The sequence below is a fragment of the Terrabacter sp. RAF57 genome (assembly GCF_052113925.1).
Lineage (GTDB): Bacteria > Actinomycetota > Actinomycetes > Actinomycetales > Dermatophilaceae > Terrabacter.
On the sequence record NZ_JBFRDT010000004.1, the window covers coordinates 228,564 to 342,740 of the forward strand.

101 protein-coding genes, 2 tRNA genes, 1 other RNA gene and 1 riboswitch (1 of these 105 cut by a window edge) are annotated in these 114,177 nt (G+C 71.5%); of the genes, 35 read left to right on the forward strand and 69 right to left on the reverse strand.

Features of this window, described 5'->3' with window-relative positions; genetic code table 11:
- Window positions 1–404 precede the first annotated feature (404 nt).
- Window positions 405–477: transfer RNA gene (locus AB4Y83_RS08230), tRNA-Lys, on the forward strand.
- 153 nt (window positions 478–630) lie between these two features.
- Window positions 631–1,437 (forward strand): hypothetical protein, encoded by an 807-nt coding sequence (locus tag AB4Y83_RS08235; protein ID WP_442296523.1) that lies wholly within the window; start codon window positions 631–633, stop codon window positions 1,435–1,437.
- 33 nt (window positions 1,438–1,470) lie between these two features.
- Here the strand turns inward: AB4Y83_RS08235 and AB4Y83_RS08240 are convergent, their stop codons facing one another.
- The 4 genes from AB4Y83_RS08240 to AB4Y83_RS08255 all read right to left on the reverse strand — a co-directional run bounded on the left by AB4Y83_RS08240 (window position 1,471) and on the right by AB4Y83_RS08255 (window position 2,743).
- The gene (locus tag AB4Y83_RS08240) at window positions 1,471–1,764 is read right to left on the reverse strand and encodes a GroES family chaperonin (protein WP_056827140.1); all 294 of its coding nucleotides are present in this window, start codon (window positions 1,762–1,764) and stop codon (window positions 1,471–1,473) included.
- 74 nt (window positions 1,765–1,838) lie between these two features.
- Window positions 1,839–2,090, reverse strand: a complete 252-nt coding sequence (locus tag AB4Y83_RS08245) for a DUF3618 domain-containing protein (RefSeq protein WP_442275608.1) — start codon at window positions 2,088–2,090, stop codon at window positions 1,839–1,841.
- Between the two features lie 30 nt (window positions 2,091–2,120).
- Window positions 2,121–2,594, reverse strand: coding sequence for a thioredoxin-dependent thiol peroxidase (gene bcp, locus AB4Y83_RS08250; protein ID WP_442275609.1), 474 nt, complete (start codon window positions 2,592–2,594; stop codon window positions 2,121–2,123).
- 65 nt (window positions 2,595–2,659) lie between these two features.
- Window positions 2,660–2,743, reverse strand: a tRNA-Leu gene (locus AB4Y83_RS08255).
- 100 nt (window positions 2,744–2,843) lie between these two features.
- Here AB4Y83_RS08255 and AB4Y83_RS08260 point away from each other — a divergent pair.
- Entirely contained in the window at window positions 2,844–3,068 is a 225-nt protein-coding gene (locus tag AB4Y83_RS08260) for a hypothetical protein (RefSeq protein WP_442275610.1), read from the forward strand.
- Complete coding sequence (locus AB4Y83_RS08265; protein WP_442296524.1) at window positions 3,065–3,472, forward strand: RidA family protein; 408 nt, start codon at window positions 3,065–3,067, stop codon at window positions 3,470–3,472. Before AB4Y83_RS08260 ends, AB4Y83_RS08265 begins: the two co-directional genes overlap by 4 nt.
- Here AB4Y83_RS08265 and AB4Y83_RS08270 read toward each other — a convergent pair.
- The 7 genes from AB4Y83_RS08270 to clpS form a co-directional block, all read right to left on the reverse strand.
- Window positions 3,459–5,024 carry a molybdopterin-dependent oxidoreductase gene (locus tag AB4Y83_RS08270; RefSeq protein ID WP_442296525.1) on the reverse strand — a complete coding sequence of 522 codons (1,566 nt, stop codon included), beginning with the start codon at window positions 5,022–5,024 and terminating at the stop codon, window positions 3,459–3,461. The genes AB4Y83_RS08265 and AB4Y83_RS08270 overlap by 14 nt on opposite strands.
- Complete coding sequence (rdgB, locus tag AB4Y83_RS08275; RefSeq protein WP_442296526.1) at window positions 5,021–5,641, reverse strand: RdgB/HAM1 family non-canonical purine NTP pyrophosphatase; 621 nt, start codon at window positions 5,639–5,641, stop codon at window positions 5,021–5,023. The genes AB4Y83_RS08270 and rdgB overlap by 4 nt, the downstream gene beginning before the upstream one ends.
- On the reverse strand, window positions 5,638–6,378 hold the full coding sequence (gene rph, locus AB4Y83_RS08280) for a ribonuclease PH (RefSeq protein WP_442296527.1): 741 nt from the start codon (window positions 6,376–6,378) through the stop codon (window positions 5,638–5,640). Before rph ends, rdgB begins: the two co-directional genes overlap by 4 nt.
- Window positions 6,379–6,494: 116 nt before the next feature.
- Window positions 6,495–7,364, reverse strand: coding sequence for an aldo/keto reductase (locus AB4Y83_RS08285; protein WP_442296528.1), 870 nt, complete (start codon window positions 7,362–7,364; stop codon window positions 6,495–6,497).
- A 119-nt stretch (window positions 7,365–7,483) separates the two neighbouring features.
- Entirely contained in the window at window positions 7,484–8,251 is a 768-nt protein-coding gene (locus AB4Y83_RS08290) for an MBL fold metallo-hydrolase (RefSeq protein ID WP_056775830.1), read from the reverse strand.
- Between the two features lie 56 nt (window positions 8,252–8,307).
- Window positions 8,308–9,006: a DUF2017 domain-containing protein gene (locus tag AB4Y83_RS08295; protein WP_442296529.1), complete on the reverse strand. Its 699-nt coding sequence runs from the start codon at window positions 9,004–9,006 to the stop codon at window positions 8,308–8,310.
- On the reverse strand, window positions 9,006–9,311 hold the full coding sequence (clpS, locus tag AB4Y83_RS08300) for an ATP-dependent Clp protease adapter ClpS (RefSeq protein WP_056759470.1): 306 nt from the start codon (window positions 9,309–9,311) through the stop codon (window positions 9,006–9,008). Before clpS ends, AB4Y83_RS08295 begins: the two co-directional genes overlap by 1 nt.
- Before the next feature lie 71 nt (window positions 9,312–9,382).
- Between clpS and AB4Y83_RS08305 the strand changes: the two genes are divergently transcribed.
- Together AB4Y83_RS08305 and AB4Y83_RS08310 are read left to right on the forward strand one after the other, a co-directional pair.
- Window positions 9,383–10,696 (forward strand): nicotinate phosphoribosyltransferase, encoded by a 1,314-nt coding sequence (locus AB4Y83_RS08305; RefSeq protein ID WP_442296530.1) that lies wholly within the window; start codon window positions 9,383–9,385, stop codon window positions 10,694–10,696.
- 3 nt (window positions 10,697–10,699) lie between these two features.
- Window positions 10,700–11,314, forward strand: coding sequence for an isochorismatase family protein (locus AB4Y83_RS08310; protein ID WP_442275618.1), 615 nt, complete (start codon window positions 10,700–10,702; stop codon window positions 11,312–11,314).
- A gap of 111 nt (window positions 11,315–11,425) precedes the next feature.
- On the opposite strand, the gene AB4Y83_RS08315 is transcribed toward AB4Y83_RS08310, so the two are convergent.
- Both AB4Y83_RS08315 and AB4Y83_RS08320 read right to left on the reverse strand, forming a co-directional pair.
- Window positions 11,426–12,097, reverse strand: coding sequence for an IclR family transcriptional regulator (locus AB4Y83_RS08315; RefSeq protein ID WP_442275619.1), 672 nt, complete (start codon window positions 12,095–12,097; stop codon window positions 11,426–11,428).
- A gap of 4 nt (window positions 12,098–12,101) precedes the next feature.
- A complete protein-coding gene (locus AB4Y83_RS08320) occupies window positions 12,102–13,376 on the reverse strand; it encodes a homogentisate 1,2-dioxygenase (protein WP_442275620.1) in 1,275 nt (424 codons plus the stop codon).
- Between the two features lie 82 nt (window positions 13,377–13,458).
- Between AB4Y83_RS08320 and AB4Y83_RS08325 the strand changes: the two genes are divergently transcribed.
- Both AB4Y83_RS08325 and fahA read left to right on the forward strand, forming a co-directional pair.
- Window positions 13,459–14,319 carry a hypothetical protein gene (locus AB4Y83_RS08325; protein ID WP_442296531.1) on the forward strand — a complete coding sequence of 287 codons (861 nt, stop codon included), beginning with the start codon at window positions 13,459–13,461 and terminating at the stop codon, window positions 14,317–14,319.
- A complete protein-coding gene (gene fahA / locus AB4Y83_RS08330) occupies window positions 14,316–15,569 on the forward strand; it encodes a fumarylacetoacetase (protein ID WP_442296532.1) in 1,254 nt (417 codons plus the stop codon). The genes AB4Y83_RS08325 and fahA overlap by 4 nt, the downstream gene beginning before the upstream one ends.
- A gap of 18 nt (window positions 15,570–15,587) precedes the next feature.
- On the opposite strand, the gene AB4Y83_RS08335 is transcribed toward fahA, so the two are convergent.
- The 3 genes from AB4Y83_RS08335 to hppD all read right to left on the reverse strand — a co-directional run bounded on the left by AB4Y83_RS08335 (window position 15,588) and on the right by hppD (window position 19,473).
- Window positions 15,588–17,150 carry a DHA2 family efflux MFS transporter permease subunit gene (locus AB4Y83_RS08335; protein WP_442296533.1) on the reverse strand — a complete coding sequence of 521 codons (1,563 nt, stop codon included), beginning with the start codon at window positions 17,148–17,150 and terminating at the stop codon, window positions 15,588–15,590.
- 135 nt (window positions 17,151–17,285) lie between these two features.
- Entirely contained in the window at window positions 17,286–18,107 is an 822-nt protein-coding gene (locus AB4Y83_RS08340; protein ID WP_056827129.1) for an RDD family protein, read from the reverse strand.
- A 133-nt stretch (window positions 18,108–18,240) separates the two neighbouring features.
- Window positions 18,241–19,473: a 4-hydroxyphenylpyruvate dioxygenase gene (gene hppD, locus AB4Y83_RS08345; RefSeq protein ID WP_442296534.1), complete on the reverse strand. Its 1,233-nt coding sequence runs from the start codon at window positions 19,471–19,473 to the stop codon at window positions 18,241–18,243.
- Between the two features lie 107 nt (window positions 19,474–19,580).
- On the opposite strand from hppD, the gene AB4Y83_RS08350 reads away from it, so the two are divergent.
- Together AB4Y83_RS08350 and AB4Y83_RS08355 are read left to right on the forward strand one after the other, a co-directional pair.
- Complete coding sequence (locus AB4Y83_RS08350; RefSeq protein ID WP_442275624.1) at window positions 19,581–20,090, forward strand: Lrp/AsnC family transcriptional regulator; 510 nt, start codon at window positions 19,581–19,583, stop codon at window positions 20,088–20,090.
- An 80-nt stretch (window positions 20,091–20,170) separates the two neighbouring features.
- The gene (locus AB4Y83_RS08355) at window positions 20,171–21,481 is read left to right on the forward strand and encodes an alpha-amylase family glycosyl hydrolase (protein WP_442275625.1); all 1,311 of its coding nucleotides are present in this window, start codon (window positions 20,171–20,173) and stop codon (window positions 21,479–21,481) included.
- A gap of 312 nt (window positions 21,482–21,793) precedes the next feature.
- Here the strand turns inward: AB4Y83_RS08355 and AB4Y83_RS08360 are convergent, their stop codons facing one another.
- From AB4Y83_RS08360 to AB4Y83_RS08400, 9 genes are all read right to left on the reverse strand, one after another.
- The gene (locus tag AB4Y83_RS08360) at window positions 21,794–22,057 is read right to left on the reverse strand and encodes a hypothetical protein (RefSeq protein ID WP_442296535.1); all 264 of its coding nucleotides are present in this window, start codon (window positions 22,055–22,057) and stop codon (window positions 21,794–21,796) included.
- 187 nt (window positions 22,058–22,244) lie between these two features.
- Window positions 22,245–24,092, reverse strand: coding sequence for a bifunctional metallophosphatase/5'-nucleotidase (locus AB4Y83_RS08365; RefSeq protein WP_442275627.1), 1,848 nt, complete (start codon window positions 24,090–24,092; stop codon window positions 22,245–22,247).
- 136 nt (window positions 24,093–24,228) lie between these two features.
- Window positions 24,229–25,989 (reverse strand): DEAD/DEAH box helicase, encoded by a 1,761-nt coding sequence (locus AB4Y83_RS08370; protein WP_442275628.1) that lies wholly within the window; start codon window positions 25,987–25,989, stop codon window positions 24,229–24,231.
- Between the two features lie 126 nt (window positions 25,990–26,115).
- Window positions 26,116–27,084, reverse strand: a complete 969-nt coding sequence (locus AB4Y83_RS08375) for a zinc metalloprotease (RefSeq protein ID WP_442296536.1) — start codon at window positions 27,082–27,084, stop codon at window positions 26,116–26,118.
- Between the two features lie 158 nt (window positions 27,085–27,242).
- Window positions 27,243–27,569 carry a DUF3039 domain-containing protein gene (locus AB4Y83_RS08380; protein ID WP_056775799.1) on the reverse strand — a complete coding sequence of 109 codons (327 nt, stop codon included), beginning with the start codon at window positions 27,567–27,569 and terminating at the stop codon, window positions 27,243–27,245.
- Window positions 27,566–28,369, reverse strand: coding sequence for a glutamate racemase (locus AB4Y83_RS08385; RefSeq protein ID WP_442275630.1), 804 nt, complete (start codon window positions 28,367–28,369; stop codon window positions 27,566–27,568). Before AB4Y83_RS08385 ends, AB4Y83_RS08380 begins: the two co-directional genes overlap by 4 nt.
- Before the next feature lie 49 nt (window positions 28,370–28,418).
- Window positions 28,419–28,979 carry a YqgE/AlgH family protein gene (locus AB4Y83_RS08390; RefSeq protein ID WP_028785631.1) on the reverse strand — a complete coding sequence of 187 codons (561 nt, stop codon included), beginning with the start codon at window positions 28,977–28,979 and terminating at the stop codon, window positions 28,419–28,421.
- Between the two features lie 28 nt (window positions 28,980–29,007).
- On the reverse strand, window positions 29,008–31,326 hold the full coding sequence (locus AB4Y83_RS08395) for a DEAD/DEAH box helicase (RefSeq protein ID WP_442296537.1): 2,319 nt from the start codon (window positions 31,324–31,326) through the stop codon (window positions 29,008–29,010).
- A 291-nt stretch (window positions 31,327–31,617) separates the two neighbouring features.
- Window positions 31,618–31,986: a VanZ family protein gene (locus tag AB4Y83_RS08400; RefSeq protein ID WP_442275633.1), complete on the reverse strand. Its 369-nt coding sequence runs from the start codon at window positions 31,984–31,986 to the stop codon at window positions 31,618–31,620.
- Window positions 31,987–32,058: 72 nt separating this feature from the next.
- Here AB4Y83_RS08400 and AB4Y83_RS08405 point away from each other — a divergent pair, with 72 nt between their 5' ends.
- The 3 genes from AB4Y83_RS08405 (at window position 32,059) to AB4Y83_RS08415 (ending at window position 33,627) form a co-directional block, all read left to right on the forward strand.
- Complete coding sequence (locus AB4Y83_RS08405; RefSeq protein WP_442296538.1) at window positions 32,059–32,679, forward strand: SIMPL domain-containing protein; 621 nt, start codon at window positions 32,059–32,061, stop codon at window positions 32,677–32,679.
- A 39-nt stretch (window positions 32,680–32,718) separates the two neighbouring features.
- Window positions 32,719–33,111, forward strand: coding sequence for a thioredoxin (gene trxA / locus AB4Y83_RS08410; RefSeq protein WP_442275635.1), 393 nt, complete (start codon window positions 32,719–32,721; stop codon window positions 33,109–33,111).
- Between the two features lie 180 nt (window positions 33,112–33,291).
- Complete coding sequence (locus AB4Y83_RS08415) at window positions 33,292–33,627, forward strand: DUF4333 domain-containing protein (protein ID WP_442275636.1); 336 nt, start codon at window positions 33,292–33,294, stop codon at window positions 33,625–33,627.
- Between the two features lie 136 nt (window positions 33,628–33,763).
- Here the strand turns inward: AB4Y83_RS08415 and ssrA are convergent.
- Window positions 33,764–34,130: a transfer-messenger RNA gene (gene ssrA, locus AB4Y83_RS08420) on the reverse strand.
- 213 nt (window positions 34,131–34,343) lie between these two features.
- Between ssrA and AB4Y83_RS08425 the strand changes: the two genes are divergently transcribed.
- Window positions 34,344–37,718, forward strand: coding sequence for a pyruvate carboxylase (locus tag AB4Y83_RS08425; protein ID WP_442296539.1), 3,375 nt, complete (start codon window positions 34,344–34,346; stop codon window positions 37,716–37,718).
- 20 nt (window positions 37,719–37,738) lie between these two features.
- Here AB4Y83_RS08425 and AB4Y83_RS08430 read toward each other — a convergent pair whose 3' ends face one another.
- On the reverse strand, window positions 37,739–38,581 hold the full coding sequence (locus AB4Y83_RS08430) for a winged helix-turn-helix transcriptional regulator (RefSeq protein WP_442275638.1): 843 nt from the start codon (window positions 38,579–38,581) through the stop codon (window positions 37,739–37,741).
- Window positions 38,582–38,634: 53 nt separating this feature from the next.
- Here AB4Y83_RS08430 and AB4Y83_RS08435 point away from each other — a divergent pair, with 53 nt between their 5' ends.
- Window positions 38,635–39,816, forward strand: coding sequence for an MFS transporter (locus AB4Y83_RS08435; RefSeq protein WP_442296540.1), 1,182 nt, complete (start codon window positions 38,635–38,637; stop codon window positions 39,814–39,816).
- A 58-nt stretch (window positions 39,817–39,874) separates the two neighbouring features.
- Here the strand turns inward: AB4Y83_RS08435 and AB4Y83_RS08440 are convergent, their stop codons facing one another.
- From AB4Y83_RS08440 to AB4Y83_RS08520, 17 genes are all read right to left on the reverse strand, one after another.
- The gene (locus AB4Y83_RS08440; protein WP_442296541.1) at window positions 39,875–41,848 is read right to left on the reverse strand and encodes a DUF2207 domain-containing protein; all 1,974 of its coding nucleotides are present in this window, start codon (window positions 41,846–41,848) and stop codon (window positions 39,875–39,877) included.
- 78 nt (window positions 41,849–41,926) lie between these two features.
- Window positions 41,927–42,400, reverse strand: a complete 474-nt coding sequence (gene smpB / locus AB4Y83_RS08445) for an SsrA-binding protein SmpB (RefSeq protein ID WP_056775785.1) — start codon at window positions 42,398–42,400, stop codon at window positions 41,927–41,929.
- A 97-nt stretch (window positions 42,401–42,497) separates the two neighbouring features.
- Window positions 42,498–44,000: a M23 family metallopeptidase gene (locus AB4Y83_RS08450; protein WP_442296542.1), complete on the reverse strand. Its 1,503-nt coding sequence runs from the start codon at window positions 43,998–44,000 to the stop codon at window positions 42,498–42,500.
- Window positions 44,001–44,146: 146 nt separating this feature from the next.
- Entirely contained in the window at window positions 44,147–45,052 is a 906-nt protein-coding gene (ftsX, locus tag AB4Y83_RS08455; protein WP_056775782.1) for a permease-like cell division protein FtsX, read from the reverse strand.
- Between the two features lie 24 nt (window positions 45,053–45,076).
- On the reverse strand, window positions 45,077–45,973 hold the full coding sequence (gene ftsE / locus AB4Y83_RS08460) for a cell division ATP-binding protein FtsE (protein WP_442275642.1): 897 nt from the start codon (window positions 45,971–45,973) through the stop codon (window positions 45,077–45,079).
- 182 nt (window positions 45,974–46,155) lie between these two features.
- Entirely contained in the window at window positions 46,156–46,626 is a 471-nt protein-coding gene (locus AB4Y83_RS08465) for a hypothetical protein (RefSeq protein ID WP_442275643.1), read from the reverse strand.
- A 134-nt stretch (window positions 46,627–46,760) separates the two neighbouring features.
- Window positions 46,761–47,873, reverse strand: a complete 1,113-nt coding sequence (prfB, locus tag AB4Y83_RS08470; RefSeq protein ID WP_442275644.1) for a peptide chain release factor 2 — start codon at window positions 47,871–47,873, stop codon at window positions 46,761–46,763.
- A gap of 171 nt (window positions 47,874–48,044) precedes the next feature.
- The gene (locus tag AB4Y83_RS08475) at window positions 48,045–48,572 is read right to left on the reverse strand and encodes a matrixin family metalloprotease (RefSeq protein WP_442275645.1); all 528 of its coding nucleotides are present in this window, start codon (window positions 48,570–48,572) and stop codon (window positions 48,045–48,047) included.
- Window positions 48,573–48,860: 288 nt separating this feature from the next.
- Window positions 48,861–49,319, reverse strand: coding sequence for a lamin tail domain-containing protein (locus tag AB4Y83_RS08480; protein WP_442275646.1), 459 nt, complete (start codon window positions 49,317–49,319; stop codon window positions 48,861–48,863).
- Window positions 49,320–49,699: 380 nt separating this feature from the next.
- Window positions 49,700–50,152 (reverse strand): hypothetical protein, encoded by a 453-nt coding sequence (locus tag AB4Y83_RS08485; RefSeq protein WP_442296543.1) that lies wholly within the window; start codon window positions 50,150–50,152, stop codon window positions 49,700–49,702.
- Between the two features lie 380 nt (window positions 50,153–50,532).
- Complete coding sequence (locus tag AB4Y83_RS08490) at window positions 50,533–51,042, reverse strand: pilus assembly protein TadG-related protein (RefSeq protein ID WP_442275648.1); 510 nt, start codon at window positions 51,040–51,042, stop codon at window positions 50,533–50,535.
- Window positions 51,039–51,503, reverse strand: a complete 465-nt coding sequence (locus AB4Y83_RS08495; protein WP_442296544.1) for a pilus assembly protein — start codon at window positions 51,501–51,503, stop codon at window positions 51,039–51,041. The genes AB4Y83_RS08490 and AB4Y83_RS08495 overlap by 4 nt, the downstream gene beginning before the upstream one ends.
- The gene (locus AB4Y83_RS08500) at window positions 51,500–51,874 is read right to left on the reverse strand and encodes a TadE/TadG family type IV pilus assembly protein (RefSeq protein ID WP_442275690.1); all 375 of its coding nucleotides are present in this window, start codon (window positions 51,872–51,874) and stop codon (window positions 51,500–51,502) included. Before AB4Y83_RS08500 ends, AB4Y83_RS08495 begins: the two co-directional genes overlap by 4 nt.
- Before the next feature lie 71 nt (window positions 51,875–51,945).
- Window positions 51,946–52,161 (reverse strand): hypothetical protein, encoded by a 216-nt coding sequence (locus tag AB4Y83_RS08505; protein ID WP_442275650.1) that lies wholly within the window; start codon window positions 52,159–52,161, stop codon window positions 51,946–51,948.
- Window positions 52,162–52,214: 53 nt separating this feature from the next.
- A complete protein-coding gene (locus AB4Y83_RS08510) occupies window positions 52,215–53,192 on the reverse strand; it encodes a type II secretion system F family protein (RefSeq protein WP_442296545.1) in 978 nt (325 codons plus the stop codon).
- Entirely contained in the window at window positions 53,189–54,055 is an 867-nt protein-coding gene (locus AB4Y83_RS08515; protein ID WP_442296597.1) for a type II secretion system F family protein, read from the reverse strand. The genes AB4Y83_RS08510 and AB4Y83_RS08515 overlap by 4 nt, the downstream gene beginning before the upstream one ends.
- On the reverse strand, window positions 54,055–55,293 hold the full coding sequence (locus AB4Y83_RS08520) for a CpaF family protein (protein ID WP_442275665.1): 1,239 nt from the start codon (window positions 55,291–55,293) through the stop codon (window positions 54,055–54,057). The genes AB4Y83_RS08515 and AB4Y83_RS08520 overlap by 1 nt, the downstream gene beginning before the upstream one ends.
- 252 nt (window positions 55,294–55,545) lie before the next feature.
- Here AB4Y83_RS08520 and AB4Y83_RS08525 point away from each other — a divergent pair, with 252 nt between their 5' ends.
- The 3 genes from AB4Y83_RS08525 to AB4Y83_RS08535 all read left to right on the forward strand — a co-directional run bounded on the left by AB4Y83_RS08525 (window position 55,546) and on the right by AB4Y83_RS08535 (window position 61,781).
- Entirely contained in the window at window positions 55,546–59,835 is a 4,290-nt protein-coding gene (locus tag AB4Y83_RS08525) for an FtsK/SpoIIIE domain-containing protein (protein ID WP_442296546.1), read from the forward strand.
- Window positions 59,836–59,863: 28 nt separating this feature from the next.
- Window positions 59,864–60,814 (forward strand): acyl-CoA thioesterase, encoded by a 951-nt coding sequence (locus AB4Y83_RS08530; protein ID WP_442296547.1) that lies wholly within the window; start codon window positions 59,864–59,866, stop codon window positions 60,812–60,814.
- Between the two features lie 94 nt (window positions 60,815–60,908).
- Complete coding sequence (locus AB4Y83_RS08535) at window positions 60,909–61,781, forward strand: hypothetical protein (RefSeq protein ID WP_442275668.1); 873 nt, start codon at window positions 60,909–60,911, stop codon at window positions 61,779–61,781.
- Window positions 61,782–61,820: 39 nt separating this feature from the next.
- On the opposite strand, the gene AB4Y83_RS08540 is transcribed toward AB4Y83_RS08535, so the two are convergent.
- The gene (locus AB4Y83_RS08540; protein WP_442296548.1) at window positions 61,821–63,026 is read right to left on the reverse strand and encodes a glycosyltransferase; all 1,206 of its coding nucleotides are present in this window, start codon (window positions 63,024–63,026) and stop codon (window positions 61,821–61,823) included.
- Window positions 63,027–63,230: 204 nt separating this feature from the next.
- Between AB4Y83_RS08540 and AB4Y83_RS08545 the strand changes: the two genes are divergently transcribed.
- Window positions 63,231–65,285, forward strand: coding sequence for a PhoX family protein (locus AB4Y83_RS08545; protein WP_442296549.1), 2,055 nt, complete (start codon window positions 63,231–63,233; stop codon window positions 65,283–65,285).
- A gap of 100 nt (window positions 65,286–65,385) precedes the next feature.
- Here the strand turns inward: AB4Y83_RS08545 and AB4Y83_RS08550 are convergent, their stop codons facing one another.
- Window positions 65,386–66,312, reverse strand: coding sequence for a DNA-3-methyladenine glycosylase family protein (locus tag AB4Y83_RS08550; protein WP_442296550.1), 927 nt, complete (start codon window positions 66,310–66,312; stop codon window positions 65,386–65,388).
- Window positions 66,313–66,445: 133 nt separating this feature from the next.
- On the opposite strand from AB4Y83_RS08550, the gene AB4Y83_RS08555 reads away from it, so the two are divergent.
- Entirely contained in the window at window positions 66,446–67,189 is a 744-nt protein-coding gene (locus AB4Y83_RS08555; protein WP_056827092.1) for a DUF3105 domain-containing protein, read from the forward strand.
- A gap of 76 nt (window positions 67,190–67,265) precedes the next feature.
- A complete protein-coding gene (locus tag AB4Y83_RS08560) occupies window positions 67,266–67,700 on the forward strand; it encodes a nitroreductase family deazaflavin-dependent oxidoreductase (RefSeq protein ID WP_442296551.1) in 435 nt (144 codons plus the stop codon).
- 48 nt (window positions 67,701–67,748) lie between these two features.
- On the opposite strand, the gene AB4Y83_RS08565 is transcribed toward AB4Y83_RS08560, so the two are convergent.
- Both AB4Y83_RS08565 and AB4Y83_RS08570 read right to left on the reverse strand, forming a co-directional pair.
- Entirely contained in the window at window positions 67,749–68,711 is a 963-nt protein-coding gene (locus AB4Y83_RS08565; RefSeq protein WP_442296552.1) for a lysylphosphatidylglycerol synthase domain-containing protein, read from the reverse strand.
- Window positions 68,712–68,744: 33 nt separating this feature from the next.
- Window positions 68,745–70,760 (reverse strand): glycosyltransferase, encoded by a 2,016-nt coding sequence (locus tag AB4Y83_RS08570; RefSeq protein ID WP_442296553.1) that lies wholly within the window; start codon window positions 70,758–70,760, stop codon window positions 68,745–68,747.
- Window positions 70,761–70,858: 98 nt separating this feature from the next.
- On the opposite strand from AB4Y83_RS08570, the gene AB4Y83_RS08575 reads away from it, so the two are divergent.
- The 4 genes from AB4Y83_RS08575 to AB4Y83_RS08590 are packed head-to-tail and all read left to right on the forward strand — an operon-like array spanning window position 70,859 to window position 73,842.
- Window positions 70,859–71,545, forward strand: coding sequence for a glycosyltransferase family 2 protein (locus tag AB4Y83_RS08575; protein ID WP_056775742.1), 687 nt, complete (start codon window positions 70,859–70,861; stop codon window positions 71,543–71,545).
- Entirely contained in the window at window positions 71,542–71,970 is a 429-nt protein-coding gene (locus AB4Y83_RS08580) for a DUF2304 domain-containing protein (RefSeq protein ID WP_056775741.1), read from the forward strand. The genes AB4Y83_RS08575 and AB4Y83_RS08580 overlap by 4 nt, the downstream gene beginning before the upstream one ends.
- Complete coding sequence (locus AB4Y83_RS08585; RefSeq protein ID WP_056775738.1) at window positions 71,960–73,114, forward strand: LCP family protein; 1,155 nt, start codon at window positions 71,960–71,962, stop codon at window positions 73,112–73,114. The genes AB4Y83_RS08580 and AB4Y83_RS08585 overlap by 11 nt, the downstream gene beginning before the upstream one ends.
- On the forward strand, window positions 73,114–73,842 hold the full coding sequence (locus tag AB4Y83_RS08590; protein WP_442296554.1) for a TIGR03089 family protein: 729 nt from the start codon (window positions 73,114–73,116) through the stop codon (window positions 73,840–73,842). Before AB4Y83_RS08585 ends, AB4Y83_RS08590 begins: the two co-directional genes overlap by 1 nt.
- Window positions 73,843–73,853: 11 nt before the next feature.
- Here AB4Y83_RS08590 and AB4Y83_RS08595 read toward each other — a convergent pair whose 3' ends face one another.
- Window positions 73,854–75,713, reverse strand: a complete 1,860-nt coding sequence (locus AB4Y83_RS08595; protein ID WP_442296555.1) for a peptidoglycan-binding domain-containing protein — start codon at window positions 75,711–75,713, stop codon at window positions 73,854–73,856.
- Window positions 75,714–75,959: 246 nt separating this feature from the next.
- Between AB4Y83_RS08595 and AB4Y83_RS08600 the strand changes: the two genes are divergently transcribed.
- The 3 genes from AB4Y83_RS08600 (at window position 75,960) to AB4Y83_RS08610 (ending at window position 80,777) form a co-directional block, all read left to right on the forward strand.
- A complete protein-coding gene (locus tag AB4Y83_RS08600; protein ID WP_442275678.1) occupies window positions 75,960–76,751 on the forward strand; it encodes a CoA transferase subunit A in 792 nt (263 codons plus the stop codon).
- 1 nt (window position 76,752) lies between these two features.
- Window positions 76,753–77,409, forward strand: a complete 657-nt coding sequence (locus AB4Y83_RS08605; protein ID WP_442275679.1) for a 3-oxoacid CoA-transferase subunit B — start codon at window positions 76,753–76,755, stop codon at window positions 77,407–77,409.
- A 233-nt stretch (window positions 77,410–77,642) separates the two neighbouring features.
- On the forward strand, window positions 77,643–80,777 hold the full coding sequence (locus tag AB4Y83_RS08610; RefSeq protein ID WP_442296556.1) for a SpoIID/LytB domain-containing protein: 3,135 nt from the start codon (window positions 77,643–77,645) through the stop codon (window positions 80,775–80,777).
- Window positions 80,778–80,850: 73 nt separating this feature from the next.
- Here the strand turns inward: AB4Y83_RS08610 and AB4Y83_RS08615 are convergent, their stop codons facing one another.
- The 10 genes from AB4Y83_RS08615 to AB4Y83_RS08660 all read right to left on the reverse strand — a co-directional run bounded on the left by AB4Y83_RS08615 (window position 80,851) and on the right by AB4Y83_RS08660 (window position 91,983).
- Window positions 80,851–81,252, reverse strand: coding sequence for an adenylyltransferase/cytidyltransferase family protein (locus tag AB4Y83_RS08615; RefSeq protein ID WP_020144383.1), 402 nt, complete (start codon window positions 81,250–81,252; stop codon window positions 80,851–80,853).
- 70 nt (window positions 81,253–81,322) lie between these two features.
- Window positions 81,323–82,306, reverse strand: coding sequence for a glycosyltransferase (locus AB4Y83_RS08620; RefSeq protein ID WP_442296557.1), 984 nt, complete (start codon window positions 82,304–82,306; stop codon window positions 81,323–81,325).
- On the reverse strand, window positions 82,306–83,124 hold the full coding sequence (locus AB4Y83_RS08625; protein WP_442296558.1) for a CDP-alcohol phosphatidyltransferase family protein: 819 nt from the start codon (window positions 83,122–83,124) through the stop codon (window positions 82,306–82,308). The genes AB4Y83_RS08620 and AB4Y83_RS08625 overlap by 1 nt, the downstream gene beginning before the upstream one ends.
- Window positions 83,121–85,040, reverse strand: a complete 1,920-nt coding sequence (locus tag AB4Y83_RS08630; RefSeq protein ID WP_442296559.1) for a DUF5941 domain-containing protein — start codon at window positions 85,038–85,040, stop codon at window positions 83,121–83,123. The genes AB4Y83_RS08625 and AB4Y83_RS08630 overlap by 4 nt, the downstream gene beginning before the upstream one ends.
- Window positions 85,037–85,792 carry an ABC transporter ATP-binding protein gene (locus AB4Y83_RS08635; RefSeq protein WP_056775721.1) on the reverse strand — a complete coding sequence of 252 codons (756 nt, stop codon included), beginning with the start codon at window positions 85,790–85,792 and terminating at the stop codon, window positions 85,037–85,039. Before AB4Y83_RS08635 ends, AB4Y83_RS08630 begins: the two co-directional genes overlap by 4 nt.
- The gene (locus tag AB4Y83_RS08640; RefSeq protein WP_056775719.1) at window positions 85,792–86,592 is read right to left on the reverse strand and encodes an ABC transporter permease; all 801 of its coding nucleotides are present in this window, start codon (window positions 86,590–86,592) and stop codon (window positions 85,792–85,794) included. Before AB4Y83_RS08640 ends, AB4Y83_RS08635 begins: the two co-directional genes overlap by 1 nt.
- A gap of 159 nt (window positions 86,593–86,751) precedes the next feature.
- Entirely contained in the window at window positions 86,752–87,972 is a 1,221-nt protein-coding gene (locus AB4Y83_RS08645) for a CDP-glycerol glycerophosphotransferase family protein (RefSeq protein WP_442296560.1), read from the reverse strand.
- A gap of 62 nt (window positions 87,973–88,034) precedes the next feature.
- Window positions 88,035–89,015, reverse strand: coding sequence for a glycosyltransferase family 2 protein (locus tag AB4Y83_RS08650; protein WP_082619771.1), 981 nt, complete (start codon window positions 89,013–89,015; stop codon window positions 88,035–88,037).
- Between the two features lie 68 nt (window positions 89,016–89,083).
- On the reverse strand, window positions 89,084–90,247 hold the full coding sequence (locus AB4Y83_RS08655) for an acyl-CoA dehydrogenase family protein (protein ID WP_056775716.1): 1,164 nt from the start codon (window positions 90,245–90,247) through the stop codon (window positions 89,084–89,086).
- Window positions 90,248–90,321: 74 nt separating this feature from the next.
- Complete coding sequence (locus tag AB4Y83_RS08660; RefSeq protein ID WP_442296561.1) at window positions 90,322–91,983, reverse strand: HNH endonuclease signature motif containing protein; 1,662 nt, start codon at window positions 91,981–91,983, stop codon at window positions 90,322–90,324.
- Between the two features lie 229 nt (window positions 91,984–92,212).
- Window positions 92,213–92,332, forward strand: a riboswitch (SAM riboswitch).
- A 90-nt stretch (window positions 92,333–92,422) separates the two neighbouring features.
- Between AB4Y83_RS08660 and AB4Y83_RS08665 the strand changes: the two genes are divergently transcribed.
- The 4 genes from AB4Y83_RS08665 (at window position 92,423) to AB4Y83_RS08680 (ending at window position 99,453) form a co-directional block, all read left to right on the forward strand.
- Window positions 92,423–93,739: a bifunctional o-acetylhomoserine/o-acetylserine sulfhydrylase gene (locus AB4Y83_RS08665; protein ID WP_442296562.1), complete on the forward strand. Its 1,317-nt coding sequence runs from the start codon at window positions 92,423–92,425 to the stop codon at window positions 93,737–93,739.
- A gap of 53 nt (window positions 93,740–93,792) precedes the next feature.
- Window positions 93,793–94,830 (forward strand): LD-carboxypeptidase, encoded by a 1,038-nt coding sequence (locus tag AB4Y83_RS08670; protein ID WP_442296563.1) that lies wholly within the window; start codon window positions 93,793–93,795, stop codon window positions 94,828–94,830.
- Between the two features lie 331 nt (window positions 94,831–95,161).
- Window positions 95,162–96,745 carry a stealth family protein gene (locus AB4Y83_RS08675; RefSeq protein WP_442296564.1) on the forward strand — a complete coding sequence of 528 codons (1,584 nt, stop codon included), beginning with the start codon at window positions 95,162–95,164 and terminating at the stop codon, window positions 96,743–96,745.
- Window positions 96,742–99,453 carry a bifunctional glycosyltransferase/CDP-glycerol:glycerophosphate glycerophosphotransferase gene (locus tag AB4Y83_RS08680; protein WP_442296565.1) on the forward strand — a complete coding sequence of 904 codons (2,712 nt, stop codon included), beginning with the start codon at window positions 96,742–96,744 and terminating at the stop codon, window positions 99,451–99,453. Before AB4Y83_RS08675 ends, AB4Y83_RS08680 begins: the two co-directional genes overlap by 4 nt.
- Before the next feature lie 79 nt (window positions 99,454–99,532).
- On the opposite strand, the gene AB4Y83_RS08685 is transcribed toward AB4Y83_RS08680, so the two are convergent.
- From AB4Y83_RS08685 to AB4Y83_RS08725, 9 genes are all read right to left on the reverse strand, one after another.
- Window positions 99,533–101,419: a Na+/H+ antiporter gene (locus tag AB4Y83_RS08685; RefSeq protein WP_442296566.1), complete on the reverse strand. Its 1,887-nt coding sequence runs from the start codon at window positions 101,417–101,419 to the stop codon at window positions 99,533–99,535.
- 62 nt (window positions 101,420–101,481) lie between these two features.
- Entirely contained in the window at window positions 101,482–102,663 is a 1,182-nt protein-coding gene (locus tag AB4Y83_RS08690) for a DegT/DnrJ/EryC1/StrS family aminotransferase (RefSeq protein ID WP_442296567.1), read from the reverse strand.
- The gene (locus AB4Y83_RS08695) at window positions 102,660–103,736 is read right to left on the reverse strand and encodes an SDR family NAD(P)-dependent oxidoreductase (RefSeq protein WP_442296568.1); all 1,077 of its coding nucleotides are present in this window, start codon (window positions 103,734–103,736) and stop codon (window positions 102,660–102,662) included. The genes AB4Y83_RS08690 and AB4Y83_RS08695 overlap by 4 nt, the downstream gene beginning before the upstream one ends.
- A gap of 89 nt (window positions 103,737–103,825) precedes the next feature.
- The gene (locus AB4Y83_RS08700) at window positions 103,826–104,881 is read right to left on the reverse strand and encodes a nucleotidyltransferase family protein (protein ID WP_442296569.1); all 1,056 of its coding nucleotides are present in this window, start codon (window positions 104,879–104,881) and stop codon (window positions 103,826–103,828) included.
- Window positions 104,878–106,098 carry a UDP-N-acetylglucosamine 2-epimerase gene (gene neuC, locus AB4Y83_RS08705; protein WP_442296570.1) on the reverse strand — a complete coding sequence of 407 codons (1,221 nt, stop codon included), beginning with the start codon at window positions 106,096–106,098 and terminating at the stop codon, window positions 104,878–104,880. The genes AB4Y83_RS08700 and neuC overlap by 4 nt, the downstream gene beginning before the upstream one ends.
- A 3-nt stretch (window positions 106,099–106,101) precedes the next feature.
- Window positions 106,102–107,160: an N-acetylneuraminate synthase family protein gene (locus AB4Y83_RS08710; protein WP_442276804.1), complete on the reverse strand. Its 1,059-nt coding sequence runs from the start codon at window positions 107,158–107,160 to the stop codon at window positions 106,102–106,104.
- Complete coding sequence (locus AB4Y83_RS08715; protein WP_442276803.1) at window positions 107,157–107,801, reverse strand: NeuD/PglB/VioB family sugar acetyltransferase; 645 nt, start codon at window positions 107,799–107,801, stop codon at window positions 107,157–107,159. The genes AB4Y83_RS08710 and AB4Y83_RS08715 overlap by 4 nt, the downstream gene beginning before the upstream one ends.
- Complete coding sequence (locus AB4Y83_RS08720; protein ID WP_442296571.1) at window positions 107,798–109,219, reverse strand: hypothetical protein; 1,422 nt, start codon at window positions 109,217–109,219, stop codon at window positions 107,798–107,800. Before AB4Y83_RS08720 ends, AB4Y83_RS08715 begins: the two co-directional genes overlap by 4 nt.
- Before the next feature lie 63 nt (window positions 109,220–109,282).
- Window positions 109,283–110,719, reverse strand: a complete 1,437-nt coding sequence (locus tag AB4Y83_RS08725) for a lipopolysaccharide biosynthesis protein (protein WP_442296572.1) — start codon at window positions 110,717–110,719, stop codon at window positions 109,283–109,285.
- Window positions 110,720–110,819: 100 nt separating this feature from the next.
- Between AB4Y83_RS08725 and AB4Y83_RS08730 the strand changes: the two genes are divergently transcribed.
- The 3 genes from AB4Y83_RS08730 to AB4Y83_RS08740 are packed head-to-tail and all read left to right on the forward strand — an operon-like array spanning window position 110,820 to window position 113,427.
- Window positions 110,820–111,860, forward strand: coding sequence for a Gfo/Idh/MocA family protein (locus AB4Y83_RS08730; RefSeq protein WP_442296573.1), 1,041 nt, complete (start codon window positions 110,820–110,822; stop codon window positions 111,858–111,860).
- A complete protein-coding gene (locus AB4Y83_RS08735; protein ID WP_442296574.1) occupies window positions 111,857–112,642 on the forward strand; it encodes an acylneuraminate cytidylyltransferase family protein in 786 nt (261 codons plus the stop codon). Before AB4Y83_RS08730 ends, AB4Y83_RS08735 begins: the two co-directional genes overlap by 4 nt.
- Entirely contained in the window at window positions 112,639–113,427 is a 789-nt protein-coding gene (locus AB4Y83_RS08740) for an SDR family oxidoreductase (RefSeq protein ID WP_442296575.1), read from the forward strand. The genes AB4Y83_RS08735 and AB4Y83_RS08740 overlap by 4 nt, the downstream gene beginning before the upstream one ends.
- Before the next feature lie 86 nt (window positions 113,428–113,513).
- Here AB4Y83_RS08740 and AB4Y83_RS08745 read toward each other — a convergent pair whose 3' ends face one another.
- A protein-coding gene (locus AB4Y83_RS08745) for an LLM class F420-dependent oxidoreductase (RefSeq protein WP_056773183.1) crosses the window boundary here: on the reverse strand, window positions 113,514–114,177 show its 3' portion. Its footprint extends 356 nt past the window's final position; the window shows 664 of its 1,020 coding nt (coding positions 357–1,020); its start codon lies beyond the right edge, outside the window; it ends in the stop codon at window positions 113,514–113,516.

Genomic DNA, 114,177 nt, shown 5'->3' on the forward strand with positions numbered 1-114,177 from the left:
GGTGGCCGCGGCTCGCTCGTCACTTCCTGCCCTGGAGGACCGACGCCGCGCAAGGGTCGGGTCCTCTCCTGCCGACGGGGCACCCTGACCGGGTGACCCTGTCTCCACTTCAGCGTACGCCCGCGGCGCCGCACCGGCGCCTCCGCGGCATACCGCACAATGGGGTCATGCTCATGGGGAACAAGAAGGCCCAGCGGATCACGGTCGGTGTCATCATCGGCGTCATCGTCGTCAGCCTCGCGCTGTCACTCATCTCGACGGCGAGCGCGACCCCGTAGTCACGCGAATCCGCCCGCAGCACCGGGCCGCCCGGCCCCTGCGAGGGCCCAGGCGCGGGACTCGGGACACCTCCGGGCGACCGATTTTGTCCCGGCGCGGGACGGCTGCTAACGTTTCCCCTCGTTGCGCCGCTAGCTCAATTGGCAGAGCAAGTGACTCTTAATCACTGGGTTCGGGGTTCGAGTCCCTGGCGGCGCACTTCAAGACCCCCGTTCGGAGCGATCCGGACGGGGGTCTTCCCTTTGTCCCTCTTGATTCGCGTATCAGGCTGACAGCGCCGCGCCTCCCTTGGACGATGGAGGTTACACCCGGGGCGCGGGTGACCGCGTCGCCGGCTCGAGGGGAGATGCGATGAGCGGCTGGGACGACGAGCTGGACCGAGGCGACCAGGGCGAGCGGGAGGTCATGCCCGACCTGCCGTGGACCGAGGAGCCCCCACCGCCGGGCGGCGGCGACCGCGGCGTCACCGTTCGCGGGCCGGGAGCGAGCGTCGGCAAGGCGCGCGCCTTCACGACGTACCTTCCGGTCGGGATGTGCTGCAACTTCGTGTGGAACTGCATCGCCGCTCCGCACACCTTCGGGCTGGCCGACGCCAACGCCGCCTGGGCACGCGCGGCGCAGCGCCGCGGTGGTACCGACGCCCCTGCGGGCGCCCCCGTCTACTGGGCGGGCGGCAAGCACGGCCACATCGCCCTGTCCGTCGGCGCAGGCCGGGTCCGTTCGACGGACTGGCCCGCCAAGGGCAAGGTCGGCGAGGTCGACATCGACGTGATCACGAAGGCCTGGGGCATCACCTACCGAGGCTGGTCGGCCGACTTCGCGGGCACCGCGATCCCCGGGCTGGGCGCGGGCCAGACCGCGCTGGCCGGAAGTGGCGGTGCCGTCGACGACGAGGCGATCCGGCCGGGCAAGCGCAACCCCTCGGTCCGGCGCTTCAACAAGGCGCTGTGGGACTCGATGCCCGCCGACTACCGCGCCTCCCACCAGAAGGTGTGGATGAGCGAGGCCTCCGACCTCTACGGACCGGTGTCGCAGCAGGTCTGCTTCGACAAGTACGTCATGCTCAACCAGAAGGACGCGAAGAAGTGGCCGCTGCCGAGCAAGCCGGTGTGGCCCGGTCCGGGACTGCTGCGCAAGCTCGGGCTGCGCCCCGACTGACGCCCGACCGACGCCCGACCGACGGAGCGAGCCTCAGAGGTAGAGGCCGGTCTGGCCGTCCTCGACGCGTCGCGCCGCGACGGCGTGGATGTCGCGCTCGCGGAGCAGGACGTAGTCCCTGCCGTGCAGCTCGACCTCGCCGCGGTCCTCGGGGTCGAAGAGGACGCGGTCGCCCAGCTCGACCTGGCGCACGTTGGCGCCGGTGGCGACGACCTCGCCCCACGCGAGGCGCTTGCCCACCGACGCGGTCGCGGGGATGAGGATGCCGCCGCCGGAGCGCCGCTCGCCCTCGTTCTCGAGGGAGACGAGGACGCGGTCGTGCAGCATCCGGACGGGCAGTCGGGCCGCCGCTGCGGCAGCATCCTTCCTGGCCACGGCAGTGGGTGGGCCGGCCGGCCGGATCAGCGCCGGCGACGCAGGAAGCCGACGGCGACCACGACGACGACGGCTGCCGCCACGACGGCGCCGATGCGCTCGATACGCAGCTCGCCGTCCTCGGTGTGGGTGGCCGCGGCGAGGCGCAGCCTGAGGCCCTGCACCTGACGCTGGGCGATGACCTGCGGCTGGGCACGGTAGGCCAGCTCGTTGACGGTGCCCTCGAGGCGCGCGCGGGCGGCCTGGATGTCCTGCTCGATCCGTACGGTGTCGCTCATCTGGCTTCCTTTCGGGGGACGGTTGCGACTCTAGTCGGCGATGCCGAGGTCGCGACGGAGCTTGGCGACGTGGCCGGTCGCCTTGACGTTGTAGAACGCGTGGCTGACCTTGCCCTCCTCGTCGACGACGAACGTCGACCGGATGACGCCCTCGACGGTCTTGCCGTAGAGCTTCTTCTCACCCCAGGCGCCGTATGCCGTGTGGACCGCGAGGTCCTCGTCGCTGAGCAGCGGGATGGTGAGGTGGTCGCGCTCGCGGAACTTCGCCAGCTTGGCCGGCGTGTCCTTGGAGATGCCGACCACCTCGTAGCCGTCCTTCTTCAGCGAGTCCAGCGACTCGCTGAAGTCGCACGCCTGCTTGGTGCAGCCCGGCGTCATGGCGGCCGGGTAGAAGTAGACGATGACCTTGCGGCCCGCGAAGTCGGCGAGGCTGACGGTCTGGCCGGTGTCGTCGGTGAGGCTGAAGGCAGGCGCCTGCTCGCCGGGCTCGAGTCGTGCGGTCACGATCTGCTCCTTCGTCGTCATGTCTGCGGGGCTCGTACCCGTTCCGGACACGAGGTCGGTCCGGCTGGTGCGGACGGCGGGACTCGAACCCGCACACCTAGGGCACAGGAACCTAAATCCTGCGTGTCTACCAGTTCCACCACGTCCGCTCGCGGGGTGCGCGGCCCCCACTGTAGTTGGCGTCGCCCGGGTATCAGGAGCCGCCGTCCGCGCTCCGTCTCCCATGACCCACGGACGAGGAGGTGCGTCATGGACAGGACGAACGCATCGGTCGGGGCCGCGCTCGACACGACGACGTGCCCGGAGTGCGGAGCCCTCGCCGAGGTGACGGAGCGCGCGGTGCTCGAGAGCACCGACGGGCCCGTCGAGCATGCACGGATCCTCTGCGTGGCCCGGCACTGGTTCCTCCTGCCGGCCGCGTCCCTGTCGAGCCCACCCGCACGCTCACCGGTCAGGACTAGCCTGCGCTCATGAGGCGCAACATCGGCACGGGCGGTCCGTGGGAGGGCGTCGTCGGCTACTCGCGGGCCGTCCGCGTCGGGGACACCGTGCACGTGGCGGGGACCACGGCGATCCGCGAGGGCCGGGTCGTCGCGCCCGGCGACGCGTACACGCAGGCGAAGGTCGCGCTCGAGATCGTCGTCGAGGCGCTCGCGGAGTGCGGGGCCTCGCCCTCGGACGTCGTGCGGACCCGGATGTTCGTCACCGACATCCGTGACTGGGAGTCGGTGGGTCGCGCGCACGGCGAGGTCTTCGCCGACGTGCGGCCGGCCGCGACGATGGTCCAGGTGACCGCCCTCATCGATCCCGACCTGCTCGTCGAGATCGAGGCCGAGGCCGTCGTCGGCTCGGGGACCCCCGGCGTCACTCCACCCTGACGTTGACGGCGTGGATGCCGGTGGCGCCGTCGGGTGCGGGCGGCTCCTCGAGCGGCGACTGCACCTGCCCCTTGGCGTCGTAGGCGCGCACGCGGATGTCGTGGCTGCCCGGCGTCGCGTCCCACTCGTAGACCCACTGGCGCCACGTGTCGATGCTCGCGTCGGCGGCGAGGCGAGCCTCGGTCCAGGGCTGCTGGTCGACCTGCACCTCGACCTTGGAGATGCCGGTGTGCTGCGCCCACGCGACCCCTGCGACGGCGACCGTGCCGGCCTTGACGCTCGCCCCGGCCTTGGGGACGTCGATGCGCGAGGCCGTCTTGATCGGTCCGGTCGCCGACCAGCCACGCGGCGTCCAGTAGGCCACGTCGGCGGCATACGTCGTCACCTTGAGCTCGGTGACCCACTTCGTCGCCGAGACGAAGCCGTAGAGGCCCGGCACGACGACACGCACGGGGAAGCCGTGCTCGAAGGGCAGCGGCTCGCCGTTCATCCGGATCGCGAGCAGGGCGTTGCGGTCGTCGGTGAGCGCGCCGAGCGGGGTCGAGGCGGTGAAGCCGTCGGTGCTCGTCTGGAGCACCATGTCGGCACCGGCCTTGGGGCCGGCCATCGCGAGGAGCTCGCGCACGGGCCAGCCGGTCCAGACGGCGTTGCCGATGAGGTCGCCCCCGACCTCGTTGGAGACGCACGTCAGGGTGACCAGCGCCTCCTGCATCTGCTTGCCCTGCAACGTCTTCCAGTCGATCTCGACCTCACGGTCGACCATGCCGGTGACCTTGAGCTTCCAGTCGTTGGCGTCGATGCGCGGCACGACGATCGCCGTGTCGATCCGGTAGAAGTCGGCGTTCGGGACGATGTACGGCGTCAGACCCGGCACCTTGAGATCGGCGCCGGCGGGGATGGCGAGCTTCGTGCCCTTGAGCGGCGTGCTCTTGAGCGCGTCGCGCGAGACCGTGGCGGCCGCCGAGTCGCCCCCGAGGTAGCTGCCGGCGTATGCCGCGACGGCGCCGACCGCTCCCCCGATGACCCAGCGTCGGCCGGGACCGGCAGCGCCCGTCGAGCTGGACGAGGGGGCCGAGGCGCGGCTGAGGAACCAGATGCCGGCAGCGGTGCCGAGGATCGTGGGCAGGACGTCTGCCGGGCCGGCGCCCGGACGGGTGAGCACCGCGGCCGCGCCGACGACCCCGACGACGGCGAAGACGACGAGGCCGGCGACGAGGTGGCGGCTCGCGAGCACGCCGACCGCGGCGCACGCCAGGGCGAGCACGACGACGGTGCCGACGAGCAGGGCCCGCTTGTCGTTGGTGCCGAAGGTCGCGATGGCGAAGTCCTTGAGCCACGGCGGCGTCCGGTCGATGAAGGCCCCGCTGACCGCCGCGATGGGGGCCGGCTGGCCCGAGGACTGGCCGACGGCCGTCAGCAGCGCTGCGGCGAGCGTCGCCAGCCCGACCGTGAGCAGCCCGGCCACCAGCCCGTCGACGGCGCCCCACCAGAGCGGACGGGCCGGCTGCTGTGGGGCGGTCTCGGGACGGGTTGCCGGGCTGGTGGTGGTCATGGCCTCAGGTGCTCCTTCAGGTGTGGCACGAGTGCACGGAAGGCGAGCGCCCGGTGCGAGACGTGGTTCTTCTCGTCGGCGTCGTACTCCGCCAGTGTGCGTTCGTTGCCGTCCGGCTGGTCGGATGGCAGGAAGATCGGGTCGTAGCCGAAGCCGTTGGTGCCCCGCGGCTCGCGGCCCACGGTGCCGGGGAAGCGCCCGAGCTCCGCGGCCGAGCGTCCGTCCGGCAGCACGATGGCAGCGGCACAGACGAAGGCGGCGGCGCGGTGCTCGTCCCGGACGTCGCCGAGCTGTGCGAGGAGCAGCTCGAGGTTGGCGCGGTCCCCGCCCCCACCCGACCAGCGGGCGCTGAAGATGCCGGGCGAGCCGCCGAGCACGTCGACGGCCAGGCCGGAGTCGTCGGCGAGGGCGGGCAGGCCCGTCACATGGGCCGCGGACGCGGCCTTGAGGATGGCGTTCTGCTCGAACGTGACGCCGTCCTCGACGACGTCCGGCGCGTCGGGGAAGCCGTCGAGACCGACGATCTCGAGCCCGAGGTCGGCGCTCACGTCGGCGAGGATCTCGCGCAGCTCCTCGACCTTGTGGGCGTTGCGCGTGGCGAGGACGACCTGCGTCACGGGGCAACCTCCCCGGCCAGGGCGGCGTGCTGCCGCTCGGTGAGGTCGGCGCAGCCCTTCGTGGCGAGGTCGAGCAGCTGGCCGAGCAGGTCGCGGTCGAAGGGCGCACCCTCGGCAGTGCCCTGGACCTCGATGAAGCGGCCGTCGCCGGTCATGACGACGTTCATGTCGGTCTCGGCGGTCGAGTCCTCGGGGTAGTCGAGGTCGAGGACGGCACGGCCCTCGACGATGCCGACGGAGACGGCTGCGACCGAGCCGGTCAGCGGCTGGGCCTTCTTGCCGACGAGGCCCTGGGAGCGGGCGTGCTCGACGGCGTCGGCCAGGGCCACGTACGCGCCGGTGATGGCGGCGGTGCGGGTGCCGCCGTCGGCCTGCAGCACGTCGCAGTCGAGGACGATGGTGTTCTCGCCCAGGGCCTTCGTGTCGATGACAGCGCGCAGGCTGCGCCCGATGAGGCGGCTGATCTCGTGGGTGCGGCCGCCGATGCGGCCCTTGACGCTCTCGCGGTCGGAACGGGTGTTGGTGGCGCGGGGCAGCATGGCGTACTCGGCGGTGACCCATCCGGTGCCCTTGCCCTTGAGCCAGCGCGGGACGCCCTCCGTGAAGGACGCCGCGCACAGCACGCGCGTGCGCCCGAACTCGACGAGGACGCTGCCCTCCGCGTGGTCGAGCCAGTTGCGGGTGATCCGCACCTCTCGGGTCTGGTCGGGGGCACGGCCGTCATGTCGGTCAGTCATGCCCACGAGGCTAGCCATGACTCCACGCTAGGCCTCAATCGCGGGTGCGGGGACGGGCCCGGACGGCTCGTTCGTGAACCGTAAGGACCCGTCCCCGCGGCGCGATGACGGGCCGATCAGTCGAGCGTCTCGGCCGAGAGTCGCTCGACCTCGTCGGCCGACAGCTCGAGGTCGACGGCCTGCACCGAGTCCTGGATGCTCTCCGGACGGGAGGCGCCCGGGATGGGCACGACGGTCGGCGCGAGCGCCAGCTCCCATGCGAGGGCCACCCGCTGCGGGCTCACGTCGTGGGCCTTCGCCACCTCCGCGAACGCGTCGTGCCGGCTACCGAGGTCACCAGCCCTGCTGATGCCGCCCAGCGGGCTCCACGGCAGGAAGGCGATGCCGAGCTCGGCGCACAGGTCGAGCTCCGCGCGGCTGCTGCGGACGGCCGGCGAGAACTGGTTCTGCACCGACACGAGGCGGCCGCCGAGCACGTCCTGCGCCTCGCGGATCTGGGCCGGGTCGGCGTTGGAGATGCCGGCCATCTCGATGACGCCCTCATCGAGCAGGTCCACGAGCGCACCGACGGACTCGGCATACGGCACGTCGGGGTCGGGCCGGTGGAACTGGTAGAGCCCGATGGCGTCGCCGCCGAGCCGCTGGAGCGAGGCCTTGGCGGCCTCCTTGAGGTGGTCGGGGCGCCCGTTCTGGGTCCAGGACCCGTCCCCCGGGCGCAGGTGGCCGCCCTTCGTGGCAACGAGGACGTCAGCCGCACTGCCGGACCACGACGAGAGCGCCTTGGCGATGAGGGACTCGTTGTGGCCCACCTCGCCGGCGTCACGGTGGTAGGCGTCGGCCGTGTCGATGAGGGTCACGCCGGCGTCGAGCGCGGCGTGGATGGTCCGGATCGAGCGGTCCTCGTCGGGCCGCCCCTCGATGGACATCGGCATGCCGCCGAGACCGATCGCGCTGACCTTCCTCGATCCGATGGTTCGCTGCTGCAACGGTGCCTCCTTGGTTCGGTCGTTCCGGTCGTCGGCGGACGTCCGGCGACTGCCGGGCGCGCGACGCACCGTCACGGTCCATACCCGGCTTCGGGGGCCGTCACCCGCAACCGGAACGGTCAGAGGCGGTAGGTGGCGTCCGGCTCGGCGAGCTCGACGCAGCCCGGCCACACCGCGGCAGCCTCCGCCCGACACACCTCGGCGTCGTTCCAGGCCGGGATGTGGGTCAGCATGAGGCGACGCACTCCCCCGGCCCGGACGGCCGCCTCGGCGGCGCGCCGACCCGAGAGGTGGATGTCGGGCACCGTGTCGCGGCCCTCGACGAAGGCCGAGTCGGCGAGCACGAGGTCGGCACCCGTCATGAGCTCGTCGAGCTGGTCGCACGTGTCGGTGTCGCCGGTGTAGGCGAGCACACGACCGTCGGCCTCGACCCGGAAGCCATAGGCCTCGACCGGGTGGTTGACGTGCACCGGCGTGATCGTGAACGGCCCGACCGTCACCGGCTCGCGGTGGCGCAGGTCGTGGAAGTCGAAGACGGACAGGACGCCCTCGGCCTCGCCACCGCCGTAGGCGCGGGCGAGGTGCACTCCGGTGCCCGCGGGGCCCCAGACCGGCATCGTCGCGCGCCCGGGTCCGCCGGGGAGGTAGCGCATCATGACGTAGAGCCCGCACATGTCGATGCAGTGGTCGACGTGCAGGTGGCTGAGCAGCACCGCGTCGACCGCATACGGCTCGATGTGGCGCTGCAGGGCGCCGAGGGCGCCGTTGCCGAGGTCGAGCACGATGCTCCACGTGCGACCCTCGTGCTCGGTGCGGACGAGGTAGGACGAGGCGGGCGAGCGTGGACCCGCGAAGGATCCCGAGCACCCGACGATCGTGACGTCCACGTGACGAGCCTAGGTGCCGGCACCGACTCCGGCCCGGCGACATGGCGTCGCGTGCGTCACACCGTGCCGTCCGGGCGCCGGCCTTCGTCGTCGTCGACGTCCTCCTCGAGGTCGTCCTCGACGTCGTCGTCGTCGTATGCCGCCACGACGTCACGCAGGTCGGTTCCCATGAGCGCGTGGGTGAGGGTCTCCTGCAGCCAGGTGAGGAAGTCGTACCACGCCATGGCGTAGCCGAGCGGGTCGTCGTCGTCGATGTCGTCCATCGCGGCGTGCAGCGCCTCGGCGTCCTCCTCGGTGCGCATGCCCATGCGTTCCCCGAGCAGCAGGCGCACGTCGGTGAGCGCCATGAGGAAGGCCGGCGCCTGCGACTCGTCGAGCACGACCCGGTTGCCGACGGCCCCGTCGACGCACGCGAGCGCGACGTCGAGGTTGCCGCTCTTGCGCTGGCGCAGGCCCTCCTCGGTGAGGCGACGGAACTCGGCCGCGATCTCGTCGTCGCCGCGATGGGCCGTCGGCAGGAGCCGGTCGAGAGCCGGGTCTCGGTCGTCGAGCGACGCCGAGTCGGTCTGCTGGTCGGCTGCGCTCAGCGACAGGCCCATGGACGCCACGAGGTCGTCGAACGCGTCACCGGTCGGCTCGATCTCGGGCGAGAGCAGCAGGCGCGTCTGCTGCATGAGGCCGAGGAGCACCGTGCGCTCGGTGGACTCGAGGAGCGCGACGTAGTGGTCCTTCTCGCGCAAGAAGGCGCGGGCCATCAGCTGTCCTTCTCGAACGTGGCCCAGAGGCCGTAGCCCTGCAGCGCCTCCGCGTCGCGCTCCATCGACTCGCGGGGGCCGTTGGAGACGACGGCGCGGCCCTTGACGTGCACGTCCATCATCAGCTTCTCCGCCTTCGGCCGGGCGTAGCCGAAGTAGGTCTCGAAGACCCACGTCACGTACGTCATGAGGTTGACGGGGTCGTTCCAGACGATCGTCACCCACGGCACGTCGGGTGCGACGACCTCGTCCGTGGAGGTCACCTCCTGCTCGACGGGAGCGAGGGAGAGGGTGGCTGCGGTCACAGGGCCACCCTAGGTCCACCGAGGGCGCGGGGCAGACGGTCCGCGAGGGCCGCGACACCTAGGGTGGGCACGTGAGCCCGACGAGCCCTCGCGCCGCGAGCACGGCGCTGCTGACCGACCACTACGAGCTGACGATGCTCCAGGCCGCCCTCGCCTCGGGCGAGGCGCACCGGCGCTGCGTCTTCGAGGCGTTCGCCCGCCGGCTGCCCGACGGACGCCGCTACGGGGTCATCGCGGGAACGGGCCGGGTGCTCGAGGCGCTCGAGCAGTTCCGCTTCGGCGACGACGAGCTGCGCTTCCTCTCCGACCGCAAGGTCGTCGACCGGGCCACCGTCGACTGGCTCGCCGACTACCGCTTCTCCGGGGACGTCAGCGGCTACGCCGAGGGCGAGTGCTACTTCCCGCAGTCACCGGTGCTCGTCGTCGAGTCCACCTTCGCCGAGGGCGTCATCCTCGAGACTCTCGTGCTCTCGATCCTCAACCACGACACGGCGATCGCGTCCGCTGCCTCGCGCATGACGACCGCCGCGATGGGCAGGCCCTGCATCGAGATGGGCTCACGACGCACCCACGAGGAGTCGGCCGTCGCTGCCGCTCGCGCGGCCTACGTCGCCGGGTTCGACGCGACGAGCAACCTCGAGGCCGGGCGTCGCTACGGCGTGCCCACGACGGGCACGGCCGCGCACGCCTTCACCCTCCTCTACGACTCGGAGAAGGAGGCCTTCACCGCGCAGGTCGAGTCGCTCGGCAAGGGCACGACCCTCCTCGTCGACACCTACGACGTCCGGACGGCCGTCGCCCTCGCCATGGAGATCGCCGGGCCCGAGCTGGGGGCAGTCCGGCTCGACTCGGGCGACCTGCTCATCCTGGCCACCGAGGTGCGCGCCCAGCTCGACGCGGCGGGCAACACCGACACCCGGATCATCGTCACCTCCGACCTGGACGAGTACGCCATCGCGGGCCTGGCTGCCGGACCCGTCAGCGGCTACGGCGTCGGCACGGCCCTCGTGACCGGCTCCGGGGCCCCCACGGCATCCATGGTCTACAAGCTCGTCCAGCGCGAGGACGCGTCCGGGCAGATGCAGGGCGTCGAGAAGAAGAGCAAGGACAAGACGTCGGTCGGGGGCCGCAAGTGGGCCATGCGGCGCCTTCGCGACGACGGGATCGCGCAGGCCGAGGTCATCGGCATCGGTGAGCAGCCGCGCGACGACGGCAACGACCGCCGGCTCATGATCGACCTCGTCCGCGCCGGCGAGGTCGTCGACCACCAGGACATCCACGAGGCCCGCGCCCGCCACGAGGCCTCGCGCGCGGAGCTGCCCCGAGCGGCGGCCCAGCTGTCGCGAGGCGAGCCCGTGATCCCCACCGTCTACGAGAAGGACTGAGGCATGGCCGGACCCACGCACACCGACGGCGCACGGGCGCTGATCATCGTCGACGTCCAGAACGACTTCTGCGAGGGCGGGTCCCTCGCCGTCACCGGCGGCGCCGACGTCGCCCGCGAGGTGAGCGAGCACGTGGGCCGGCACGCCGCGGACTACGACCACGTCGTCGTGACGGCCGACTGGCACGTCGACCCCGGTCCGCACTTCTCGTCGACCCCCGACTTCGTCGACTCGTGGCCGGTGCACTGCGTCGCGGGCAGCGAGGGTGCCGAGTTCCACCCGAGGCTCGCCGGCGCCCTGGGTCACGTCGAGGCGGTCTTCCGCAAGGGCGAGCATGCCGCTGCCTACAGTGGATTCGAGGGACGGTCGGTCGACGACCAGCACAGCACCCTTGCCGCATGGCTCACCGAGCGCGGCGTCTCCCGCGTCGACGTCGTCGGCATCGCCACCGACCACTGCGTGCGGGCCACCGCGGCCGACGCGCAGCGTGAGGGCTTCGAGACCACGGTGCTGCTCGACCTCACCGCGGGCGTGTCCCGGCCCACGACCGACGCGGCGCTCGCAGAGCTGCGCGAGGAGGGCATCCGGCTGCTCGGCTCACCACGAGTCGGCGGCTGACTGCGCCCGCCCCGCTCGAGCGAGTGCATCGTCCCATCTACGTTGGGTTGCAAGGGAATCCGCGCTCATTCGACCCGGTTGGGCACTCATCTTCGGGAGGAGCGCGAGGGGTCAGCGAAGGACGGCTCGGAGGGCGCGGGCGGCGTGCTCGAGCCGCGGACCCACGGTGCGCACGTCGAGCGGCTCGAGCGAGACGACACCGACCGAGGCCTCGACGCCACCCGGGGCCGGGTCGGTGCGGGTCGACAGCGACACCGCGAGCCCGTGCGCCCCCGCCTGCAGCTCCCCGTCGGTGCCGACGACACCTCGCTCCCCCGTCCGACCCGCGAGGATCGCCCGTCCCGCAGCGCCCTGGTCGAGCCGGTGCCGGGCGCCCGAGCGGTAGGCGACGTGGACGTCGGTCCACGACGGCTCGACGACGACGAGCGCCAGGGCCTCGTCCCCTTCGGCGATCGTCAGGTGTGCCGTCGCCCCCACGGCGTCGGCGAGCTCGCGCAGCACGGGCCGGGCCTCGCTGCGCACGACGGGAGTCACGGCCGAGGCGAGTCGACTGATCCCCAGGGCGAGACGCACCCGCCCGTCGGATGCCCGGGAGACGAGGTGGTGGTCCTCGAGCGTCGTCACGAGGCGGTAGACGACCGGCCGTCCGACACCGAGGCCTGCCGCGAGCTCGGTGATCGTCAGACCGGCCGACCCCTCGGTGCCCGCCAGCGTCTCGAGGACGCGGATGCCGCGGTCGAGGGTCTGGGAGGACTCACCTCGAGGGACGGCCGGACCGGGCACGCGGTCAGCCCTCGGAATGGGCGCCGCCGGGCGTCCTCGCGCGGCCCGCCCCCTTGGACCACGACATCGCGTAGAGGCCGTCGTCGACGGCCACACCGCCCTCGCCGAGCTCGAGCGGACGGAACGTGTCGACCATGACGGCGAGCTCGTCGAAGCTCTCGACGCCGATCGAGCCCTCGGTCGCACCGGGCTGCGGGCCGTGCGGGTGGCCGCCCGGGTGCACCGAGACCGACCCCTTGCCGATGCCCGATCCCTTGCGGGCCTCGTAGTCGCCGTCGACGTAGAACATGATCTCGTCGCTGTCGACGTTCGAGTGGTAGTAGGGAACGGGGATCGCGAGCGGGTGGTAGTCGACCTTGCGGGGCACGAAGTTGCAGATGACGAAGTTCCAGCCCTCGAAGACCTGGTGCACGGGCGGCGGCTGGTGGATGCGGCCGGTGATCGGCTCGAAGTCGCGCACGTTGAAGACGTAGGGGTAGAGGCAGCCGTCCCAGCCGACGACGTCGAGCGGGTGGAAGGGCAGCGTGTGGATCGTGCCGACGACGCCACCCGGGCCGTTGCCGCGGTGCTTGATGTAGACGTCGGTCTCCTCGTCGGGGCTCGCGCCGACGTCCTCGGCGAGGAGCGGACCTTCGGGCTGGCGCAGGTCGCGCTCGCAGTAGGGGGCGTGCTCGAGGAGCTGGCCGTACTTGCTGAGGTAGCGCTTGGGCGGCGCGATGTGGCTGTTCGCCTCGATGCAGTACGCCCGCAGCGGCTCGTCGCCGGAGACCTCGGGGAGCCATCGGTGCGTCGTCGCCCTGGGGATGATGACGTAGTCGCCCTCGGCGACGTCGAAGGCGCCGAAGACCGTCTCGACGCGAGCCCGGCCGCGCTCGACGTAGACGCACTCGTCGCCGATCCCGTTGCGGTACCACGGGCTCGGCGCGCCGGCGACGGCATACGAGATGCGCACGTCGCCGTTGCCGAGGACGAGGCGGCGACCCGTGACGACGTCGGTGCCCTCGACGGACGCGGCGTCGAAGAGGTCATGGAGCTTGAGGTGCCGAGGTGTCAGCGGGTGGTTCGGCGTCGTCGACTGGTCAGGCACCTCCCAGACGGCGGAGCCGACCGTCGTCGACGGGATGTTGCGGTGGTAGAGCAGCGAGCTGTCGGAGCTGAAGCCCTCTTCGCCCATCAGCTCCTCGTAGTAGAGCTCGCCCGGGGCGCTCCCCGTGCCGGGCCGGCGGTGCTGGGTGTGCCGCTTGGGCGGGATGCTGCCGACCGACTGGTAGTGCGCCATGGGCGAGGGCCTCTCCGTCGAGCGCGTCCGATGAGCGGACGCTTGTGTATCGCTATTGCAACAGTGGAGTACGCTCCCGGTCATGTCAAGGACGCCGTTCGCGCCCCTCTTCGACCGCCTCGTCGACGACGCCGCGGTCTTCCCGCCAGGGCTGGCCCCGCTCGACGAGGCCGTGCGCGAGCACCTCGACCGACGCACGGGTCCGTATGCCGTCCACATCGGGCCGCTGCTCGTCCCCGCCGCGTCGGCGGGCGAGCTCGCAGCCTTTGCCGCCACGGACCCGCGCACCGCCCAGGCACCGCTCGAGGTCAGCCTCGTCGTGCGCCCCGGCAGCCCGGCGCGGCCCCTCGTCGACGCCCTCGCCTCGCTGCGCGACGACGAGCGGGTGCTCGTCACGGCGGCTGAGCTCGGCTGGTCACCCGAGTGGCGGCAGGTCCTCGACGCCGGGATCCCTGTCGTCGTCGAGGTGGGCCTCGGGGACGACCAGGCTCGCGGCCTCGACGACATCGCTGCCGCCGTCGACGAGCAGCACGACGTGACGGCCAAGTTCCGCACCGGGTCGACCCCGACGTGGCCGTGGCCCGACGAGGCGACGCTCGGCGGCTTCCTCGACGCCGTCGTGCTGCACGGCCTCCCGTTCAAGCTGACCGGAGGCCTGCACCACTCGGTCCGGGGCATCCACGGCGGCGAGCCGATGCACGGGCTGCTCAACGTCCTGCTCGCGACGCACGAGGCGCTGGGCGGTGCCGAGGCGCACGACCTGGCCGGCATCCTCGCTCGTCACCACGCCGAGGTGCTCGTCACCGCTGTCTCGAGCCTGTCCACGGGGGACGCTGAGCAGGTCCGCGAGAGCTTCACCGCCTACGGCTGCTGCGGCGTGCTCGACCCCCTGACCGAGCTCGAGGCACTCGGGCTGATCACCACCGAGGAGTCCCACGCATGACGCCGTCCACCCGGCCGAGCACCTGGCTCGACGTCCCCGCCGACCACCCGTTCGGCATCGACACCCTCCCCTACGGCGTCTTCAGCACGGCCGGCGACCCGGACCGGCGCGTCGGGGTGCGCATCGGTGACCTCGTGCTCGATGCCGGAGCCGTGGCGGCGATCGGCCGCGATGCCGGGCTCGTGGGTGACGGACCCGATCTCGCGACGGCCTGGCAGACGCCGAGCCTCAACGCCTTCCTCGCCCTCGGCCGCCCGGCGTGGACCGTCGCCCGGGAGTGGCTGACCGAGGTGCTCCGCGACGAGGTGCACCGCGACGGCGTCTCGCCGCACCTGCACCCCGTGGAGGAGGTCACGCTCCACCTGCCCGTCGAGGTCGCCGACTACGTCGACTTCTATGCGAGCGAGGACCACGCGAGCAACGTCGGCCAGATCTTCCGCCCGGACAACGCCGCGCTCCCACCCAACTGGAAGCACCTGCCCATCGGCTACCACGGCCGCGCCGGCACCGTCGTCGTGTCGGGCACCGACGTCGTCCGCCCGACAGGCCAACGCAAGGGCCCGAACGACCCCGCGCCCGTCTTCGGCCCGAGCATCCGCCTCGACATCGAGGCGGAGCTCGGCTACGTCGTCGGCGGCGCGACCACTCTCGGGTCACGGGTCTCGGTCGACGACGCGCCCGACCACCTCTTCGGCGTGGTCGTCCTCAACGACTGGAGCGCTCGCGACATCCAGGCCTGGGAGTACGTCCCGCTGGGCCCGTTCCTCGGCAAGTCCTTCGCCACGTCGGTCTCGGCGTGGGTCACCCCGCTCGAGGCGTTGACCGCGGCCCGCGTTCCTCTTCCGGGACAGTCGGATCCGGAGGTGCTGCCGTATCTGCGCGGTGACGCCTTCGGTCTCGACGTGCACGTCGAGGTCAGCCTCAACGGCACGCTCGTCTCGCGCCCCGAGCACGCCGGGATGTACTGGTCGCCGGCACAGATGCTCGCGCACCTCACCGTCAACGGCGCCTCCCTGCGTGACGGCGACCTCTTCGGCTCGGGCACGATCAGCGGCCCGACGCGCGACACCCGGGGCAGCCTGCTCGAGCTGACGTGGAACGGCACGGAGCCGCTGATGCTCGCCGACGGCACGACCCGCGGCTTCCTCGAGGACGGCGACACGGTCACCATGACGGCCTGGGCGCCGGGACCGGACGGCTCGCGCATCGGCCTCGGCGAGGTCACCGGCACCATACGACCCGCCCGCTGAGGGCTCTGGGGGCCGGCCTCAGTGGATGACGACCGGCGCCGCCTCGGCCTGGTCGTCGAGGAAGTGCGACTCCTCGTGCTTGCGGGGCAGGAACGACGCCGGGATCAGCGTCAGCGCCACGAGGATCGCAGCGACGAGGAAGGTGGCGCCGAACGCGTCGGCGGCCTCGGCCAGGCCCTGTTGCACCGCGGCCGGCCCGCCGACGTCGTCGACGAGGGTCGGGTCGTGCAGCGCCGCGATGGCCGGGCCGGCCAGCGCCGAGGCACTGAGGTAGTTCGTGAAGACCACGGAGATGACGGCGACACCGACCGAGCTCGCGATCTGCTGGGTGATGTTGAGCAGCGTCGAGCCGCGCGCGACCTGGTGGCTCTGCAGGGTCTTGAGCGCCGAGGTCATGAGCGGCATCATCGTGCCGCCCATGCCGAGACCCATGACGAAGAGCACCGGGACCATGAAGCCCCAGTACGGGGTGTCGACACCCACCTGTGTCAGCGCGAACATCCCGCCCGTGATGGCCAGCAGCCCGAAGGGCACGATGCGGCCCACCGGGATGCGGTCCGAGAGGGCGCCGGCGATCGGCATCGTCACCATCGCGCCGAGGCCCTGGGGCACCATGAGGAACGCCGCGTGGAGCGTGTCGAGTCCCCGCACCTGCTGGAGGTAGGTCGGCACGAGCAGCAGGCCACCGAAGAAGGCCGCGGCGAAGAGGAACATCGTGATCGTCGCGACGCTCAGGCGGCGGTTGCGGAAGAGCCGCAGGTCGAGCAGCGGGTGCTCGGGCCGGAAGCTGTAGAAGACGAAGGTGACGAGCATGACGAGCCCGCTGCAGAGCGGGACGAGCACCTTCGTGGAGATGATCGTGCCCTCGCCGGGGATCGAGCTGATGCCGTAGAGGAAGAGCGCCAGGCCGGGCGACATGAGCAGCATGCCGACGACGTCGAAGGACTCGGACGGCTCAGGCGCGTCGGAGGGCAGGGCCCACAGGGCGTAGAGCACGGCGACGATGCCGATCGGCACGTTGATGAGGAAGATCCAGTGCCAGCTCGCGACCTCGATGAGCCAGCCACCGAGGATGGGTCCGAAGATCGGGCCGAGCAGCATCGGGACACCGAGGATCGCCATGAGCCGGCCCATCCGGGCCGGACCGGCGGCGCGCGTCATGATCGTCATGCCGAGCGGCATGAGCATGCCCCCGCCGAGTCCCTGCAGCACGCGGAAGCCGATGAGGAACTCGATCGACCCGGCGGTGGCACACAGGGCCGAGCCGGAGGTGAAGAGCGCGACGGCGAGGACGTAGAGCCGCTTCGTGCCGAACCGGTCGGCGGCCCAGCCCGTGAGCGGGATGACCGTCGCGAGCGCGAGGGTGTAGGCCGTCACCGTCCACGCGACGGTGGAGTAGGGCAACGGCTGCTCGGGGCTCTCGGCGAAGACCGTCTGGAAGGTCGGCAGGGCGATGTTGACGACGGTGATGTCGAGGATCGACATGATCGCCCCGAGCACGACGACGCCGGCGATCTTGAGGACCGGCCCATCGATCTTGTCGGGGTAGCTGGGCTGGCTGGTGGCGCTGGGAGCAGACACGATGACTCCGGGGGACGAGGGGTGCGCGACGGCATCGGCGCCGTGGGCGCGGGACTACCCGCGCAGTTTCCATTGTCGCGCCGACCACCGACGACGGCGCAAGGGAGTTGTGCCGCCGGCCGAGCCGTCAGGGCGTCAGCCCTGCTTGCGCGGCTGCTTCCCCTCGACGACCTGGGTGCTCGCGACCTTGTCGTGCAGTGCCTGGCGCTTGTCGTCCCACAGCGGCCAGAGGCCGTCGAGCAGGGACAGGAACGGGACGAACTGACCGGCCAGCGGGACGAGCCGACGCATGACGGCGGTACCGAGGGGCAGCGGGCCGGGCTCGGCGGCACGGCGGACGCTGATGCCGAGCGCCATCTTGCCCGGCGTCTGCGCGATCGTCGTCCAGAACACGAGGCAATAGGCCGTCGCCACGAGCCACAGGAAGAGCGAGAACTGCACTGCGGGTCCGGTGAGCTCGTTCTGGATCTCGACGAGGCGCGCCTGGTCGCCGGCCTGGGCGGCCGTCACCATCTGGGAGAAGAGCTCGGACAGTCGAGGCGTCGCGAACCACGAGATGATCCCGCCGACGACGGCGAGGATGAGCCCGTCGACGACCCACGCCGCAAAACGCTTGCCCCACGGGGCGAGGGGCACCCCGTCGGCGGTCGTCTTGATGTTGTGCATCCACTGCGTGTTGGCGGGGGCCTGCTGGTAGTAGCTCTGCTGCGCCGGTGATTGGGTCTGCCAGCCGCTGCCCTGCGGCATCGGTGTCGTCGGCGTCGGGACGCCGGTGCGGTCCGGCGGGACCTGTCCCTGCGGGCTCTGCGGGCTCTGGTGCGGCAGGCCGATGGTGCTCTGCGCGATGGTCGGCGACTTCTTCGGGGCGGTGTGGTTGGTCCACGACACGCCGTCCCAGTAACGGAGCATGTCGGTGTTGCTGGGGTCGTCGTACCACCCGGAGGGCTGCTGGCTCATGCCCCAACTGTGCCACGGCATCGGCGTTCCCAGACCAGCGGCGCCCCGACTGGTGGCGGGTGCGCCTCGGCCCCGGCCCGTTCCCGCCCGAAGGCAGGGACCGGACCGGGGCCGAGGGTCACGTCGGTGCGGCTCAGAGGTTGCCGCGCTTGTCCTGCTCGCGCTCGATGGCCTCGAAGAGTGCCTTGAAGTTGCCCTTGCCGAACCCGAGCGAACCGTGCCGCTCGATGAGCTCGAAGAAGACCGTCGGGCGGTCGCCGAGCGGCTTGGTGAAGATCTGCAGGAGGTAGCCGTCCTCGTCGCGGTCGACGAGGATCTTGCGCTTCTGCAGCTCCTCGATCGGCACCCGGACGTTGCCGATGCGCTCGCGCAGCTCGGCGTCCTCGTAGTACGAGTCAGGGGTGTCGAGGAACTCGACACCGTTGGCGCGCAGGGCGTCCACCGAGGCGAGGATGTCGTTCGTCGCGACGGCGAGGTGCTGCGCGCCGGCGCCGCGGTAGAACTCGAGGTACTCGTCGATCTGGCTCTTCTTCTTCGCGATGGCCGGCTCGTTGAGCGGGAACTTGACGCGGTGGTTGCCGTTGGCCACGACCTTGCTCATGAGCGCGGAGTAGTCGGTGGCGATGTCGTCACCGATGAACTCGGCCATGTTCACGAAGCCCATGACGCGGTTGTAGAAGGAGACCCACTCGTCCATGTGGCCGAGCTCGACGTTGCCGACGATGTGGTCGAGGGCCTGGAAGAGACGCTTGGGCTGGCCCTCGCGGCGGACGATCGACGACGCGCTCGGGACGTAGCCGGGAAGGTACGGGCCGGCATACGTCTGCCCGTTCACGGCGCGCTGGACGAGGGTGTGGCGGGTCTCGCCGTAGGTTGCGATGGCGGCGGTGCGCACCGTGCCGTGCTCGTCGGTGTGGTCGGTGGGCTGCTCGAGGACCGTCGCACCGGCCTTGACGGCCTGGGCCACGCACTTGTCGACGTCGGGCACCTCGAGGGCGATGTCGACGACGCCGTCGCCGTGGCGGCGGTGGTGGTCGGCGAGGGGGCTGTCCGGGTCGACGGCGCCCTTGATGACGAAGCGGATCGAGCCGCTCTTGAGGACGAACGCCTTGTGGTCGCGGTTGCCGTTCTCGGGCCCCGAGTAGGCGACGAGCTCCATGCCCCAGGCGCTCTGGTAGTAGTGCGCGCTCTGCGTGGCGTTGCCGGCGACGAAGACGATCGCGTCCCATCCGGTGACGGGGAAGACATCGGTGTTCTCGTCGTACTCGACGAGACCGACGAGCTGCTTGAGCTGGTCGAGGTCGAGGTCGGCCTCGCGCTCCTGGTCGGTGAGGTCGGCGGCCGGAGACGGCATCGTGTCGGTCATGGAGCGAGAGTGACCGAGAGCATCGAGGTGTGCAACAGCAGCCTTCGCCGCTGAGCACAGTGCACAAAGTGTTGCCCGTATGCCGTGTGGTGATGGACACTCTGTCCATGACCTCAGCAGCCGGACCGTCGGCGCGCGCACCGGTCGACGCGCTCGACTGTCGCATCCTGCTCCTGCTGCTCACCGAGCCGGGCATCGGCGTGCTCGGCGCCTCTCGCCGGCTGGGCGTGGCCCGCGGCACCGTACAGGCCCGGCTGGACCGGCTGCAGCGCACCGGCGTGCTCCGCTCGATGGCACCGGACGTCGACCCGGCCGCCATCGGCTACCCGGTGACGGCGTTCTGCACCCTCGAGATCCGGCAGGGTCGCGGTGGGCACTCCCCCGTCGTCGACCACCTCGCCGCCATCCCAGAGGTGCTCGAGGCGCACACGATCACCGGCTCCGGTGACGTGCTCATCCGCATCGTCGGTCGCGACAACGCCGACCTCCAACGGGTCATCGACCGCGTCGTCGACGACGCGCACGTGACGCGGGCCTCGACCGTCATCTCGCTCGCCACGCGCCTCGACCACCGCACGATCCCGCTCGTCGAGCACCTCCTCGACACGTCGTCCTGACGTGCGACGCTCGCACCGCCTGCAGCACCGGAACGCCCCACCGCACCACTCATCCCACCGAGCCGGACCAGGAGCCACCCGTGACCGCCAACCCCTACGCACCGCGGCCCGACGTCGAGCTGACCCACCCGGAGTGGAGCCGCAGCGCGACGATCTACCAGATCAACCAGCGCCACCTCACGCCCGAGGGCACGTTCCGGGCCGCCGAGGCGCACCTGCCCCGCATCCGCGACCTCGGCATCGACATCGTGTGGCTCATGCCGGTGCACCCGATCGGGGAGCTGAACCGCAAGGGCGTGCTCGGCAGCCCGTACGCCGTCCAGGACTACCTCGGCGTCAACCCGGAGTTCGGCACGCTGGAGGACCTGCGTCACTTCGTCGACACGGCCCACGGTCTCGGTCTGCGCGTCATCCTCGACTGGGTCGCCAACCACACCGCGTGGGACAACCCGCTCGTCGAGGAGCACCCCGACTGGTACGCCCGTGACTGGAAGGGCGATCTGCGCCCCACGCCCTGGTGGGACTGGGACGACATCATCGACCTCGACTACGACAACCCCGACCTGCGTCGCTACATGACCGAGGCGATGAAGTTCTGGGTCCGAGATGTCGATGTCGACGGGTTCCGTTGCGACGTGGCCGGATTCGTGCCCGTCGACTTCTGGGACAACGTCCGCCGCGAGCTCGACGAGATCAAGCCGGTCTTCATGCTCGCCGAGTGGGAGTCGCGCGACCTGCACGTTCGCGCCTTCGACATGACGTACGGCTGGAGCTGGAACGAGACGCTCCACAAGATCGCCCACGGCAAGGCCGACGTCGAGGCCCTCAAGGTCTACTACGCGTGGAACGACCGCTTCTACCAGCGCGACGCCTACCGGATGCTCTTCGTCAGCAACCACGACAAGAACGCGTGGGAAGGCACCGAGTACGAGCAGTTCGGCGACGCCCTCCTTCCGGCGATCGTCCTGTCCGTCGTCAGCGAGGGCATGCCGCTCGTCTACAACGGGCAGGAGGCGGGCAGCGACAAGCGGCTCATCTTCTTCGACAAGGACGAGATCGAGTGGCGCGAGGACGCGCAGGGCGAGCTCTACCGGCAGCTCTTCGCCCTCAAGAAGGCGCACCCCGCGCTGTGGAACGGCGCCGCGGGCGGGCGCATGGTGCGCGTCCCCAACTCGGCCGAGGCGGCGGTGCTGAGCTTCGTGCGAGCCGTCGGCGACGACCGGGTCTTCGGGGCGTTCAACTTCAGCGACGAGGACCGGACCGTGACGCTCGGCGACGGCCCGCAGGCGGGCTCGTGGCGCGACGCCTTCAGCGGCGAGACCCTCGAGCTGGCGCAGGGCCAGCAGTACACCCTGCCGGCCTGGGGCTACCAGGTCCTCGTCGGCGCCTGACGCGACGGAGCAGGGCCTCGGGCGCTCCTCCACGGGCGGCCCGAGGCCCCGGACGGCACAGGGGTCGTGTCCCGTCGACTGGTAGACGATCGAGCGCCCAGATCATGACGTGATCCCGTCGAAACCGTGCACGCGGCGGCCCTCGATCCGCGAGAATGGAGACGCGTACCCGTCGGTGCTCCCCTGTCCCGGCGGGTACGCCTCTGCCGTGCCGACGTCCCACCAACCGGTCGGCCGGGACGGGGCGTCCCGCTGAACTCCCAGGCGGCGGGACGCCCCCCGAGCGGCCGCCGGAGCAGCCGCCGGCACGGGTCAGCGGCGGCGCGCCTCGACGAGGCGTCGCGTCGAGTGGGCGAAGAGCCACACGACGGCACCCACGTCGTACAGCTCCATCCGGCACCGCGCGGTCTGCAGGTCGACGACGTCGAGGCCCGCCGCGCGGGCCTCCCGGGCCTCGGCCTCCGGGTCGCGACCCAGCCGCTCCCGCGGGAGCGGGCCGAGGAACTGCTCGATGAGCTCGAACGCCGAGGCCGGGCCGACGTGCTGGGCGAGGTAGGTGCCGCCGTCGACGAGCACCCGCGCGATCTCGTCCCAGGTCCGCCGCAGCCGAACCCCCAGCCGGTCACGTCGGCGTCGACCGCCTCGTCCACGAGCTCCTCGAACGCACGCATCCGCTCATCCAACCGGCCCATCGGTCCGGCCTCCACCGGATGACCGCCGACGGCACCGGCCCGGCCGGGACATCCCGGCCGGGCCCGCGACGTCAGGGCGTGACGGTGATCGGGCTCCCGTTGGTGACGAGCTTCCAGTCGATGCTCGAGAAGGCCGCCGGGTCGATGACCTTGTTGGCGGTCGCCCAGTCGATGAGCAGCTGGCGGATCTCGATCTGACGGTTGTAGACGACCGGGGCGGCCACGACGCCCGGGAAGTTGCCGCCTCCCGACTGGCGGTAGTTGTTGATCGCGACGACGAAGCGCGCGTCCGGCGCCACCGGGCTGCCGGCATACGCGAGGTTCACGATCCGCGAGCCGACCGCCTTGGCGAGGTCGATGTCGTAGGTGAGGTCGGCGTCGAGCCCACCCATGACGTCGTAGTTGTAGTCGGGGGTCGCGTTGGCGTTGGTGATCGTGTCGGCGGCGACCGGGCCCGTCGTCGTGCAGGGCTTGAAGTACTCCGCGCTCTTCTCGAGGTACGCCTTGACCTGGGCTCCGGTGAGGACGATGCCGAGGAGGGTGTTGTCGTAGATGTAGAGGCCCGCCACGTCGCGGATCGTCACGTCGCCGGCCGGGATCGCGGCGAGCTTGTTGAACGGCGCGGCGATCGACAGCACCGGCAGGGACGCCTCGGGCGTGCCCGCGAGCGCCTTCTTGACCGCGTCGGCCTGGACGTAGTTGATGAAGTCGATCGCGGCGGTGTCCTCGTAGCGCGACGTCGACGCCGACATGGCCTGCGTGCACGTGCCGATGACGCCGTTGACGTAGGTCAGCACCTTCTGGTGGGCGGCTGCGACGGCGCCGGTCACGGCGGGGTCCTCGGGCGCGACGTTGGAGTTGTAGAGCGTCGCCTCGGAGTGGACGACCTGCCACTGGCCGCGCACCTTCTGGACGTCGATCGACATCCGCGTCACGCGCATGCCCCAGTAGTAGGGCTCGGACAGAAGGACCTTCTTGCCGGTCTGCGCGTTCGTGACGTAGCGCTGCGGGATCTCGAGGTGGGCGTGGCCGACGAGGACGGCGTCGATGCCGGGGACCTGCTCGGCGAGCAGCGCGCTCGCGTTCTCGACGTAGGGCAGCGCGTCGCCCCACGACGACTTGCCGCTGTCGCCGGAGTGGCACGCGACGATGACGACGTCGGCCCCGGCGGCCTTGAGGCGGGGCACCATGACCTTCGCCTGCTCGATGATGCCGGGGAACTTCACCTTGCCCTCGACGTTGGCCTTGTCCCAGATCGCGACGCCGGGCGTCACGAGGCCGAGGATGCCGACCTTGATCGCCTTGGTGTCGGGCAGCTTGACCGTCTTGATGACCCACGGCTTGAAGACCGGGGCACCGGTGTTCCAGTCGACGGAGTTGGCCGACAGGAGCGGGAAGTTCAGCTGCTTCTCGAAGGCGCGCAACGTGTCGAGTCCGTAGTTGTACTCGTGGTTGCCGAGCGCGGCGGCGGCGTAGCCGACCTGGTTCATCGCCGCGGCCATGGGGTGCGTCGAACCGCCGGTGATGGGGTCGATCTTGGCGTAGTAGTACGCGAGCGGCGTGCCCTGGATCGTGTCGCCGGCGTCGATCGTCAGGGTGCGCTCTGCGCCGACCTCGGCCCGGATCGCCTTGATGATCGAGGAGGCCTTGGCCACGCCGATGTCGTTGGCCTTGGCGTCGGTGTACTCGGCGTTCTTGAAGTAGTCCCAGTTGTAGACGTTGCCGTGCAGGTCGGTCGTGCCGAGCACGGTCAGCCGGACGACCTCGCCGTTGGTGCCCGCGCCGGGCGCGGCAGCGGCCTCGGCGGGCGCGGCCGAACGCACGGCCGCGAGGCCCGCGCCGCCGACGGCAGCGAGGGCCAGCAGCTGGCGACGGGTGGTGGAGGATCCGAGGAGGTCAGGGGTGGGGTCGGTGCTCATGTCGTCCTTCGCTGTCAGGTGCTCGATCGGAGCAGTCCCGGTACACGGTGCGCGGCTCGCCCCCGAGGCGCAGTGCACGACCATAGCCGGACACTTCCGCCCATAGGCCGACAGCACCGGTCGGTTTCGTGAACCCTCAGCGTCGGCCGACGAGCCAGAGCCGGATCTTGTCGATGCGCTCGGTGACCTGCTCGGTCGAGGCGGCCGCGAGGTCGGGTCCGCCACAGACACGCCGGAGGTCCATGTGGACGTTGGCGTGCGGCAGCCCCTTCTGACGGGCGTACGTCGAGACGAGCGTGTTGAGCTCCTTGCGCTGTGCAGCGAGGGCCCGGTGGGCGGCGACGGGCATGGGGGCGGTGGCGCCCTGGGGGGCCTTCTTGACCTGACGGCTCTGCCGCTCGCGGAGCAGCGCCGACACCTGGTCGGGCTCGAGCAGGCCCGGCAGGCCGAGGTACTCCTCCTCGTCCTCCGACCCGATCTGGGCGTGCATGCCCCACTGCTGCTTGTCGAAGAGCACGTGGTCGAAGTGGGCGTCGGACTCGAGCGCCTCGAAGGCGCCCTCGTCGAGGGCCCCGCTCGCCCTGTCGGCGCGGTTGGCCTCGTCGAGCAGGCTCTGCTCCTCGGCCCACATCTGGCCGATGTCGTCGGGGTTGGGCTTGCGGTCGAGGGCGTGGTCGCGCTGCTCCTCGAGCCGCGCGGCGTGGTCGAGGACCACGGGCACCGAGGGCAGGAAGACCGACGCGGTCTCACCCCGCCGGCGGGCGCGGACGAATCGTCCGACGGCCTGGGCGAAGAAGAGCGGCGTCGAGGTGGACGTCGCGTAGACCCCGACCGCGAGGCGCGGCACGTCGACGCCCTCGGACACCATGCGGACGGCCACCATCCAGCGTTCGTCGCTCGCGCCGAAGTCCTCGATGCGCTTGCTCGCGCCGAGGTCGTCGGAGAGGACGACCGTCGGGGCCTCGCCGGTCAGCGAGCGGAGGATGGCGGCATACGCCCTCGCCTGGGTCTGGTTGGACGCGATGACGAGGCCACCGGCGTCCTCGACGTGACGGCGCACCTCGGTGAGGCGGCGGTCGGCAGCGGCGAGGACGGCGGGGATCCACTCGCCCTTGGGGTCGAGCGCCGTGCGCCACGCGTGGGCGACGAAGTCCTTCGTCATCGGCTCGCCGAGGCGCGCCTCGAGCTCGTCGCCCGCCTTGGTGCGCCAGCGCATGCTGCCGCCGTAGGCCATGAAGAGGACGGGTCGCACGACGCCGTCGCGCAGTGCCTCGGCGTAGCCGTAGGTGTAGTCGCTCGAGCTGACGAGGGTGCCCTCGGCGTCGAGCTCGTACGTGACGAACGGGATCGGCGAGGTGTCGGAGCGGAAGGGCGTGCCGGTCAGCGAGAGCCGACGGGTCGCGGGCTCGAAGGCCTCGCGGATGCCGTCGCCCCAGCTCTTCGCGTCACCGCCGTGGTGCACCTCGTCGAGGATGACGAGGGTCGAGCGTGACGTCGTCAGCTCGCGGTGCAGCGACGGGCGCGAGGCGACCTGCGCGTAGGTCACGGCTACACCGTGGTAGTCGTCGCTGTGCCGGCCGATGCTGTTGCTGAACTTCGGGTCGAGACTGATGCCGACGCGTGCGGCGGCGTCGGCCCACTGGGTCTTGAGGTGCTCGGTGGGGGCCACGACGGTGACGCGCGAGACGATGCCAGCGCTCAGCAGCTCGGTGGCCACGCGCAGGGCGTACGTCGTCTTGCCGGCGCCCGGTGTGGCGACCGCGAGGAAGTCACGCGGCGCCTTGCCGAGATAGAGGTCGAGGGCCTCCTGCTGCCACGCTCGCAGCTTGCTGGCGGTACCCCACGCAGCCCGCTCTGGGAAGGCGGGTGGGAGGTGGAAGGCGGCCCCTGAACTCATAGAGAGGCCACCGTAACGAATCCCCGAGGACGACATGCCGAGGCCCCGCCTTGCGGGCGGGGCCTCGGCCTGGATGGTATGCCGCTCAGTCGGTTTCGCGACGTCGAGCAGCAGGCGCGCTGGTGGTCACCGACCGGCGCGGTACGCCGTCCACTGGGCCTGCATGCGCGAGACCTGGCCCGCCGTGAAGGTGTTCATGCAGGAGTCGTACGTGTAGTCCATGAAGTTCTTGATCGGGTCGAGGCCGGGGCTCGTGCACGTGTCGCGGCCGGTCGGGCACTCGTAGGCGGCGCTGGCCTCGGCGGGTGTGTCGCCGACGTAGTCGCCGTTGCCGTTACAGCCGCCCTGGAAGGTGTGGTAGAGCCCGACCCAGTGGCCGACCTCGTGGGTGGCCGTGTCGCCCTGGTTGTAGTTCGTCGCGCTGCCGCCGGGCAGGGAGGCCGTGAGGATGACGACGCCGTCCATGGCGTCGTACGTGCTCTTCGGGAAGGTCGCCCAGCCGAGCAGCCCCTGGCCGATGTTGGCCGAGTAGAGGTTGAGGTCGGCCATCGTGCCCTTGCGGAGCGTCGTCTTCATGCTCTTCTCGGCCGCTGAGCCGGGCGTCACGGTGTACCAGGACGAGTTGCTCGTCGAGTCGGAGCCGGCGAGGCTGAAGCTGAGTCCGGTCCCCGAGTAGGCGTTGTTGAGGACGCTGATCTGGCTGCTGATCGCGCTGCCGCTGACGGCGCCCTGGGTGCCGTTGGTGATGGTGTGCCAGTAGACCTTGACCGTCGTGGGGGCGAAGGTGCTGCCCGTGCCCGGCTTGCCCTTCTGGCCCTCCCTGACGACCTTGCCCGACGAGTCCCGGGTCAGGCCCTTGGCCTCGAGCGCCTTCGTCAGGGCGGCCTCGTTGGCGCGCACCTGTGCGTCGGTCAGCTCGTGCGGGTCCTTGGCGGTGCCAAGGGTGCCACGGGCTCCGACCGCGCCCACGGCCGCCGGGTCGAGACACGCGGCGCTGCCGTGCCCCTCCATCACGGGTGCGGCCTGCGCCGGCGCGCCTAGGGACGCTGCGGCGAGTGCGAGCGGTGCCGCGAGCATCAGGGAGCGAAGCTTCATGGGGTGACCTTTCTCGTCCGACACGACACCCGATCGGGCGACGATCCCAGCGACTGTAGGTACGCGACAGTCAGTGGCGGAGCCGGGGCGAGTAAAGAACCCTTAAGGAAAGCCCCTCGGTCGGGCGGTGGTGGTCAGGGCGCGCGCGGACGCGTCGCTCAGGACTGTCCGCCGCCGCCCTGGTCGCCGTCGCCGCCGTCCTGGGGGTCGCGAAGACCTTCGTAGATCTCCTTGCAGACCGGGCAGACCGGGAACTTCTGGGGGTCGCGACCCGGGACCCAGATCTTGCCGCAGAGGGCCACGACGGGCTCACCCGACAGCGCGCTCTCGAGGATCTTCTCCTTGCGCACGTAGTGCGAGAAGCGCTCGTGGTCACCGGGCTCCTGGAGCTCCTCGCGGACCTCCTCACGCTCGATCGTGGCCGTGCTCGTGCGCCGCAGCGGCTCGGGCTCGGGCTCGAACGGGTCGGGAGGCATCGTGCTCATGACGAGAGTGTATGCCGCCCTGCCGCCCCCCGGAGGAGCCGCTCCCCCGCGGGATAAGCCCCCCACGACGCTGGGAGCGCACCGGGTCGGCCGCTCAGCAGCACCGCCTCGACGCCGGCCTCCGGGGCGTCCGGCGCCGGCTCGAGGCCGAGGCGCCGCAGGGTCTGGCGGGCCACCGCGACGGGAGAGTCGTGGATCGTCACACCGTCCCCGAGGGCCGCGACGATCCGGTCGACGACGAGCCCGTAGTGGGTGCACCCGAGGACGAGCGAACGCACGCCCGCTGGGGTCTGCGACGCGGCATACGCGATGCAGGCGTCGACCGCGTCGGGGTCACCGGACTCGATGGCCTCGGCGAGTCCCAGGGCTGCGACGGCATACGTCTCGACGTCGGCGGCGAAGGCGTCGACGAGGCCCCTGAGGTAGTCGCTCGACGTCGTGGCAGCCGTGGCCCACACGGCGACCGGCCCTCCCCCGGCGGCCGCCGGGCGGATGGCCGGCACCGTGCCGATGACGGGGACGGCCGGCTCGAGCTCGGCGCGGAGGGCGCCGAGCCCGTGCACCGAGGCGGTGTTGCACGCGACGACGATCGCGGCCGGCTCGTGGGGAAGGGTGGCGCGCGCCGAGGCGAGGATCAGTCGCTGGACCTCCGCGGGCGTGCGCGGGCCGTAGGGCATGTTGTCCGGGTCGAGCGACAGCACGAGCCCGAGGTCGGGCCGCAGCGCGTGGAGGGCGTCGGCGTACCCGAGGAGCCCGAGACCGCTGTCGACGAAGGCAACTCGCCTGGTCGACCTCGGCATCCCGGGATGCTCCTCGGTGTCGGGCCGCACGGGCCCCGTGACGCCCACGTCAGTTCATCGACGGGTCGTCGGGAAAGTTCGCGACGTACGCAAGGCTGTCGCGCTGGCGTCGGAGCACCTCACGCCACAGCCCCTCCGGCCGGGGCGTGAAGGCGTCGCGCACCTCGGCGTCGACGACGTACCAGTCGCCGCGCAGCACCTCGTTCTCGAGCTGGCCGGACTCCCACCCGGAGTAGCCGGCGAAGATCCGCAGCCCCGCCAGCTCGGCCGCGACGACAGGGGTCGGCACGTCGAGGTCGACGAGGCCGATCGACCCGAAGAGGCGCTTGACCCCGAGCGGCTCCGGCTCGTCGCCCGGCACCGTGACGAGCCCCAGCGCCGACGACGTCGACACCGGCCCGCCCTGGAAGAGGACGTGCGGGGCGGTCACGACACGCTGCCAGCCCGGCAGCACCGAGTCCACCTCGGCCGACAGGGGCTTGTTGAGCACGACGCCCTGGGCGCCGCCGTCGTCGTGGTGGAGCATGAGGATGACGGACCGATGGAACACGTCACCCCCGACGGACGGCGTCGCCACGAGGAGGCGGCCGGTGTGGAACGTCGAGCTCACGGGCCCAGCCTTCCACACCGGCGACTGCTCAGAAGCGCGCGCCCCGCTGACCACGGCGGTCGTCGTCGCCCCAGCGGGACACGAGACCGTCACCGCGGTCGGTGCGACGGCCTCGACGGTCGTCGGAACGACCGCCACCGTGCTGCGGACGCGAGCCGCTGCGCTGGCCCTGGCGCGGACCGCGCGGACCGGCCGGCCCACGACGGTGCGCCTTGGGACCGGCGATGAGGCGCTGGAACTCGTCCTCGGCGATCGCGACACCGCTCGGGGTCGTCGCACCCGTCGCCGCGATGATCGCGTCGCCGGGCGTGGCCCGCACGGGCGAGATCTCGAGACCGGCGTCCTTGAGCTGACGCTCCATCGTCCGACGCTGGTGCGGCAGGGCGAGGGTCACGACGGTGCCCTTGTCGCCGGCGCGAGCCGTACGACCGGAGCGGTGGAGGTAGTCCTTGTGGTCGGCCGGCGGGTCGACCTGCAGGACGACCGAGACGTCGTCGACGTGGATGCCGCGGGCCGCGACGTCGGTCGCGACGAGCACCGGGAGGGTGCCGTCACGGAACGCGCCGAGCACGCGGTTGCGCTGGCCCTGGTTGAGGCCACCGTGGAGCGCGGCCGCCATGACACCCTGCTCGCGCAGCTGGAGCGCGATGCGGTCGGCGCCGAGCTTGGTGCGACAGAACACGACGGTGCGGCCCTCGCGGTTGGCGACCTCGGCCGTGATGACCTTCTTGTGCTGCGGGTCGATGAGCAGGACGTGATGGTCCATGCCCTCGACCGACGCGGTGGCGTCGTTCGTCGAGTGCGTCACCGGGTCGGTGAGGTACTTCTCGACGAGCGCGTCGATGCCGCGGTCGAGCGTCGCCGAGAAGAGGAGGCGCTGGCCGTCGGACGGGATCTTGTCGAGGCTCGTCGTGATCTCGGCCATGAAGCCCATCTCGGCCATGTGGTCGGCCTCGTCGAGCACGGTGATCGCGATGTCGTCCATCTCGACGGCGCCACGCTCGAGCAGGTCGTTGAGACGGCCCGGCGTCGCGATGAGGATGTCGACGCCCTTGTTGAGCGCGTTGATCTGCGTCGTGTAGCTGAGGCCACCGGCGACGAGCTTGTGGCGCAGGCCGGCGACGTGCACGAGCGGCTCGAGCGCGTCGGAGATCTGCATCGCGAGCTCGCGCGTCGGCGTCAGGATGAGGGCGTGCGGCTTGCGCGGGCGACGCTTGAGGTCGGCCTCGAGCAGCCGGGCGATGAGCGGCAGGCCGAAGGCAAGGGTCTTGCCCGAGCCGGTCTGGCCGCGGCCGAGGACGTCCTTGCCGGCCAGCGCGTCGGGGATCGTCGCGGTCTGGATCGGGAACGGCGAGGTGATGCCCTCCCGGGCGAGGCGCTCGACGAGCCGCTCGGGCAGGCCGAGAGCGGCGAAGCCGTTGTCGGCGGCGACGTCGACGGGTCCGTCGGACACGTCCGCGCGGGTCGACTTGGTCCAGGTGTCGGCGTCCATGCGCTCGGCCTCGGCGTCGTCGAAGCTCACGGGAGCCCGGTCGGCGGAACGGTCGGCGCCACGGTCGTCGCGGCGCTCGAAGCGCGGGCGGTCCTCGCGGCGCTGGAAGCCACCACGGTCGCCACCACGGTCATCGCGGCGCTCGAACGACGGACGGTCCTCACGGCGCTGGTAACCGCCACGGTCGTCGCGGTCGCCACGGGGCCGGTCGAACGACGGGCGGTCCTCGCGACGCTGGAAGCCGCGGTCACCGCGGTCGTCACGACGCTGGTAACCGCCACGGTCGTCGCGGTCGCCACGGGGACGGTCGAACGACGGACGGTCCTCGTGACGCTGGAAACCACGGTCGTCACGACGCTGGTAACCGCCACGGTCGTCGCGGTCGCCACGGGGACGGTCGAACGACGGGCGGTCCTCGCGACGCTGGAAACCGCGGTCACCACGGTCGTCACGACGCTGGTAACCGCCACGCTCATCGCGGCGGTCGGACGAGGGGCGGTCGTCGCGGCGCTGGTATCCGCCACGCTCGTCGCGACGCTCGAAGCTCGGGCGGTCCTCGCGACGCTGGAAGCCACGGTCGTCGCGGCGCTGGTAGCCACCACGGTCATCGCGGCGGTCATCGCGGCGGTCGTCGCGGCGGTCCGAGGAACGGTGCTCGTCACGCGGGGCTCGCCACTCGCGGCCACCGACGTGCGAGGAGCCCGACGATGCCGGGCGGGAGGTCCTGGGGCCGGAGAAGGAACCGGAGGACTTCTGTCCACCCTGTCCGCGGTGCGGCTTCTTGGTCGCGGCGGCCTTCTTCTCGGTGGACCAGCGGGCCTTCTTGGGCGCGCCGGAGGAGGTGTGCTTGGGCATTGCGTATTCAACTCTCTTGACTCGATGCAGACTTCGCCTCGAGCCGTGAGTCACACCACGACCATGCAGACGAGCCTCAGGCGCAGGAATCTCTGCGCCCCATGTGTACCGGTCCCCGGCATCTGTGCCGTCCGGTGTTCGGATCCGCTCCGCGTCGGTGCCGGGCCGCGCCGTCTGCGCTGTCTTCCGGTAGGGGTGTCACCTCGTCGGACGAGCCTGCCCGCCGGGCATCCCCGGCGCCATCTCTTCCGTCGTGATCCGAGGAGACCTCGGAGTCGGATGCCGCCAAGTCTACCAGCGACGCAGCCGGGCCCCGACCACGAGCACGGCCGCCCCGAGCGCCACGCCGACGAGGTCGACCACCGCGTCCCACACGTCGCCGGAGCGCCCGGGGAGCAGGAAGTGCTGCACCAGCTCGCTCACCGGCGCATGGATCGCGAAGATGACGACCGCGGTGCGCACGGACCGCAGGGCCCGCCCCACGGCATACGTCGGCACGGCGAAGACGAGAAGGTGCACGACCTTGTCGGTCCAGCTCACCGGGCCCTCGACGGTGACGACGGGCCAGTAGAGGACGAGCAGCTGCGTCACGACGGCCGCGACCGCCAGGCCGACGACGCGGCGCGAGGTGGGGGCGGACCGTCGCGGGAGGCTCGTCATGGCACCGCAGTCTAGGTAGGTTGCGACGAGGGCCCCGACCCGCTCCGCGAGGGCCGCGACGAGAGGAACCCCATGGGCAAGCGCACGGTCACCGTCAACGGCGCCGGGAGGGCCGCCGTCTCCCCCGACGTCGTGCGCCTCGACCTGCGGGTCGGGCACGACGCCGACGACGTCGCGGCGGCCCTCGCCGGGGCGGCCGAGGGCATCACGAAGGTCGGGGCGGTCGTGCGCGACCACGACGTGGCCGACGCCGACATCCGCACCCTCGACGCGGGCGTCAACCAGCGTTGGGACAACACCGGTGTCCCGGTCGGCTTCACGGCCCAGCAGCGGCTCGCCGTCACCGTGCGCCGGCTCGAGTCGGTCGGCGAGATCCTCGAGGCCGCCGCGTCAGCCGTGGGCAACGCCCTGCTCGTCGACCAGGTGCGACTCGACGTGTCCGACCGCAGCGAGGGACTGCGGCGCGCCCGGGAGGCCGCCTTCGCCGACGCCCACGACAAGGCGCAGCAGTATGCCGCCCTCTCCGGCGCCGAGCTCGGCGCAGTCCTCGGGGTGGCCGAGGCGGGCGCCATCCCGGTCCAGCGCCGCGAGATGAAGCTCATGGCGGCCTCGATGGACGCCGGCGGCATGCCCGTCGAGGGCGGTGACCTCGACCTCGGGGCCTCCGTCACCGTCACGTGGGAACTGCGCTGAGGGCGGAATACCCGTCACACACCGATCGTTGGGAGAGACATGGCTACCACTGACCTGACCGCGCAGTCCTTCGAGAAGACCGTTCTCGACAACGACATCGTCCTGGTCGACTTCTGGGCGTCCTGGTGCGGCCCGTGTCGACAGTTCGCCCCGGTCTACGACGCCGCCTCGCAGAGCGGTGACAACGAGGGCATCGTGTTCGGCAAGGTCGACACCGAGGCCGAGCAGTCCCTCGCGTCGGCGGCGAACATCACCTCGATCCCCACCCTGATGGCCTTCAAGGAGGGCGTGCTCGTCTTCGCCCAGCCCGGTGCGCTGCCGCAGTCCGCGCTCCAGGACGTCATCGAGCAGGTCAAGAACCTCGACATGGCCCCGATCAAGGAGCAGATGGCGGCCGAGGCGGCCGGCGCCCCCAGCACCGACCCGGCCTGACGCAACGCCTCGCCGGCGACATGCTCCCCAGGCGAAACGGTCGACTGACACGTCGGCCGTTTCGCTTCGTCCGCGGCGCCCGATGCCGATACTGATCGGAGAGGGCATCGCCGGTGAGGCGGAGCCAAGGAGGCGGAGGTGCGCATGCGCATGCGAACCGTTGTCTACGCTCGCCGTGGCGTGGTGGCAGGTCTGGCGGTGATGGCTCTGGGGGGCTGCACCCAGGGCATCCCGGCGGCGCCACCGACCGTCACGCAGACGGTGACGCCACCACCGTCGATCATCGAGTTCAACCCGGCCACGAGTGGCAAGATGTTGGCGGCCCGCATCGCTGCCACGGCGAAGGCCAGGCGCCCTGCCGACAAGATCGGGGCCATCAGCTGTGCGAACTTCCCCGACCTCAAGGTCGGAACGCACACGGACTGCCACCTGACGATCAACGGCGTGAGGGTGGGCGTGCGCGCGACGTTCACCCAGCGCGACGGACACTACGTGCTCGCGCGCATCAAGTCCTAGACGGGACACCACACTCGCAGCGACCCGCCGCTCGTACCGAGCCCGGTACACGGACGGCATACACGAAGAGGGCGTCCCGCGACGGGACGCCCTCCTCGTGCTTGTCAGCGACAGCGTGACGTGGCCACCACGTGAGTGGTGGAGGTGGCGGGAATTGAACCCGCGTCCGATGACGAGAAACCAGGGCTTCTCCGGGTGCAGTGCGCTATGGCTTTTCTCGGCCCCAGGGCTCGCACGCACGCGTCCCCTGACAGGCCCAGTTGAGTAAGAGTCCCGTGCAGCCCCCCAACATGACTGCACAGCAAGTTTCCTAGCTGATGCCAGACACTGAGTCGGAAACTAGCTCAGGCTGACAGACTTCGAGGCTCGCTCAGGCGGCGAGGGCGAAGTCGGTGCGCTTGGAATTGGCACCTATGGTTTTGCAAGGAGCGTTTACGAGATAACCCTGCATCCTCGACCCGCTTCCCCTGACATGTCGACCACCGTCGAAACCGATCACCCCCATGAGGGGTGTCCACGTCACGCTGTTCACTTGTCAAGCTGCTCTGCGCTCCACCGGGGTGGAGTCCACAGTATGCAGGAGGAACGCTCGAGCGGTCCAAGCCATTCCCGTCTCGGATGGGAACACCCCTCTCGGGAGCGACACGCCCGCCACTAGGCTGCCGACCGTGGTCGACGCGGACCACACCCGTCGCCCCCGGCACCCTGGAGGTCCGATGTTCCGCAAGGTTCTCGTCGCCAACCGAGGCGAGATCGCCGTCCGAGCCTTCCGGGCCGCCACCGAGCTCGGCGCCCGCACGGTCGCCGTCTTCCCCTACGAGGACCGCAAGAGCGAGCACCGGCTCAAGGCCGACGAGGCCTACCAGATCGGCGACGAGGGCCACCCGGTCCGCGCCTACCTCGACCACGAGGCCATCGTCGCCCAGGCCGTCGAGGCCGGGGCCGACGCGATCTACCCCGGCTACGGCTTCCTGTCGGAGAACCCCCTTCTCGCCGAGGCGTGCGACGCCGCCGGCATCACGTTCATCGGTCCCCCGGCCTCGGTACTGCACCTCACGGGCAACAAGGCCCGCGCCATCGCCGCCGCGCGTGACGCCGGCCTGCCGACGCTACGCGGCTCCGAGCCCGGCATCGACCTCGACACTCTCGAGGCCGCGGCCGAGGACATCGGCTATCCCGTCTTCGTCAAGGCGGTCAGCGGTGGCGGCGGTCGGGGCATGCGCCGCGTCGAGGGCCGAGAGGGTCTGCGCGACGCGCTCGAGGCCGCCCAGCGCGAGGCCGAGTCGGCGTTCGGTGACCCGACGCTCTACCTCGAGGAGGCCGTGGTCAACCCGCGCCACATCGAGGTCCAGGTGCTCGCCGACAGCACGGGCGAGGTCGTCCACCTCTACGAGCGCGACTGCTCGCTCCAGCGCCGCCACCAGAAGGTCGTCGAGATCGCGCCGGCGCCCAACCTCGACGCGGCGACGCGCGAGAGCATGTGCGCCGACGCCGTCGAGTTCGCGCGCTCGATCGGCTACGTCAACGCCGGGACGGTCGAGTTCCTCCTCGGCGAGGACGGGCGCTACGTCTTCATCGAGATGAACCCGCGCATCCAGGTCGAGCACACGGTGACCGAGGAGGTCACCGACATCGACCTCGTCGTCATGCAGATGCAGATCGCGTCGGGCGACACCTTCGCGTCGATGGGCCTGCGCCAGGACGACATCCGCACCAAGGGCTTCGCGATGCAGTGCCGGATCACGACGGAGGACCCGGCCAACGGCTTCCGCCCCGACGCAGGCACCATCACCGTCTACCGCTCGGCCGGCGGCAGCGGCGTGCGCCTCGACGGCGGGACCGTCTTCGTCGGTGCCGAGATCAGCGCCCACTTCGACTCGATGCTCGTCAAGCTCACCTGCCGTGGGATGACCTTCCCGATCGCCGTGCGCCGGGCCCAGCGCGCCCTGGCGGAGTTCCGCATCCGCGGGGTCTCGACCAACATCCCCTTCCTCGAGGCGGTCCTCAGCGACCCGGTCTTCCAGGAGGGCCTGGCCACGACCTCGTTCATCGACCAGCGTCCCGAGCTGCTCTCCGCGCGGATCAGCGCCGACCGCGCGACGAAGCTGCTCAGCTACCTCGCCGACGTCACCGTCAACCAGCCCAACGGCCCGGTCACGACGCGGATCCGCCCCCGCACCAAGCTTCCCCAGCTCCCCGACGCGCCCCTGCCGCCCGGTGCCCGCGACCGTCTCGTCGCCGCCGGCCCGGCGGCCTTCGCGCGAGCGCTGCGCGAGGCGAACGACGTCGCCGTCACCGACACGACGTTCCGCGACGCACACCAGTCGCTCCTCGCGACCCGCATGCGCACCCGCGACCTGCTTCACGTCGCCAAGCACGTCTCGCACCTGACGCCGCAGCTGCTCTCGATGGAGGCGTGGGGCGGCGCGACCTACGACGTCGCGCTGCGCTTCCTCGCCGAGGACCCGTGGGAGCGGCTCGCCGCGCTGCGTGAGGCCATGCCCAACATCCCGCTGCAGATGCTGCTGCGCGGGCGCAACACGGTCGGCTACACCCCCTACCCGACGGCCGTGACCGACGCCTTCGTGCGCGAGGCCGCGTCGACGGGCCTCGACATCTTCCGCATCTTCGACTCGCTCAACGACGTGTCGCAGATGCGCCCGGCCGTCGAAGCGGTGCTCGAGACGAACACCGCGGTCGCCGAGGTGGCGCTCTGCTACACGGGCAATCTGATGAGTCCCGGCGAGAAGCTCTACACGCTCGACTACTACCTCCACCTCGCCGAGCAGATCGTCGACACCGGCGCCCACGTGCTCGCCATCAAGGACATGGCCGGGCTGCTCCGCGCGCCGGCCGCGGGGCGGCTCGTCCGCGCGCTGCGCGAACGCTTCGACCTGCCGGTTCACCTGCACACGCACGACACCGCGGGCGGCCAGATCGGCACGCTCCTCGCCGCCRTCGACGCCGGGGTCGACGCCGTCGACGCCGCCACGGCGACGATGGCCGGCACGACGAGCCAGCCATCGCTCTCGGCCCTCGTCGCGGCGACCGACGACACCGACCGCCCGACGGGGCTCGACATCGAAAACGTCTTCGCGCTCGAGCCCTACTGGGAGGCCGTCCGTCACCTCTACCGGCCCTTCGAGTCGGGACTCGACTCCCCCACCGGCCGGGTCTACTTCCACGAGATCCCCGGCGGCCAGCTGAGCAACCTCCGGCAGCAGGCGATCGCCCTTGGTCTCGGCGACCGCTTCGAGGCGATCGAGGACATGTATGCCGCGGCGAACCGGATCCTCGGCAACGTCGTCAAGGTGACGCCGAGCTCCAAGGTCGTCGGCGACCTCGCGCTCGCGCTCGTCGGCGCCGGCGCCGACCCGCAGGACTTCGAGGACGACCCCCAGCGCTTCGACATCCCGGACTCGGTCATCGGCTTCCTCAACGGCGAGCTCGGCGACCCTCCCGGTGGGTGGCCAGAGCCCTTCCGCACCAAGGCGCTGGCCGGCCGCCAGTCCAAGCCGCGCCTCACCGAGCTGACGCCGGAGCAGGAGCAGGCTCTCGTCGAGGCCCCGCGACGCACCCTCAACGAGCTGCTCTTCCCCGGACCGACGAAAGAGTTCGAGAGCTCGCGCGAGTCCTACGGCGACCTGTCGGTGCTCGGCACCGTCGAGTTCCTGCACGGCCTCGAGGCAGGCGAGGAGTACGAGGTCGAGATCGAGCCGGGCAAGCGGCTCATCCTCGGGGTCCAGTCGATCGGCGAGGCCGACTCCAAGGGGATGCGCACCGTCATGTGCACCCTCAACGGGCAGTTCCGACCCATCACCGTCCGCGACCGCTCGGTCGAGGCAGACGTCAAATCCGCCGAGAAGGCCGACGCGGGGGTCACGGGCCAGGTCGCCGCGCCCTTCGCCGGTGTCGTCACCCTCGCAGTGTCCGAGGGTGACACCGTCGAGGCCGGCGGCGTCGTCGCGACGATCGAGGCCATGAAGATGGAGGCCAACATCACGAGCCCCACCGGAGGCACCGTCTCGCGGGTCGCCATCGGCGCGCACCAGCAGGTCGAGGGTGGCGACCTGCTCGTCGTCATCGGCTGACATCAGCCGCGTCAGCCGCGTCAGCCGCGTCCGAGTCCACGCACGAGGCCCAGCGCCTCCTCGACCGACCCCGTGACGTCGGGGATCGGGAAGAGGGTGGCGCGCACGACACGGTCCCGGTCGACGACGAGTGTCTGGCGCTTGAGCCGGGTCGTGCCGCCCGCACGGAAGGTCGGCAGGCGCAGCGCGGTCGTCAGCTCGAGGTCGGCGTCCGAGAGCAGGGGGAAGCGGATGCCGTTCGCCGCAGCGAACGCGGCCTGCTCTCCCGGTCGCTGGGTCGAGACCCCGACAACCGAGGCCCCGAGGTCGGTGAACTCGCCGAGCCGGTCGCGGTACGTGCACGACTCGAGCGTGCAGCCGATGCCACCAGGGATCTCGTCGGCCCCGGGGAACGCGTTGCCGGGGTAGCAGTAGACCACCGTGAACGGCACATCGGTGACGGGGTCCAGGGCGTGCAGGCGCGGGATCGCCTGTCCGACGAGGCTGCTCACCCGCTTGACCTCGTTGGAGTCGGCGGCGGCACCGGCGTCGGGGCTGCCGTCGCCGAGCAGCCACGTGTCCCCGAACTCCTGCAGGGCAGCGAGGACCGGGAGCGCCCCGCGGCCGAGGGCGGTGAGGACGTACTCGTGCCGCGGCGGACGGTCGGAGTAGCCGCGGCGCTCGAGGACGCCGTCTGAGACGAGGGCGTCGAGACGCTGCGCGAGGACCTTGCGCGAGATCCCCGTCTCGGTGACGAGCTGGTCGAAACGGGTGCATCCGCCGGCGACGTCGCGCAGGACGAGCAGGCTCCACGGGTCACCGAGGACGCCCACGGCGTGGGCGATGCCGCACGGGTCGGCGGCGCTCGCGTGTCGCCTGGTCATGGCCTCATCCTAACTGAGTTCCTAAAAGAGACTCACTATGGTCTGATGTTCGGGTGCGCGACCTCCGTGACCTCCCGAGCGTCGTCTGGGTGCTGGCCGCCGGGCGCTTCGTCAGCTCGGCCAGCGCCTTCCTCATGCTCTTCCTCGTGCTCTACCTCACCGGACCGCGGGGGCTGGGCGTCGTGCCGGCGGGCATCATCGCCGGCTCGAACGGTGTCGGCGCGCTCCTCGGGAACGTCACGGGTGGCCGGTTCGGCGACCGCTACGGCCACCGTCGGGTCCTGCTCCTCACGGCCAGCGTGGTCGGCGTCCTCACCGCCCTCATCCCGTGGCAGCCGGTGTGGCTGCTCGCCGTGACGATGCCGGTGACGGGCTACCTGGGCGCCGTCGCGTCCCTCGGGCAGGGTGCGCTCGCGGCACTCGCCGTGCCGGCCGGGTCACGCCGGTCGTCGGTCGCCGTGAGCCGCGCAGCCTCCAACGCGGGCTTCGTCATCGGCCCTCCCGTCGGCGCCCTGCTCGCCACGCACGGCTACGACACGCTCTTCGTGCTCGACGGCCTCCTCACCCTCGTGCTGCGCCACGTCACGTCGCGCTTCCTGCCCGACGAGGCGCCGGTGGCCGCGGAGCCCGACGCCCCGGCCGGCTTCTGGCGGACGGTCCGGGCCGACCGGTCGCTCCTGCTGCTCCTCCCGGGCGTCGTGCTCGTCGACCTCGTCTACCGCCAGCTCTACTCGACCCTCCCCCTGCACCTGCGCGACCACGGGCAGCCGCTCGCGCTCTACACGCTCCTCGTCGCGATCGGGTCGGGGCTCATCCTCGCGCTCGAGATCCCCGTGGCCCTGTGCCTCCGAGACCGACCGGCGATTCCCATCATCGCGACCGGATACGCCCTCGTGGCAGTCGGTTTCGTCATCTTCGGGCTCACGTGGATGGGCGTCACGGCCGCAGCCGTCGTCGCCATGGTGGTGCTCACCGCCGGCGAGATCCTCTACAAGACGACGGCCACCGCGCACGTCCTCGACGCGGCGCCCGCCCATCTCGTCGGCCAGTACCAGGGGCTCTACACCGGCGCCGCCACGAGCGGGACGATGCTCTCCGCCCCGCTGGGCGGGATGGTGTATGCCGTCGCGCCCGGTCTGCTGTGGCCGCTCTGTGGCGTCGTGGCCGGCGTGGGAGCCCTGCTCGCCCTCGCGTCGCGACGACCGTCCCGAGACGCTGAGCCGGCGTCGTCGTAGCGACGGCGTGTGTCACCGGGGCCTTCCCCCGCACCGAAGGTCACATCGGTCGTGCGGGCTACCAGGAGCCGGAGGACGACCCGCCGCCACCGCCGCCGGAGAAGCCACCGCCGCCGGAGAAGCCGGACGATCCCGACGAGCCCGGCGTCGAAGTGAAGGTGCCCGTCGATGTCGTCGAGAAGGAGTCGACACCGTCGGCGATGCTCGTGAAGTCGGGGAAGGCGTTGCCGCTCCAGACGTACCACGTCGGCATCACGAGAGGCTGGTTGGCGGCCTCGGCCGCCTTCGCGACGTCGGCGAACGTGCTGGCCCACCGGTCCGCGACACCGAAGACGACGGCATACGGCAGGTAGCGGCTGAAGATGTTGGACGCCTCCTCGAACTCGATCTGCCCGGCCTCGGCGGTCGTGAGGTACTCCTTGAAGCCGAGGGACTGGGCGAGCACGGCCGAGCCCTCGGCGGTCTTGGCGGCCATCCGCCCGCCGAGGAACCAGACGATGAGGCCGGCGACGACGAGACCGATGCCGAGGGCGACCCCGCCACCGAAGCTGCCGCCGAGGATCGCGCTGATCGCGGGTCGGCCGTAGAAGAGCATGAGTCCGCCGAGCACGGCGATGACGAGCCCGAGGCCCTGCCACGCGCCGCGCTGGGTCTGGGGCGAGGAGCGGAACCATCCCCGTGTCACGACCTCCTCGTACATCCCGGACTGGATGCGCTTGAGGGTGTTCGCGAAGGTGTTCTTCAACTCCGAGAGACGCACGACGTCGCCCCGGCTGGAGAAGATGCCGTCGAGCAGCTGGCGCTCGTAGGGCAGCAGTCGCTCGTCGGCTGGGGGCGCGAGCCGGGTCAGCGTCCAGTCGGTGCGGCTGAAGGCTCCCCCGCCGTCGCTCTCCTCGATGCGGATGAAGCCGCGCACCGCGAGGTCGATGACCGTGGCCGAGACGTCGATCGGGTTGGCGGTCTCGTCGATGATCGTGCCGACCATGCCCGGCTGCACGCCCTTCGGCGGCTGGAACTGGACGGCGACGGGGGACGACCCGCCGCGCACCGTGGCGGCACTCGGGGTCCCGTCGCCCGCCGCGCCGGTGCCGTACGCCGGCGAGAGGCCCGGCGTGAGGTCGGCGTAGCGCTCGTCCCGACCGCGGCTCCAGACGAGGGCACCCATCACGGCCAGTGCCAGCACCGGAGCGCCGATCGCGCCGGCCCAGGCGGCGGCGTTGGCAGCCGGGGCCGCGTCGGAACCGATCGAGGACGCCGAGTCACCCTGTCGGACGTCGGGGCGCACGTCGCCGAAGGCCGAGGCCGGGTAGGAGGCGAGCACCGACATGGCATCGCCCGCGGTCAGCCCGGTCGCCGAGAACCGCGCCGGGTCGCCCTTCGTCGCCTCGCAGGGGGTGTCCGACCGGTTGACGCCCTGGTAGCAGGCCACCTGGGTCGGCGTCGCGGGCGCCTTGACGGTGATCGACACGCGGTCACGCACGGTGGTCTCGTTGGTCCCGAAGACGTTGTAGTAGAGCTCGACGGTGTCGGCCGTGCTCGAGTCGGCGGCTGGCTTGCCGTCGGCGGTGATCGGGTTGAGCACGTCGTGCAGCGTGTAGCTGATGGTGTAGACCTGCGTGCCGCTGGTGTACTCATCGGCGGAGCCGATCCGGATCTCCTTTGCCGCACCGTTGTCGGTGACGCGGAAGGCGTCGGGGGCGCCGCTCGGGCTCGACACCGCGACGTCCGTCAGGTCGTAGTAGCGGTAACGGTTCTCCTCGCCGTTCCAGCCCATCCGCACCACGACGTCGCGGAAGATGCCGTGCTTCTGCTCGCCGCTCGGGAAGCGCCACGTGATGGTCTCGGTGACCTTCATGCTGCCGTCGGGCTGCACGTCGTAGACCGCGGCGAAGGAGTCCATGCCCTCATCGCCGGCGGCCTGCGCGGAGGCCGGTACGAGCAGGAACAGCGCGGCTGCCAGGAGCAGACCCAGCACGCCGAGTCGGCGGCCGCGCGTCACGCTCGATCGGGTCGGTCCGGTCGGTCCAGCCATCGGAGTGCCTCCACGTCGTTGGTCCCTTGCATCCTGACACCGGACGCTGCGCCGGGTCGCGCGGTTCCGGCGGAAGGGTCAGCGGCGGCGGTTGGCCGCGCTCATCGCCCGGTCGGCCTCGCGGTTGTCCTGGCGCTCGCGCAGCGCGTGGCGCTTGTCGTACTCCTTCTTGCCGGTCGCGATGGCGATCTCGACCTTGGCGCGGCCGTCCTTGAAGTAGAGGGCCAGGGGCACGATGGTGCGCCCGCTCTCACGGGTCTTGTGCGCGATCTTCGTCAGCTCGGCGCGGTGCAGGAGCAGCTTGCGCTTGCGACGCGGGGCGTGGTTGTTCCACGTGCCGTTGAGGTACTCGGGGATGTGGACGTTCTCGAGGTAGAGCTCGTCACCGGTGAACATGGCGAAGCCGTCGACGAGGGACGCGCGCCCCATCCGCAGCGCCTTGACCTCGGTGCCGGAGAGGACGATGCCCGCCTCGAAGGTGTCGTCGATGAGGTAGTCGTGTCGGGCCTTGCGGTTGCTCGCGATGAGCGACCGCCCCTTCTCCTTCGGCACCGGACCGTCCTTCCGCCGTTGAGGGTGTGTGGTCAGCGCACCAACGCTACCCCGAAGGGGCCCTCGGCTCAGAGTCGGTTTTGTCCGGGAGGGCGGGTCAGAGCCACTTGCGGGGGTTGACCGGCGTGCCGTCCTCGTAGGTGCCGAAGTGCAGGTGGCAGCCCGTCGAGTAGCCCGTCGTGCCGGAGTAGCCGATGAGCTGGCCGCGGTTCACGCTGCCGCCGAACTTCACGATGCTCGACAGGTGGTTGTAGCTCGTGACGAGGTCGACGCCGCGGTGGATCCCGTGGTCGATGAGGATCTGGTTGCCCCACCCGCTCGCCCGCCAACCCGCGCGGATGATGTCGCCCGGCGCCGCGGCATACACCGGGGTGCCGCACGCGATGCCCCAGTCGAGACCGTCGTGCAGCATCCACTTCTGGAGCACGGGGTGCCACCGCATGCCGAAGCCGGAGGTCGTCGGGCCGATGGCGGGGTAGCTGAGGTAGTTCGACGGAGTCGGGTCGCTCTGCACCGGCGGCGGCGTCTTGGGGATGTAGACCTGTCCGCGCTTCTTGGCGGCGGCGGCCTTGGCCCGCTCGGCGCGGATCTTCGCGGCGCGCTCGGCGCGCAGCCTGGCCTGGCGCTTCTGCTCGGCGATCCGGGCCTGGCGGGCCCGCTCGACGAGGACGGCCTGCAGGCGGGCCGACTCGGCGCGGGCCGAGGCGAGGTCTGCGGCCTCGCCCTGCTTCTGCACCGCGAGGTCGGCGGTGTAGGCCGACTGCTTGGACTTCAGCTGGTCGAGCTGCGTCTTGGCCGCGGCGGCGTTCTGCGCGGCGGTGACGGCGTTGTTCTTGGCGATGATCGCCTGGTTCTTGGCCTGCGTGGCGGCCGCGGCGGCCGCCTCGGCCCCGCGCAGGGCGGCCTCGGCCTGTCGCTTGAGCTCGGCGATCTCGCCGCGCACGGACGTGAGGTACGAGCGGGTCGAGGTGTTGTCGGCCGTCATCGCGGCGAGCTTGTCGATGGTGTCGCTGGCGACCGCACTCGCGGTGTCGGCCATGACGAGCCGGTTGGCGAAGTCCTCCGGCGAGGTGGATCCGAAGACCATCCCGAGCTGGGACTCCTGGCCGGACCCCTGGAAGACCTCGGCGGCGTACGAGTCGAGGGCGTCCTGGCTGCCGACGAGGTCGGCGCCGCTCTTGGCGAGCTGCTCCTTGGCGCGCTGCTCGTTGGCCTTGGCCACGGCGAGCTTCTGGGCCACGGCCTCGTTGTGGGCGCGGGCCTTCGCCTCGGCGGCGATCGCGCGGGCCTCGGTGGCCTCGGCCGCCACCTGGGCGGCCTGGGCGCGCACCTGGGCCGCCTGCGCGGAGGTGACGCGCTGCTGGGCGATCGGGAGCGCGGCGTTGGTGCGCTGGAGGTTGACGTAGGCGCGCGCGAGCGCGGCGTTCGTGCCCTCGAGCTGCTGACCCAGCGTGGCGATCTTCTGGTCGTTGCGCTTCTTCTGGTCCGACACGGAGTCGGCACGCGCGACGAGCGCCGATCCCAGGGAGACGGAACACGTGATGACGAGCCCGGCGGCCGTCAGCCTGGTCGCGGGCCCGCTCTTCTCAGAACGCCTCATGAGCCACATATGCTCCATTGGTACCACACGTCACTCGCGTTGGGGAGAAATCGTCACGATCAGGGCCGCATGCCGGCCCGGGACAGCATGCGACGCCGCCTCGGTCCCTGGCAGCGAATTCGGGAAATTGTGCAGAGCGGGCCGCGTCAGACGCGCAGGTAACGGCGCAGCGTCACCCAGGACGTGAGGCTCGAGAGCACGATGACGCCGACGACGACGAACGGCGCGACGTAGTAGACGTCCGCCACCCCGATGAAGGCGGTGTCCGTCAGGGTCTGGCTCAGGAAGCCGACGACGCCGTAGCGCACCGTGGCCCAGAGCATGCCCATCGCCAGGACCGCGCCGAGCACGCTCGCCAGGACGGTCTCCATGACGAACGGGAAGCGGATCGTGAAGTTCGAGGCGCCGACGAGGCGCATGATGCCGGTCTCACGCCTACGGCTGAAGGCGGTCTGGCGGATCGTCGTCGAGATGAGCATGACGGCCGCGAGGACCATGAGTGAGGAGAGCGCGATCGCCGCCCACGACACGGTGTTCATGAAGGTGAAGAACTTCTCGAGGAGCTTCTTCTGGTCCTGGACGTCGGCGACCCCGGGCATGCCCTTGATCGAGCTCGCGACGACGTCGAACTTCCCGGCGTCGTTGAGGTTGACCCGGTAGGAGTCGGCGAAGTAGGACTCCCCCGCCCGCGCGAGCGGCGAGTTCTTGTAGGTCTGCTTGAACCGCTCGAACGCCTCGTCGCGCGACTCGTAGTAGACCTCCTTGACCGTCGGCTTGAGGGCCTCCAGCTCGGCCTTGATCGCCGTCCGCTGGGCGTCGGTCGTGGCCTCGCCCGCGCAGTTGGTGAAGCGGGTCTTCTCGGCGCAGAGCATCACCGTGACCTGGACGCGGTCGTACCAGTAGTCCTTCATGGTGTCGACCTGCCGCTGGCCCATGAGGCCGAGGCCGAGGAGGTACATCGAGATCATCGTGACGATGACGACCGAGACGGCCATCGAGAGGTTTCGCCGGAGGCCGTTGCCGATCTCGCCGACGAGGAACTGGAATCGCATGTCGTGTCTCGCTTCGTCTCGCGCTCAGCGGTCGCTCGTCTGGACGGCCTTGTGCCGCCGGAAGATTCCGCTCTTGCTGCGTGGCGCGTCGGCGTCGCGCCCGATGGGCGGCAGCCCGTCCGGCTCGTCCGTGTCGTATGCCGTGGGGTCCCCGTCGTCGTAGCCGTCGGACACCTCGGGCTCGGCCGCGCGGCGCGGCGCCTCGGCCTCCTCGTCGAGCCGGATGCGCGGGATGGAACCGGTCGTGTAGTCGCCGGCCTCCATGTCGCTGACGAGCACGCCGCGGTCGAGGCGGATGACGCGCTTGCGCATGGCGTTGACGGTGACGGTGTCGTGGGTGGCCATGACGACGGTCGTCCCGGTGCGGTTGATGCGGTCGAGCAGCTGGACGATGCCCAGGCTCGTGTCGGGGTCGAGGTTGCCGGTGGGCTCGTCGGCGAGCAGGACCGGCGGCCGGTTCACGAAGGCCCGGGCGATGGCGACGCGCTGCTGCTCACCACCCGAGAGCTGGTGCGGCAGGCGCTTCTCCATGCCGGCCAGGCCCACGAGCTCGAGCGTCTCGGGCACCGTCTGGCGGATGCGGGCCCGGCTGCTGCCGAGGACCTGGAGGGCGTAGGCGACGTTCTGGAAGACCGTCTTGTTGGGCAGCAGGCGGAAGTCCTGGAAGACGCAGCCGATCTCGCGCCGCAGGGCGGGCACCTTGCGCTCCGGCAGGCGGTCGAGGTCGCGGCCCGCGACGAGGATGCGACCCCGGGAGACGTCCTGCTCCTTCATGACGAGCTGCATCATCGTCGACTTGCCCGAACCGGACGTGCCGACGACGAAGGCGAACTCACCGCGCGGGATCTCGAGGCTGACGTCGTCGAGGGCCGGACGAGTCGTCCGCGGGTAGGTCTTCGTGACGTTCTCGAAGAGGATCATGCGACGGGCCTCGACTCGTACTGGACATCAGCTGGGCATCAGCGGGACGGCGGCTGGCCCCGGTGGCACGTGACGGCATACGCCGGCGTGAACAGGACCGGCTCCGAGGCTACGGGCCGACGGACGAAACCCCCGGAAAACGGCCGGCCCCGGCGTGGCGGCCCGCGATGCCCGGCCGGGGCTCAGCAGACGAGCGTCGTCAGGCCCTGGGCCGACTCCGAGCCGGCGCGGGAGAGCTTGCCCCAGCCCTGCGTGCAGAGCGAGGTCGTGCGGACCGGGGTCGAGTAGCTCAGCTGCTGGCGGCTGGCGCCCGTCGTGAAGCCGCGCGCCTCGGGCTCACCACGGACGGCGACGCCGGAGAGCGAGCGGTAGGCGAAGCCGCGCACGTGGTACTGGTCCCAGACGTAGACGGACGTGAAGTTCATCCACGCCGACCCTCGGGCGTCGCGGCACCAGCCGACGTACTGGCGGACGGTGAAGGCGGACATCCCGAGGTCGGAGACGACCTTCCGGTCGCCGATCTGGCGGACGCTGCTGCATGGCGGGGAGGCGCCGCTGGAGGCGGCGGACGCCGCGGGAGCCAGCCCGACGGTGACGGTGGCGGCGACGAGGAGGGCGGCGAGGGTCGTGACGAGGCGGTGGAGGGGTGACATGGGCGGAACCTCTCAGGCGGGAGCGTGAGCTGCGCCGACCCACCGTGGGCGGGGGCCGTCGGGTGGAGCCGACGACGCGACCCTACGAGCGCGGAGGCCGGCGCGCCCGCCGAAAGCGGAGATCGCCCGAGATGTCAGTCCTCGCGGCGGTTCTCACCGATCTGCCACCGGATGCCCGCCTCGATGAAGCCGTCGATGTCACCGTCGAAGACTGCGCTCGGGTTGCCGGTCTCGAACTCGGTGCGCAGGTCCTTGACCATCTGGTACGGGTTGAGCACGTAGGAGCGCATCTGGTCGCCCCAGCTCGCCTTGACGTCGCCCGCCATCTCCTTCTTCACCGCGGCCTCCTCGGCCTTGCGCTGCAGGAGCAGTCGCGACTGGAGGACGCGCAGGGCGGCGGCGCGGTTCTGGATCTGGCTCTTCTCGTTCTGCATCGAGACGACGATGCCGGTCGGGATGTGCGTCATGCGCACCGCCGAGTCGGTCGTGTTGACGCTCTGGCCACCGGGACCGCTCGAACGGAAGACGTCGACCTTGAGCTCGTTCTCGGGGATGTCGACCGAGTCGTCGCTCTCGATGAGCGGGATGACCTCGACGGCCGCGAAGCTCGTCTGCCGACGACCCTGGTTGTCGAACGGGCTGATCCGGACGAGGCGGTGCGTGCCGGCCTCGACGGACAGGTGGCCGAAGGCATACGGCACGTTGACCTCGAAGGTGGCGGACTTGAGGCCGGCCTCCTCGGCGTACGAGGTGTCCATGACCTTCGTCGGGTAGCCGTGGCGCTCGGCCCAGCGGAGGTACATCCGCATGAGCATCTCGGCGAAGTCGGCGGCGTCGACGCCACCGGCACCGGAGCGGATCGTGACGACGGCCTCCCGCTCGTCGTACTCCCCCGACAGCAGGGTGCGGACCTCGAGCTCGCCGACGTCCTTCTTCAGCGTGGCGAGGTCGCGCTCGGCCTCCTCGAGGGTGGCGGCGTCGCTCTCCTCCTGGCCCATCTCGACGAGAGTCTCGAGGTCCTCGATGCGCGCGTCCATCCCGAGGATGCGGTCGCGCTCGGAGTTGGCGCGGGAGAGGGCGCTCGTGACCTGCTGCGCCGCGTCGGGGTCGTCCCAGAGGTCGGGGGCGGAGGCCTGCTGCTCGAGCTCGTCGATGGTCCGGGCGAGCTCGTCGAGGTTCGTGACCCCGCGCACGGAGTCCATCGTCGCGCGCAGGTCCTTGATCTCTTGCGTGAAGTCAACAGCCACGATCGAACAGCCTACGGCAGCGGCGAGCCGCCCCGCGCACGCCGGGCTGCGCTCCCGGAGCATCTCCCACCCCGTGGCCGGGGTCTCCTGGACGCGCATCGGGCCCACGGCATACGCCGCGGGCCCGATGTGGTTGTGGTGCAAGCTCCCCCGAGCAGTGGTGCGGGTCGATCAGTAGTTGCCGGCCATCCAGCGGATGTCGGCGGCCGTGGGCCGGGTGAGTGCCGTGTTGGAGTTCGTCGACGGGTACATGACGCTCTTGGCCGACGTCGAGTGCGGCAGGCCGCCGCAGTGGCCGAGCTCGTGGATGGCGAGGTGCTCGCCGGCGTACATGGTCGCGAACAGCGGGTCGAGACGAACGGTGCAGCCCGTGATGACACCTCCACCACTGACGAGGGTTGCATCACCGATCGCGCCGTCCGAGGTCGCCTGTTGCGCGAGGACCGTGATGTTGGCCTTGGTGGCGTCGCTCGTCATGGCCACGTTCCACCCTGACTTGCGCCACTCCGAGACTGCCTCAGCGACCTTGTACGAGTTGTTTCCGCCGGTGGAGTCGTAGACGAGGGCCTGGGTCGCCCAGTGGCCCCAGTAGGCCGCCGTGACGGTGGGGGTAGGGGTGGGCTTGGCGGCCTGCGAGGGTGCGGCCGCGCCGACGGCGAGACCGACGGCTGCGAGGACGACGAAGATGATCCGCTTCATGTGCCTTCTCCTGCTGTGGGGGATGTGCTGGGGGCTCAGGACTGATGGGGCTCCATGCGGTGTGTTCGGACAGACGCCGAGACCACCCGTGGGGTAGGTGGTCTCGAGGGGAGTTGGCGCTGTTTGTCCAAATTATCGACTTCGTGACGTAATGCGGCCTTTTTGACGATCTCTTGACCATTACTGGCGCGTTGGTGGGACAACTCCCAGATATGGGGGCACGACGAAGGCCCGCCCCGGATGCGGGGCGGGCCTTCGTTGTGCGGCGTCGGTCGTACGGAGCTGGGCTCAGCAGTACTTCGCGGTGCCGCCTCCGCTCCACGCGCACGTGTCGACCGTCGTGCCCGAGGCGTTCTTGAGGTATGCCGTGTCGCCCGAGTTGTTCCAGACGTACCAGGTCTTGTTGTAGTAGCGGTGCGTCGACGTCGCGGACCCGCGCCCGGTGTGGACCGTCACGGTGGCGCCCGCCTTGAGGGTGAAGGTCGGGAACCGGTAGGTGTAGCCGGTCTTGTCGCGCAGGGTCCAGCCGGTGAGGACGCGGTTGCTGCGCGTCGTGTTCTTGATGACGACGTACTCCGCGTTGAGGCTCGTGTTGCTGCCGGTGTCGGAGCCGGGTGAGTCGTACTGGACCTTGTAGATCATGATCGCCGGCAGCGCCTGGGCCGAGGTCGCGGCGGCGATGGGTGCGGCCACGGCGAGGCCGAGACCGGCGGTGGCCACGAGGGCCTTGGTGATGAACGTGCGCATGCTTCCCTGTCTGTCGTCGCGACCCCGTGGTCGCGGCACGTGCGGATGGCGCCGCCCTTCGGACGGCGCCATCACTCCCTGTCTCGACGCGCCACGCCGCCAGGCCTTGGACGTGCTGGGCGGTGTGGGCGTCGTCGACGGACGCTAGTGCGGATCCGTCTGGCGTGTGAGCGTTTTGGGGGTTTTTGCGTCGGTGAGTGGGCGATCAGGGGTTGGCGACGTCCTGGGTGCGGCCCAGCTTCCCCCGACCGCGCCGGTGCGAGCCACGACCCCCGCCGCGAGGACGGTGTCGGTGTCCACGTCGAGTCACAGGCAGGACATGGACTGGGTGCCGTCGGTCGAGAAGCGGTCGGCGAGCCAGCGTGCCCAGTTGGACGTCGTCATGGGACGTCGCCCTTGCCGGAGCGCACGAGCACCACGGGCGTGATTGTCGGCCGCTCGTGGTCGGAACATCCGCCGGCTCCGGGCGCGAGGCGGAGCCACTCGAGCATGCGCGCCGTCGCCCACGCCGACCGGCCCGTGGGCGGCGGGGCCGCGACCGAGACGAGGAACGCGTCGACCTGGGCGAGCACGAGCGTCCCCAGGTCGGCCACGAGCATCACGGCGGCCAGGTGCTCGCGTCCGGCAGCGCGGCCGAGGCGCGCCGCCTCGACGGCATCCTCCAGGGACTGCTTCTCCGAGTCCGGGACGGGCGGGTCGGCAAGGAGGTCAGCGAGCTCGGCCTTCGCCTCGGCCAGCGCAGCGGTGGCCTTGGCGGCTGCGGTGGCTGCGGTGGATGCGGTGGCTGCCCCCGCCTTGGCGGTCGCGGCCGCCCCCGGGTCGAAGGTGCTCACGGCGGCCCGCGGGGCGGCCGAGCCGTTTCTGCGGCGGACTGCGACCCAAGGTCCGGAAAGGGTCGAGGAACACCGTGCCCGGCAGTGGCGAGTGCGCCGACCACCGCGACCGCACACGTGGAGTCCTCGTGCGTCACGGCAGACGTCGCGCCGCGGTCTTGTCCGCCTCGGCGAGAGCCTCGGCGAGAGCCTCGTCGACGGCGGACTACTGGGCCTCACGCCGCAGGTCAGCCGGAAGGTGCTCCAACGGATCGGGGTCGGCCACGGGGCCCCTGTCGGTCGGCGACGCGGATCAGCCGGTTGCGCCACGTAGGTCCCTCCCGCCCCTCGACGGTCGGTGATCACCACAGGTGGTCCGTGTGCCGCGGCTCCGCCCCGAGTCACCCGAGCGGCGCGCGGGCCCGGGACGTCACGGTGATGGTGACGCTGCCGCCCAGGGTCTCGAGGACCCACCCGCTCATCGGAAGCGTCGCCGTCCCCTGGATCGTCACGACAGCTGTGGCGCCGTCGCTCGTGCCGGTGCCGGGGACGACGGACCACGCGGTGATCCCGGACGGCAGCGGTGTGCGCGCCAGATGGGCCGTGGCGGCGCTGGCCACGGACTCGTCGGTGATGGCGAGCTGGTCGAGGACGCCGCCCTCGTAGGCGGCGCGCTCGTCGAGCGCATCGGCGGCGTCGAGAGCCGCCGAGTCTGCGGCGTCGAGCAGGCGCATGCGCGCCAGCTGAGCCGCGGTGACGTCGACGGCGCCGAGGACCAGGAGGGTCGCGAGCACGAACAGGCCGAGGGCGAGGACGCCGATCTGGCCCTCGTCGCGGGCTCGATTGTGACCTGTCCGAGCGCGGAGGCGACGGACGACGGCCCGGAGGCGGACGGCATACGTGCTCGTCATCGCGCCACGAACCGGTCGACGGAGGCGACGTGGGTCGACGAGACGGTCACGGAGGCCGGCACGTGCGACGCGATGAAGTCCGGCACGAGCGGAAGCCGGACCTTGATCGTCGCCGTGGAGGTCACCGTTCCGTCGGGGCGCAGGCAGGGAGAGCCGTCGCACGCCACGGACACCGCTGCGCCGTCCTCGAAGGAGAAGTCGGTGAAGGCCAGCTGGGCCGCCGCTCGGGCACGGGCATAGCCGTCGTCGTCGGACCGCGCCGTGACGAAGGCTCGGCCAGCCTCCCGCCCGGCCAGCGACGCCGAGAAGGAGGCTGCCTGGAGCCGAGCCGCTGTGAGCACGAGGTAGGTGAGCGGGAGCAGGAGCAGGAGGCCGAGGAAGATGAACTCGAGGATGGCGCGACCAGCCTCGACGTCACTCCGGCGGCCAGCCCGGGCGAGGACGTCCTGCGGCCGGATCATCGGGTGCCTCCGGCCACGACCTGCTCCTCGCTGAAGGCGCGACCGGACACCGTGAGTGCGCCCGTGGGTCCGATCGGACCGATGACCGGCAGCGGCGCCGTCACGCGGACCTCCACGACGCGCACCCCCGAGGCGGTGACGGAACGGGTGGCGCTCACGTCCTGGGCGAACGTCGAGCTCAACGCCGAGGTGATGAGCGCCTCGGTGCGTGCGATGCCGTCACCGGGCTGCGCATCGGCTCGAGCGCCGTAGCGGGCGCCCTCGGACGCGGCCGAGATCAGCGTGTTGCGCACGTAGAGCGCCAGGCCGAGCTGGAAGACCCCCATCGCGACGACCAGCAGAAGTGCAGCCACCATGACGAACTCCGCTATGGCAGAACCACGCTCGCGATCAGCTGCGCTGGTTGAGGGGTGCTCCAGCCGGGCCAGGAGCGACCCGGGCGTCACGGGCCCTTGACGTCCGAGATGGCGTCGCTGAAGAGCTGCCCGAGCTGGGGGCCGGCGAGGGCCCACAGCGCGGTGACGAGCCCCGCGGTCATGATCGTGATGAGGACCCAGCCGGGGACGTCCCCACGGTCACGAGCGCCGGCGATCCGACGAGACACGGCGGTCGTGACGGCCGCTCGGGCTCGGGCGTGTGCCGTGATGATGCGGTTCATTCTCTTTCTCCCTGTGTTGGATTGCGGTGACAGGACACTCGGTGGGCCGGGCGTCAGAGCTTGAGGTGGAGGAAGCTGAGGCCGGGGTAGAGCGCGAAGAGCACCGTCACCGGCAAGGTGAGGAAGACGATGGGGACCATCATGTAGATCTCCTTCTTCCCGCCCTCCTCCATGAGGGTGCGTCGCCCGTCCTCGCGGACGTCCTGCGCCTGGGCCCTGAGCACGTCGGCGAGCGGCGTCCCACGCTCGACGGCGACGACGATGCCGTCGACGAAACGGGTCAGGCTCATCAGCCCGGTGCGGTCGGCGAGACCCTGGAGTGCCGTGGGCAGGTTGGCCCCAGCCCGGGCGTCGGCCAGGCACCGGCGCAGCTCGTCGGAGAGCTCTCCGCGGGACAGGCGGCAGACGCGTTCCAGCGCGCCGACGGCACCCTCTCCCGCGCTGACAGCAAGGGCGAGCAGTTCTGCGACGGTGGGGAACTCGGTGAGCATGCGGGCCTCGCGCCGGCTCGCGGCGCGGCTGAGGAGGTAGTCGCGACCGGCGATCCCGCCGAGCACCCCGACGATCACCATCGACACGAGGACCGGCACCGGAAAACGTCGCTGCGCGACGGCGACGACGGCAGTGAAGGCGAGACCACCCAGTCCCCCACCTGCCCCGGCCATGACCTGCTCGGCGCGAAACCGTTCCACGTCCGCGGGTTGCCCCGCTCGGAGCTGCCGACGCGCCACGGAGGGGGCGCCGCCGACGAGCGCGCCCACCCCGGAGCCCAACCTGGCCACGTAGGGCGCGAGCAGCTCACCGAAGCCGAACGGACCACGCGGCGGGGCCGGCCGGGAGAGCAACGTCGACGGGCGGGGCGTGTCGCGCAGGTAGGGCTCCAGGCGGTCGTCGAGGGTCGGGCGGCGGCTCGCGGGCAGTCCGGCGACGACGAGAGCGATGCCCGCGACGAGGCACACGCCCGCGCTCGCGCCGACCCAGGACCACCCGTCGGCGACGAACTCGCTGAGTCGACCCGCCAGCCCGTTCACCGGAGGACCCGCTCTTCCTCGGGGAGTCGCCCGATCCACACCATGGTCCGGTAGGCCACGACGCACAGCGCAGCCCCGACCGCGAGGACGGCCCAGCCCGTTGGCGATGAGTAGGCCGCGAGCGAGCTGCCGTTGAGGGCGAGCAGCCCGAGGACGACCCACGGGGCGCCGGCTGCGAGACGGGCTGCGTTGACCGTCCAGCTCTGCCGGGTCTCGAGCTCGGAGCGGGTGCGGGCATCCTCACGCAGGAAGGACGACAGGGTGCGGAGCAGCTTCCCGAGGTCGCTGCCACCCACCTCGCGGGCGATCCGGAGCGACTCGACGATGCGGTCTCCGACCGGGTCGCTGAGCCGGTCCTTGAGCCGGTCGAGACATTCGTGGAAACGCCCTGTCGTCCGGTAGTCCTCCGCGAACGCGGCGAAGGCCGGACGCAGCTCGGCCGGACCGCGGACGGCGAGCTGCGAGAGTGCCTCGGGAAGCGCCAGGCCCGCCCGCACGCCCGACGTGATGTTGTCGACGACGTCGGGCCACAGGTCGCGAAGCTTGTTGCGGCGCTTGCGCGCTCGCATTCGCACGAGCGAGAGCGGGATCGCGCCTGCCATGAGGCTGAAGCACAACGAGATCGGGACGACGCGCGTCAGGGCGAGGACCAGGACGAAGGCCACGACGAAGAGCACGACCGACCCGGCGACGACGTTGCCGGGCGTGACCGACGAGTACCCGGCCTGGGTGAGGTGGTCACGCAGCTCGACGATGAAGCCGCCCCGGTCGACCTTCTCGCGGGCGGGCTCCTGGGGCCAGGAGGACCAGTAGACGAAGAAGACGCCGACACCGAGCAACAGGCCGATCGCCAGAGGCGAGATCACGAGTCCGCCTGACCGAGAAGGGCCGCCACGTCGTAACCCGCCCGCTCGAAGGCCTCCCGGTGGGGCGGGAACCCGTCGGCCCGTCGCAGGGCACCCTCGCGCGTGACGAAGAGGTCGGCGATCTCGATGACGTCCCCCTCGGCCCGTCCGGGAACGGCAACGATCTCTCGGACCCGTCGGACGCCGTCGCGCTCGAGGGCGACGTGGACGACGACGTCGACCGCCGCCGCCACCGTCGGAACGACGAAGCGGCTCGAGACGTTCTCGCCGGCGAGCAGAGGGAGCGTGCACATCTTCGTGACGGCCTCGCGGGCGCTGTTGGCGTGCACGGTGCACATGCCCGGCACGCCGCTGTTCAGGGCGATGAGCAGGTCGAGGCTCTCCTCCTGCCGCACCTCGCCGACGATGATGCGCGACGGACGCATCCGCAGCGCCTCCTTGACGAGGCGGCGCAGCGGGACCTCGCCCGTGCCCTCGAGGCTGGGTTGGCGGCACTGCATGGCGGCCACGTCGCGCTGCGGGATCTTCAGCTCGAAGACCTCCTCGCAGGTCACGATGCGCTCGCGGGGCGGGATCGCGGCGGCGAGGCAGTTGAGCAGCGTCGTCTTGCCCGCTTGGGTGCCGCCGGCCACGAGCACGTTGAGGCCGCTCGCGACGGCGGCCTCGAGGAACGTCGCCGCCTGTCGGGGCATCGTGCCGAGCCGGACGAGGTCGTCGAGGTGGTCGGCCTTGACGACGAACTTGCGGATGTTGACCTGCCAGTGCGCCCTGCTGATGTCGGGGATGACGACATGGAGCCGTGAGCCGTCGGCGAGCGTCGCGTCGACGAAGGGGCTGCTGAGGTCGACGCGCCGGCCGCTGCTCTTGAGCATCCTCTCGACGAGGTCGCGCACGTCGTCGGCCGTGAGGATCGTGGGGGTCAGCTCGGCGATCCCGCCGCGGGCCACGAAGACGCGTGAGGGCTCGTTGATCCAGATCTCCTCGACGGCGGCGTCGTCGAAGTACTGCTGGAGCGGACCGTAGCCGGCGACGACGGCCAGGATCGAGTGAACGGCGAGTCGCTGATCTCCGAGGGTCGGCAGACCCCCGTGGAGGGAGCGCTCGTCGTAGTCCTGCACGGCGTCCTGGACGAGACGGCGTACGGCCTTGGAGTCATGTGCGGGATCGAGACCCGACCGACGGATCAGCTCACGGACCTCGCCCTCGACGTGGCGCACCGCTTCCTGTGTGGACATGCGTTCCCCTGAACCCTGTGAGTTGCTACGCCCGACATCCTGCCCGGACTGTCGCGATCTGGCGCGTCCAAGCTAGGTCAAATGCGTCCAAACGCGTGATCTTCCTCCACAGGGTCGCCGTGGGGTGGTGCGAGCGCCGGGCACCGTAGCGGGCCCGGGATCTCGCCGTCGCCATCGTCCACACCTGTGCACGCGCCCCCGGACGACCGGCTCCTGCGCTGTGTCATGGGGGCACACGAGAAGGAGGATCCGGTGCGCCTGACCATGACCGTCGTCGACACCCGTGGGCTCGGCGCGCGTCCGCGACACGTGACGATCGAGGCCCCGTCGGGCACACGCTTCGGCGAGATCCGTCCCGAGCTCGCCGACGTCGCCGGCGTCCGGGGCTGCGGCTTCCGCACCGACGGTCGGCTCGTCACCGACGACGCCCTCGTCGGGGCACCGCCCCTCCTGCGGGGTGCCCTGCTGACCATCACCCGGCTGGGTGATTCCAGCGCGGTCGCGACGGGTCGAGGCGCCGTGCAGCTGCGGCTCGCCGGTGGCGTCGGCGCGGGGCGGGTCGTGTCCCTCGGCAGGGGCGAGCACGTCGTCGGGCGAGCCGCGTCCGCGGACGTACGCCTCGACGACCCGGGCGTCTCCCGCGCCCACGCGGTCGTGACCGTGACCCCAGACCATGTCAGCGTCGTCGACCACCACCCGACCAACGGGTCACGCATCGAGGGGACGCTGCTGCCGAGCGACGGGGCGCGCCTCGAGCCCGGTCAGCTGCTGACCGTGGGGTCGACGACGCTCGTCCTGGGCGGCGTGGACGTCCGCGGCGGCCACCACGATGTCGTGGACGGCGAGGTCCGGATCCACCGCCAGCCGCGCTTCCGCGACGCGGGCGTCCCGCCGTCCGTGACCTTTCCCGAGGTCCCGTCCCGCCCGGACCGACAGCGTGTGCCGCTCCTTGCCTCGCTGGCTCCGGTGGCGCTGTCGGCCGTGCTCGCCGTCGCGCTGTCCTCCCCCGCCCTCCTCCTCTTCGCCCTGATGTCGCCGGTCCTCCTCATCGGACAGTGGTGGAGCGACCGACGCGCTGGTCGGGTGTCGTATCGCCGGCAGGTCCGTGAGCACGCCGCGCTGCTGGCCGAGGCCCGCAGCGCCCTCGCAGAGGCCGTCGCGGCCGACGCGGCCGCCCGGCGCGCGGATCATCCCGACCTCGGACACCTCGAGGCCGTCGCCCGTCGGCGCGGGACCCGGCTGTGGGAGCGACGGCCCTCGGACGACGACCACCTGGTGCTCCGTCTCGGGACCGCGACCCAGCCGACCCGGGTCGACGTGTCCGGCCCGGCACCCGACGGCGTACCGCACGTCAACGGGCTCCCCGCCCTGCTGGATCTCGCGACCTCGGGTGTCGTCGGGGTCGCGGGCCCCCGGGCCCACACGCTCTCGCTCGTCGGCGGCCTGCTCCTGCAGGTGGCGACGTGGCACACGCCCCGCACCGTCCAGGTCCACGTCCTCGCCGACACCCATGGGCACGCGCTCGACTGGGAGTGGGCCGCACACCTCCCCCACGTCCGGGACGACGACGGCTCGCCGGCGCGCGTCACCGGCCGCGCGGCAGACGTGGCACGCCATGTCTCGGCCCTCCGCGAGCTCGTCGACAGCCGACGTGCGGCGGACGACGGTCGCTGGACAGGTTCGCGACGTCCTGCTCCCGACGTCGTCGTGCTCCTCGACGGAGCCAGCGGGCTGCGGGCCCGTCCCGGGGTCGCCGACCTGCTGCGCGACGGCCCCACGGCCGGGATCGTCGCCGTTTGCGTGGACACGGACGTCTCCGCGCTACCGGCCGAGACGCGCGCCACGGTGGAGCTGGACGCCGCTGCACCGTCGGCCACGGTTCGTGCGGAGGGGCACACCCTCACCGGGGTGGTCCCGGACCTGCCGTCGGTCGGCTGGCTCGAAGGCGTCAGCCGGGCCTTGGCGCCGTACGTCGACGCCACACCGGAGTCAGGATCGGCAGCCCTGCCCCGTGACGTGTCGTTCGTCGAGCTGCACCGGGGCGCGGGCGTCGACCCCACGACCGGCGACGGCCTGGCGCTGTCGTGGGCACGCAGCACCGGTCGTCCGGTCGCCCTCCTCGGGCGGTCGACCGGCGGCGACCTCATGGTCGACCTAGCGACGGACGGACCGCACGTGCTCGTCGGCGGGACCACAGGGTCGGGCAAGTCGGAGCTGCTCCAGACCCTCGTGACCGGCCTCGCCGTGAGCAACCGGCCGGATGAGCTCGGCCTGCTCCTCGTGGACTACAAGGGTGGCTCGGCCTTCGGCGACTGCGCGCGGCTGCCGCACACGGTCGGCCTCGTCACCGACCTCGACGTTCACCTGACGGCGCGGGCGCTCACCTCGCTCGATGCCGAGATGAAGCGCCGTGAGCGGCTGCTCGCGCGGGCGTCCGCGCGCGACCTCGACCACTACCGGCGCTCCGCTGGCGTATGCCGTGAGCTCCCTCCCATGTCCCGCCTCGTCATCGTCGTGGACGAGTTCAAGGCCCTCGCCGACGAGTTCCCGGACTTCATCGCGGGCCTCGTGCGCGTCGCGGCCCTCGGTCGGTCGCTCGGTCTCCATCTCGTGCTGGCGACCCAGCGCCCGGCAGGCATCGTCTCCGCCGACATGCGGGCCAACATCGCCCTGCGCATCGCGCTCCGGGTCCGTGACCGCGCCGACAGCGAGGACGTCGTCGACGCCGCAGACGCCGCGTCGCTCGACCCGCGAGCGCCCGGACGAGCCTGCCTACGCTCCGGAGACCGGAGCCTGACCACGGTGCAGACCGCCTACCTCGGCGGCCCGCTGGTCGAGGGCCCCGGGTCGGCGGATCGCACCCGCGTGGTCCCGCGCGACCTGCTGGCCCCGATCGCCCCTCCCGAGGACCTCTCGGACGAGGAGCCCCGCCCCAGCGAGCTCCTCGCCGTCGTCGACGCAGCACGCGACGCTGCTCGTCGCGCCGGCATCCCCTCCCAGCCCCCTCCCTGGCTGCCGCCGCTGCCGACCGAGCTGACCCCGGCCGACGTGATGGTTGCTGCGGCGCGCGCGTCGGGGTCGACGCCGCCGCTCGACGTGCCGATGGGTCTCGTGGACGTGCCCGACGAACAGCGACAGGACACCCTCTGGTGGCGCGCGGGCGACCGCGGCCACCTCGGCATCGCCGGTGGGCCACGCTCGGGCCGCTCCACCGCGCTCGTCACCCTCGCCCTCGGCCTTGCCGGGAGCACCTCACCCGACGACGTGCACGTGCACGTGCTCCAGGGCGTCGCCGGGCCGTGCGCCGCACTCGCGTCGCTCCCGCACGTCGGGACCGTGACCGACGGCGCAGACCCGACCCGCACCCGACGCCTCGTCGCCCGCCTCCTCCGAGTGGTCGACGGCGACCAGCCCGCGGCCGCCTGCACCGTCGTGCTCGTCGACGGCTGGGAGTCGCTCGACGAGGCCCTGTCGAGCCTTGACCACGGCGCCGCCGTCGACGAGCTGCACCGCCTGCTGCGAGACGGCCCCCGGGCGGGGGTGAGGTTCGCCGTCACGGGTGGCCGGGCCATCCTCTCCGGCAGGCTTCCGGGCCTGCTCGACCACCGGCTGGCCCTCCACCTGCCCGACCCGCTGGACCTCACCCTGGCCGGCGTCTCGCCCGAGCTCGCCAGCACGACGAGGACGCCCGGACGGGCGATCGACCTCCGGACCGGCCACGAGGTGCAGCTGGCCGCCACCTCACCCGGCGACGTCGCGGAGGCCGTGGCCCGGGTCGTGGACGTCCACCGTGCCGGCTCCCGGGACCGACGCGCCCGCGTCCCCTGGCGCATCTCGGCGCTGCCGCAGCAGGTGCGGCTCGAGGACCTGCCACCGGTCCGGGACGGCTTGTGGATCGGTGTCGGCGGTGACGACGGCGCACCCCTCGCCCTGCCGCTCGGCGCCGGTCACCGTCGCGTCGTCGTCGCGGGACAGAACAGGTCCGGGCGCTCGACCACCTTGGTGACCGTCGGCGAACAGCTGCTCCGGCTGGGACGACGCGTCTGTGTCGTCAGTCCCCGCCGGTCCGTCCTGTCCCTCTGGGCGGCAGGCCAGGAGTGCCCGACCCTGACACCACACGACGCCACGGAACTGATCGGCATGCGGCGTGACGATCCAGATCTGTGCCTGCTCGTCGACGACGCCGAGCTCGTGGACGGCAGCCGGGTCGAGGCGGCACTCGTCGAGGCTGCTCGCCTCGTCGACGGCACGGAGGGCATCGTCGTGGTCGCAGCAGAGCTGGCCCGCGCGAACGGCGCCTTCCGCGGACTCCTCCCCGAGGTGTCGCGCGACGGGGTCGGGATCCTGCTCGGTGTGACGTCCCCGGGTGATGGCGACGTGCTGGGCGTCCGTCTCGAGATCGACAGCACGCGCCGCGCAGGTCGCGGCCACCTCGTCGTCGACGGCCGCTCGACACCGGTCCAGGTGGCCCTGCTCGACCGTCCGGCGCGCCGGACGTCGGACTCACCGCCCACGACGGCCCCCGCTCTGCCACTCTCGTGACGCACACCCCAGGCCCCCAGGAGGACCCATGCCGCGCGGCGCCCGAGAGATCACCCTGCGCTTCCTCGCCGCACCCACGGACGCGGGCTACTCCGGCACGGTCGGGGGCGGACGTGTGCTCGAGTGGATCGACAAGGCGGGCTACGCCGCAGCTGCGGGGTGGAGCGGGACGTACAGCGTCACGGCATACGTCGGCAACGTGCGCTTCACCCGGCCGGTCGAGGTGGGCGACCTCGTCGAGGCCACCGCTCGCATCATCCACACCGGAACGACGAGCATGCACATCCTCGTCACCGTCTCGGCCGGCAACCCCAAGGACGGCGACCTGCGCCCGACCACCGACTGCATCATGGTCTTCGTCGCCGTCGACGAGCACGGCCGGCCGACCCCGGTCGCCCAGCTCGTCCCCGAGGACGAGCACGACCGCGAGTGGCAGGAGAGCGCGGTCACCCGGATCGGTCTGCGCAACGAGATCGCCGCCGCCATGGCCGCCCAGACCTACAGCGACGCCGGCACCGCGCCCCGCGTCGTGCTGCGCTTCCTCGCAGCCCCGACCGACGTCAACTGGGGCGGCAAGGTGCACGGCGGCATCGTCATGCGCTGGATCGACGAGGCCGCGCACGTGCTCGCCACGCAGTGGACCAGCTCGGCGTCCAACGTCGCCGTCTACGCCGGCGGGGTCCGCTTCTACCGTCCGCTCCGGATCGGCCACCTTGTGGAGGTGGAGGCGCGGCTGCTGCTCACCGGTACCTCCAGCATGCACATCAGCGTCCACGTCCGCTCGGGTGACCCCTCGACCGGCGACCTCGACCTGACGACCCACTCGCTCATCGTCTTCGTGCCGCTCGACGTCCGCGGCACCGCCGTCGCCGCGCGCCCCTGGGTGCCGGTGAGCGAGGAGGACGTGGCCCTGCGCGACCACGCGCAGGCTCTCGTCGAGATGCGCAACGAGGTCGACGCCGAGCGCCACATCCCCTGATCCGCCTTCAGCCGAGAACCACCGTTCGCGCGTGGGCTCACGTCATCGCGCGTAACGTCGATGGATCACTCCCAGCGCAGAAGGAGTCCGAGCCATGACCACACAGGGGACCCTGCGTCCGCAGGGGCGCGCGACCGTGACTTACGTCGACCCGCTCGAGACGCCGCTCGACTTCGGCGTCGACCGGTTCAGGCCCAGCATGAGCGACGGGTCGCCCATGCCCACGGTCGTGGAGCGACAGCTCCGAGAGCTCGACGAGGCCGCCGGAGCCCGCGACGAGGTCGCCGCGCGCTCCGCAGCACGCGATCTGGGCCATTGGTGGGGCGACCGGGAACGGTACGAGGTGCTCGGATCCGGTGAGGGCCATGTGGACGTACCTGCACTTGTGGCGGCCTCGCCCCCCGGCGCGGACGCGGAGGTGACCACGTCGTTCAGCAAGTCTGACGCACACGGTGGTGGTCTCGAGTTCAAGATCGCGGGCAACGGGCTGTCGGCTGACGCGAAGGTCACCATCACGGACACGTCCGAGATCACGGCCGGCAACGGCGAGACCCAGGTCTTGTTCGTCTCGCTGCCCGTCGCGTGGGAGGCGCGTCTCGTCACCCACGATGGGCAGTACGAGGCCGTCCGTCAGCTCGTGGTCTGGCCTCGACGGGTCGACGGTCCTCTGGAGCTCGCGGTGCGTGTCGTCGACAAGGCGCCCGTGCTGGTCATCCAGAAGTCCTTCGTCGTCGACCTCAGGGACGCGGGCACGAAGCCGACGAGCTTCGAGCGCGACGTGAGCATCGAGGCGAGTGGCGGGTTCAGTCTCGGCTTCAAGGCCTTCGGCATGGACGCCACGCTCTCGGTGACGCGCGAGTCGAGCCTCGAGGTGAAGATGAGCGCGAAGCTCCCCTCTGGCAGCGAGTACCAGATCGACTGGCTGGGAGCGCCTCCGGGCGTACGCGTGGCCCCACGAACGACCTAGTCGACGGCTGAGCGCTTCGGGGCTCTGACGCCCAGCTCGTCAGCCGCCTAGTCCGCTCGTGACGATCCGTTCGATGGGGGCCACGATCTCGGACGCGGCCGGAAGCGTCGCGATCTCGTCGGCCAGCGCGGCCGCCCGGGAGCGGATGGCGGTGTCGCCGAGGACCCGGGTGAGGGCGCCGGCCAGCTCGGGCATCGCCTCGTGGCGACCTCCGAGGCGAAGGCCCGCCCCGACCTCCTCGATGCGCCGGGCGTTGACCTCCTGGTCGAAGGCGAAGAGCGGCACGAGCACCTGCGGCACCCCGGCGACGAGCGCGGACATCATCGTGCCGAACCCGCCGTGCCCGACCACCGCCGACGCGAGTGGCATGACGTCGTCCTGGGGCCACCACCGCTCGACGTGAGCGTTGTCCGGCCACGGCCGCAGGGTCTCGGGGTCTCCCGCGTGCCCCGTCGTGAGGAACACCCGCACGGGCAGGTCGGCGAGCGCGTCGAGCGCGAGACGGAAGACTGAGCTCAGCGCGTCGAAGCCTGCCGTCACCGACCCGAACGTCACGTAGACGAGAGGGAGGTCGGGATCGCCCCATCCGGACGGGACCTTCCCCGAGCCGGAGCGGGCCGCACCGTCTCGATAGCGGGTGACCGTCGGGACGTCTTCAACCGCAACATCGCTCGCGCCCGGGACGTGGTCCGGAACGTCGAGACTCGGTGGGACCTGTGACAGGACGGGCGCCGACGACATCGCCGCGGCGCACGACCCCTGGTCGAGGCCCGTGACGCCGTCGAGCTCGCCGAGCGGATCGACGAGCGCCTGCCCGGCCCACTGCTGGAGGCTCCCGAGCCCGATCGCCATCTCGACGTGCGGCACCCCGGAGCGCACCGCGGCGGCGAGCGAACCGAACTCGCACGGCTCGCGCAGGACGACGTCCGGCGCCCACGCGTCGACGAGCTCCTGCACCCGCGGCCAGGCGGCCTGCGCGTCGAGCCGACCGAAGACGTCCCGGACCACCGTCGCATTGGCCTCCTCCGGGGTCAGCGACGGCAGCCGCGCGAAGACCGGGCCCATGACCTCCTGCGGTACGTCGTCGAACGGCACGTGCTCGAGTCCGGCCCGCGCCACGTGGTTCGCGAAGGACTCCGGGGCCGCGACCCGCACCTCGTGCCCTGCCTCGACGCACGCCCGGGCCACCGGGACCATGGGGCCGAAGTGCCCCGTTCCCGCCGTCGTCGCGAAGAGCATCCGCATGTCGACCAGAGTCCCACCCGCGGCGGCGCGCGACGAGTGGTTTCGGACGGCATACGCCCCCTGACGAAGGGGACACGCGGAGTTCACCCGATGGCCACCGAAGGAGCACCCACCCGCTCCCCCGGCGCTCCTAACGTCACAGACGGTTCCCAGCCGCGCCGACCAGAGGGGCGCGGCGGACTCACTCGCCGAAGGAGCACCCGCGTGACCCCCAAGCTTCTCCCCCTCATCGCCACGCCACGCCACGGCTCGCGCAGCCGCATGACGTGCCAGTACCGCTGCAACAACGCCTGCGACGCCCCGGTCCCCAACGAGAGCGCCAACCCCGCGATGCGCGACCTCGTCGAGGGCGCTCTCGCCCGCCGGTCCGTCCTCAAGGGCGGCGCCATCGGTGCCGGCGCACTCGTCGTCGGCGGCCTCGCGACCGCCACCCCCGCCGCGGCCGCCGGCGCCAGCGCCGCAGCCGGCCGAAGCCGCACCACCGCGGACGTCGGCCGCGCCGCCTTCACGCCCGTCGCGCCCAACCGGGCCGACGCCGTGACGAACGCCCCCGAGTTCACCCACAACGTCGTCATCCGCTGGGGCGACCCGGTCGAGGCCGGCGCACCCCGCTTCGACGCGCACGCCCAGACGCCGGAGGCTCAGGCCCAGCAGTTCGGCTACAACAACGACTACGTCGGCGTGCTGCCCCTCGAGGGTCGACGCGCCCTGCTCGTCACGAACCACGAGTACACCGACGAGAACCTCATGTTCCCGACGGGCGAGTACGACGACGCCATGATCAAGAAGATCGCGATGGCCGCCCACGGCATGTCCGTCGTCACGATCGAGCGCGGACGCGCCCAGGGATCCTGGATCCGCGCCGACCACCGGCGCGCCCACCACAACCGCCGCGTCACCGTGCACACCGAGTTCGCCTTCCACGGCCCGGCCGCCGGCCACGAGCTGCTCCGCACCGCAGCCGACCCGACGGGGACCCGCGTCAACGGCACCTTCGGCAACTGCGCCGGCGGCACGACCCCGTGGGGCACCGTGCTGTCCGGCGAGGAGAACTTCAACGGCTACTTCGACGCGAGCGGCGCCGTCGACGCGGCGAACGCCACGTCGTTCAAGCGCTACGGCCTCGCTACCGCAGCCGTGACGAACCGCGGCTGGTCGACCGTCGACGAGCGCTTCGACCTCAGCAAGCACCCGCACGAGGCCTACCGCTTCGGCTGGGTCGTCGAGGTCGACCCCTTCGAGCCCGACTCGACGCCGGTCAAGCAGACGATGCTCGGCCGCTTCAAGCACGAGGGCGCCAACGTCACGATCTCCGAGTCCGGCCACGCCGTCGCCTACATGGGTGACGACGAGCGCGGCGACTACCTCTACAAGTTCGTCTCGGCAGACCGCTTCCGCAAGGGCGAGTCGCGCGCCGCCCGCGCGCACAACAAGACCCTCCTGACCAAGGGCACCCTCTACGTCGCGAAGTTCGTCGGCGACGGCACGGGCGACGGCGAGTTCGACGGCGCGGGCACGTGGACCGCCCTCACCTCGGACACCCGCTCCCACGTCCCCGGCATGAGCGTCGCCGAGGTGCTCGTCAACACCCGACTCGCCGCCGACACCGTCGGCCCGACGAAGATGGACCGTCCCGAGGACGTCGAGCCCAACCCCGTCAACGGCAAGATCTACGCCGCCCTGACCAACAACTCGGACCGCGGGGTGAAGTACCCGACCGACGAGACCAACCCGCTCGCCTCGAGCATGGTCCGCGCGAGCCGGGACGCACCGCTCACGAGCAAGTCGGGCAACCGCAACGGCTACGTCCTCGAGCTCACCGAGCTCGGGAACGACCACACCGCAACGACGTTCACGTGGGACCTCTTCCTCGTCTGCGGAGACCCCGCAGCGCCGGAGACGTACTTCGCGGGCTATGACAAGTCCAAGGTCAGCCCGATCAGCTGCCCCGACAACGTCGCCTTCGACGCCGTCGGCAACCTCTGGATCTCGACCGACGGCAACGTCCTCGGCTCCAACGACGGCCTCTTCCGGGTGCCGGTCTCCGGACCCGACCGCGGCTGCGTCGAGCAGTTCCTCACCGTGCCGTTCGGCGCCGAGACGTGCGGCCCACTTGTCACCGAGGACCAACGCTCGGTCTTCGTCGCCGTGCAGCACCCCGGCGAGACGGACGGCGCGACCTTCGAGGCGCCGTCGAGCACCTGGCCGCACACCGACGGATTCCCGCGCCCGAGCGTGGTCGTCTCCTACCGCCGCTGACCGAGCGGCAGGACGCACGAAGGCCCGGCACCGTCAGGGGGTGCCGGGCCGTCGTGCGTGACACGTCGTGACCACGAGTTGGTATGCCGTCCGGCGTCGCTCAGCGGGTGCGCGTCGGCAGGTGCGTGCGTGGCGCCATCCGCGGCCCGCGGCGCGGCCGGTGGTGCCCCGCGAGACCGAGCAGGTGCTGCACACGGTAGCGGTGCCCGCGGTAGGGCTCGAGCAGCTCGGCGAGTCCGTCGTCGTCCACCGGGGTCCCGGTCAGAGCCCACCCGATGTCCTTGGCCACGTGGTAGTCGCCGAAGGACACGGAGTCGGGGTCGCCCAGCGCTCGCTGCGCCACCTCGGCGGCTGTCCACACCCCGACGCCCGGCAGAGCCCGCAGGCGACGGTGCGCCTCCGCGACGGACACGGACGCCCCCTGCTCGAGCCGGCCGGCATACCCCGCCGCCCGCACGACGGTGCGCGAGCGCGCGCCGTCGACGGACGCCTGCAGCCACGCCCATGACGGGACCGCCGCCCACCCGGCTGCCGTCGGCGGGGCCATGAGCCCCGGGAAGGGTCCGGGCGCCGGCTCGCCGAAGCGACGCACGAGCACGCGGTAGCCCGAGAACGCCTCCTGACCGGTCACCTTCTGCTCGATGACCGCCGGAGCGAGCGCGTCGAAGACGAGACCCGAGCGCGGCACCCGCCAGTGGGAGAAGCGCCGCCACGCCTCGGCGACGAGGTCGTGGTGGGGCTCGAAGCCCGAGGGGTCGTCGTCGTCGCCGAGGAGACCCGGCACGGCGTCGAGCAGCCACGCCGCTCCCGGACCCCACGCCTGGGCCTGCACCTCGGCGTCCCCGGGGCGGCACACGAGGTGGAGGGTGCCGACGCCGTCGGGCGTCTGCGCCGCCCGCGTCACCGTGYCGTCGCGTCCGAAGCGTGAGGTCGGGTCACCCGAGCCCCGGCGGAAGACGCCGAGCTGGGCACGCAGCGCGATCTCGCGGTCGCTGCGCCACAGGCGGGTCGGGGCTTCGGGCACCACAACATCCTCGCCTACACTCGGCACCGTCGCCGCACGGGACGACCCGTCCGTCGACGAGCGACTCACACCCCCGCCCCACCGGCCCCACCGGCCCCACCGGCCGCCGCCGACAGACCGACAGGAACGAGGAACGATGGCCCGCGAGACGAGCCGAGACCGCCGCGAGCGCGTTGCCGAGATGCAGGCCGCCCAGAAGAAGGCCGAGCGCCGTCGCCTCTTCGTCGTGATCGGCGCCTGCGTGGCCGTCATCGCCATCATCGGCGCGGCCGTCGCCTGGGCGATCATCGGTGAGCAGAACAAGAAGGACGAGGCGCTCCAGAACATCAGCGGCGACGTCGCCGCCGCCTCGTGCGACCCCATCACCAACGACCCCGCGAGCGGCTCGAGCGACCACGTCGGCCCGGGTACCAACCAGCCGGACGTCACGAAGATCACGTACTCCACGGTCCCGCCGTCGAGCGGCAAGCACTTCGCCGTCCCGGCCGTCGACGGGCGTCGCGTCTACACCGTCGCGGACGCCCCGCAGATCGAGACGCTGGTGCACAACCTCGAGCACGGCTACACGATCCTCTGGTACGACCGCTCCGTCGAGAAGGAGCAGGCAGCCGCGTTCCAGGCCCTGTCGACCAAGGTCAACGCCATGAAGGAGTCGGCCAACAAGTTCCTCATCAGCCCGTGGGACCCGGCCCACGGCGCGTTCCCCGCGGGCAAGAAGTACGCCTTGTCCCACTGGGCCGCCGACGTCGACCAGGCCACCGGCAAGGTCGGCGCCCAGATGGGTCACCGTCAGCTGTGCGGAGGACTCAACACGACGGTCGTCGAGGACTTCGTCAAGAAGTACCCGTGGAGCTCTGCCCCGGAGCCCGGCGCCGCCTGAGCCCTCCCCCGTTCGCCTCCCAGCCCCCGGTGACCACCGGGGGCTGGGTGCGTGTGCAGCGGGTTACCCTGCCGTCATGACGATCACCGGCGAGTACGTCCCCAGCCCCAGCGAGTGGGTCCGCAAGCAGGTCGAGACGATCGAGAGCACAGGCACCACCGCATCGGTCGACATCATGGGCCTGCCCGTGGTCATGCTGACGATGCGCGGCGCGAAGACCGCGGCGATCCGCAAGGTGCCGCTCATGCGCGTCGAGCACGACGGGTCGTTCGCCGCGGTGGCGAGCCAGGGCGGGGCACCGGCGCACCCGAACTGGTACCACAACCTCCTCGCCCACCCCGACATCGACCTCCAGGCCGGCACCGAGACGTTCCCCGTGCACGCCCGCGAGCTCGAGGGCCAGGAGCGCGAGCAGTGGTGGCAGCGGTGCGTCGCGGCCTACCCGCCCTACGCGGAGTACCAGACGAAGACGGACCGCCTCATCCCCGTCTTCGTGCTCGAGCGCCGCTGAGCGTCTGCGCGCGACGGGTCGGACCGCGACGGGTCGGACCGCGACGGGTCAGACGCTGACGTCGCTCTCGGCGGCGGCGTGCCGCTCGGTGATGAGGTGGTGCGAGCGGGCGTAGAGCCACCCGCCGAGCGCTGCGACGACGTCGACGATCGTGACGATGAAGCGCGACATGATCGCGACAGCGGCCGCCGCCGGCGTCGGCATGGCGGTGGACAGGATGAGGGTGAGCAATCCCTCGCGTGCACCCAGTCCGGCCGGCAGGACGATCGTCAGCATGCCGAGCGACACCGACAGCGCGTAGCCCGTCATCGCCGCGGTCGTGAGGTCGGGGTGGGGCGAGGCGTCCCCGGCGACCGCCCGGGCGAGCAGCAGGGTGTGCACGCCGAAGGCGACCCACACGAGGACGAAGATGACGACCGCGCGCAGCACGGCGCCTGCCGAGAGGCCGTGCTCGAGGGGCTCGCGCTTGATGGTGCGCAGCATCTTGTCGATGATCGCGTTGAGCAGCTTGGGCACGCAGAGCACGACGAGGATCGGGATGCCGAGGAGCAGCCACCAGTCGAAGCCCGACGAGGTGCTCGTGAGCAGGAACGACGCGGCCGGGAGCCCGACGAGCAGGCCGGTGAGCAGGGCCAGCCCGAGCGCGAGCAGGCCGGTCACGGCGGTGCGCCGACGCGGCACCTTGAGGTGGCTCGCGATGTCCGCCTGCACGAGCACCGACCACAGCGAGCCCGGGAGGTACTTGCCGAGCTGGCCGACGAAGTAGACGCCGGACGCAGGCGCAGGGTGCAGGTCGGAGCCGAGGTCGCGCAGCAGCGTCTTCCAGCCGATCATCGTCAGCCACGTGCCGATGCCTGCCGCGAGCGTCGACCACAGGAACGTCGTCCACGAGATCTTGTCGAGGTGCACGGACACGTCGGCCCAGTTGTGGACGACTGCGTAGACCACGGCTGCGAGCGTGATGAGCGCGATGGCCACGCGCAGGACGGTGAGGATCTTCTTACGGGTCATGTCGCACCCATCATCGCAGCGTCATCCGGGTGCTCAGCGCCGTCGCAGCGTGAGACGCACGAGGCCGTATGCCGCGTCGTCGGCCCGGGCGCGTGACGCCGCCTCCCGCATCCGGGCGTTGACGTCGCCGTCGAGGTCGCCGATGAGCACGAACCCGAGGTCGTGGGCGCGGGCCAGGATGCCACGCACGTCGGCGGGTCCGACGGCCCCCTCGGCCGCGCGCGGGCCGATCGGGACGGTGACGACGAGGAGGCCGCCGGAGCGCAGCGCCCACGAGGCCTGCTCGAGCACGTGGTCGACGTCGTCGGCGTCGCAGCCATGGGGGTGGATGCGGACGATGACGTCGAGGGATCCGGTGTCGACGTCGAGCGCCGCGACGCTCGGGTGCGAGCCGGTGAAGTCGATCTCGACGGGGGCGAAGCCGACCGCGCGGGCCCACCGGGACAGGAGGGACCGCGTGCCGCCTTCGTCGACGATCACGGCGCTGCGGCGGCCGTCGTCGCGCACCCGCAGGATCGCGGCGAGACTGCCGAGGGCCGCCCACGCCGAGACGCTGTCGAGGGATCGCGGCAGGCCGAGGATGCGTGAGAGCCGGCGGGCGTCGTCGGCCTCGTCGGGCTCGCCCAGCACGTCGGTCGCAAGCACCCACTCGGGAAGGTCGTCGGGACGGAGCGAGACGAGCGGACGCCGCGCCGCCACGGCCCGGGTCGCGGTGCGACGGGCCCGGCCGGCGACGCTGCGAGCACCGCGACCCAGGACGCGGCGGGCGTGCGGGAGCAGGCCCTGCTCCGCCGGCCCGTCCTCGTCCCTGGGGTGGAGGTCGTCGGGCTCGTCGAGGTCGTCGGGCTCGTCGGCAGGCACGCCGGGCTCGTCGGCGGGGAGGCCCGGGTCGCCGAGCAGCACGCTCTCGTCGACGGAGAGCGCCTCGAGGGTTCCGAGGTAGTGCGCCCACGGTCCCGACAGGTCGGGGGTCTGCACGCCCTCGGCGAGGCGGCGGCGGACGTCGGGGTCGCCGAGACGGCGCAGCGCACCCGCGAGCGCTCGCTCGTCCTCAGGCGGGACGAGGATCCCGTTGACGCCGTCGGCCACCTGCTGGGAGAAGGGGGCGATGTCGGAGGCGAGGACGGGCAACCCGTGGGCGTGGCCGAGGATGACGTTCTGCGAGGCCGTCGCCGAGCGGTAGGGCAGCGCGAGCACGTCGTGGTCGGCGAGGAGCGAGGCGAGCGCGTCGGCGGGGACGTAGCCGTCGCGGATCTCGACCCGCCCGGCGAGCGCCGGGTCCGAGGCGAGGCGGCTGATGACGCCGCGGTTGGCGCCCCAGATCTCACCGGCGATCGTGAGGGTGACCTCGGGCACGGTCCGCATGGCGCGCAGGAGCACGTCGATGCCCTTGTACTCCCGGATCAGGCCGAGGGCGAGCAGGCGGGTGGGACCGGGCCGCGGTCCGCGGTGGATCGGGTCGCCCCCGGGGAGGTGGGGCGGGAGGTCGGCGACGGAGACTCGTCGGGCCCCCAGCTCGTGGGCCACCGTGGCCTGGTCGGCGCTGTGCACGAGCACGGAGTCGACGCGCGAGAAGAGGACTGACATGAGCCGGGCATCACCCGGGTGCGGCTCGTGCGGCAGGACGTTGTGGCAGACGACGACCGACTGAGGGCGCGGACCATCACCACCCGGCACGGCGCCAGCGGCCCGCAGCAGCGCCAGGTGGGCTGGGACGACGGGAGGCATGACGTGGACGACGAGGATCGCGTCGACATCGCGCAGCCGCCGACCGGCCCGCACCCACGTGTCGGGCCGAGCCCAGCTGAGCGCCCGGATCGTCCGCGGGAACGGAGGCACCTCGGGCACCCCGTCGGGCACGGACGCATCGGCGTGGTGCAGCTTCGAGGGGTAGAGGTGTGCCCACGACACGAGCGTGACGTCGTGCCCGGCGTCCGCGAGGTGGTGGGCGAGCATCGTCGTGTGCGCGGCGACGCCGCCCTTGTGCGGGTGGGTCGGGCCGACGATCGCGATGCGGAGCGCGGCCGAGCCCGTCGAGTCGTCCGTCATGGTGCCCCGACTCTAGTTCCCGGCCCCGGCTCCCGGGCGTGCTGCCGCGCGCGCCTCGCGTGTCGGTCAGGGCACCGACGGCGCTCTACGCTGGGCGCATGCAGAACGAGGACGTGTGGCTGGTCGTGCCGCTCTACGACGAGGCAGCCGTCATCGCCGACGTCGTGCGCGAGGCCCGCGCCGTCTTCCCCAACATCGTGTGCGTCGACGACGGGTCGCACGACGGGTCGGCCGACCGTGCCGAGCAGGCGGGTGCGGCCGTCGTGCGCCACCCCGTCAACCTCGGGCAGGGCGCGGCCCTGCAGACGGGCTTCGACTACGCCCTGGGCGACCCGGCCATGCGCTACGTCGTCACCTACGACGCCGACGGCCAGCACCAGATCCACGACGTCGAGGTCATGGTCGACCGCATCCGGCAGGGCGACGTGCGTGTCGTGTTCGGCTCACGCTTCCTCGACGAGCGCACCGACGCCTCGGCCTCGAAGCGGCTCGTCCTGCGGGCCGCGGTCGCCTACACGAACTTCACGACGGGCACCCGACTGACCGATGCGCACAACGGCCTGCGCGTCCTGCACCGTGACGTCGTGCAGCGACTCGACATCACCCAGAACCGGATGGCGCACGCCTCCGAGATCGTCGCCCAGATCGGCTCGATGCGCTTCGACGGCGCGAAGGTCGCCTACGCGGAGGAGCCCGTGCACATCCTCTACACCGACTACTCCAAGGCCAAGGGCCAGTCGCTCTGGAACGCCGTCAACATCCTCGCGGAGCTGATCTGGCGATGAGTCGACAGAGTGTCATCCAGATCCTGCTCATCGCCGCGGTCCTCGCGATCGCCTGGCGGCTGCTCATCGGCTCGGGACAGCGCACGCAGGCGCTGCGTCGCCTGGGGCTGCTCTTCCTGCTCGGCCTCGTCATCTACTCGATCATCGACCCGAGCAAGACGTGGACCAACCTCGCCAAGGCGCTGGGGATCGGACGCGGCGCCGACCTCATCCTCTACGGGCTGGTCGTGGCCTTCCTCGGCTTCGTCGTGACGACCTACAAGCGCTTCCGGGCGATGGAGACGCGCTACACCCGCCTGGCGCGCCGCATCGCCCTCGACGAGGCGGGGTCCGCAGCCGAGCACGTGAAGTCGACAGGAACGGCTGTCACACTGTCCGGCGAAGTTCCCCCGTCCCCGAGCGTGAAGGCAGCCGATGCCGACTGATCCGAGCACTCCGCGTCGTCCCGGCCATGACGACGCCTACGTCGTCGACACCCGGCGTGGCCCCAAGCGACCCGGCGGCGCGGCCGTCGCCGCTTCGCGCATCGACGAGAGGGACGCCGGACCGGACACCCCGGCGCGTGAGCCCCGCTACCGCTGGCGCCGAGGACGCATCGCGCTCGTCGTGCTGCTCGTGCTGCTCCTGGCCTGGATCGGCTTCATGGTCTGGGTGCCGATGCAGGCGTGGGGGGCCGTCAACAAGGTCGACAACATCCCCGCTGGCGAGCGGCCCACCGACACGTCGGGCTACAACTACCTCCTCGTGGGCTCCGACAGCCGTGAGGGGTTGACCAAGGAGCAGCGCAAGAAGTACGCGACGGGCAACGCGGCCGGCAACCGCACCGACACGATCATGCTCGTCCACGTCTCCGAGAGCGGCGGCAAGCCGGTCATGGTCTCGCTCCCCCGCGACTCCTACGTGCCCATCCCTGGGCACGGCTCCAACAAGATCAACGCCGCGTACTCCATCGGCGGGCCCAAGCTGCTGACCGACACCGTCGAGCAGGTCACCGGCATCCACGTCGACGGCTACATCGAGATCGGCCTGGGTGGCTTCGCCGCCGTCGTCGACAGCGTCGGCGGCGTCGACCTCTGCGTGCCGCGCGACATGAAGGACAAGAAGGCCGGCATCGACCTCAAGAAGGGCTGCCAGACGCTCGACGGTGGCAATGCCCTCGGCTACGTCCGCTCCCGCTACGAGGACCCGCTGGGCGACATCGGGCGCGCCGCCCGGCAGCGCCAGTTCCTCGGCGCGCTCATGAAGAAGGCCGCGACGCCCTCGACCGTGCTCATCCCCTGGCGCTACAAGAGCTTCGCCGACGCCTCCGCAGCGGGCCTCGCGGTCGGCCAGGACACGGGGATCGTGGACGCCGTCCGGGTGCTCCAGGCCATGCGTGCCGTCAGCAACGACGAGGGCCTCTCCCTGTCCGTGCCGACCTCCGACCTCGCCTACCGCACGAGCGCCGGCGCCCTCGCCGTCAAGTGGGACACCGAGCGCGCCAAGGCGCTCTTCAAGGCCCTCAAGGACGACGAGCCACTGACCGAGCCGCCAGCCGGCACCACCGTCGAAGGAGCGAAGAACAGCTGATGGGCGACCTGCTGCCCGCCGACGTGCTCGCGCGGATGGTCGCCGCGGACCCGGGCCGGCCGCGCCTGACGTGGTACGACGACGAGCCGGGACCGACCGCGGGCGAGCGCATCGAGCTCAGCGCCCGCGTCCTGGCCAACTGGGTCGCCAAGGCTGCGAACCTCCTCCAGGACGACGCCGCGGCGGGCCCCGGCACGACGGTCGGCATCGACCTCCCGGCGCACTGGCGCTCGCTCTACTGGGCCCTCGCGGCGTGGTCGGTCGGCGCGACGGTCGTCGTCGGCGACGCGGCCACCGGGGCCGACGTGCTCGTCACCGGCTCCCCCGCTGCCGCCGCCGGCCACGGAGGTGACGCGGTGCTCGTCTCGCTTCCGGCCCTGGCCCGTCGGCACCCGGAGGCCGACGATGCGGGTGGCGCCGTCGACGAGGCCCGCGAGCTGGCCACCCACGGCGACCTCTTCTCGCCGATGTCCGACGCCGAGCCCGGCGACGTCGCGCTGGCGGCGGACGGCGTCGACACGGCATACGGCGCCGTCGTCGCGCCCGAGGACGGCTGGGGCACGTCCCCGCGCGTCGTGCTCGGCGGCGCCCTCGAGCCGGTGCTGCGCCGGGCGCTCGCCGCCTGGGCGGTCGACGGGTCGGTCGTGCTCGTGCGCGGTCAGCGCGACGACCTCGCAGACCGCTTCGCCTCGGAGGGCGTCACCGTCGACGCCCGCGAGAGCGCCTGAGCGACAAGGCTCTACGCCGACAGCCGGTCGAAGAGCGACCAGGTCCGGGACGCGACGACCCCGGTGCTGGCGAGGCCCGCCCGCGCCTGCACGGCCTTGACGGCCTCGCGCGTCGCCAGGTCGAAGACGCCCGTCTGACGGACGCCGAGCAGGCGCTGCACGGCGACGACCTGAGGTCCCGTGTCACCCGCGCGCAGCACCGTCGAACGGTCGGCCACGAAGGGGAAGTCACGGGCCTCGAGGACGTCCCAGAGCTCGGGGGTCATGACCCCGGTCTGTGGCAGCGCGAGCGAGCGCTGCAACGAGACGACCTTGTCGCGTGTGACGGAGCCGAAGACACCGTCGACGGCGAGGCCGCCGAGCGCCCGTTGGAGGACGCGCACCGCGGCGCCGCGCGACCCGGTCGCGAGCGTCAGGCTCTTGTATGCCGTGTAGCTCGTGGCGATGTCGACGCTGGCGACCCCGGCGCTGCTGCGTGACGACGTGCTGGCATAGGTGGTCATGGCGAGGTCCCTCCCGGCCGTGGTGGTGCTGGTGACGAGCGCGACGGTGCTCGTCGTCGCCGACCAGCCGCGCGTGTAGAGCCGCTGTTGCGTGGCCGAGTCGGCGACACCGGTCTGCGGCAGCCCGGCGAAGCGCTGGTAGGCGGTCACCCGGGCGCGCGTCAGCGTGCCGTAGTAGCCGGTCGTCGGCAGCGAGCCGAGCCTGGCCTGGAGCGCCTTGACCGCCGCCGACGTCATCCCGAACCGCAGGGTCGGGTAGGCCTTCGTCGTCGTGCCGGACGCCGCCGCGGTCCCGGTCCAGCCGCGCACCCAGAGTCGGGCCTGCGTCACCGGGTCGGCGACTCCGGTCTGCGGCAGGCCGACGAACTTCTGGTACGCCGTCACCCGGGCCTGGGTCAGGCTGCCGTAGTAGCCGGTGGTCGGCAGCGAGCCGAGCTTGCCCTGGAGGGTCCTGACGGCGGCCGAGGTCGTCCCCGGCTTCAGCGTCGGGTAGGCCGCGGTCACGCTCCGCCACCCGCGGGCCGCGAGGATCTCCTGTGTCCGCAGGTCGGCGACGCCGGTCCGCGGCAGCCCGACGAAGGTCTGGTAGGCGACGACACGGGCCTTGGTCTGGTCGCCGAAGTAGCCGGTCGTGGGCAGGTTGCCGAGCCGGACCTGCAGCTGGCGCACCGCCTCGGAGCGCATGCCGTAGGAGAGCAGCACGGGCTTCGTCGTCACGGGCGTCGACGGCGTCGGGGTGCTGGGCGGGGTCGTCGGCAGCGTCGTCGCCGCCGGCGGCAGCGAGGTGAGGTAGCTGCGGGTCGCGACCCCCGTCCACCACGACGTGCGGCCGGCCGCCCCGTCGTAGTTGAAGCTGAAGTGCACGTGGTCCGTGTGCGGCGATGAGCCGTAGTACGGCGCCCAGCCCCGCTCCGTCGCGTAGGAGCGCCACATCTTGCGGTCGTGGATGATGTACATGATCCCGAAGCGACGGGCCATGGCGCCCTTGACGCCGTTCTTGTCGGGGGCGGTCAGCCACGCGAGCACCGACTGGGCGACGGCCTCCTGCGAGGGGTTGTCGACGTTGAGCATCCAGTCCCAGGCCCGCCCGTCGTAGTGCTCCGACGGACCGCTGCCGCAGGCGCGCCCGATGAGTCCCGTCGAGCCCATCCCGTAGTGAGAGGTCATGAGCCGGGCGAACGCGAGCACGCCAGGACGCGCCACGGGGTCGCAGACCGTCTGCTCCTGGTAGGGCACGTACACGTCGAGGGTGCTCGGGAGCGTCCGGGTCGGCGGCGCCTGGACCGCCGCAGCCGGGCTCGCCGTCATGGGCACGGTCAGCGCGGGAAGAGCGAGGACGAGGCCCAGTGGGTGTCGGCGCAAGGCCATGGTGAACCTCTTGTCAGGGGAGGGAGCGGGTTTACTCCCGCACCATTTATGCACTCCAGTCACACCCATCACAAGGCGGTTCGACGAATTACAGGCCTGTTCTTCGCCGGGGTCACGAATGACAGGACTGTCATTCCCTCCCCCAGCATGCCGAACGGCATACGTGCTCGGCGACCACAGGTCGGCGCGCTCGTGTGGGGCGACCCCACGGCACCCCGGCGCGACGGCGCGGATAGAGTCCGACCCATGGACAAAGTCGTCTCCACCCCCCAGGAGGCCATCGCCGGGATCAGCGACGGAATGTCGCTCTCGGTCGGCGGTTTCGGTCTCTGCGGCATCCCCTCCGTCCTCATCGCGGCGATCCACGACGCCGGCCTCACCGACCTCGAGGCCGTCTCGAACAACTGTGGCGTCGACGACTGGGGCCTCGGCATCCTGCTGCGCGACAAGAGGATCCGCCGCATGGTCAGCTCGTACGTCGGTGAGAACAAGGAGTTCGAGCGGCAGTACCTCTCCGGCGAGCTCGAGGTCGAGCTGACGCCGCAGGGCACGCTCGCCGAGCGCCTGCGCGCCGGCGGGTCCGGCATCGGCGCCTTCTTCACGATGACGGGCGTCGGCACCCAGATCGCCGACGGCGGACTGCCCTGGCGCTACGACGACTCCGGCAACGTCGCCGTGGCGTCCCCGCCGAAGCAGACCCAGGACTTCGAGTGGATGGGCGAGACGAAGACGTTCGTCCTCGAGCAGGCCATCACGACCGACTTCGGGCTCGTGCGGGCCGCGAAGGGCGACCGCCACGGCAACCTCGTCTTCAACCAGTCCGCCCGCAACTTCAACCCGCTGTGCGCCATGGCCGGCCGCGTCACCGTTGCCGAGGTCGAGGAGCTCGTCGAGCCCGGCCAGCTCGACCCCGACGAGATCCACCTGCCCGGCATCTTCGTGCAGCGCGTCCTCCCGCTGACCCCCGAGCAGGCCGCCGACAAGCGCATCGAGCGCCGCACCGTCCGCCCGCGCACGACCACCGAGCAGGAGGCCTGAGATGGCTCTGACCCGTGAGCAGATGGCGGCCCGCGCCGCCGCCGAGCTGGCCGACGGTGCCTACGTCAACCTCGGCATCGGCCTGCCGACGCTCGTGCCCAACTACGTCCCCGACGACGTCGAGATCGTGCTCCAGTCCGAGAACGGCATCCTCGGCGTCGGCGCCTACCCGCTCGACGGCGACGAGGACCCCGACCTCATCAACGCCGGCAAGGAGACCGTCACCCTGCGCAAGGGCGCGGCCTTCTTCGACTCGGCGACGAGCTTCGGGATGATCCGCGGCGGCAAGGTCGACGCCGCCATCCTCGGCGCCATGCAGGTCTCGCAGGGTGGCGACATCGCCAACTGGATGATCCCCGGCAAGATGGTCAAGGGCATGGGCGGAGCGATGGACCTCGTGCACGGTGCCAAGAAGGTCATCGTGCTCATGGAGCACAACGCCAAGGACGGCTCCTACAAGATCGTCAAGGAGTGTTCGCTGCCCTACACGGGCCGCGGGGTCGTCCAGCGCATCATCACCGACCTCTGCGTCCTCGACGTCACCGAGACCGGCCTCGTGCTGCGTGAGCTCGCGCCCGGGGTCACCGAGGCCGAGGTGCGCGAGAAGACCGAGCCCGAGCTCACGGTGGACCTCCAGCCGGCGCCGTCGCACGGCTGAGCCCCGGCCTCCGGACCACCGGAAAGGCGCGGTCACGAAGGTCGTGACCGCGCCTTTCCCCTTCACCGGCAGGCGCCGGAATTTACCGTCCGCTGTCATTCACGGGACAGGCCATGCCGCCTTTCCTGTGAATTCGGCTGGCACGGTCACGAATTGGCTACCAAGGCCTTGCGTTCATTCCGATAAATGGGACATTTGGGACCATTGCGTCTTCCGACCCAGGAGTGACTCCCGTGCGCCCCATCCCTACCTCGTTCGCCGTCGTCGCGCTGACCGCCACCTTCATGGTGGTCCCCACCGTGACATCCGGCGCCACGCCGCGCCCCGTCTCACCGGTCGTCCACGACGTCGCCGTCCCGGCCGTCGCGGGCGTCGGCACGGGCACCGCGAAACGGTCCGCGACGGTCTCCGGGACCGCCGCCGCCACCGGTGACCGACACGGCGCGGGCGACCCCGTCGTGGCCACGAAGCAGGTCCAGGGTGTCGACTTCGACCTCGCCGGCGTCACCTTCGACACGACGCCACCCGCCGGCACCCACGTCGAGGTGCGCACCCACGGGGAGAGCGGGTGGTCGGGCTGGACCGACCTCGGCCTCGACGGCGACGGACCCGACCCCGGCTCGGCCGACGCGCGCCACGCGCGCCCGGGCACCGAGGCCGTGGCCGCGGCGGGCTCGGACGGGATCGACATCCGGGTCACCACCCCCGACGGCACCCTCCCGCGCGGTCTCCGAGCGAGCCTCGTCGACGGCGGCCGGTCGAGCGCGGACGACGCACTCTCCGCCCCCGCTGGTTCGGCCGTCGCGGCCGTCACCCGACCGACGATCATCTCGCGCGCGCAGTGGGGCGCGGACGAGAGCCTGCGCACGTGCGACGCCGAGCGCCTCCCCGGCTTCAAGGCCGTCGTCGTGCACCACACGGTCAACTCGAACACCTACACCGCCGACCAGGCGCCCGCCATCATCCGCTCGATCTACGCGTACCACACGCAGAGCCAGGGCTGGTGCGACATCGGCTACCAGATCCTCGTCGACCGTTTCGGCCGTGCCTACGAGGGCCGCAAGGGCAGCCCGGCCGGCTTCGTCCAGGGCGCCCAGGCCGGCGGCTTCAACGCCGAGACGACGGGCATCTCGGTCATCGGCGACTTCACGTCGGTCCCCTTACCGGCCGCCACTCAGAGCACCGTGACCAAGCTCGTCGCCTGGGAGGCCGACCGGTCCCTCTTCGACCCGACGTCGTCGGTGACGCTGACTTCCAGCGGCAACTCGAAGTTCGACCCTGGCCAGAAGGTGACGCTGCCTCGGACCATCGGACACCGCGACCTCAGCCTGACCGGATGCCCGGGCGACACGGCATACGCCAAGCAGCTGCCGACGATCCGCAGCAACGCCGGTGCGATCTGGCGTGACGGGCAATGGAACCCGATGGCCCCGCGGGCCGTGTCCGAGACCTACCCTCGCCCCACGAACGGTGTCCTGACGTTGGCGGGCCACGGATTCGGTCACGGGGTCGGCCTCTCACAGTGGGGTGCCTACGGCGCGGCCACGAAGGCCCTGACGTGGCAGCAGATCGTCGGCTTCTACTACCCCGGCACGACGCGCACCGCCCAGGCCGACCCGACGCTGCGCGTGTGGCTCTCGGCCGTCGGCACGTCGGGCACCCAGTTCTCGAAGGTCAGCGGCATGGTCATCTCGGACGGCAAGCGGCAGTCCACCCTCTCGAGCGCCTACCGATGGCGCATCGTCCCGGACGGCTCGGGGTTGACGCTGCAGGCGAACTCGGGCGCGGGCTGGTCCACCGTGACGACATGGCGGGGCTCGACGCTGCCGCTCACGGTGAGCCGCCCCTCCACGTCGTCGGTCCGGGTGATGCTGCCGAGCGGCACCCAGCGTGAGTACGCCGGGTCGGTCCGCGTCGTGCCCGTCTCCGGGAAGGCATACGCCGTCAACCTCGTCGGCTCCGAGCGCTACACACGCGCCGTGGTGCCCGTCGAGATGTCGGCGAGCTGGCCCGCAGCAGCCCTGTCGGCGCAGGCCGTGGCCGCCCGCACGTATGCCGCCCACTCGCGTGCCGCTGCCGGCTCCCGTGTCTACGACATCTGCGACGTGTCGTGCCAGGCGTACAACGGCATCGCCGACTACAGCTCGGCAGGCACCCTCGTGCGCCGCTACGAGGACACGCGCTCGACGAAAGCCACGACGGCCACCGCCGGCACCGTCCTGACCTACGGAGGCAAGCCCGCATTCACCCAGTACTCCGCGTCGAACGGTGGGCGCACGGTCAGTGGCGGCACGGCCTATCTCCCGGGCAAGACCGACCCCTACGACGGCGCGGTCGCCTCGTCGTCCAACCCGCACTCGTGGACTGCAACGCTCCCGGTCGGTTCGGTGGAGCGCGCCTACCCGACGATCGGACGGTTCGTCCGCCTGACGGTCGGTCCCCGGGTCGGTGGCGGCGGCAGCGGGACATGGGGAGGACGCGTCGCCTCCGTCACGCTGACGGGGTCGGCATCGACAGTGACGGTGTCGGCGAACGCCTTCCGCACCTCGCAGAAGCTGCGGAGCACGTGGTGGGTCGTGACATCGACACCCCCGTGGTCGACGAACTTCTCCCCTCGTGACGTCACGGGCGACTCCCTCGCGGATGTACTTCTGCCGTCGGGTGGCGCGATGAAGACCCTCTCGTACACCGGGTCCCTGAGCTTCACCGTGAGACAGATCGCGGGGAGCGGCTTCGCCGACATGCGAGCGACTGCCCTGATCGGGCCGTGGACCCAGGACAACCTCGGCGACGTCGCCGCCATCGACAAGGCGGGACAGGTGTGGGTCTATCCGGGCCTGGGCCGCAGCAACCTCAATGCTGGGCGCACGCTGCTCGCGTCGAGATGGACCGGCGCCAGCCACATCCTGCCCGTGGGCGACTTCGACGAGGACGGCTACACGGACTTCGTCACGCGGTGGACCGACGGCAGAGTCGTGCTGCACCGAGGGAACGGGGCCGGCGGCATCCGGAGCAGTTCGACCATCGCGTCGGGCTGGAGCGGGCTGACGCAGCTCAGTGCTGGCGAGTTCACGGGTGACGGACATCCGGATCTCCTGTGCGTCCGGGCGTCCGACGGAGCCCTGGTGCTCTACCCGGGCTCGGGATCCGGAACCCTCGGTGCTGCACAGGTCATCGGTCTGGGCGGGTGGAACGCCATGAGCGCGGTCCGCGGCGCGGGTGACATCACCGGTGACGGCCGCGACGACATCCTGGCCCGACGCGCGAGCGACGGGAGGCTGCTCGTCTACCGCGTCCAGGGAGCGGCTCGGGTCACGTCTCCGCTCTCCGCGGGGACCTACGCGTCGACGGCCGCCTGGGGGCAGTAAGGCTGCCGTCGGCGGGGGCCCGGGACCGGGTGCATCGGTCCCGGGCCCCTTCCGTGCCCGGTGTGCGAGCGCCTCAGCCGAGGCTGGCGATGTGCTCGATGAGGCCGGTCGTCGACACCGACGGCGTGCGCGGCAGGTAGACGACCTCGCACACGTCGCCGACCCAGTCGAACTTGCCGGCCCAGTCGTCGCCCATGACGAGGACGTCGGCACCGTGCTCGACGATGTAGTCGCGCTTGAGCTCGAGGGACTCCTCGACGAAGACCTCGTCGACGACCTTGAGCGCCGAGATGATCTCGAGGCGCTCGTCCTGGTTGAAGACGGGCGGGCGACCCTTCTTCGCGATGTTGAGCGCGTCGGCCGAGACGCCGACGACGAGGCGGTCGCCGAGCTCGGCAGCTCGCTGGAGCACTCGGACGTGCCCGACGTGGAAGACGTCGAAGGTCCCGAAGGTGATGACGGTCCGGTGGGTCACTCTTCTCCTAGGGCAGGTGGACGGGGTGGGAGACCCAACGCGTCGTCAGCGAGGGTACCGGTCCGGGTGCTCAGCGACGAGTCGCCGCGGACTCGGCGGAGCGCACCGCGTCGGCCAGGGTCGTCTGGGCGAGACCACTGCCGTCGCTCACGGGGCCCCCGTCGGTGACGGCTGCCGCGAGCGCCTCGGCATCGAGAGCGGCGAGCACGACGCCGGCCGGCCGGGGCGCGGTGTCACTGGCGACGACGGTGGCTCCGGCCGCCTGGGCCTCCCGGACGATGACGGAGTCACCGTCCCAGCTCGTGGGCCGCAGGAACGTGCCGACGCGGGACAGGACGGCCGACACCTCGTCGGCGCTGGAGTCGAAGGCCACGGTCAGCCACGGCTCCACCTCGCCGAGACGACGCAGCGCCTCGACCTCCGGGGAGTCGTGGCCGTAGGCGAGGACCGTGAGCGTCGCGTCGCTCCAGCGCTCACGCACGCGACGGACCGTGTCGATGCCGAGCTGGGCGTTGTAGTGCGCCAGACCGGCGTTCGTCGCGAGGGCGAGTGCGTGGGGCTGCCGCTCGTACGGGCTCGGCACCGGAGCCGCGGACGAGTCGAAGGGCGTCACGACGGTGATCCGCGCACGCAGCGCGGCGGGGAGGATGGCCCCGATCTCGTCGTTGACCGCCCAGATCTCGTCATAGGCGTAGAGCGCGAGCACCAGGGCCCGACGGCGCCAGGCGGTCATCCGCGCGACCTGCCCCCCGGTCGAGCCGGAGTGGAGCACGAGGACGGTGCGGCCCGACAGCAGTGCGAAGACGGGTGCGAGCAGCATGGCACGCCACAGGCGGGTCAGGTGCAGCAGGTGAAGCGACCGGTGGGTGAGCCGCGGCAGCATCGAGGCAGCGCGCCGCGCCGATCCCGTGTCGACGTAGGACACCGGGATGCCCTCTGCCCGAAGGACGCTCGTCAGCTGGGCGTGGCTCGTGCGCACCCCGCCGACCTCGCCGTGCTCCTGGGCCCACTGGAGCACCGGGAGCGGCGCGACCGACGCCTCGCTGCCGGTCATCAGTCGAGCCTCGAGCTGGACAGCACGCCCAGCAGATGGCCCCCGGCCGTGATGACGATGAGCGGCACCATCGCGATGACGAGGACCTGCGTGCCGAGCAGGTCGCCGTGGACGGCGTCGACGACGGCAGCGACGAGCGCGAGGATCGAGGCCTCGACGGCGACGAAGGCCCTGAAGATCGGCACGTAGTCGAAGGCGCGTCGCAGGCGCGCCATGCCCGACGCCTTGGGGCGGGCCGTGCCCTCGACGTCCTCGAGCGGCGGGCGTCCGGTCTTGGCGCGGGCCACGTGGACGAGGTCGGTGAAGGCCTTGTTGAGCAGGACGCCGAGCGCCACGAGCATGCCGAGCGCCGTCCAGCCCCCGACGTCGCCGGGCGCCGACAGGCTCCACCCGTCGGCTCGGAGGCCGATCGCGACGGGGATCGCCCCCTCGGTGACGTAGTGCCCGATGCGGTCGAGGTAGATGCCGGCGGGCGAGAACCGCTGGCGCCACCGGGCGACCTCACCGTCGGAGCAGTCGAGCAGGATCTGCAGCTGCATGGCGAGGACCGCGACGATCGGCCCGACGAGACCGCCGAACGGGATGGAGAGCGCACCGACGAGGCCGGTGAGGATCATCAGCCACGTGACGCCGTTGGGCGAGATGTGCGTCGGGAGGAGGGCGCGCGTCGCGTAGATCGAGAGGTGCCGGATGTAGAGCGCGCCGGCCCAGTGCTCCGCGTTGTAGCGGGCGATGTGCTCGGGCGGCTGCGCGACGGCCTTGAGCTCGGCGATGCTCGGACGGTCGTTCGTCGGGTCGTGCGTCGGGTCGTGCGTCACGAGGAGCCATCCTGCCGTGTCGACCCGTCCGCTGCCGCATCGGTGGCCCCACCGGAGGGGGCCGACCCGATGACCGCGCGCCACGCGCGGGCGGACTCGGCGGCATACGCCACGATGAGCAGGACCGCGCCGACGAGCAGCGGCACGGCCGGCCGGTCGGTGAAGCCGCCGATGATCGCGAGGACGACGACGCGGCCCTCGACCCCGAGGGTGGCGCGGACGAGGGCGTGCGGCGTGCCGCGGCCGGTCTCGCGCAGCCGGTAGACGTTGTCGTAGACGTGCCAGCACACGGCCGCCAGCCACGCGTACGCGGCGGCGCGGGCGACCGGGTCACCGCCGGCGGCGAGGAGCAGGGCCGCCGCCTCGACGGCGACGAGCAGGCCGGGCAGCTGCCAGGCGAGCCGCCCGCGCCCGGTCGGTCGCGGCACGATGGCGAGGTCGACGAGGTGCGGCAGCGTGGGGTCGGGCTGGTCGGCGCGGAAGTGGTCCCGCCCGGTCAGGGCCTTGCCGAGGCGCCCCACCTGGGTCCACGCGAACGCGATGGCTGACGCGACCCCGAGCGCCCACAGCAGGAGGGCAGGGCTGTGGAGGAGGAGCCCGACCGACATGACGAGGTAGCGCTCGGCGATGGGCAGGTGCAGCACCTGCTTGACGTCGCGGACGAGACGGGCGCGGCCCGTCGGCGCGGCCGGCACGTCGGTGCGGGCCCCCTGCGCTCCCCCGTCGCCGGGCACGTCGAGCGCCCGTGGCACGACGGGTCGGGCTGAGAGGGCACGGTGGCGGGTCGCGTAGGCGAAGTCCTCGGCGTGACGGACGGCGAGGAGGGCCAGCACGACGATGGCGAGCCACCACAGGTCGTCGCCCCGGCGCGCTGCGACCCACGCCACGGCCGCCACGAGCGTGAACTCCTTGATGCGGTCGCTGACCGCGTCGAGCCACCCGCCGAGGGGGCTGTAGCGACGCGTGAACCGGGCGAGCTCGCCGTCCACGCAGTCGACGACGAGCGAGGCCTGGAGCAGGACGGCGGCGAGCACCCACGTCCAGCGCGTGTCGACGGCGGCGAGGGCGCACGCCGCCAGGCCGAGCAGGAGGCTGACGAACGTCACGACGTTGGGCGTCCAGCCGCGCCCGAGGCCGTATGCCGTGAGGCGACGTGAGAGCGGACGGATCGCGTGCGTCGAGAAGACGCCGTCATTGCCGCGCGAGGCGGCGCGGAGGCGCTGCTGCCACGCGGAGCCGACGACGCCGGGACGCTGCTCGTGGCCGCGCTCGACGGTGACGTGGGCCAGGGGTGTCGCGGCGACCGGGACCACGGCGTCGCGGACGACGGCGAGCACCGCCAGGTCGAAGGCCTGGATGCCGGGCTCCCCTGCCGACTCGCTCGTCGCTGCCGCCCGAAGGACCTCGGCCACGCGGATGCGGTCGGACGCGGCGACGCGGAGGATGCCGGCGGCATACGTCGTCGGTCCGCTCACGACGTGCCGCACGGTCCCGACGGAGGTGACGCGTCGGGACACGGGGTCGACCCGCACGGGGGCGAAGCCGCCCGGCGCCACGTCGGAGGCGTCACCGCGCAGGTCGGTGACCGGGCCGTCGACGACCGCGGTCGAGGTCACGTCGCGCGGTCCGTCGAGCAGGTCGAGGAGGGCGACGGGGCTGATCCGCACGTCGTGGCTGACCACGACGAGCGGCACGTCGCTCGCGGCCGCGGCCACGTCCGCTGCGGCCAGCAGGTCCGAGGAGACCGTGTGCGCGTCGACGGGCGCGGAGTGGCGGGCGAGGCCGAAGGGCTCGAGCGACTCGAGCAGGTCCGACGCCGGGGCACCGCCGACCACGAGGAGGTCGCCACCGGAGGACCGGCCGTGCACGGCCCGGGCACGAGCGTCGCCGACGAGCGGGCGCTCGTCGAGCCTCACGAAGCGGCGTCCGCGTCGGCGTCGGCGTTGTACTGGGCGATCACCTCGTCGATGGGACCGTCGCTCTTGAGCTGGCCCGACGCGAGGTAGAGGCCGCGCTCGGCGAAGCGACGCAGGTCGTGCTCGCTGTGCGACACGAGGAAGAGCGTCTTGCCGCCCGAGAGCATGTTCTCCATCCGCTCGTAGCACTTCTCGCGGAAGGCGCGGTCGCCGACGGCAAGGACCTCGTCGACGAGCACGACGGGCTGGTCGAGGGTGGTGATGAGCGCGAAGGCGATGCGCACCTGCATGCCGGAGCTGAAGTGGCGGAACGGCATGTCCATGCCGGCCTGCACCTGGGGGCCGGCGAAGTCGACGATCTCGTCGAAGCGGGCGTCGATCTGCTCCTTGGTCAGGCCGTGCAGACCCGCAGCGAGGTAGACGTTCTCGCGCGCCGTGAGCTCACCGAGGAAGCCACCGGTCAGCTCGATGAGCGGGGCGACCCTGCCCCGGACCGTGGCGTGCCCCTCGTCGGGGAGCATGACGCCGGCGATCATCCGCAGGAGCGTGCTCTTGCCGCTGCCGTTGCCGCCGACGAGACCGACGGCCTCGCCCCGGGCGACGTCGAAGGAGATGTTCCGCAGCGCCCAGAACGTCTCGCTCGGCGCGCTGTTCTGTCGCTTGAGCACCATCTCGCGCAGCGACATGCGCCGACGACGGGAGCGGTAGAACTCGATCCCGAGGTTGCGCACCTCGATCACCGGCTTGGCCATCAGATCTCCTTCAGCACGGCCGGCTCGAGCCGCTTGAACACGAATGCCCCCACGAAGAGCAGCACGACCGTCAGCACGACGGCCGAGCTGACCGACAGGATGTTCATCTCACCCTTGAAGAAGCCGGACCGGAAGAGCTCGAGGATGCCGCTCATCGGGTTGAACAGGAGCAGCTTCTGCAGCACCGGCGGCGCCATGTCGGCGCTGTAGAGCACGGGGGTGGCGTAGAAGCCGAGACGCAGCACGATGCGGACGACGCGAGCCATGTCGTTCACGAGCACGGTGACCGGCGCGAGGATCATGCCGATGCCCACGGACAGCAGGAAGGTCAGCACGAGCGAGACGGGCAGGAGCACGATGGTCCAGTGCAGCTTCGTCTGCCCGGTGATCATGTAGAAGATCGTGAAGGCGGCGATGACCGGGAGGGTCAGCACGAACTCGACACCCTTGGCGAGGACGACGCGCACGACCCACAGCTCACGCGGCAGGTTGGCCGACCGCACGAGCCGTGCCTCCGACAGCAGCGCCCGCGACGTCTCCGTCATGTTCTGGGCGAACCACTGCCACAGGAACAGGCCGGTCACGAGGTGCAGGAAGTAGGGCTGGTGGCCGCCTCGACGTGCCTGGAAGATCACGGTGAAGACGACCAGGTAGATGAGGGCCATCAGCAGCGGGTCGAGCACCGTCCACACCCAGCCGAGCACGCTACCGGCGTACCGGACGCGCAGGTCGCGCTCCACGAGGGTGCGCACCACCTGACGGTTGGCCATGAGGCCACGGAACTGGGACACGCCGATCATGCGCGCAGACCACCTTCTCCTTCGTGCTGTCTCGAGGCCTCTGCATCCAGGGCCGGGCTGGGCGGTCCCCCACCCGATCCTCGCCGAAGTCTAGGGGTGCTCGCCATGTGCCGCGTCCACGGCCGCTACGGGTCCGTGCCGGGGCACTCTCGGGTCGGTCTAGGTCTGGCGCACCATCCGGGTGAGCCGTGCCTCGATGAGATCGGTCGAGGCGCGCACGAACCGCTGCGTCGCTGCGCCGGGGCTCGTGTCGCCGAAGTAGTGCCGCACGACCCCGGCCCGGGAGTCATCGGACGCCGACATCGCGTCGTCGAGGATGCCGATGATCTCGCGGGCGCGGTCGACCTCGACCATCGGCACGCTCGTGTTGAGCCGGGTCGGCTCGACGTCGGCGCGCGGGTTCGCGGGACGCGTCAGCACGAGCGGCTTGCCGGTGGCGAGCCAGTCGAGGGCCACGGCCGAGATGTCGGTGATGCACGCGTCGAGCCGGGCCAGGTGCCAGCCGAACGCCGTCTCCGTGTCGACGAGGTGTCCGGCCGCGGGGTCGGCGTGGTTGGCCTCCGCGACGAGGCGGGCCAGGTGCGTCGACGCCGTGCCGTATGCCGGGTCGAACGTCCCCGAGCGCGGGTGCGGTCGGTAGACGATCCGGAACCGGCGGTCGGCGAGCAGGCTGGTCAGCAGCGCCGCGCCGTGGGTCGCGATGGAGCCGTAGGCCATGCTCTGGCGGTCGCCCTCCCAGGTGGGGGCGTAGAGGATCATGGTGCGCCCGTCGTCGGGCAGCTGCGGCGCCTCGTAGGTGACGTCCGCCTGCGGCCGACCGATCTCGACCGCTCGCGTGGCGACGTCGAACTCGACGAGTGCACCGCTGAGGCGCTCGGCGGCGGCCGGTCCCGCGATGAAGACCCGGTCGTAGGCCTTGAGCTGGTTGGAGGCCATGTAGGACTTGTCGCTCTCGCCGTGGCTCACGAACACGTGGGCCGGCTCGGCGAAGCGCAACATCTGGAAGTTGCGGACGTTCTGGTTGACGTAGAGGACGAGACCGATCTCGTGGGCCGCCATGAACGCCTCGATGTCGGTGACACGAGGTCCGTGCAGGACCGGGAGCGGGCACTCGTCGAGGAGCAGGCTCGTCGTCTCGGGCATGCGCGAGATGACGACGACGGGCTGCGTCCTGGCCAGCTCCTGGAGGGGGGCGTACCACTGCCGGATCTGGTAGAGGTTGACCGGTTCGTCGGAGAAGTAGACGGCGCAGCGGAACGGGGCGTCGGTGCCGCGCTCGAGGCCCGAGCGCTCCATCCGCGCGGAGAGCTTGCGCTTGGCCATCTGGCGGCGGACGGCCTGCTGGCCCAGCTGAACCAGCAGCTTCGCGTTGTCGAGCACGATCGACGTCCCTTTCCGATGAGGTGTCGTGTGAGGAGAGGTCGGGCGGGGTCGCCCGCGGATCAGCGCTTGAGGCTGCTCGGGCTCGTCAGGAACCCTATGCCCCACGACCAGTGCATCGTCGCGAGGACGACGGGCGTCGCGGCCCGGGTCGCCGCCGACTCGCCCCTGCTGATGGCGAGTCCGCCGGCCGTCACGCCCGCGGCGTACGCCGCCGGGACGATCCAGGCGGGCGGCCACACGAAACCGGCGATCGTGGCCACCGTCGTGACGCCGACCATCGTCGGCGGTGCGAGGTAGCGCGGGTTGATGGTCCCCTCGTGGTGCCTCGCGACGACCCGGCGCCACCGTCCGTAGTGGAAGTACTGCTTGGCGAGGGCCTGGACGGATGCGCGGGGGCGGTAGGTGACCTTGAGGTCGGGCGTGAACCACACCTTGCCGCCCGTCTCGCGGATGCGGTGGTTCATCTCCCAGTCCTGCGCGCGGGCGAAGTGCGGGTCGTAGCCGCCCACTCGCTCGAGCGCCGCGCGACGGAAGACACCGAGGTAGACGGTGTCGGCATCGCCGGGCTCGCCGCCGGTGTGGAAGCGGGCGCTCCCGACGCCGAGCGGACTGCGCATCGCGGCGGCCACCGCGCGCTCGAAGGCCGACGTGCCCTGGGCGTCCATGATCCCGCCCACGTTGTCGGCGCCGACCCGCAGCAGCTCGGCAACCGCGACGCTGATGTAGTCGTCGGGGATCTCCGCGTGACCGTCGACGCGGACGATGACCGCGCCGGTGCTGGCGCCGATGGCGGCGTTGAGCCCGTCGGGCGTGCGCCCACTCGGGTTGGCCACGACGTGCACGCGGGCATCCGCGGCCGCGAGGTCGGCGGCGACCTCGTCGGTGCGGTCCGTCGAGGGCCCGAGCGCGAGGACGATCTCGAGCGGTCCGGAGTAGTCCTGCGCGAGGATCATCGCGACGGCGTCGCGAAGGTGCCTCGCCTCGTTGAGGATCGGCATGATGACGCTGACCGAGGGCTGGGGGTCAGGAGTCAGGTCCACAGGCGTCCTTCTCGTCGTCGGGTGTCATGGCGCGATGGCCCGGCCTCCCCGCGCGAGCGGCGCCCAGCCTACTTGAGGACGTGACGGGCCATGACCAGGCGCTGGACCTGGTTGGTGCCCTCGTAGATCTGGGTGATCTTCGCGTCACGCATCATCCGCTCGAGCGGGAAGTCGCTCGTGTAGCCCGCCCCGCCGAGCAGCTGCACGGCGTCGGTCGTGATCTTCATCGCGACGTCCGAGGCGTAGCACTTGGCGGCCGCACCGAAGAAGGTGAGGTCCTTGTCGCCGCGCTCGGACTTGGCGGCCGCGACGTAGACCATCTGGCGGGCGGCCTCGAGCTCCATCGCCATGTCGGCAAGCATGAACTGGATGCCCTGGAAGTCGGCGATGCGCGTGCCGAACTGCTTGCGGTCCTTGATGTAGGCCACCGCCTGGTCGAGGGCGCCCTGGGCGATGCCGACGGCCTGGGCGCCGATGGTGACGCGCGTGTGGTCGAGCGTGCGCAGGGCGATCTTGAGGCCGTCGCCGACCTCACCGACGACGCGGTCGCCGGGGATCCGGACGTTGTCGAAGATCAGCTCGCGCGTGGGGCTGCCCTTGATGCCGAGCTTGCGCTCCTTCGCGCCGAAGGTGAAGCCCGGGTCGGACTTCTCGACGACGAAGGCCGTGACGTTGCCGCCGCGAGGTCCGTCGGGGTCGGTGACGGCAAGCACCGTGTAGTACTCCGACACACCGGCGTTCGTGATCCACGACTTCTGGCCGCTCAGCACCCAGCCGTCGCCGTCCTGGCGGGCCCGGCACTTCATCGACGCGGTGTCGGAGCCGGCCTCGCGCTCGGACAGACCGTAGGAGAAGGTCGTCTCGCCCTTGGCGAGGGGCGGCAGGTAACGGGCCTTGACGTCGTCGTTGGCGGCGAGGATGAGCGGGAGCGAGCCCAGCTTGTTGACGGCCGGGATGAGGGACGCGGAGGCGTCGACCCGGGCGACCTCCTCGATGACGATGCACGTCGCGAGGGCGTCGGCACCGACGCCGTCGTACTCCTCGGGCACGTGCGGAGCGAAGAAGTCGGAGGCGACGAGGGCGTCGTGCGCCTCCTGGGGATAGCGCGCCTCCTCGTCGACGACGGCGGCGTACGGGGCGATCTTGTCCTCGGCGACCGCGCGGACGGCCTCCCTCAGGGCCTCGTGGTCCTCGCTGGTCCGGAACAGGTCGAAGTCGGCATTCGTGCTCACGAATCGTCATCCTACTCGCGAGTTCGGTTTAGTAGGACGTCCTAGTGATTCACGCCACGGCGCCGTCGACAGCATCAGAACGGTGGTGGGTCGCCGTCCGTCCCGAGCATGCTCGGCCGGCTCTTCGGATCCGGTGGGTCCGGTGGATCCGGTGGATCCAGCGGGGCGATGCCGGCGCGCCAGTTCTTGGGGTGGGTGGTGTAGGTGCGGCCGGTGAGGGTGGTCCAGGTGAGGCCGTCGTGGGGGGTCGGGGTGGAGGTCCAGATGCCGTCGGTCTTGAGGTTGTGGTGGAGGCGGTGTTTGGCGTGGAGGTTGCCGACGCTGGTGGGTCCGGTGGGCCAGGGGGTCTCGTGGTCGAGGTCGCAGCGGGTGGCCGGGACGTGGCAGTCGGGTCCGCGGCAGACTCCGTCGACGGCCTGGACGTGCTCGACCATGGCGCGCGTCGGGCGGTAGCTGTGGGTCGGGCTGGACAGGGCGTGGCCGGTGGGCAGGTCGACGGGCAGGGTGGCCCAGACGGATCCGGGGCGGGTGATGATCTCGCGGGCGTGGGTGGCGGTGACCCAGCCGTGGCCGGGGAGCTCGCAGGCGGTGTCGGCCTCGCCGGTGGCGACCTCGAACGGGACGACGATCCACGCCAGCGCCGCCGCCTCACCCGAGATGGTCCCGGGCATGGCTCCGGATGCCGTGCTGGACGCGGTTCCGGACGCGGTTCCGGACGCCTCCCGGGGCGCCACGTCGACGGCGGGTCCGGGCGCGGCAGGGAGTGCTGCCCCGGGGTGGCCCGGTCGGTGCAGCAGGGCGTCGGTGGCGAGGTCGGCGCGGAGCTGGTCGAGGCTGCGGGCATCGCCCGCGCCGCGCAGCCCCCGGGCGGTGGTGTCGAGGCGGTCCATGACGGCAGCGACGCTCGCGGCGTCGGTGGTCACGGTGAGCCAGCCCATCCCGTCGTCGGTGAGCCGGCCGAACACCCCGCGCCGGGCCCTGGCGTGCGCGTGCCGTTCCTGGGCGCCGCGGGCATCGACCGACGCGACCGCGCGTCGCAGGCGGGCGGTGAAGGTCCGTTGCGGGACGGGCTGCCCGTCCCGGGACGGGGCGAGCACCGCCTGCGCGACCGACGTGACGTCCGCGTCCGGGAGCTGGGCGGTGTCGGAGACGACCTGCAGCGCCCGGTGCAGCGACAACCGACCGGCGCGCAGCGCACCGAGGACGACCCGGTGCCGGCGGGGTGCGGTGGCCAGCGCCAGCCGGCGGGCGACCTCCCCGGCGCCGACCCCGGTCGCGAGGGCGATCTCCTCGGTGACGACCCGCTCGGGCGAGACCCGCGCGGACACCCGGGCGGCGGCCCCGGCCGGGAGGGCGTCGACCTGTTGGGCCTCGATGCCGGCCAGCGCGCCGTACGCGGCGAGCAGGTCGGCCTCGAGGCGCGCCTTGGCGACCTCGAGCGCCTCGATCTCGGCCAGCACCCGCTCCCCGGCCCGCGCCAACCCCTCCAACGCCACCGCTGCAGCCGCACGCTCACCGGCCACCACCCGGGCAGCATCACCGGCGCGCCCCGTCCCGCAGGCCACCGCAGCACCGGGAACGCAGGTGAGTGCGGCATCCGCGCGCCAGCGCTCCAGCACCGGTCCCAGCGACCGGGACAGCCGGCCACGATCGCCCGTCCACGCGACCCGCAGAGTCGTCCAGCGCCCACCCGCCGGCACACCGGAGGACTCCACCGGTGACGGCGTGTACGGCACGGTGAGCCTCCTCTCGGTGATCCTTCGATGCATCAAGCAGAACAGGTGTTCGAGCGACTTTCAAGAGTTAGGGCACCCCCTGTGGACAACGAACTCGTCTGCCCTGCAAGCCATCCCGTCCGGTTCGACCCCGCCCTGGGCCGGTCGGGAGCGTGCGTCGGAAAGTGCCCGTCCACGATGAGGACACGCCCTCCCACCTGGCGGACACGCATACGTACACTCGCCGGTAGGTCATGAGCGCCAGCGACAAGCCCCGGCTCGCTGGCCGGCAACCCTCCAACCGCGGTGGGGTGCCCCGGGTGAAGACCTGGCCCGTCGACGCCACCCGGCGCTCGGGCAAGCGCGGAGAGCCTCTCTCCCGCACCGACCCGTCGGTGCACGGGGGCCCGGTGACACGGGACCCGGTCAGCGACACGACCCAGGAAGAGCAGGACGACCGATGACCGAGCCCAACTGGTCCTTCGAGACCAAGCAGATCCACGCCGGCCAGGCCCCCGACAGTGCCACGGGAGCCCGCGCGCTGCCGATCTACCAGACGACGAGCTACGTCTTCAACGACACCGACCACGCCGCGAACCTCTTCGGGCTCAAGGAGTTCGGCAACATCTACACCCGTCTGATGAACCCGACGACCGACGTCGTCGAGCAGCGGATCGCGGCACTCGAGGGGGGCGTCGGCGCCCTCCTCGTGGCCTCGGGCCAGGCCGCCGAGACGCTCGCCGTGCTCAACATCGCCGAGGCCGGAGACCACGTCGTCGTCTCCCCCAGCCTCTACGGCGGCACCTTCAACCTCTTCAAGCACACGCTGCCGAAGTTCGGCATCGAGGTCGGCTTCGTCGAGGACCCGACGTCGATCGACTCGTGGCGGGCGGCGATCCGGCCCAACACGAAGCTCCTCTTCGGCGAGACCATCGCCAACCCCAAGAGCGAGATCCTCGACATCGAGGCCGTCGCGGCCCTCGCGCACGAGCACGGCGTCCCGCTCGTCGTCGACAACACCGTCGCGACGCCCTACCTCATCCGCCCGATCGAATGGGGCGCCGACATCGTCGTGCACTCGGCGACGAAGTACCTCGGCGGCCACGGGACCTCGATCGCGGGTGTCATCGTCGACTCGGGCAACTTCGACTTCGGCGCGGACCCCGAGAAGTTCCCCAACTACAACACGCCCGAGGAGAGCTACCACGGGCTCGTGTTCGCCCGTGACCTCGGCGTGGGCAGCCCCCTCGGCGCCAACCTCGCGTTCATCCTCAAGGCGCGGGTGCAGCTGCTGCGAGACCTCGGTCCAGCCGCCTCGCCCTTCAACGCGTTCCTCATCGCCCAGGGCATCGAGACGCTGTCGCTGCGCATCGAGCGTCACCTCGAGAACGCGCACCGGGTCGCCGCCTACCTCCAGGGCCACGACCAGGTTGAGAAGGTCGTGTGGGCGTCCTTGCCCGACAGCCCGTTCCACGCCCTCGCCGAGAAGTACACGCCGCGCGGCGCGGGGGCCGTGCTCTCGTTCGAGATCGAGGGCGGGCTCGAGGCCGGCAAGAAGTTCGTCGAGGCGCTGACTCTCCACAGCCACGTCGCCAACATCGGCGACGTGCGCTCGCTCGTCATCCACCCCGCCTCCACGACGCACTCGCAGGGTCCCGACGAGGACCGCCTCGCCGCCGGCGTGACGCCCGGGCTCGTGCGCCTCTCGGTGGGCATCGAGCACATCGACGACATCGTCGCGGACCTCGAGCAGGGCTTCACGGCCGCCAAGGCCTGACATCGCCCGACACCGGGCTGAAGCGGATCGGCGTGGCTGGCACGATGGCAGCCATGCCGATCCGCTACCCCGCCCCGCTGCGCCCCGGCGACCGGATCGGCGTGACCTCGCCGAGCTCCGGCGTCTCCGACGCCCTCTGGGGGCGGTTCGCGTATGCCGTCCAGTGCCTCCGTGACCGCGGCTTCGAGGTCGTCGTGGGCGAGCTCAACCACGCGCCCACCCACGTGAGCGGGCCGCGCAGGGCGCGCGCCGACGAGCTCATGTCGATGCTGCTCGACCCGAGCACCCGGGCGGTCGTGCCGCCGTGGGGCGGCGAGACGGGCATCGACCTGCTCGACCTGCTCGACCTCGATGCGGTCTCGGCGGCCGAGCCGACCTGGTGCGTCGGCTTCTCCGACACGTCGACGTGGCTGACCCCGCTCACCCTGACCACCGGCATCGCGACGATCCACGGGCAGAACCTCATGGACACCCCGTTCGCCGTGCCGGACGGCATACTCCACTGGGTCGACGTCGCCTCCGCCGCCGTGGGTGACGAGCTGCGCCAGCACTCCCCCGGGCGGCACCGCACCGGCGGCTGGGACGACTACGCCGGCAACCCGACGGTCTCCGAGATGACCCTCGAAGGGCGCGGCACGTGGACGCGCATCGACCCGGGTCACGAGCACGAGCCGGCCACCTTCTCGGGCCGCCTCGTCGCCGGCTGCGTCGAGACGGTGAGCTTCCTGGCCGGCGGACGCTTCGCCGACATGGGCGCCTTCGCGCGGGACCACGCGCCCGAGGGCGTCGTCGTGCTCCTCGACATCGCCGAGTGGAGCTGCTACGACATCTGTCGGGCCCTGCACGCCATGCGCCTGCGCGGCTGGTTCGACGCCGCCACGGGCGTCCTCGTCTCACGCACCCATGCGCCCGAGCCGCACGGCTTCACCCAGCACGCGGCCGTCGTCGACGCGCTCGGGATGCTCGGCGTGCCGATCCTCGCCGACGTCGAGTGCGGGCACGTGCAGCCGTTCCTCGCTCTCGTCCAGGGCGCCACGACGAGCGTGGTCCACGACGGCGAAACCCACCGAATTACCCAGCGTCTGCAGTGATCCGCGGATCGCCAGCTCCCACCCGGCCGTGCACCTCTCCGATGGGCCGTGTCGGGCCAGTCGTCGGCCTGAGCGGAACATGCTATTTTCCGGGGCGTTGCCTGACTAACTGATGATGTCGGGCACAGCACGACGACGCTCGCCAGAGCGACCACACAGGGAGCTTTGCCACATGTCACGCCTCRCCGACCATTTGCCGCACGATCTGAAGGTTCGCCTGCTCAGACGTGTTCCCCGGGCGTGGTGGCTCCGAGTCCGCCCGTTCGTCCACGGAACCACCGAGCTCCAGCGACGCCACCGGGATCGGCGCGCCACCAGAATGCTCGCCGCGGTGCCCCAGTCGGTGCGTGGCGGCGCGGTGACAGTGTCCAACGGCGAGGAGAACTGGCTCGCCCACCAGATCACGTCCTTCTCATCCGTTCAGGTCCTTGCCGACAACCTGGCCCTGGTCGCGGACACGCTAGAGCGACACGACGTCGAACACGTAGTCCTGGAGGCCGAGACCAACAGGCGCCGCCTCGTCGTTGTGCCGTCGGATGTCGCGCACGAAGCTCGCACGGCCCTGGAACGCGAGCTGGCGTCCGCTGGCGCCTATGTCGCTCCGGTGACAGGCTCGCGGGTCGTCCGACCGCGCGTCATCGGTCACCGCCCCATCCCCGTGGGCACACCGCACCTTCGGGTCTTCAAGGCCCTGTGCACGCCGGACCGGCAGTTCCTCAGCGCCGCCGACCTGGGCTGCGACGTGCAGTTCTGGGATCAGACCACCCAGGACGGACCACTGGCAGTCGGCAGCCAGCCGGTGCCTGCCGGCACGTGGATCGCGCCCCGACGAAACCACTGGATCGACGTCGTGGAGCCCGATAACCAGGCCATTGCGGCACGCGACGTGGACGGGCGGCCTCGCGCCACCCTCTCCCGGCTCGGCCATCCGAACCTGGACTCGGTGCGCACGCCCATCGATATCGTCTACACGTGGGTCGACGGGTCGGACCCCGAGTGGGAGGCCCGACACGCGCGAACCCTCCGTAGCGTGAAGGGAACCGGAGCCGTCAACCGGCTGGCCACGAACTCCTCACGCTACCTCTCCCGCGACGAACTCAAGTTCTCTCTCCGCTCCGTGGAGATGTATGCCGGGTGGGTCAACCACGTCTATCTCGTCACCGATGCTCAGATGCCGCCCTGGCTGGACGCGAGCCACCCCAAGATCACCGTTGTGGACCACAAGGACATCTTCGGGGAACACGGACGCCTTCCCACCTTCAATTCACACGCGATCGAGTCGCAGCTACACCGAATCGATGGCCTGTCAGAGCACTTCCTATACCTCAACGACGACGTTTTCTTTGGCCGATCTGTGGAGCCCAGCCGGTTCGTGCGCAGCAACGGCCTGACGAACTTCTTCCCCTCGACCGCCAAGATCAGCCTCGGGGGCCCAGCACCGGAGGACTGGCCGGTGATGGCCGCCGGGAAGCGCAACCGCGACCTGCTCGTGAAGGCTTTCGGCCGCCAGGTGACGAACAAGATGAAGCACGTACCTCACTCCATGCGGCGATCGGTACTGGCAGAGATCGAGCAGAGCTTCGGCGACGACCACGCCCGCACCGCGGGATCCCAGTTCAGGAGCGACTCGGACATCTCCATCCCGTCCTCGCTCGCCCACTACTACGGATACTTCACGGGCCGTGCTGTGCCGGGCTCCATCGCGTACTTCTATGCAGACATCGCACGGCCGGATACGCCAGCCCGCCTCGAGCGCCTGTTGCGCAAACGGAACTTCGACGTCTTCTGCCTCAACGACCACGATTCGACCGGGGTTGACCCCGCTACCCAGGCCCGGATGATCAACACCTTCCTGCAGCAGTACTTCCCGCTTCCCTCCTCGTTCGAGCTGGCCTCGCCCGGTGACCGGGGATGAGGGGACCGGCAGCTGCGACCGACCTGAGCGTCATCGTCCCCATCTATAACGTCTCTGCCTACCTCACGGAGTGCCTCGAGTCCATCGAGGCGCAGCAGGACTTCGCCGAGCTCGAGGTCGTCCTTGTCGACGACGGCAGCACGGACGACTCAGGCGCCATCGCCGCCGAGTTCGCGGGCCGGCACGAGAACGTGCGGCTGATTCGGCAGGCCAACGCCGGTCTCGGCGCAGCGCGCAACGCCGGGCTCGACGCGTCTGGTGGCACCTTCGTGGCGTTCTGCGACTCCGACGACGTCCTGCCCGCGGATGCCACTCACGAGCTGCGCTCCCTCGTGACCGAGCACGTCGACGTCGTGGTCGGAAACATGCAGACCTTCCCGTCTACCACGACTTGGCCGTGGCAGACGGAGATGGCGCCCGAGCCACGGCGCATCACCAGCCTGGCGCAGGCCCCGGCACTCGTGCACAGCGCGAGCGCCTGCAACAAGATCTTCCGCCGAAGCCATCTCCAGGAATACAAGCTCCGATTTGGCGAGGGAGTCCACTTCGAGGACGTCTACGTCACCCTTCCGGCCCTGCTGTGGTCCCGGGAGACGGTCCTGACCCGAACCGTGACCTACCGGTACCGCAAGCGCGAGTTGAGCGGGTCGATCATGGACTCCCTCTTCTCGGAGGCCCGGAACTTCGAGGACCACCTGCTCGCCGAGGAGATGCTCGCCGACCTGATGCCCCAGCTGGACGAGGACCGTGCTGCCGCCTTGCGCACCTTCATGGTCCGTAGCTTCCAGGGCTTTCTCCTGCGTGCACCCGAGATGCTGGAACACGCCGCACTTGCAGACTTCTTCCGTCGGGCCGTGGCTGTCTACGGGGACTTCCCCCCGGAGGCCGTCACCGCGTCAGCCCTCAACGCACGACACCGCATTCCGTACGCCGCGGTGATCAAGCGCGACTTCGACCTGTTCGCTCGCCGAGGTGAGCACGCGACCCGGGTCCGGGCGCACGACGGACGGCTCCTACTCGACCGCTATGACGACCTCGACGAGGTCATGCACCTCGACACGGTGCATGCGTGGCTGGAGTCGGTGACCGTGCGTCATGGTCGAGAGGTCGTCTTTACCGGACGCCTCAACGTGCCCGGCCTCGACCTCAGCAGCACCTCCACCTTGGATATCGGACTGCGCGTACGCGGCAGCGGCGTCACCGTGCCGGCTCGGGTGATCGAGCGCCCAGATGTTGCCGCCCGGGCTCCCGAGCTCCGCTACAGCGGTTTCGAGGCCGTCGTACCGTTGGCCCGGCTCAAGGAGGGGGCACACCACGTTCGGCTGGTCTTCCACACTCCGACCGGCCAAGCCTCGACGCGGACGAAGCCGAGCCAGGGCTACCTCCGCTCGGCGCGCCATCACCGACGGGCCGGTCTGAGCCTGCTGCCGCGCGTCGACCGGTGGGACAACTGCCAGCTCGTCGTCCGTCACGCCTCCACCCCCGCCGAGCGGCGGAGGTTGAGCCGGAACCTGCTGCGGGAGGACTTCGCCGCTCTGAGGACGAAGGCACCGTTCGGCGCCCAGCGAGTGCTCAGGGCGCTGACGCGACCGTTCATGCGCCGCAAGAAGGTGTGGCTGCTCGGCGAGCGGCGCGACACGACCCAGGACAACTCCGCCGCGCTGTTCACCCACCTCAGACGGCACCATCCGCGCCTGCCCGTCTATTACGTGCTCGACCGTAAGGCACCGGGCTTCACAGAGCTGTCGGCCCTGGGCAACGTAGTGGCGCACAGCTCCCGACGGCACCGGTGGCTCATGCTGCACGCAGCCGTCCTTGTCAACTCCTATGACATCGACGCCTACATGCTTCCCGACGGATGGTCGCGTGAGCAGTATCAGCGTCACCTCGCATGGCGGGTCGGGAGCCGCCGAGTCTTCCTCCAGCATGGGGTCATCTACAACGACGTGTCGCACGCCCTCCATCGCGGGGTGACCGGCTTCGACCTGTTCTGCACCTCCTCGGATAGGGAGGCGGCCTACGTGCGCGAGCGGATGGACTACACGGACCAGGTGGTCACCACCGGGCTCGCACGTTTCGACACCCTGGTCAAGCCCGATCGCCCGCGACCTCGCGTGCTGTTCATGCCCACATGGCGCAGCTACCTGGTCAGCCCGTCCTACGCGAAGTCGAGAGCCGCGCGTGAGGCGCTCGCGGACTCGGCCTACATTCACTTCCTTCGGGAGTTCCTCGCGTCCCCCCTCCTTCAGGCCGGGCTCGAGCGATACGATGCGACGCTCGAGTTCCTCCCACACTACGAAGTAGGACCGCACGTCAAGGACCTGGCCGAGGCCCAGCCTAGGTACTTGTTCAGCGACCCCAAGTCCCGCAATATCCAGTCGGCCATCCGGGAATGCTCGGTCTTCGTCACCGACTGGTCATCGACCTTCTTCGACGCCGCCTATCTCGGCACGCCGGTCGTGTTGTGCCCCTTCGACCCTGACGACTTCCACAGCCGCCACTACCGGCGTGGCTACTTCGATCTCGCAGCCGACGGGTTCGGGCCGGTGGCCATGGATCCCGAGGCCGCTGTATCCGCTGTGCTGCGTCAGCTGCACGAAGACGGCGCCATGCAGGAGCTCTATGCCGCCCGGGCACAGTCGTTCTTCACGCACCGGGACCGTTCGAACGCCGAACGCATCGTCGAAGCCATCGCGTCGCTGCGCTGAGCCACAGCACCTGGGCGGCGGTGCCCGACGGCGCCCGGCTGAGAGAGCCGCGCACTCAGTGGACAGGAGGTGTAGCGGCTCAGCCGACGACCTCGTCGACGAAACACCAGCGCCACGCCTCGCCCGGCTCGATGGAGCGCATGACGGGATGCTGCCTCTCGTGGAAGTGCGCCGTGGCGTGCTTCATCTCCGAGGAGTCGCAGCAGCCGACGTGCCCGCACTGGAGGCAGAGACGCAGGTGCACCCACGTCGTGCCGTCGCGCAGGCACTCCTCGCATCCTTCGGGGGTGCGCGGCTCGACGCACGAGTCGGTCTCCTGCAGGTGCTCGCACGGGGCCTCGATGGTGTCCACGGGCAACATCTCACTCTCTGCCAGGCGGCTCTCCTGGTCGTCGATGCGGTCGAGCATGGTCTCTTCCAGGTCGAGGCTGCTGAGGACGACGCGGAGCACGACGTGGTCGGCCCGCCCCTCGTCGCGCAGGCGCAGGACCTCTTCGCGCTCGGCCTGCAGCATCTGCAACCGGGCCCGGCAGTAGCGCGCGCTCGGCGTCTCGTCGTCGTTGCCGCTGCGCGGCCCGAGCCGCTCCCACATCTGGTTGAGCCGGTCCTCGGAGCGCGACTGCAGCATCTCGCGCGTCGCCTCGTCGACGTCGTCCATGCGGTCGAGCGCGTCGAGGCCGGAACGCGTCGCGGCCTGGAGCACGGTGGCCGCCTGGAGCGCGTCCTCGCGGGGGTCGGGCCCCCGCACGTCCAGCCAGCGGGCCAGAGCAGGCAGCGTCGTGCCCTGGATGAGCAGGGTGCCGATGGTGACGACGACGGCGATGAGGACCAGCACGTCCCGGTGCGGGGTCTCCGGCGGCAGCAGCAGGGCCGCAGCGAGGGTCACCACGCCACGCATGCCGGCCCACGACAGCACCACGGTGTGCGTCCAGGGTGCGTGTGCCTCGATGCGGAACACCTGGGTGCTGAGGAAACGGAACGGCACGATCCAGAGGGGTCGGAGGAGCAGGACGGCGACGAGCGTTCCGACGGCCGCGAGCGTGATCTGCCCGGCGGACAGCGGTGAGCTGCGGACCTCGGCGAGGACGTAGAAGACCTGCAGGCCGATGAGGAGGAAGACGGCGTTCTCGAGGAGGAACTGGATCGAGCTCCAGTTGATCCGCTCGCTGAGGCGCGAGGCCCCCGTCTGGGTGCGCGGCGACTTGTGGCCGAGCACGAGGCCTGCCGTGACGACGGCGATGACGCCGGAGGCGTGCAGCTCCTCGGCGGGGACGTAGGCCGCGAAGGGCACCATGAACGACAGCACCGTGTCGAAGGCCGGTTCGGTCGAGAAGTGCCGGCGCAGCACCGAGACGACGAGCGCGACGACGACGCCGACCGCGATGCCGCCCACCGACGCCCAGGCGAAGTCGAGCACGACGCCGCCGAAGGTCACGCCGTTGGCCGCCAACCCCGTCGCGAGTCCGGCCGCGGCGAGCGCCGTGCGCAGCGAGACGAGGGCCGTGGCGTCGTTGACGAGCGACTCGCCCTCGAGGATCGACACGAGGCGCCGCGGCAGCCCGATGCGACGGCCGACCGCCGTCGCCGCGACCGCGTCCGGCGGCGCGACGACCGCACCGATCGCGAAGGCGACCGCGAAGTCGAGGCCGAGCGCCCACTGGAGGAAGAGCGCCACCCCGAGTGCCGTGAAGAGCACGAGCCCGACCGACAGGCTGAGGATGACTCCCCGGTTGTTGCGGAAGTCGACGAGCGAGGTCTGGATCGCGGCGGCGTACAGCAGGGGCGGGAGGATGCCGAGCAGCACGACCTCGGGGCTCAGGGCCACCTCGGGCACGAACGGCAGGTAGGACCCGAGGATGCCGATGACGATGAGGACGAGCGGCGGCGGCAGGTCGAAGCGGTCGGCGAGCCAGGACCCCCCGAGGACGGTGGCTGCGATCGCGAGCAGCCCGATGGCGATCTCCACGACGACATCCTGCCCCACCCCGTGGCGCGCTGCGTCGGCCGTCCGGCCCGGGCGAAGCAGGCCTAGACGAAGAAGGAGCGCACCGCCGCGATGACGCGGTCCTGGTCGGCGTCGGTCAGCTCGGTCGCGCAGGGCAGCGAGAGGCCTCGGGCGAAGAGGCCGTCACCGACAGCGCCACCCACGAGGGGCGCCGACAGGAACGGCGGCTGGTCGTGCAGCGGCCGCCACAGCGCGCGCGCCCCGACGCCGAGCCCGTTGAGGTGGTCGAGGAACTCGTCACGCCCGCGCCCGTCGGACTCGGGCACGAGGACCGAGTAGAGCCAGTACGTCGCCTCGAGCCCGTCGACGCGCGGCGGCAGGACGAGCGGCAGGTCGGCGAACGCGGCGTCGTAGCGGGACGCGATCCGGTGCTTGGCCGCGACGAACTCGTCGAGCCGCTCGAGCTGGGCGAGCCCGAGGCCCGCCGCGATGTTCGTGAGGCGGTAGTTGTAACCGACCTCGTCGTGGAGGTAGCCGACGTCGGGCACCTTCGCCTGGGTCGTCAGGTGGCGGGCCCGGGCGGCAAGGTCGTCGTCGTCGGTGACGATCATGCCGCCACCGCCGGTCGTCGCGATCTTGTTGCCGTTGAAGGAGAAGCACCCGATCCGGCCGACCGTGCCGGTGTGACGCCCGGCATAGGGGCCCGCCGTCCACGTCGCCCCGAGCGACTCCGCGGCGTCCTCGAGCACGGGTATGCCGTGCCGGTCGCAGGCGTCCATGAGCGGTCCCATGTCGGCGGGCTGCCCCAGCACGTGGACGATCTCGACGACCTTGGGCTGTGCCTCCCCCGCGGCAGCGCGGCGGTCGAGCTCGGCCGCGAGCAGGGCAGGGTCGATGTTCCACGTCGTCCACTCGGCGTCGACGAGGACCGGCCGCGCGCCGCAGTAGGCGATCGGGTTGACCGAGCCGACGAAGGTGAAGTCGGAACAGACGACGTCGTCGTCGCGACCGACCCCGAGCAGGAGCAGGCCGATGTGGATCGCGGCCGTGCCGGTCGCGCACGCGATGGCGTGCTTCGACCTGACCCGCTCGGCGAAACGCCGCTCGAACTCCGCGACGAAGGGTCCGACGGACGAGACGAAGCCCGACTCGACGGCCTCGAGGACGTAGCGGCGCTCGAGCTCGCCGATGTTGGGCACGGCCAGCGGGATCGTGCCCTCGGGCCCGCGCGCTCCGGGCGCGTGCGCCTCGCCGGTCGTGGTCACCGGTGGTACCGGCCGGCCGTCTCGGGGTCGACGCGCGGCCGCAGCCACTCGGCGGTGGCGGCGAGACCTTCCTCGAGCGACACGGTGGGCGCCCAGCCGAGCACCTCGTTGGCGAGCGACGGGTCGGACAGCAGGATCTGCACCTCGGACCCCCCGGGCCGGATGCGATCGCTCTCGGTGACGATCTCGGCGTCGCTGCCGGTGACCCTGCGGCACAGGTCGACGACGTCGCCGACGGAGACGGTGCGCCCGGTGCCGAGCTGGATCGTCGTGCCGGGCGCGACGTCGGCCAGAGCCGCGCGGACGAAGCCGTCGGCCGTGTCGGCGACGAAGGTGAAGTCGCGCTTCGGCGTGACGTCGCCGAGCTTGAGCTGGCTCGCGCCGGCGAGCAGCTGCGACAGGACGGTCGGGATGACGGCGCGCGTCGACTGGCGGGGCCCGAACGTGTTGAACGGGCGCAGCGTCGTCACCGGCGTCTCGAACGACAGCGCGTACGACTCGCACATCTTGTCGGCCGAGATCTTCGTCGCCGAGTAGGGCGACTGGCCGCGCAGTGGGTGCGCCTCGGTGATCGGCACCGACTCGGGCGTGCCGTAGACCTCGGAGGTCGACGTGTTGACCATCCGCGGCGTGCCGTGGCGACGGACGGCCTCGAGCACGTTGAGCGTGCCGATGACGTTGGTCTCGACGTAGGAGCGGGGAGCCACGTAGGAGAAGGGGATCGCGATGAGCGCCGCGAGGTGGAGCACGACGTCGACGCCCTCGGTCGTCGCCATGACGTGCTCGGGGTCGCGGATGTCGCCGAGGACGACCTCGGCCTGGCCGTCGCGGACGGCGGCGCGGAAGGCGTCGGACTCGTCGAGCCACCCCGTCGAGCCGTTGGAGTTGTAGAGGCAGAAGGCGCGCACGTGTGCGCCGTCGGCGAGCAGCCGCTCGACGACGTGCGACCCGATGAAGCCGTCGGAGCCCGTGACGAGGACGGTCTTGCCGGCGACGGAGCCCTCGACGGGTCGCGCGGTCAGCTCGATGTCGGGGATCTCAACGGTGTTGCTTGGAGCGGAAGGTGTTGTCACAGCTGCCTTTTCGTCGTCCATGGGTGCTCGTATGCCGTTTGCCACGTCAGCAGTGACCGTGGCGGTCACGTCGTCGCTCGCGCGGGCGCTCACGTCTCGCCCTTCGCGCGGGCCAGGTCCTTCGGGGTGCCGACGTCGATCCAGTCGCTCTGGATCGGCCACGCCGTCACCGGCTCGTCGCGCGCGAGACACGTCTCGACGAGGCCCGGCATCGTGCTGGCGCGCCCGGTGGGCAGCCAGGCGAGCGCCCGCGGCTCGACGGCATACACGGCGGCGTTGATGTCGAAGCTCAGGGTCGGCTTCTCCGAGACGCCGGTGACGCGCCCGTCGGTGCTCTCGACGACGCCGAACGGCACCTCGTGCTGGTAGGTGCGGGTCGCGACGGTGACGGCGGCGCCCGTCCGCCGGTGCGCGTCGAGCAGGTCGCTCGCGTCGAACTCGACCATGAGGTCGCCGTTCATGACGAGCACAGCGTGCTCGAGGTCGGGCCGCTCGTCGCGCAGGAGCGTCAGGGAGCCTGCCGTGCCCAGCGGTCGCTCCGGGTCCTCCCGGAGGTAGCGGACCGTGCACCCGAGGCGGGAGCCGTCCCCGAGGTGCTCCTCGATCTGCTCGGCGAGGTAGTTGACGCTGACGTAGATCTCGCGGATGCCGTCACCGACGAGACCGAGGACGATCCACTCGAGGATCGAGCGGCCCGCGACGGTCATGAGCGGCTTCGGGGTGTCCTTCGTCAGGTCGCCGAGGCGCGTGCCGCGACCACCGGCCATGACGACGGCGACGTTGGGCAGCGGCGCCGACCCGACGACGTCCGACAGGGTGTGCAGGCCGACGAGGGTGCGGTCGTCGGCGAGCTCGGGCACGGCAGAGATGCGCAGGGCCTGCATGAGGTCGAGGACGAGCGCCCGCGGTGACCCGGCGGCGACGAAGTGCGGCGTCCGGGTGGCGTGGTCGAGGGCGGCGTCGTCGAGGCTCGTGCCCTTGAGGAAGGCTCTGCGCAGGTCGCCGTCGGTGAGCAGCCCGGCGAGGCGGTTCTCGTCGTCGACGAGCAGGCACACGAGGTTGCCGCTGCGGTCCACGACCTCGAGGGCGTCGCGGATCGTCGCGGTGGTCGGCGCGCACGCCGCGCGCAGATCTCGCGCTGTCACTCCTCCTCCTCCTCGTTCGTGCGGCGGGCCCGTTGCCTGCCCACCACGCGTGCCGGGTGCAGGTCCACGAAGTGCTTGGCCCGTGGGGCGAGCGCCGCTGTCCGAACGATATCGAGGATGGCGGCGCTCGCCGTACCCGTGCCGTAGGGGTTGGCGACGTGCGCCGCGTGCTCCCGCCAGCGGGGGCTGAGCGCGGTGCGCAGCGCGGCCTCGACGGTCTCCCGGCCCTCGGCCGCGTGGACCACGTTGTCGCCCCGGAGCCGACCGCGCTGACGCTCGCCGATGTCGACGGCCGGCACGTGCAGGGTCGCGGCCTCGATGACGCCCGAGCTCGAGTTGCCGACGACGACGTCGGCGGCCGCGAGGACGCGGGGGTAGTCACGGCCGAGGGCGGCGACGAGCCGGAGGCGGGGTTCGCGTGCCGCGAGGCAGGTCAGTGCCGAGAGGATCTCGTCGCGCCCCTCGTCCATGCCCGGGTGGGTGGCGACGACGGTGCCACACGCGGCGAGCGCGGCCTCGGCGGCCTCGCGCGCCCACTGCCCCACCGGGGCACCGGGCTGGGCGGTCGGCGGGTGGTAGGTGAAGAGGCCGAGCGGTCGCTCGACGGTCGTGCCGAGCAGGTCGCCGAGGTCGGCGTCGGGGATCGGCGACGCGGTCGCGAGCCGGTCGAGGCCGGGCGCCCCGGTCACGTGGACGCGGTCGGCCGGCTCGCCGAGCTGGCGCACCCGCGCCGCGGCGTCCTCGGACGCGACGCAGTGCTGGTCGGCGAGCTTGGTGACGGCGTGGCGGACCCGTTCGTCGAGCGCCCCCTCGGTCACCTCTCCCCCGTGCAGGTGCACGACCGGCACCCCGAGCAGGACGGCGGGCGGCACGACGTAGAGCAGCTCCCAGCGGTCGCCGAGCACGACGAGGACGTCGACGTGCTCGTCCCGGAGCGCCCGTCCGCAGGCGCGCGCGAGCAGCGCACCCTGCTCGAGCTGGGCGTCGACCGTCACGGCCGTCATCGGCTCGGCGAGCGGCACGACGGCCCCGCGCCACTCGTCCGCCGTGACGCTCGAGGGCAGGGCCGCGACGAGGTCGTCGGCGGCATACATCACCCCGGTCAGGACGCGCAGGGTCACGTCGCTCGCCGACTGCAGGGCCTCGAGCACCGGCGACAGCGGTCCGAGGTCGGCGCGGGTCCCGACGAAGACGGCGACCGTGTGCGTGGGGGCCACGGGTCAGCCGACGAGGTCGGCGTCGGTCACGGGGGCTCCGGCCTCGACCGCGCGGGCCAGGACGCGTCCGCGGATGTCGACGGCGGGGCTGACGCCGCCCTCGGGGCGCAGCAGCTGCAGGTCGGTGCCCGCGAGCTCCGAGCCGGCCGGCATCGCGTGCGCCGCGTGCCACGACCGCCGGACGAGGACGGCGTTCTCCTCCTCCGACGGCATGCGCACCTTGACGCCGTCGCCGAGAGCCAGCGCGAGCTGCTTCGTCGTCGCGACGTAGTCGGTGAGCGCGTCCGGCTCGAGGCTGGCGAGGTGGTCGGGGCCGGGGAGGGTGCGGTCGCTCGTGAAGTGCTTCTCGAGGATCGGCGCACCGAGCGCCACGGCGCCGAGCGCCGTCGTGAGCCCGGGCGTGTGGTCCGACCACCCCACGGGTATGCCGTGCAGCTCGGTCAGGCGCGGGATGACCCGCAGGTTGCACTCCTCGACGGGCGCCGGGTAGGCCGAGACGCAGTGGAAGAGCACGAGGCCCGGCGCGTCGGCGCAGGCCTCGACGGCCGCCTCGACCTCGTCCTGGGTGCCCATCCCCGTCGAGACGAGCAGGACGACCCCGAGTCGCGACATCTCACGCAGGTAGGGCAGGTTCGTCAGCTCTCCAGAGCTGACCTTGAGCGCGGGCAGCCCGAGCTCGACGAGCATCTCGGCGCTGTCGAGGTCGAAGGGCGTCGAGAGGAAGGTCGTCCCCGCCTCGGTCGCGTGGTCGCGCAGCTCGACCCAGGCCTCCTTGGGCAGGGTCAGGGCCTCGAGCAGGCTGCGCTGGTCGGCACTTCCGCCGCGGTCACGCTGGTAGGGCGTCGTCGCGGCCGCCGACGAGACGAGCTTGTCGGGCGAGAACGTCTGGAACTTCACCGCATCCGCRCCGGACGCGACCGCGATGTCGACGAGGCGGTGGGCCAGCTCGATGTCGCCGTTGTGGTTCACCCCGGCCTCGGCGATGACGTAGACGTCACCGGGGGTCGGGACCTCGACATCGCCGATCGCGACCGGGTGGACGGCGTTCAGGTGGTCGCTCATGCGGTGCCTCCGGTGGGGCGCGTGGCTGCGGGGACGCCGACGACGGTCGCGCCGTCGGCGACGGGTGTGGTGACGACGGCGCCGGCCCCGACGGTGACGCTCGACCCGACCGAGACGCCGGGAAGGACGCGTGCTCCGCTGCCGACGAGGGTCAGCTCGCCCACGGACGCGGCACCGAGGAGCACGGCGCCGGGCGCGACGTGGGTGCCGACGCCGACGGTGCAGTCGTGCTCGACGACGGCCGCGGTGTTGACGACGACGGCCTCACCGAGGGTGCTGGCCGGTCCGACGTGCGCGTGCTCGAGCACGACCGACCCGGCCCCGAGCACGCTTCGGGGAGAGACCGTCGCGGTCGCGGCGACGACGGGCGGGACCGAGATCCCGCGTGCCACGAGCTCGCGCACGAGCCGCGCGCGAGCCGCGTTGGCACCGATGGCGACGACCGCGTGGAGTCCCTCCGCCGCGAGGAGCTCGAAGGCCTCCCGGTCGTCGACGAGCACGTCGACGTGCCAGGACTCGCCTGCCGGGACGGCGCCCGAGACCGCGACGACGGCGTGACCGGCGCGCTCGAGGACGTCGACGACCGAGCGCGCGTGGCCGCCGGCGCCGAAGACGACCCAGCCGGTGCCGTCGCCCGTCATGCGGGTCCGCCCCGGTGGCCGAGCGAGGCCGCGGCCTCGCCGAGCGCGCCGCCGACCTTGCGGATGTTGTCGGGCTCGAGCACCGCGGGCACCCGCGGCGGGTCGAGCACGAGACCCTCCCACGAGTTGCGCACGTAGTCGTGGACGAACCACTCGTCGATCGTGGCCTGGTCGGCGCGCAGCGACTCCCAGCCGCGGTCGGCGACGAACCGGGTCAGGTCGTCGGGCGAGTCGAGCTGCGCGACGTTGCCCAGGCCGCTCCACGGCATCTCGGCGCCGGTGACGACCGGCAGTCCGAGGAGGCCGGCCTCGAGGCCGACCGTGCCGGTCGCGGTGACGGTGAAGACCGCCTGCTTCATCAGCTCGCGCGAGTCGGCGAAGGGGTCGATCGTGGCGATGTTGGGGTGAGCGTCGAACTGCGGCCAGTAGTCGGGGTCGCGGCGCCACATGAAGTGCGCGTGCTCCTTGACGGCGACGCCGATGTCGAGCGGCGCGAGCGCCTCGGCGAGCACCCTTGCGGTGTAGGCCTGGTCGCGCCACTCCTGACCCATGACGTCGGCGCTCGACTCGGGCTGCACCTGTAGCGGCAGGAAGACGAACTTCTCGGGCACCGGGTCCCAGCGACGGTCCTGGTACTCGCGCAGGTTGAGCCGCGCCTTGACGGGGTTGAGCCAGGGGAGCCTGGCGTAGTCCGAGGGCCGGGGCAGCTGGAGGTTCGCGCCCCGGTCGACGGCGAACTCCTTGATGCGGTCGCTCGCGAGCCGCCAGATCTCCTGGCCGGTCTCGACCTTGAGGTTGCGCGCGAAGCCCATCGGCCGACCGTGCTCGGCCCGCCACGTGTCGATGAAGGCCTGACCCGCGGCGAGGGCCGACGGGTCCTCGACCTGCCGCTCCCACAGGGTGATCCCCTTGGGCGCGCCGATGAGGCCGAAGCGGTCGGACGGGAGGCGTATGCCGCGGGGCCAGGTCGCGAGGCCACCGTGGTGGGTCACGAGGCCGGCCGTGAGCAGCTCGGACGTCACGGTGAACTCGACGAGGGCCAGGACGGGGCCGCGACCCTCGATGGCCGCCTCGAGCTCCTCGGCGGCGAGGTTGAGGAAGTTCATCGCGGTGTCGACCCGGTTGCGGCGCAGCGCCCGCTCGGACACGAGCAGGTCGAGGGGGTCGAGACCCACCCCGGCGCAGGCCCGTTTGAGAGCGGCGTGGGGCGCGAGGCCACTGACGACGTTGGCCTTGCGCGCGGCGGCATACGGCAGCCGGACGGTCGTGGCGCGCGGCGCGTGCCGGCGCACCCACGCGAGGTTGGCGTCCGTGCGGACGACGAGGATGAGGTCCTTCGTCTCGAAACCCGCGTGCACGAGGGCCGGGACGAGGAGGTCGTCGTAGCCCAACCCCATGTGGACGAGCGGTGTCACCACGAAAGCGTCTCTCCTGCGTGTCGGTGCGTGCCGGATCGAGGCGAGCCGGGCGAGCGCCTCATCCTATCCGCGCAGCACGCGCWGGATCCGCGGCGCGACGGCCACGGCGGCCGCCCCGACGAGGGCGGCGAGTGCGACGCGCACCCACGCAGCCGGCCCCTCCAGCGGCAGCACGGCACCCACGAGGGCGAGCGCGACACCGGCGAGCGCCACGACGGCCACCCGCGGCGGCCAGCGCAGCGGCGAGTGGGTCCGCGCGAACCACGTCGTCAGGGCCATGAGCACGACGTAGCCCACGGCCTTGGCGATCGCGACGCCGACGACCCCACCCGTCGCGCCCGACCGCGGCGCGAGCCAGAGCGCGACGAGGACGACGACCGCGAGCGCGATGAGCGCGGCCCAGGCGAGCCGGCCGGTGCGCTCGGCGTCGAGCACGGCGAGCGACGAGCCCTGGTAGAGCATGTACGACACCGACACGGTGCAGATGACCCCGAGCGCGCCGACCATGGCGACGTGGTCGAAGCCGGGGTCGGCCATGACGGCGACGAGCCACGGCCCGAGCAGCGCCACCCCCGCCGCGCCCGCCGCGACGACGGTCGTCAGGGCGGTGCCCGTGCGGGCCGTCCACGCCCAGCGGCGGTCGATGGGGTGCGAGAGCACGAGCGGCCCCCACGCGTTGAAGAGGGCGACGGCGAGCACGAACGGCATGTTCCCGAGCTGCAGCGCCACCTGGTAGCTGCCCGCCCCGGCCTCGCCGACGAGGACCCTGGCCAGCAGCACGTCCCCGGAGAGCAGGCCGAGCATCGCGGCCGCCTGCGGCAGCAGGGGCGTGGCCAGGCGGATGCCCGCCCGGACCCGCGCGCGCTCGACCGTGGGCGGCAGCGGACGGCCGAGGACGAGGGCGAGGACGGCAGCCAGCACGACGACGACGGCGTATGCCGTGAGGTACGTCCCCGCGGTCGGCTCGGCCCGCGCCGCCAGGAGTCCCGCGAGCTGTGCCCCGACGGTGGCGAGCACGGCGAGGGCGAGGAAGCCCCAGGGCTGGAGTCGCGCCCGCATCAGCGTCTGGCCGGCCACGACCGTCGTCAGGGCCACCGCGGCGAGGACGAGCGGCACCCACTGTCGGAGGTCCGCGTGCCCGGTGGCCGAGAGGAGCAGGGCCAGCGCGAGGCCGACGACGCCGAGCCCGAGGGCCAGCAGCACCATCGTCCCGGCGAGGGCCCGCGCGACCCGTGGGCCCTCGGCACCGCGGTGGTGCTCGCGGAGCACGACCTGCGGCAGTCCGGCGGCGGCGATGGTGCCGACCATCTGCACGACGACGAGACCTGTTGCGACGCGACCGAACTCGACGGCGCCGAGCACCCGGGTGGCGAAGGGCAGGACGAGGAGCACGCCGAGGCCCTGCAGCGCCGTGCCGACGAGGTAGACCACCGAGTGCGCTCCGAGCGAGCCGCTCGCGGGTGCGGCGGTGGGCGCGGTGCCTTCGGGCGTGCTCGTCACAGGCTCGAAGGTACCGGTGCGGGGCCGGCCCACCGCTCAGCCACCCGCGTCGTGCCCGGCGACCTGAGCGGTGCGCGGCGCCGTCCTCTAGCCTGCAGGTGTGCCCAGCCCGTCTCCGTCGTCGATGCCCGTGGTCGTGCGCGGCTCCGGCTCCATCGGGCAGCGGCACGCGCGGGTCTTCCGGCAGGAGGGCGCCGACGTCGCGCTCTGGCCGGTCCGCGACCGCGGGCTCGGGCCGGGCGCCGTCGACGACGTCACCCGCGCTCGCCTGCTCGACGACGCGACGGGCCCGGGCGCCCTGCCGGGCGTGCTCGTCGTCGTCGCGACCGACACCGCCCGGCACGTCAGCGACACCGTCCTGGCGCTCGACGCCGGTGCGGCGTCGGTCCTCGTCGAGAAGCCCGTCGCCGGGTCGGCCGATGACGCGGCCGTGCTCCGCGCCCACCCGCGAGCCCAGGACATCTGGGTCGCCGCGCCGCTTCGGGCGCACGAGGCCTTCCGCCACCTGCGCCGGCTCGTCGGCCGCATCGACGGACCGGCCTCGGCCCACGTGCGCTCGCAGTCGTGGCTGCCGGACTGGCGGCCCGACCGCGACTACCGCGAGTCCTACTCCGCCCGGCGCGACGAGGGCGGTGTGCTCCGCGACATGGTCCACGAGATCGACTACGCCGGCGTGCTCTTCGGCCGCCCCGACCTCGTCGGCTCGTTCCTCGAGACGAGCGGTCCGCTCGACATCGAGGCCGAGCAGGCCGCCACGCTGCTCTGGACCACCCGCGACCGCTTCACCGTGACCGCGCGGCTCGACTACGTCACCCGCCCGACGTCGCGCGGGGTCGTCATCCACACCTCGGACGGCATCCTCGAGTGGGACGTCACGCGCGCGATGGTTCGGCACACGACCTCCGACGGCGAGGTGAGCGAGCAGGTCTTCGAGCACGACCTGGACCGCGACATCGTCATGGGAACCCAGGCGCGGGCGGCCCTCGAGCTCAAGCCGTGGTCCCCCGCGGCTCAGCGGATCGCCCGGGGAGCGCCGGCGACCCTGGCCGACGGCATCGACGCCGTCCGTCTCTGCGACGAGGCCAGGGCCCTGGCCTCGCAGGGCCCCAACCCCGACACCGACACCGAGGACGGCTCGTGACCGACCACACCCCGCCCCGCGTCCTCGCGGTCATCCCGGCACGTGGCGGCTCGAAAGGCCTACCCGGCAAGAACATCCGTCCGATGTGGGGCCTGCCCCTCATCGCCCACAGCGTCCGTGCTGCGGCGATGACGCCGGAGGTCACCCGCTGCGTCGTGACGACCGACTCGGCCGAGATCGCCGACATCGTGCGCGCCCACGGTGGAGAAGCCCCGTTCCTGCGCCCGGCCGAGCTCGCGGCCGACGACACCCCCATGGCCCCGGTCGTGCGTCATGCCCTCGAGTGGGTCGAGAGCGACGAGGGAGGTTCCTACGACGCAGTGCTCCTCCTCGACCCGACGAGTCCCGCCCGGGTGCCGTCCCAGCTGGCCGAGGCCGTCCGACGCCTCGCCACGACGCCCGCCCTCGACGGCGTCATCAGCGTCTCCGAACCCACCTTCAACCCGGTGTGGGTCGGCGTGCGCCCCGACGGGTCCCTCGACGGCGCGCTCTCCCGCTACTTCGAGGCGGGCACGGGTGTCACCCGACGGCAGGACGTCGGCCGGTTCCTCCGGATCAACGGCAACTTCTACCTCTGGCGGGCCGACTTCGTGCGCCGCCTCGAGAGCTCGTGGTTCGACGAGGGCACCCACGAAGGGCTCGAGATCCCCGAGGCCCAGGCCTTCTCCATCGACGACGAGTACGAGTTCCGCCTCATCGAGGCCCTCATCGGCGCCGGGCTCATCACGCTGCCGTGGCTCGACGTCGCCGCCCCGATCGCCCAGACGGAGGACCCACGATGACGCCCACGCCCACGACGTCGCTCACCGGACGCACGGCCGTCGTGACCGGGGGCGCCGGACCGCTCGGCCGCGTGCTCGCCGACGCCCTGGCGAGGGCGGGTGCCCGCATCGTCGTCGTCGACCTCGACGAGGAGAGCTGCGCGGCAGCCGCCGCTGCGCTCCCCGGCAGCGACCATGTCCCCGTTGCCGCCGACCTTCTTGAACCGCAGGGGATCTCGCGCGTCGTCGACGTCGTCCGTGGCCTCGGCGCCTGCGATGTCCTCGTCAACAACGCCGCGTTCACCGGCACCTCCGGCGTCCCCGGGTATGCCGTCCCCTTCGAGGAGCAGACCGACGACGCCTTCGCGATGGCGCTGGCCCTCAACGTCACGGCCCCCTTCTCGCTGACCCGGCAGCTCGCGCCCCTCCTGCGCGCCTCGGGTCACGGGAGCGTCGTCAACGTGTCGAGCATCTACGGTCTCGTCGGGCCCAACATGGGTCTCTACGAGGGCACCCGGATGGGCAACCCCGCGGCCTACGCGGCGAGCAAGGGCGGCATCGCCCAGCTGACGCGCTACCTCTCGACGGTGCTCGCGCCCRACGTGCGGGTCAACGCCTTCGCCCCCGGGGGGATCGCGCGCGGTCAGGACGAGTCGTTCGTCGAGCGCTACGAGCGGCTCACCCCGCTGGGCCGGATGGGCACCGAGGACGACTTCCGCGGCGTCGTCACGTGGCTCGCCTCGGACGCGTCCGCCTACGTCACCGGCCAGGTCGTCGCCGTCGACGGCGGCTGGACCGCCTGGTAGGCCACCGGACCGTCCCGGTTCGAGGTGATGCCGGCACCCACGTGGGTGCCGGCATCACCTCGAACGGCGGGATCGGAGCGGGAGCGTCAGGCCGTGAGCTCGGGAGCGACGGTCTGCTCGAAGAGCTCGATGCCCGAGCGGTCGTAGGCGGCCTCCGCGAAGTACGTGATGGCATACGTCATCCCGCGGGCCTCCATGTCCTTGAGCATCGTGACGATCTTGTCGGGCGTCCCCACGGCGGGCTGCTTGCGGAGGTCCTCGACGGCAGCGGCGGCCTTGTCGTCGGCCACGCCGCCCTTGCGGAGCAGCTCGCCGTAGAACTGGAGGCGGTCCTCGACGTCGGCGTCGGTCTCGCCGATGACGACGTTGTAGTTGGCCGATCGGACGATCTCGCCGAAGTCGCGACCGCGGTCGTCGCAGTGGCCCTTGAGGATCGCGCTCTTGTGGTCGAAGCCCTCGGGGCTGCCGTCGAAGTTCGTGTAGTCGGCGTACTCCGCCGCGATCTTCAGCGTCACCTTCTCGCCGCCGCCGGCGATCCACATCGGGATGCCGTTGAGCGCGCTGCCCGGGTGGCTCGTGCCCTGCAGGGGCCGGGGCGCGCAGAGGGCGCCGTCGACCTGGTAGTACTTCCCGTCGAGGGTCGCCGACCCCTTCGTCCACATGTCGCGGAAGACCTGGACGCCTTCGCGGAGCGCGCCGAGGCGGTCGCCCGCCTTGGGGAAGCCGTAGCCGTAGGCGCGCCACTCGTGC

What these genes read in the sequence shown, in the direction of transcription:
- AB4Y83_RS08235 (WP_442296523.1), top strand. Translation starts at nt 631, where the DNA reads ATGAGCGGCTGGGACGACGAGCTGGACCGAGGCGACCAGGGCGAGCGG.
- AB4Y83_RS08240 (WP_056827140.1), bottom strand. Translation starts at nt 1,764, where the DNA reads ATGCTGCACGACCGCGTCCTCGTCTCCCTCGAGAACGAGGGCGAGCGG.
- AB4Y83_RS08245 (WP_442275608.1), bottom strand. Translation starts at nt 2,090, where the DNA reads ATGAGCGACACCGTACGGATCGAGCAGGACATCCAGGCCGCCCGCGCG.
- AB4Y83_RS08260 (WP_442275610.1), top strand. Translation starts at nt 2,844, where the DNA reads ATGGACAGGACGAACGCATCGGTCGGGGCCGCGCTCGACACGACGACG.
- AB4Y83_RS08265 (WP_442296524.1), top strand. Translation starts at nt 3,065, where the DNA reads ATGAGGCGCAACATCGGCACGGGCGGTCCGTGGGAGGGCGTCGTCGGC.
- AB4Y83_RS08270 (WP_442296525.1), bottom strand. Translation starts at nt 5,024, where the DNA reads ATGACCACCACCAGCCCGGCAACCCGTCCCGAGACCGCCCCACAGCAG.
- rph (WP_442296527.1), bottom strand. Translation starts at nt 6,378, where the DNA reads ATGACTGACCGACATGACGGCCGTGCCCCCGACCAGACCCGAGAGGTG.
- AB4Y83_RS08295 (WP_442296529.1), bottom strand. Translation starts at nt 9,006, where the DNA reads ATGGCCCGCGCCTTCTTGCGCGAGAAGGACCACTACGTCGCGCTCCTC.
- AB4Y83_RS08310 (WP_442275618.1), top strand. Translation starts at nt 10,700, where the DNA reads ATGGCCGGACCCACGCACACCGACGGCGCACGGGCGCTGATCATCGTC.
- AB4Y83_RS08320 (WP_442275620.1), bottom strand. Translation starts at nt 13,376, where the DNA reads ATGGCGCACTACCAGTCGGTCGGCAGCATCCCGCCCAAGCGGCACACC.
- AB4Y83_RS08325 (WP_442296531.1), top strand. Translation starts at nt 13,459, where the DNA reads ATGTCAAGGACGCCGTTCGCGCCCCTCTTCGACCGCCTCGTCGACGAC.
- fahA (WP_442296532.1), top strand. Translation starts at nt 14,316, where the DNA reads ATGACGCCGTCCACCCGGCCGAGCACCTGGCTCGACGTCCCCGCCGAC.
- AB4Y83_RS08340 (WP_056827129.1), bottom strand. Translation starts at nt 18,107, where the DNA reads ATGAGCCAGCAGCCCTCCGGGTGGTACGACGACCCCAGCAACACCGAC.
- hppD (WP_442296534.1), bottom strand. Translation starts at nt 19,473, where the DNA reads ATGACCGACACGATGCCGTCTCCGGCCGCCGACCTCACCGACCAGGAG.
- AB4Y83_RS08350 (WP_442275624.1), top strand. Translation starts at nt 19,581, where the DNA reads ATGACCTCAGCAGCCGGACCGTCGGCGCGCGCACCGGTCGACGCGCTC.
- AB4Y83_RS08365 (WP_442275627.1), bottom strand. Translation starts at nt 24,092, where the DNA reads ATGAGCACCGACCCCACCCCTGACCTCCTCGGATCCTCCACCACCCGT.
- AB4Y83_RS08370 (WP_442275628.1), bottom strand. Translation starts at nt 25,989, where the DNA reads ATGAGTTCAGGGGCCGCCTTCCACCTCCCACCCGCCTTCCCAGAGCGG.
- AB4Y83_RS08375 (WP_442296536.1), bottom strand. Translation starts at nt 27,084, where the DNA reads ATGAAGCTTCGCTCCCTGATGCTCGCGGCACCGCTCGCACTCGCCGCA.
- AB4Y83_RS08380 (WP_056775799.1), bottom strand. Translation starts at nt 27,569, where the DNA reads ATGAGCACGATGCCTCCCGACCCGTTCGAGCCCGAGCCCGAGCCGCTG.
- AB4Y83_RS08385 (WP_442275630.1), bottom strand. Translation starts at nt 28,369, where the DNA reads ATGCCGAGGTCGACCAGGCGAGTTGCCTTCGTCGACAGCGGTCTCGGG.
- AB4Y83_RS08395 (WP_442296537.1), bottom strand. Translation starts at nt 31,326, where the DNA reads ATGCCCAAGCACACCTCCTCCGGCGCGCCCAAGAAGGCCCGCTGGTCC.
- AB4Y83_RS08400 (WP_442275633.1), bottom strand. Translation starts at nt 31,986, where the DNA reads ATGACGAGCCTCCCGCGACGGTCCGCCCCCACCTCGCGCCGCGTCGTC.
- AB4Y83_RS08405 (WP_442296538.1), top strand. Translation starts at nt 32,059, where the DNA reads ATGGGCAAGCGCACGGTCACCGTCAACGGCGCCGGGAGGGCCGCCGTC.
- trxA (WP_442275635.1), top strand. Translation starts at nt 32,719, where the DNA reads ATGGCTACCACTGACCTGACCGCGCAGTCCTTCGAGAAGACCGTTCTC.
- AB4Y83_RS08430 (WP_442275638.1), bottom strand. Translation starts at nt 38,581, where the DNA reads ATGACCAGGCGACACGCGAGCGCCGCCGACCCGTGCGGCATCGCCCAC.
- AB4Y83_RS08440 (WP_442296541.1), bottom strand. Translation starts at nt 41,848, where the DNA reads ATGGCTGGACCGACCGGACCGACCCGATCGAGCGTGACGCGCGGCCGC.
- AB4Y83_RS08450 (WP_442296542.1), bottom strand. Translation starts at nt 44,000, where the DNA reads ATGAGGCGTTCTGAGAAGAGCGGGCCCGCGACCAGGCTGACGGCCGCC.
- ftsX (WP_056775782.1), bottom strand. Translation starts at nt 45,052, where the DNA reads ATGCGATTCCAGTTCCTCGTCGGCGAGATCGGCAACGGCCTCCGGCGA.
- ftsE (WP_442275642.1), bottom strand. Translation starts at nt 45,973, where the DNA reads ATGATCCTCTTCGAGAACGTCACGAAGACCTACCCGCGGACGACTCGT.
- AB4Y83_RS08465 (WP_442275643.1), bottom strand. Translation starts at nt 46,626, where the DNA reads ATGTCACCCCTCCACCGCCTCGTCACGACCCTCGCCGCCCTCCTCGTC.
- AB4Y83_RS08475 (WP_442275645.1), bottom strand. Translation starts at nt 48,572, where the DNA reads ATGAAGCGGATCATCTTCGTCGTCCTCGCAGCCGTCGGTCTCGCCGTC.
- AB4Y83_RS08480 (WP_442275646.1), bottom strand. Translation starts at nt 49,319, where the DNA reads ATGCGCACGTTCATCACCAAGGCCCTCGTGGCCACCGCCGGTCTCGGC.
- AB4Y83_RS08490 (WP_442275648.1), bottom strand. Translation starts at nt 51,042, where the DNA reads ATGACGAGCACGTATGCCGTCCGCCTCCGGGCCGTCGTCCGTCGCCTC.
- AB4Y83_RS08495 (WP_442296544.1), bottom strand. Translation starts at nt 51,503, where the DNA reads ATGATCCGGCCGCAGGACGTCCTCGCCCGGGCTGGCCGCCGGAGTGAC.
- AB4Y83_RS08505 (WP_442275650.1), bottom strand. Translation starts at nt 52,161, where the DNA reads ATGAACCGCATCATCACGGCACACGCCCGAGCCCGAGCGGCCGTCACG.
- AB4Y83_RS08520 (WP_442275665.1), bottom strand. Translation starts at nt 55,293, where the DNA reads ATGTCCACACAGGAAGCGGTGCGCCACGTCGAGGGCGAGGTCCGTGAG.
- AB4Y83_RS08530 (WP_442296547.1), top strand. Translation starts at nt 59,864, where the DNA reads ATGCCGCGCGGCGCCCGAGAGATCACCCTGCGCTTCCTCGCCGCACCC.
- AB4Y83_RS08535 (WP_442275668.1), top strand. Translation starts at nt 60,909, where the DNA reads ATGACCACACAGGGGACCCTGCGTCCGCAGGGGCGCGCGACCGTGACT.
- AB4Y83_RS08540 (WP_442296548.1), bottom strand. Translation starts at nt 63,026, where the DNA reads ATGCGGATGCTCTTCGCGACGACGGCGGGAACGGGGCACTTCGGCCCC.
- AB4Y83_RS08555 (WP_056827092.1), top strand. Translation starts at nt 66,446, where the DNA reads ATGGCCCGCGAGACGAGCCGAGACCGCCGCGAGCGCGTTGCCGAGATG.
- AB4Y83_RS08560 (WP_442296551.1), top strand. Translation starts at nt 67,266, where the DNA reads ATGACGATCACCGGCGAGTACGTCCCCAGCCCCAGCGAGTGGGTCCGC.
- AB4Y83_RS08565 (WP_442296552.1), bottom strand. Translation starts at nt 68,711, where the DNA reads ATGACCCGTAAGAAGATCCTCACCGTCCTGCGCGTGGCCATCGCGCTC.
- AB4Y83_RS08570 (WP_442296553.1), bottom strand. Translation starts at nt 70,760, where the DNA reads ATGACGGACGACTCGACGGGCTCGGCCGCGCTCCGCATCGCGATCGTC.
- AB4Y83_RS08575 (WP_056775742.1), top strand. Translation starts at nt 70,859, where the DNA reads ATGCAGAACGAGGACGTGTGGCTGGTCGTGCCGCTCTACGACGAGGCA.
- AB4Y83_RS08580 (WP_056775741.1), top strand. Translation starts at nt 71,542, where the DNA reads ATGAGTCGACAGAGTGTCATCCAGATCCTGCTCATCGCCGCGGTCCTC.
- AB4Y83_RS08585 (WP_056775738.1), top strand. Translation starts at nt 71,960, where the DNA reads ATGCCGACTGATCCGAGCACTCCGCGTCGTCCCGGCCATGACGACGCC.
- AB4Y83_RS08590 (WP_442296554.1), top strand. Translation starts at nt 73,114, where the DNA reads ATGGGCGACCTGCTGCCCGCCGACGTGCTCGCGCGGATGGTCGCCGCG.
- AB4Y83_RS08595 (WP_442296555.1), bottom strand. Translation starts at nt 75,713, where the DNA reads ATGGCCTTGCGCCGACACCCACTGGGCCTCGTCCTCGCTCTTCCCGCG.
- AB4Y83_RS08600 (WP_442275678.1), top strand. Translation starts at nt 75,960, where the DNA reads ATGGACAAAGTCGTCTCCACCCCCCAGGAGGCCATCGCCGGGATCAGC.
- AB4Y83_RS08605 (WP_442275679.1), top strand. Translation starts at nt 76,753, where the DNA reads ATGGCTCTGACCCGTGAGCAGATGGCGGCCCGCGCCGCCGCCGAGCTG.
- AB4Y83_RS08620 (WP_442296557.1), bottom strand. Translation starts at nt 82,306, where the DNA reads ATGACCGGCAGCGAGGCGTCGGTCGCGCCGCTCCCGGTGCTCCAGTGG.
- AB4Y83_RS08635 (WP_056775721.1), bottom strand. Translation starts at nt 85,792, where the DNA reads ATGGCCAAGCCGGTGATCGAGGTGCGCAACCTCGGGATCGAGTTCTAC.
- AB4Y83_RS08640 (WP_056775719.1), bottom strand. Translation starts at nt 86,592, where the DNA reads ATGATCGGCGTGTCCCAGTTCCGTGGCCTCATGGCCAACCGTCAGGTG.
- AB4Y83_RS08665 (WP_442296562.1), top strand. Translation starts at nt 92,423, where the DNA reads ATGACCGAGCCCAACTGGTCCTTCGAGACCAAGCAGATCCACGCCGGC.
- AB4Y83_RS08670 (WP_442296563.1), top strand. Translation starts at nt 93,793, where the DNA reads ATGCCGATCCGCTACCCCGCCCCGCTGCGCCCCGGCGACCGGATCGGC.
- AB4Y83_RS08680 (WP_442296565.1), top strand. Translation starts at nt 96,742, where the DNA reads ATGAGGGGACCGGCAGCTGCGACCGACCTGAGCGTCATCGTCCCCATC.
- AB4Y83_RS08715 (WP_442276803.1), bottom strand. Translation starts at nt 107,801, where the DNA reads ATGACGGGCGACGGCACCGGCTGGGTCGTCTTCGGCGCCGGCGGCCAC.